At 63.7% G+C, this 111,766-nt stretch carries 108 protein-coding genes, 1 tRNA gene, 3 pseudogenes and 1 riboswitch (2 of these 113 running past the window's edge); of the genes and pseudogenes, 55 read left to right on the forward strand and 57 right to left on the reverse strand.

The genetic code is table 11. The annotated features are described in order from the left end of the window. Positions 1-55, forward strand: the 3' portion of a protein-coding gene (locus NL532_RS06955; protein WP_023670669.1) for an HlyC/CorC family transporter. 842 nt of this gene lie to the left of the window's left edge; 55 of the gene's 897 nt are visible here — the last part of the coding sequence; its start codon lies off the left edge, out of view; its stop codon occupies positions 53-55. A 41-nt stretch (positions 56-96) separates the two neighbouring features. Here the strand turns inward: NL532_RS06955 and NL532_RS06960 are convergent, their stop codons facing one another. From NL532_RS06960 to NL532_RS06970, 3 genes are read right to left on the reverse strand one after another with little or no spacing between them, the layout of a single operon-like run. Then, positions 97-1,647, reverse strand: a complete 1,551-nt coding sequence (locus NL532_RS06960) for a SpoVR family protein (RefSeq protein WP_023828395.1) — start codon at positions 1,645-1,647, stop codon at positions 97-99. A gap of 9 nt (positions 1,648-1,656) precedes the next feature. After that, positions 1,657-2,964, reverse strand: coding sequence for a YeaH/YhbH family protein (locus NL532_RS06965; RefSeq protein ID WP_023686733.1), 1,308 nt, complete (start codon positions 2,962-2,964; stop codon positions 1,657-1,659). Between the two features lie 17 nt (positions 2,965-2,981). Continuing rightward, a complete protein-coding gene (locus tag NL532_RS06970) occupies positions 2,982-4,931 on the reverse strand; it encodes a PrkA family serine protein kinase (protein ID WP_023686732.1) in 1,950 nt (649 codons plus the stop codon). 536 nt (positions 4,932-5,467) lie between these two features. Here NL532_RS06970 and NL532_RS06975 point away from each other — a divergent pair. After that, on the forward strand, positions 5,468-7,021 hold the full coding sequence (locus NL532_RS06975) for an acetolactate synthase large subunit (RefSeq protein WP_023701378.1): 1,554 nt from the start codon (positions 5,468-5,470) through the stop codon (positions 7,019-7,021). An 11-nt stretch (positions 7,022-7,032) separates the two neighbouring features. Here the strand turns inward: NL532_RS06975 and NL532_RS06980 are convergent, their stop codons facing one another. Beyond that, on the reverse strand, positions 7,033-7,335 hold the full coding sequence (locus NL532_RS06980) for a BolA family protein (RefSeq protein ID WP_023670675.1): 303 nt from the start codon (positions 7,333-7,335) through the stop codon (positions 7,033-7,035). 167 nt (positions 7,336-7,502) lie between these two features. Here NL532_RS06980 and NL532_RS06985 point away from each other — a divergent pair, with 167 nt between their 5' ends. From NL532_RS06985 to NL532_RS07000, 4 genes are all read left to right on the forward strand, one after another. Next, a complete protein-coding gene (locus tag NL532_RS06985; protein ID WP_032887126.1) occupies positions 7,503-8,132 on the forward strand; it encodes a J domain-containing protein in 630 nt (209 codons plus the stop codon). Positions 8,133-8,255: 123 nt separating this feature from the next. Next, positions 8,256-9,242: a cobaltochelatase subunit CobS gene (cobS, locus tag NL532_RS06990; protein WP_023670677.1), complete on the forward strand. Its 987-nt coding sequence runs from the start codon at positions 8,256-8,258 to the stop codon at positions 9,240-9,242. A gap of 11 nt (positions 9,243-9,253) precedes the next feature. After that, a complete protein-coding gene (gene cobT / locus NL532_RS06995) occupies positions 9,254-11,152 on the forward strand; it encodes a cobaltochelatase subunit CobT (protein WP_023694051.1) in 1,899 nt (632 codons plus the stop codon). Further along, on the forward strand, positions 11,149-12,174 hold the full coding sequence (locus NL532_RS07000; RefSeq protein ID WP_023731083.1) for an esterase-like activity of phytase family protein: 1,026 nt from the start codon (positions 11,149-11,151) through the stop codon (positions 12,172-12,174). Before cobT ends, NL532_RS07000 begins: the two co-directional genes overlap by 4 nt. A 5-nt stretch (positions 12,175-12,179) precedes the next feature. Here the strand turns inward: NL532_RS07000 and NL532_RS07005 are convergent, their stop codons facing one another. The 3 genes from NL532_RS07005 to rpmB form a co-directional block, all read right to left on the reverse strand. Further along, the gene (locus NL532_RS07005) at positions 12,180-12,851 is read right to left on the reverse strand and encodes a polyamine aminopropyltransferase (protein ID WP_023686729.1); all 672 of its coding nucleotides are present in this window, start codon (positions 12,849-12,851) and stop codon (positions 12,180-12,182) included. 3 nt (positions 12,852-12,854) lie between these two features. Beyond that, complete coding sequence (locus tag NL532_RS07010; RefSeq protein ID WP_023731082.1) at positions 12,855-13,535, reverse strand: queuosine precursor transporter; 681 nt, start codon at positions 13,533-13,535, stop codon at positions 12,855-12,857. Between the two features lie 122 nt (positions 13,536-13,657). Next, a complete protein-coding gene (rpmB, locus tag NL532_RS07015) occupies positions 13,658-13,954 on the reverse strand; it encodes a 50S ribosomal protein L28 (RefSeq protein WP_023670682.1) in 297 nt (98 codons plus the stop codon). Between the two features lie 260 nt (positions 13,955-14,214). Here rpmB and NL532_RS07020 point away from each other — a divergent pair, with 260 nt between their 5' ends. From NL532_RS07020 to NL532_RS07030, 3 genes are read left to right on the forward strand one after another with little or no spacing between them, the layout of a single operon-like run. Next, entirely contained in the window at positions 14,215-15,015 is an 801-nt protein-coding gene (locus tag NL532_RS07020) for a DUF3108 domain-containing protein (RefSeq protein ID WP_023670683.1), read from the forward strand. A 45-nt stretch (positions 15,016-15,060) separates the two neighbouring features. Continuing rightward, complete coding sequence (gene yddG, locus NL532_RS07025; RefSeq protein ID WP_023670684.1) at positions 15,061-15,948, forward strand: aromatic amino acid exporter YddG; 888 nt, start codon at positions 15,061-15,063, stop codon at positions 15,946-15,948. Further along, positions 15,945-16,619 carry a lysoplasmalogenase family protein gene (locus NL532_RS07030; RefSeq protein ID WP_023699113.1) on the forward strand — a complete coding sequence of 225 codons (675 nt, stop codon included), beginning with the start codon at positions 15,945-15,947 and terminating at the stop codon, positions 16,617-16,619. Before yddG ends, NL532_RS07030 begins: the two co-directional genes overlap by 4 nt. On the opposite strand, the gene NL532_RS07035 is transcribed toward NL532_RS07030, so the two are convergent. Both NL532_RS07035 and gloB read right to left on the reverse strand, forming a co-directional pair. Beyond that, the gene (locus NL532_RS07035; RefSeq protein WP_023828397.1) at positions 16,616-17,047 is read right to left on the reverse strand and encodes a cupin domain-containing protein; all 432 of its coding nucleotides are present in this window, start codon (positions 17,045-17,047) and stop codon (positions 16,616-16,618) included. The genes NL532_RS07030 and NL532_RS07035 overlap by 4 nt on opposite strands. Before the next feature lie 20 nt (positions 17,048-17,067). Beyond that, positions 17,068-17,835 (reverse strand): hydroxyacylglutathione hydrolase, encoded by a 768-nt coding sequence (gene gloB / locus NL532_RS07040; protein ID WP_023701385.1) that lies wholly within the window; start codon positions 17,833-17,835, stop codon positions 17,068-17,070. 118 nt (positions 17,836-17,953) lie between these two features. Here gloB and NL532_RS07045 point away from each other — a divergent pair, with 118 nt between their 5' ends. The 3 genes from NL532_RS07045 (at position 17,954) to NL532_RS07055 (ending at position 21,547) form a co-directional block, all read left to right on the forward strand. After that, positions 17,954-18,736, forward strand: coding sequence for a class I SAM-dependent methyltransferase (locus NL532_RS07045; protein ID WP_023670688.1), 783 nt, complete (start codon positions 17,954-17,956; stop codon positions 18,734-18,736). Positions 18,737-18,873: 137 nt separating this feature from the next. After that, positions 18,874-20,694 (forward strand): ABC transporter ATP-binding protein/permease, encoded by a 1,821-nt coding sequence (locus tag NL532_RS07050; protein ID WP_023828398.1) that lies wholly within the window; start codon positions 18,874-18,876, stop codon positions 20,692-20,694. A 64-nt stretch (positions 20,695-20,758) separates the two neighbouring features. Next, complete coding sequence (locus tag NL532_RS07055) at positions 20,759-21,547, forward strand: DUF1194 domain-containing protein (protein WP_023714977.1); 789 nt, start codon at positions 20,759-20,761, stop codon at positions 21,545-21,547. A gap of 51 nt (positions 21,548-21,598) precedes the next feature. Here NL532_RS07055 and NL532_RS07060 read toward each other — a convergent pair whose 3' ends face one another. Next, a complete protein-coding gene (locus NL532_RS07060; protein WP_023828399.1) occupies positions 21,599-22,534 on the reverse strand; it encodes a glycosyltransferase family 2 protein in 936 nt (311 codons plus the stop codon). A 248-nt stretch (positions 22,535-22,782) separates the two neighbouring features. On the opposite strand from NL532_RS07060, the gene NL532_RS07065 reads away from it, so the two are divergent. Then, positions 22,783-23,103 carry a DUF1330 domain-containing protein gene (locus NL532_RS07065; RefSeq protein ID WP_023694041.1) on the forward strand — a complete coding sequence of 107 codons (321 nt, stop codon included), beginning with the start codon at positions 22,783-22,785 and terminating at the stop codon, positions 23,101-23,103. A gap of 7 nt (positions 23,104-23,110) precedes the next feature. Here the strand turns inward: NL532_RS07065 and metW are convergent, their stop codons facing one another. Together metW and metX are read right to left on the reverse strand one after the other, a co-directional pair. Continuing rightward, on the reverse strand, positions 23,111-23,725 hold the full coding sequence (metW, locus tag NL532_RS07070) for a methionine biosynthesis protein MetW (RefSeq protein ID WP_023685353.1): 615 nt from the start codon (positions 23,723-23,725) through the stop codon (positions 23,111-23,113). Next, positions 23,722-24,891 (reverse strand): homoserine O-acetyltransferase MetX, encoded by a 1,170-nt coding sequence (gene metX / locus NL532_RS07075; protein ID WP_023685352.1) that lies wholly within the window; start codon positions 24,889-24,891, stop codon positions 23,722-23,724. Before metX ends, metW begins: the two co-directional genes overlap by 4 nt. A 60-nt stretch (positions 24,892-24,951) precedes the next feature. Then, positions 24,952-25,029, reverse strand: a riboswitch (SAM riboswitch). Positions 25,030-25,155: 126 nt separating this feature from the next. On the opposite strand from metX, the gene hisC reads away from it, so the two are divergent. Together hisC and NL532_RS07085 are read left to right on the forward strand one after the other, a co-directional pair. Continuing rightward, a complete protein-coding gene (gene hisC / locus NL532_RS07080; RefSeq protein ID WP_023726966.1) occupies positions 25,156-26,265 on the forward strand; it encodes a histidinol-phosphate transaminase in 1,110 nt (369 codons plus the stop codon). 4 nt (positions 26,266-26,269) lie between these two features. Then, positions 26,270-27,205 carry a prephenate/arogenate dehydrogenase family protein gene (locus tag NL532_RS07085; RefSeq protein ID WP_023685350.1) on the forward strand — a complete coding sequence of 312 codons (936 nt, stop codon included), beginning with the start codon at positions 26,270-26,272 and terminating at the stop codon, positions 27,203-27,205. Between the two features lie 7 nt (positions 27,206-27,212). Here the strand turns inward: NL532_RS07085 and NL532_RS07090 are convergent, their stop codons facing one another. After that, positions 27,213-28,136 carry a sugar kinase gene (locus NL532_RS07090; protein WP_023828400.1) on the reverse strand — a complete coding sequence of 308 codons (924 nt, stop codon included), beginning with the start codon at positions 28,134-28,136 and terminating at the stop codon, positions 27,213-27,215. 124 nt (positions 28,137-28,260) lie between these two features. Continuing rightward, the gene (locus tag NL532_RS07095) at positions 28,261-29,259 is read right to left on the reverse strand and encodes a DUF2125 domain-containing protein (RefSeq protein ID WP_023685348.1); all 999 of its coding nucleotides are present in this window, start codon (positions 29,257-29,259) and stop codon (positions 28,261-28,263) included. Between the two features lie 123 nt (positions 29,260-29,382). Between NL532_RS07095 and NL532_RS07100 the strand changes: the two genes are divergently transcribed. The 3 genes and pseudogenes from NL532_RS07100 to NL532_RS07110 all read left to right on the forward strand — a co-directional run bounded on the left by NL532_RS07100 (position 29,383) and on the right by NL532_RS07110 (position 31,737). Further along, the gene (locus tag NL532_RS07100) at positions 29,383-29,916 is read left to right on the forward strand and encodes a gamma-glutamylcyclotransferase (protein ID WP_023673305.1); all 534 of its coding nucleotides are present in this window, start codon (positions 29,383-29,385) and stop codon (positions 29,914-29,916) included. 164 nt (positions 29,917-30,080) lie between these two features. Continuing rightward, positions 30,081-31,028: an aldo/keto reductase gene (locus tag NL532_RS07105; RefSeq protein WP_023828401.1), complete on the forward strand. Its 948-nt coding sequence runs from the start codon at positions 30,081-30,083 to the stop codon at positions 31,026-31,028. Between the two features lie 83 nt (positions 31,029-31,111). Continuing rightward, positions 31,112-31,737 (forward strand): annotated as a pseudogene (locus tag NL532_RS07110) (LysE family translocator). Between the two features lie 69 nt (positions 31,738-31,806). Here the strand turns inward: NL532_RS07110 and NL532_RS07115 are convergent. Both NL532_RS07115 and NL532_RS07120 read right to left on the reverse strand, forming a co-directional pair. Next, positions 31,807-32,616: a lysophospholipid acyltransferase family protein gene (locus NL532_RS07115; protein WP_023828402.1), complete on the reverse strand. Its 810-nt coding sequence runs from the start codon at positions 32,614-32,616 to the stop codon at positions 31,807-31,809. Positions 32,617-32,731: 115 nt separating this feature from the next. Beyond that, the gene (locus NL532_RS07120) at positions 32,732-33,637 is read right to left on the reverse strand and encodes a LysR family transcriptional regulator (protein WP_023828403.1); all 906 of its coding nucleotides are present in this window, start codon (positions 33,635-33,637) and stop codon (positions 32,732-32,734) included. A 114-nt stretch (positions 33,638-33,751) separates the two neighbouring features. Between NL532_RS07120 and NL532_RS07125 the strand changes: the two genes are divergently transcribed. Then, positions 33,752-34,384 (forward strand): pyridoxamine 5'-phosphate oxidase family protein, encoded by a 633-nt coding sequence (locus NL532_RS07125; RefSeq protein ID WP_023828404.1) that lies wholly within the window; start codon positions 33,752-33,754, stop codon positions 34,382-34,384. A gap of 98 nt (positions 34,385-34,482) precedes the next feature. Here NL532_RS07125 and NL532_RS07130 read toward each other — a convergent pair whose 3' ends face one another. The 3 genes from NL532_RS07130 to ftsE form a co-directional block, all read right to left on the reverse strand. Beyond that, complete coding sequence (locus NL532_RS07130; protein WP_023673311.1) at positions 34,483-35,202, reverse strand: YdcF family protein; 720 nt, start codon at positions 35,200-35,202, stop codon at positions 34,483-34,485. A gap of 133 nt (positions 35,203-35,335) precedes the next feature. Beyond that, on the reverse strand, positions 35,336-36,325 hold the full coding sequence (locus tag NL532_RS07135) for a cell division protein FtsX (protein WP_023673312.1): 990 nt from the start codon (positions 36,323-36,325) through the stop codon (positions 35,336-35,338). Further along, complete coding sequence (gene ftsE / locus NL532_RS07140; protein WP_023685344.1) at positions 36,318-36,977, reverse strand: cell division ATP-binding protein FtsE; 660 nt, start codon at positions 36,975-36,977, stop codon at positions 36,318-36,320. Before ftsE ends, NL532_RS07135 begins: the two co-directional genes overlap by 8 nt. 173 nt (positions 36,978-37,150) lie before the next feature. Here ftsE and NL532_RS07145 point away from each other — a divergent pair, with 173 nt between their 5' ends. The 3 genes from NL532_RS07145 to NL532_RS07155 all read left to right on the forward strand — a co-directional run bounded on the left by NL532_RS07145 (position 37,151) and on the right by NL532_RS07155 (position 38,788). Continuing rightward, a complete protein-coding gene (locus NL532_RS07145) occupies positions 37,151-37,786 on the forward strand; it encodes a hypothetical protein (protein WP_023828405.1) in 636 nt (211 codons plus the stop codon). Positions 37,787-37,809: 23 nt separating this feature from the next. Then, positions 37,810-38,352 carry a hypoxanthine phosphoribosyltransferase gene (gene hpt / locus NL532_RS07150; protein ID WP_023673315.1) on the forward strand — a complete coding sequence of 181 codons (543 nt, stop codon included), beginning with the start codon at positions 37,810-37,812 and terminating at the stop codon, positions 38,350-38,352. Between the two features lie 64 nt (positions 38,353-38,416). Then, positions 38,417-38,788 carry a response regulator gene (locus tag NL532_RS07155; protein WP_023698715.1) on the forward strand — a complete coding sequence of 124 codons (372 nt, stop codon included), beginning with the start codon at positions 38,417-38,419 and terminating at the stop codon, positions 38,786-38,788. A gap of 6 nt (positions 38,789-38,794) precedes the next feature. On the opposite strand, the gene NL532_RS07160 is transcribed toward NL532_RS07155, so the two are convergent. Next, positions 38,795-39,745, reverse strand: a complete 951-nt coding sequence (locus NL532_RS07160) for a DMT family transporter (protein ID WP_023828406.1) — start codon at positions 39,743-39,745, stop codon at positions 38,795-38,797. A 226-nt stretch (positions 39,746-39,971) separates the two neighbouring features. On the opposite strand from NL532_RS07160, the gene NL532_RS07165 reads away from it, so the two are divergent. After that, positions 39,972-40,835, forward strand: a complete 864-nt coding sequence (locus NL532_RS07165; RefSeq protein ID WP_023726969.1) for a LysR family transcriptional regulator — start codon at positions 39,972-39,974, stop codon at positions 40,833-40,835. Here NL532_RS07165 and NL532_RS07170 read toward each other — a convergent pair. The 3 genes and pseudogenes from NL532_RS07170 to NL532_RS07180 all read right to left on the reverse strand — a co-directional run bounded on the left by NL532_RS07170 (position 40,832) and on the right by NL532_RS07180 (position 44,909). After that, positions 40,832-41,203, reverse strand: a complete 372-nt coding sequence (locus tag NL532_RS07170; RefSeq protein WP_023828407.1) for a glyoxalase superfamily protein — start codon at positions 41,201-41,203, stop codon at positions 40,832-40,834. The genes NL532_RS07165 and NL532_RS07170 overlap by 4 nt on opposite strands. Before the next feature lie 41 nt (positions 41,204-41,244). Next, a pseudogene (locus NL532_RS07175) lies at positions 41,245-43,832 on the reverse strand (TIGR02302 family protein). 135 nt (positions 43,833-43,967) lie between these two features. After that, positions 43,968-44,909: a threonine/serine dehydratase gene (locus NL532_RS07180; RefSeq protein WP_023828409.1), complete on the reverse strand. Its 942-nt coding sequence runs from the start codon at positions 44,907-44,909 to the stop codon at positions 43,968-43,970. Positions 44,910-44,959: 50 nt separating this feature from the next. On the opposite strand from NL532_RS07180, the gene NL532_RS07185 reads away from it, so the two are divergent. Then, positions 44,960-45,262 carry an ArsR/SmtB family transcription factor gene (locus tag NL532_RS07185; protein ID WP_023694025.1) on the forward strand — a complete coding sequence of 101 codons (303 nt, stop codon included), beginning with the start codon at positions 44,960-44,962 and terminating at the stop codon, positions 45,260-45,262. Positions 45,263-45,282: 20 nt separating this feature from the next. On the opposite strand, the gene lysA is transcribed toward NL532_RS07185, so the two are convergent. The 3 genes from lysA to argH all read right to left on the reverse strand — a co-directional run bounded on the left by lysA (position 45,283) and on the right by argH (position 48,307). Beyond that, positions 45,283-46,551, reverse strand: a complete 1,269-nt coding sequence (gene lysA, locus NL532_RS07190) for a diaminopimelate decarboxylase (protein ID WP_023748497.1) — start codon at positions 46,549-46,551, stop codon at positions 45,283-45,285. A gap of 80 nt (positions 46,552-46,631) precedes the next feature. After that, positions 46,632-46,838: a hypothetical protein gene (locus tag NL532_RS07195; protein ID WP_023673325.1), complete on the reverse strand. Its 207-nt coding sequence runs from the start codon at positions 46,836-46,838 to the stop codon at positions 46,632-46,634. Positions 46,839-46,906: 68 nt separating this feature from the next. Further along, positions 46,907-48,307: an argininosuccinate lyase gene (gene argH / locus NL532_RS07200; RefSeq protein ID WP_023828410.1), complete on the reverse strand. Its 1,401-nt coding sequence runs from the start codon at positions 48,305-48,307 to the stop codon at positions 46,907-46,909. 35 nt (positions 48,308-48,342) lie between these two features. Between argH and tlpA the strand changes: the two genes are divergently transcribed. After that, positions 48,343-49,035, forward strand: a complete 693-nt coding sequence (gene tlpA, locus NL532_RS07205) for a thiol:disulfide interchange protein TlpA (protein ID WP_023734604.1) — start codon at positions 48,343-48,345, stop codon at positions 49,033-49,035. A gap of 96 nt (positions 49,036-49,131) precedes the next feature. Here tlpA and NL532_RS07210 read toward each other — a convergent pair whose 3' ends face one another. Both NL532_RS07210 and NL532_RS07215 read right to left on the reverse strand, forming a co-directional pair. Then, entirely contained in the window at positions 49,132-51,579 is a 2,448-nt protein-coding gene (locus tag NL532_RS07210; RefSeq protein WP_023698706.1) for a bifunctional diguanylate cyclase/phosphodiesterase, read from the reverse strand. 148 nt (positions 51,580-51,727) lie between these two features. Then, complete coding sequence (locus NL532_RS07215; RefSeq protein WP_023685332.1) at positions 51,728-51,874, reverse strand: hypothetical protein; 147 nt, start codon at positions 51,872-51,874, stop codon at positions 51,728-51,730. A 185-nt stretch (positions 51,875-52,059) separates the two neighbouring features. On the opposite strand from NL532_RS07215, the gene ugpB reads away from it, so the two are divergent. The 4 genes from ugpB (at position 52,060) to NL532_RS07235 (ending at position 56,253) form a co-directional block, all read left to right on the forward strand. Next, positions 52,060-53,370, forward strand: a complete 1,311-nt coding sequence (gene ugpB / locus NL532_RS07220) for a sn-glycerol-3-phosphate ABC transporter substrate-binding protein UgpB (RefSeq protein WP_023726977.1) — start codon at positions 52,060-52,062, stop codon at positions 53,368-53,370. A 71-nt stretch (positions 53,371-53,441) separates the two neighbouring features. Further along, positions 53,442-54,326 carry a sn-glycerol-3-phosphate ABC transporter permease UgpA gene (gene ugpA / locus NL532_RS07225; RefSeq protein WP_023686696.1) on the forward strand — a complete coding sequence of 295 codons (885 nt, stop codon included), beginning with the start codon at positions 53,442-53,444 and terminating at the stop codon, positions 54,324-54,326. A gap of 9 nt (positions 54,327-54,335) precedes the next feature. Beyond that, entirely contained in the window at positions 54,336-55,184 is an 849-nt protein-coding gene (gene ugpE, locus NL532_RS07230) for a sn-glycerol-3-phosphate ABC transporter permease UgpE (RefSeq protein ID WP_023698704.1), read from the forward strand. A 7-nt stretch (positions 55,185-55,191) separates the two neighbouring features. Beyond that, the gene (locus NL532_RS07235; RefSeq protein WP_023742882.1) at positions 55,192-56,253 is read left to right on the forward strand and encodes a sn-glycerol-3-phosphate import ATP-binding protein UgpC; all 1,062 of its coding nucleotides are present in this window, start codon (positions 55,192-55,194) and stop codon (positions 56,251-56,253) included. A gap of 35 nt (positions 56,254-56,288) precedes the next feature. On the opposite strand, the gene NL532_RS07240 is transcribed toward NL532_RS07235, so the two are convergent. The 3 genes from NL532_RS07240 to NL532_RS07250 form a co-directional block, all read right to left on the reverse strand. Next, the gene (locus NL532_RS07240; protein ID WP_023826261.1) at positions 56,289-57,371 is read right to left on the reverse strand and encodes an ABC transporter ATP-binding protein; all 1,083 of its coding nucleotides are present in this window, start codon (positions 57,369-57,371) and stop codon (positions 56,289-56,291) included. Next, a complete protein-coding gene (locus NL532_RS07245) occupies positions 57,368-58,939 on the reverse strand; it encodes an ABC transporter permease (RefSeq protein ID WP_023828411.1) in 1,572 nt (523 codons plus the stop codon). The genes NL532_RS07240 and NL532_RS07245 overlap by 4 nt, the downstream gene beginning before the upstream one ends. 154 nt (positions 58,940-59,093) lie before the next feature. After that, positions 59,094-60,101, reverse strand: a complete 1,008-nt coding sequence (locus NL532_RS07250; protein WP_023748489.1) for an iron ABC transporter substrate-binding protein — start codon at positions 60,099-60,101, stop codon at positions 59,094-59,096. A gap of 204 nt (positions 60,102-60,305) precedes the next feature. On the opposite strand from NL532_RS07250, the gene NL532_RS07255 reads away from it, so the two are divergent. The 3 genes from NL532_RS07255 (at position 60,306) to NL532_RS07265 (ending at position 63,634) form a co-directional block, all read left to right on the forward strand. After that, entirely contained in the window at positions 60,306-60,857 is a 552-nt protein-coding gene (locus NL532_RS07255) for a sigma-70 family RNA polymerase sigma factor (protein WP_023671665.1), read from the forward strand. A gap of 1 nt (position 60,858) precedes the next feature. Continuing rightward, complete coding sequence (locus NL532_RS07260; protein ID WP_023671666.1) at positions 60,859-61,497, forward strand: NrsF family protein; 639 nt, start codon at positions 60,859-60,861, stop codon at positions 61,495-61,497. A 202-nt stretch (positions 61,498-61,699) separates the two neighbouring features. Further along, complete coding sequence (locus tag NL532_RS07265) at positions 61,700-63,634, forward strand: PAS domain S-box protein (protein WP_023731059.1); 1,935 nt, start codon at positions 61,700-61,702, stop codon at positions 63,632-63,634. 27 nt (positions 63,635-63,661) lie between these two features. Here NL532_RS07265 and NL532_RS07270 read toward each other — a convergent pair whose 3' ends face one another. From NL532_RS07270 to NL532_RS07300, 7 genes are all read right to left on the reverse strand, one after another. Then, positions 63,662-64,540, reverse strand: a complete 879-nt coding sequence (locus tag NL532_RS07270) for a 3-hydroxybutyryl-CoA dehydrogenase (RefSeq protein ID WP_023671668.1) — start codon at positions 64,538-64,540, stop codon at positions 63,662-63,664. A gap of 120 nt (positions 64,541-64,660) precedes the next feature. Further along, positions 64,661-65,590, reverse strand: a complete 930-nt coding sequence (locus NL532_RS07275) for an electron transfer flavoprotein subunit alpha/FixB family protein (RefSeq protein WP_023685323.1) — start codon at positions 65,588-65,590, stop codon at positions 64,661-64,663. Between the two features lie 20 nt (positions 65,591-65,610). Continuing rightward, a complete protein-coding gene (locus tag NL532_RS07280; RefSeq protein WP_023694013.1) occupies positions 65,611-66,360 on the reverse strand; it encodes an electron transfer flavoprotein subunit beta/FixA family protein in 750 nt (249 codons plus the stop codon). Between the two features lie 215 nt (positions 66,361-66,575). Next, positions 66,576-67,376 carry a rhomboid family intramembrane serine protease gene (locus NL532_RS07285; RefSeq protein WP_023828412.1) on the reverse strand — a complete coding sequence of 267 codons (801 nt, stop codon included), beginning with the start codon at positions 67,374-67,376 and terminating at the stop codon, positions 66,576-66,578. Between the two features lie 29 nt (positions 67,377-67,405). Further along, positions 67,406-67,987: a cob(I)yrinic acid a,c-diamide adenosyltransferase gene (locus NL532_RS07290; protein ID WP_023828413.1), complete on the reverse strand. Its 582-nt coding sequence runs from the start codon at positions 67,985-67,987 to the stop codon at positions 67,406-67,408. A gap of 19 nt (positions 67,988-68,006) precedes the next feature. After that, on the reverse strand, positions 68,007-68,198 hold the full coding sequence (locus NL532_RS07295) for a twin transmembrane helix small protein (RefSeq protein ID WP_023671673.1): 192 nt from the start codon (positions 68,196-68,198) through the stop codon (positions 68,007-68,009). A 24-nt stretch (positions 68,199-68,222) separates the two neighbouring features. Then, a complete protein-coding gene (locus tag NL532_RS07300) occupies positions 68,223-69,089 on the reverse strand; it encodes an SDR family oxidoreductase (RefSeq protein WP_081730919.1) in 867 nt (288 codons plus the stop codon). Between the two features lie 60 nt (positions 69,090-69,149). Between NL532_RS07300 and NL532_RS07305 the strand changes: the two genes are divergently transcribed. After that, positions 69,150-70,001: a YihY/virulence factor BrkB family protein gene (locus NL532_RS07305; protein WP_023671675.1), complete on the forward strand. Its 852-nt coding sequence runs from the start codon at positions 69,150-69,152 to the stop codon at positions 69,999-70,001. On the opposite strand, the gene NL532_RS07310 is transcribed toward NL532_RS07305, so the two are convergent. Beyond that, complete coding sequence (locus NL532_RS07310; protein ID WP_031202754.1) at positions 69,998-70,873, reverse strand: DMT family transporter; 876 nt, start codon at positions 70,871-70,873, stop codon at positions 69,998-70,000. The genes NL532_RS07305 and NL532_RS07310 overlap by 4 nt on opposite strands. Positions 70,874-71,092: 219 nt before the next feature. On the opposite strand from NL532_RS07310, the gene NL532_RS07315 reads away from it, so the two are divergent. Then, complete coding sequence (locus NL532_RS07315; RefSeq protein ID WP_023701414.1) at positions 71,093-71,380, forward strand: hypothetical protein; 288 nt, start codon at positions 71,093-71,095, stop codon at positions 71,378-71,380. Here NL532_RS07315 and gluQRS read toward each other — a convergent pair whose 3' ends face one another. Further along, positions 71,381-72,256, reverse strand: a complete 876-nt coding sequence (gene gluQRS, locus NL532_RS07320) for a tRNA glutamyl-Q(34) synthetase GluQRS (protein ID WP_023828415.1) — start codon at positions 72,254-72,256, stop codon at positions 71,381-71,383. It abuts the gene before it with no gap. Positions 72,257-72,330: 74 nt separating this feature from the next. On the opposite strand from gluQRS, the gene NL532_RS07325 reads away from it, so the two are divergent. Then, positions 72,331-72,972, forward strand: a complete 642-nt coding sequence (locus tag NL532_RS07325) for a DNA-3-methyladenine glycosylase family protein (RefSeq protein WP_023685318.1) — start codon at positions 72,331-72,333, stop codon at positions 72,970-72,972. 128 nt (positions 72,973-73,100) lie between these two features. After that, positions 73,101-73,658 carry an HNH endonuclease gene (locus NL532_RS07330; protein WP_023828416.1) on the forward strand — a complete coding sequence of 186 codons (558 nt, stop codon included), beginning with the start codon at positions 73,101-73,103 and terminating at the stop codon, positions 73,656-73,658. A 283-nt stretch (positions 73,659-73,941) separates the two neighbouring features. Here NL532_RS07330 and NL532_RS07335 read toward each other — a convergent pair whose 3' ends face one another. Together NL532_RS07335 and NL532_RS07340 are read right to left on the reverse strand one after the other, a co-directional pair. Further along, positions 73,942-74,460, reverse strand: a complete 519-nt coding sequence (locus NL532_RS07335) for a disulfide bond formation protein B (RefSeq protein ID WP_023686688.1) — start codon at positions 74,458-74,460, stop codon at positions 73,942-73,944. A gap of 62 nt (positions 74,461-74,522) precedes the next feature. Beyond that, positions 74,523-75,107 carry a YqaA family protein gene (locus NL532_RS07340; RefSeq protein WP_023673756.1) on the reverse strand — a complete coding sequence of 195 codons (585 nt, stop codon included), beginning with the start codon at positions 75,105-75,107 and terminating at the stop codon, positions 74,523-74,525. A 206-nt stretch (positions 75,108-75,313) separates the two neighbouring features. Between NL532_RS07340 and NL532_RS07345 the strand changes: the two genes are divergently transcribed. Continuing rightward, a tRNA-Leu gene (locus tag NL532_RS07345) sits at positions 75,314-75,398 on the forward strand. A 188-nt stretch (positions 75,399-75,586) separates the two neighbouring features. Here NL532_RS07345 and NL532_RS07350 read toward each other — a convergent pair. The 6 genes and pseudogenes from NL532_RS07350 to NL532_RS07375 all read right to left on the reverse strand — a co-directional run bounded on the left by NL532_RS07350 (position 75,587) and on the right by NL532_RS07375 (position 81,684). Next, positions 75,587-76,162 (reverse strand): cation efflux transmembrane domain-containing protein, encoded by a 576-nt coding sequence (locus NL532_RS07350; protein ID WP_023673757.1) that lies wholly within the window; start codon positions 76,160-76,162, stop codon positions 75,587-75,589. A gap of 139 nt (positions 76,163-76,301) precedes the next feature. After that, on the reverse strand, positions 76,302-77,453 hold the full coding sequence (locus NL532_RS07355) for a YncE family protein (protein ID WP_023828417.1): 1,152 nt from the start codon (positions 77,451-77,453) through the stop codon (positions 76,302-76,304). 75 nt (positions 77,454-77,528) lie between these two features. Then, positions 77,529-78,808 (reverse strand): annotated as a pseudogene (locus NL532_RS07360) (GNAT family N-acetyltransferase). Next, on the reverse strand, positions 78,808-80,211 hold the full coding sequence (locus NL532_RS07365; protein ID WP_023828418.1) for a lipopolysaccharide biosynthesis protein: 1,404 nt from the start codon (positions 80,209-80,211) through the stop codon (positions 78,808-78,810). Before NL532_RS07365 ends, NL532_RS07360 begins: the two are co-directional and overlap by 1 nt. A 264-nt stretch (positions 80,212-80,475) precedes the next feature. Continuing rightward, the gene (locus tag NL532_RS07370) at positions 80,476-80,976 is read right to left on the reverse strand and encodes a hypothetical protein (RefSeq protein WP_023828419.1); all 501 of its coding nucleotides are present in this window, start codon (positions 80,974-80,976) and stop codon (positions 80,476-80,478) included. Positions 80,977-81,411: 435 nt separating this feature from the next. Next, positions 81,412-81,684 carry a DUF4242 domain-containing protein gene (locus NL532_RS07375; protein ID WP_023828420.1) on the reverse strand — a complete coding sequence of 91 codons (273 nt, stop codon included), beginning with the start codon at positions 81,682-81,684 and terminating at the stop codon, positions 81,412-81,414. Between the two features lie 244 nt (positions 81,685-81,928). On the opposite strand from NL532_RS07375, the gene NL532_RS07380 reads away from it, so the two are divergent. Further along, complete coding sequence (locus NL532_RS07380; protein WP_031202756.1) at positions 81,929-84,517, forward strand: helix-turn-helix transcriptional regulator; 2,589 nt, start codon at positions 81,929-81,931, stop codon at positions 84,515-84,517. A gap of 225 nt (positions 84,518-84,742) precedes the next feature. Here the strand turns inward: NL532_RS07380 and secA are convergent, their stop codons facing one another. Then, a complete protein-coding gene (gene secA, locus NL532_RS07385; RefSeq protein WP_023672992.1) occupies positions 84,743-87,475 on the reverse strand; it encodes a preprotein translocase subunit SecA in 2,733 nt (910 codons plus the stop codon). A gap of 243 nt (positions 87,476-87,718) precedes the next feature. Between secA and NL532_RS07390 the strand changes: the two genes are divergently transcribed. After that, positions 87,719-88,639 carry a peptidylprolyl isomerase gene (locus NL532_RS07390; protein ID WP_023804562.1) on the forward strand — a complete coding sequence of 307 codons (921 nt, stop codon included), beginning with the start codon at positions 87,719-87,721 and terminating at the stop codon, positions 88,637-88,639. Between the two features lie 46 nt (positions 88,640-88,685). On the opposite strand, the gene NL532_RS07395 is transcribed toward NL532_RS07390, so the two are convergent. Both NL532_RS07395 and NL532_RS07400 read right to left on the reverse strand, forming a co-directional pair. After that, positions 88,686-89,273 carry a TetR/AcrR family transcriptional regulator gene (locus NL532_RS07395; RefSeq protein ID WP_023694003.1) on the reverse strand — a complete coding sequence of 196 codons (588 nt, stop codon included), beginning with the start codon at positions 89,271-89,273 and terminating at the stop codon, positions 88,686-88,688. 130 nt (positions 89,274-89,403) lie between these two features. After that, the gene (locus NL532_RS07400; protein WP_245270177.1) at positions 89,404-90,687 is read right to left on the reverse strand and encodes a caspase family protein; all 1,284 of its coding nucleotides are present in this window, start codon (positions 90,685-90,687) and stop codon (positions 89,404-89,406) included. Positions 90,688-90,802: 115 nt separating this feature from the next. Here NL532_RS07400 and argJ point away from each other — a divergent pair, with 115 nt between their 5' ends. The 5 genes from argJ (at position 90,803) to NL532_RS07425 (ending at position 93,952) form a co-directional block, all read left to right on the forward strand. After that, positions 90,803-92,044, forward strand: coding sequence for a bifunctional glutamate N-acetyltransferase/amino-acid acetyltransferase ArgJ (gene argJ, locus NL532_RS07405; protein ID WP_023672988.1), 1,242 nt, complete (start codon positions 90,803-90,805; stop codon positions 92,042-92,044). 29 nt (positions 92,045-92,073) lie between these two features. Next, positions 92,074-92,823 carry a GNAT family N-acetyltransferase gene (locus NL532_RS07410; RefSeq protein WP_031202759.1) on the forward strand — a complete coding sequence of 250 codons (750 nt, stop codon included), beginning with the start codon at positions 92,074-92,076 and terminating at the stop codon, positions 92,821-92,823. Beyond that, the gene (mutT, locus tag NL532_RS07415) at positions 92,820-93,236 is read left to right on the forward strand and encodes an 8-oxo-dGTP diphosphatase MutT (RefSeq protein ID WP_023828424.1); all 417 of its coding nucleotides are present in this window, start codon (positions 92,820-92,822) and stop codon (positions 93,234-93,236) included. Before NL532_RS07410 ends, mutT begins: the two co-directional genes overlap by 4 nt. Positions 93,237-93,333: 97 nt before the next feature. Next, positions 93,334-93,642, forward strand: coding sequence for a hypothetical protein (locus NL532_RS07420; RefSeq protein ID WP_023828425.1), 309 nt, complete (start codon positions 93,334-93,336; stop codon positions 93,640-93,642). 127 nt (positions 93,643-93,769) lie between these two features. Beyond that, positions 93,770-93,952 (forward strand): Flp family type IVb pilin, encoded by a 183-nt coding sequence (locus NL532_RS07425; protein ID WP_023672984.1) that lies wholly within the window; start codon positions 93,770-93,772, stop codon positions 93,950-93,952. Between the two features lie 12 nt (positions 93,953-93,964). Here the strand turns inward: NL532_RS07425 and NL532_RS07430 are convergent, their stop codons facing one another. Further along, complete coding sequence (locus NL532_RS07430) at positions 93,965-94,837, reverse strand: methyltransferase domain-containing protein (protein ID WP_286488016.1); 873 nt, start codon at positions 94,835-94,837, stop codon at positions 93,965-93,967. A 72-nt stretch (positions 94,838-94,909) separates the two neighbouring features. Between NL532_RS07430 and NL532_RS07435 the strand changes: the two genes are divergently transcribed. The 4 genes from NL532_RS07435 to NL532_RS07450 all read left to right on the forward strand — a co-directional run bounded on the left by NL532_RS07435 (position 94,910) and on the right by NL532_RS07450 (position 97,374). Continuing rightward, complete coding sequence (locus NL532_RS07435) at positions 94,910-95,695, forward strand: ComF family protein (protein WP_196813826.1); 786 nt, start codon at positions 94,910-94,912, stop codon at positions 95,693-95,695. Positions 95,696-95,717: 22 nt separating this feature from the next. Continuing rightward, positions 95,718-95,999, forward strand: a complete 282-nt coding sequence (gene grxC / locus NL532_RS07440; protein WP_023672982.1) for a glutaredoxin 3 — start codon at positions 95,718-95,720, stop codon at positions 95,997-95,999. Positions 96,000-96,085: 86 nt separating this feature from the next. Continuing rightward, on the forward strand, positions 96,086-96,952 hold the full coding sequence (locus NL532_RS07445; protein ID WP_023698969.1) for a carbon-nitrogen hydrolase family protein: 867 nt from the start codon (positions 96,086-96,088) through the stop codon (positions 96,950-96,952). Further along, positions 96,949-97,374 carry a DUF1178 family protein gene (locus NL532_RS07450; RefSeq protein ID WP_023672980.1) on the forward strand — a complete coding sequence of 142 codons (426 nt, stop codon included), beginning with the start codon at positions 96,949-96,951 and terminating at the stop codon, positions 97,372-97,374. The genes NL532_RS07445 and NL532_RS07450 overlap by 4 nt, the downstream gene beginning before the upstream one ends. 4 nt (positions 97,375-97,378) lie before the next feature. Here the strand turns inward: NL532_RS07450 and NL532_RS07455 are convergent, their stop codons facing one another. Beyond that, the gene (locus NL532_RS07455) at positions 97,379-97,864 is read right to left on the reverse strand and encodes a MarR family winged helix-turn-helix transcriptional regulator (protein WP_023672979.1); all 486 of its coding nucleotides are present in this window, start codon (positions 97,862-97,864) and stop codon (positions 97,379-97,381) included. A 101-nt stretch (positions 97,865-97,965) separates the two neighbouring features. On the opposite strand from NL532_RS07455, the gene NL532_RS07460 reads away from it, so the two are divergent. Next, a complete protein-coding gene (locus NL532_RS07460) occupies positions 97,966-98,856 on the forward strand; it encodes a DMT family transporter (protein ID WP_023693996.1) in 891 nt (296 codons plus the stop codon). An 87-nt stretch (positions 98,857-98,943) separates the two neighbouring features. On the opposite strand, the gene NL532_RS07465 is transcribed toward NL532_RS07460, so the two are convergent. The 4 genes from NL532_RS07465 to NL532_RS07480 form a co-directional block, all read right to left on the reverse strand. Beyond that, positions 98,944-99,276 carry an MmcQ/YjbR family DNA-binding protein gene (locus NL532_RS07465; protein WP_023693995.1) on the reverse strand — a complete coding sequence of 111 codons (333 nt, stop codon included), beginning with the start codon at positions 99,274-99,276 and terminating at the stop codon, positions 98,944-98,946. A gap of 25 nt (positions 99,277-99,301) precedes the next feature. Beyond that, the gene (ubiG, locus tag NL532_RS07470) at positions 99,302-100,051 is read right to left on the reverse strand and encodes a bifunctional 2-polyprenyl-6-hydroxyphenol methylase/3-demethylubiquinol 3-O-methyltransferase UbiG (protein WP_023672976.1); all 750 of its coding nucleotides are present in this window, start codon (positions 100,049-100,051) and stop codon (positions 99,302-99,304) included. An 85-nt stretch (positions 100,052-100,136) separates the two neighbouring features. Further along, on the reverse strand, positions 100,137-100,436 hold the full coding sequence (locus NL532_RS07475) for an antibiotic biosynthesis monooxygenase family protein (RefSeq protein ID WP_050588469.1): 300 nt from the start codon (positions 100,434-100,436) through the stop codon (positions 100,137-100,139). Then, on the reverse strand, positions 100,433-102,274 hold the full coding sequence (locus tag NL532_RS07480; RefSeq protein WP_023731038.1) for a CHASE3 domain-containing protein: 1,842 nt from the start codon (positions 102,272-102,274) through the stop codon (positions 100,433-100,435). The genes NL532_RS07475 and NL532_RS07480 overlap by 4 nt, the downstream gene beginning before the upstream one ends. Positions 102,275-102,519: 245 nt before the next feature. On the opposite strand from NL532_RS07480, the gene NL532_RS07485 reads away from it, so the two are divergent. The 6 genes from NL532_RS07485 to clpB all read left to right on the forward strand — a co-directional run. Continuing rightward, the gene (locus tag NL532_RS07485; protein ID WP_023707556.1) at positions 102,520-103,773 is read left to right on the forward strand and encodes an aspartate kinase; all 1,254 of its coding nucleotides are present in this window, start codon (positions 102,520-102,522) and stop codon (positions 103,771-103,773) included. Between the two features lie 83 nt (positions 103,774-103,856). Beyond that, a complete protein-coding gene (ptsP, locus tag NL532_RS07490) occupies positions 103,857-106,127 on the forward strand; it encodes a phosphoenolpyruvate--protein phosphotransferase (RefSeq protein WP_023672972.1) in 2,271 nt (756 codons plus the stop codon). A gap of 8 nt (positions 106,128-106,135) precedes the next feature. After that, positions 106,136-107,215, forward strand: a complete 1,080-nt coding sequence (prfA, locus tag NL532_RS07495) for a peptide chain release factor 1 (protein ID WP_023686670.1) — start codon at positions 106,136-106,138, stop codon at positions 107,213-107,215. Beyond that, entirely contained in the window at positions 107,208-108,086 is an 879-nt protein-coding gene (gene prmC / locus NL532_RS07500) for a peptide chain release factor N(5)-glutamine methyltransferase (RefSeq protein ID WP_023686669.1), read from the forward strand. Before prfA ends, prmC begins: the two co-directional genes overlap by 8 nt. Positions 108,087-108,390: 304 nt before the next feature. Then, complete coding sequence (locus NL532_RS07505; protein WP_023686668.1) at positions 108,391-109,386, forward strand: DUF4167 domain-containing protein; 996 nt, start codon at positions 108,391-108,393, stop codon at positions 109,384-109,386. A gap of 208 nt (positions 109,387-109,594) precedes the next feature. After that, positions 109,595-111,766 carry the 5' portion of an ATP-dependent chaperone ClpB gene (gene clpB, locus NL532_RS07510; protein ID WP_023685772.1) on the forward strand. The gene runs 435 nt beyond the window's last position, so only the first 2,172 of its 2,607 coding nucleotides appear in the window; it begins with the start codon at positions 109,595-109,597; the stop codon falls past the right edge of the window.

Raw genomic sequence — 111,766 nt, forward strand, 5'->3', positions numbered from 1 at the left:
GCGCGACAAGAACCGGATCGCCAGAATCAGGATCAGGCCGGCGGGCGAATCTTAAAGGTACCGAGCAGGCCCGCCACATGACGCTCTTTGCCGAGCTTATGCCGCGATCTGGCTCGTAGACCGTTCGTGGATGGTCGCACCGGTTTGAGCGTCAACTGCGACCAGGCTGACCTCGTAGCCCCAGAGGCTGCGGACATGGCGCAGCGTCGCGTCACGGCTGGCCCCTTCGAGCACAACACCATCCTTTACCCTGTGTTGCAGTCGCAACTGCCGGTCGCCGAGCAGGTCGACATCAATCACCTGGATGTCCGGCCGATTCGCTCCAAGGTCGTAACCGTGGGCTAGCTCGGCCCGTATCTTGTGATAGCCACGTTCGTTGTGGATCGAGGCGACTTCGAAATGCGGTTGGTCGGCTCCATCGCCAAGCACGAAGAACCGCCATTTTCGGATCAAGCTCGGGCTGAGGTACTGGCGGATAAAGGATTCGTCGCGGTGGTTGGCCCAGGCCTCAAGCAGGACCTCGCGCCAGTTGCCATGTCCTGCAATGTCCGGGAACCAGTCGCGGTCCTCCGCCGTCGGCTCGGTCGAAATGCGCTGTATGTCCTGCATCATGTCGAGGCCGAGGGCATAGGGATTGATGCCTGAAAACCGGGGATCGTCAAAGGCCGGCTGGAAGATCACGTTCGAATGGTTGCGCAGGATTTCGAGCATGGCACCTTCGCCGATCCGGCCACGATCGAATAGCATGTTCATGAGCGTATAATGCACGAAGGTGGCGCAGCCTTCATTCATCACTTGAGTCTGTCGCTGCGGGTAGAAATATTGCGCGATGACGCGGACGATCCTGATGATCTCGCGCTGCCAGGGTTCCAGGATCAGGCTGTTCTTCTCGAGGAAATACAGGAGGTTTTCCTCGGGCAGGTTGAGCGATCTCTTGCGCTCCGCCATCCCTTGATCCTCATTGCCGGACTTGTTTTTGTTCTGCGACGGCGGCAGCGTGCGCCACAGATCGTTGTAGGAGCGCTCTTCGTATTCGAGGCGCTCGCGAAGTCCTTCGCGCTGTCGCTCCGACGAGAGCTTTGGCGGCCGGTGGTAGCGGAACACCCCTTGTTCCATCAGCGCATGGGCGGAATCAAGAATGGCCTCCACTGCTGCAAGGCCGTGCCGCTCCTCGCACCGGGCGATGTAGGCCTTGGCGAAGTCCAGATAACCCAGGATTGCCCCGGCGTCGGTCCATTGCTGAAACAGATGATTGTTCTTGAAGAAATGATTGTGGCCAAGCGCCGCGTGGGCCGTCACAAGTGCCTGCAACGCCATGGTGTTTTCCTCCATGAGGTAGACGATGCAGGGATTGGAGTTGATGACCAGTTCATAGGCCAGCCCCCGACCACCCTTACGGTAAAGAAGCTCCTGGTGAAGGAAATGTTTGCCGAACGACCAATGCCGATACATCAGTGGCATGCCGATAGATGAGTAGGCGTCGAGCATCTGCTGGGAGGAGATTATCTCCATCTGGACCGGGTAAGTATCGAGATGCAACTCGTCGACCGCGATCGCCTCGATCTCTTGAAAAGCCCGCGATAATTTCTCGAAATTCCAGTCGGAACCGGAAAACAACAAATTCGTTTCATTGGCTCGCCTGACCATCTCTCTCTCTCAAGCGCTCTTGATGGCCGCCGGCTGCCTGGCGAAGAGCCGGTGGAAGACCGGGTAAATATCCGCGGGAGCAGCGATGCGGCTCATCTGGAAGTTGGGCCATTTCAGCTCGATCGTACTGTAGGCGCGCCAAAGCGACGTCCCGTTTTCGGTAGCACCGAATATGTGGCTCTCGCGTTCGTCGATGATCTCGACATAGGCGAAATACTGGCACAGGCGCATGAGCTTGCCGTTCATGAGCTCTATGCATCGCTCGGAATCGGTGGTGAAATTGTCCCCGTCAGAGGCCTGCGCGGCGTAAATGTTCCACTCGCTGGCAGGATAGCGCTGGCCGATAATGCGGTGCATTTCGTCGAGCGCGGTGGAGACGATCGTACCGCCGCTCTGCGTGTTGTAGAAGAACGTGTCCTCATCCACTTCGTGCGCCTCATGGGTATGGCGGATGAAGACGATCTCCGTGCGTTCGTAGCGCCGTTTCAAGAACAGGTGCAGCAGCACGAAGAAGCGTTTGGCCAAGTCCTTTTCGCGTTGGCCCATCGATCCGGACACGTCCATAAGGCAGAACATGACGGCATTGGCATTCGGCACCGGCCGGGCGTCGAAGCGGTTGAATCGGATATCGACCGGATCGACAAAGGCAATTCGCCTGCGCCGTCGCTCCAGCCGGTCAAGCTCGTCGCGTAATTCCGCGATGCGCTGGCGCACCGCCGCGCCGGCCGGGGCCGACTCAAGCGTGACGATTTCCCGGAGGATCGCCTCCAGTTCCTGCTGCGTGGGGCGCCTCAGCGCAATGCGCCGGCCTAGGCTGTTGCGCATCGTGCGGCCGGCATTGATGTTGGTCGGGGAACCGGTTGCCGCAAAGCCGGCCCGGCGCGGCTTGAAGGCAAGGATTTCCTTGAGATTGAGCTTAACCAGGTCGGGCAGTTCGAGATCCTCAAAAAAGAGTTCGAGCACCTCCTCGCGTGACAGCACGAAACGAAAATCGTCTTCCGACGCCGTGTTTCCTGGCGACGACGCCGCGCCGCCCCCATGCGGCTTCGGGAGCAGGTCTCCAGGGGAAAAATGCCTGTTGCCCGGAAGGATGTGTCGGCGCCGTCCGCTGGCCCTGTCATCGTTGAAGCTCGGCTCGGCCGTTTTCCTTTCAGGCATGGGCACGGCGTGCTCGGTATCGACGTCGGCGATCCTGCCAGTGCGGATTTGATCGCGAATGCTCCGCTTCAACTCCTCGCGAGCACGCCTGAGGAAGCGCTGTCGATTGCCAAGGCTCTTGTCCTTGGGGTTCAGGCGACGGTCGATGAAGATCGGCATGGAACCATCCGGCTCTGTCAACCCGCCTTGTTCACCCGCATGTACCAGTCCACCAGCCGGCGTACCTGCCGTTCTGTGTAGCCACGCTCGATCATGCGCTGCACGAATTCGTTGTGGCGCTTTTCCGTAACGCTGTCTTGCTTGGAGCCGAAGCTGATCACCGGCAAGAGGTCCTCGACCTGTCCGAACATCCGCTTCTCGATGACCTCGCGCAGTTTTTCATAGCTGGTCCATGACGGGTTGCGGCCGTGGTTTCTTGCGCGAGCGCGCAGAGTGAACTTCACCACCTCGTTACGGAAGTCCTTGGGATTGGCGATGCCTGCCGGTTTCTCGACCTGCGAAAGTTCGTTGTCCAGGATCTCCCGGTTGAGGATCTGGCCGGTGTCGGGGTCCTTGTAGTCCTGGTCCTCAATCCAGGCATCCGCATAGGCGATGTAGCGGTCGAAGAGGTTCTGGCCGTATTCGCTATAGGACTCCAGATAGGCCTTTTGGATTTCGTGGCCGATGAACTCGGCGTAGCGCGCCGCAAGCTCCGACTTGATGAATTCAAGATAGGCCGCTTCCGTTTCCTTCGGGAACTGCTCCCGCTTGATCGCCTCCTCCAGAATGTACATCAGATGCACAGGATCCGCGGCCACCTCCTCATTATCGAAGTTGAATGTCTGCGAAAGGATCTTAAAGGCAAAGCGCGTGCTGACGCCCGTCATGCCTTCATCGACGCCGGCGGCGTCGCGATATTCTTGGACCGACTTTGCCCTGGGATCGACTTCCTTCAGATTTTCGCCGTCATAGGCGCGCATCTTGGTGTAGAGCGGCGAGTTGTCGTGCTCGGCTAAGCGCGTCGAAACTGCAAAGCGGCTGAGGATGTCCAAAACTTCAGGGGCACAGGGGCTGGCGGCCAACTCGCTCTCACGCAGCAATTTCTCATAGATCTGCCTCTCTTCGGTGATCCGCAGGCAATAGGGTACCTTGACCACCAGGATGCGATCGAGAAACGCCTCGTTGTTCTTGTTGCTCTTGAACTGTTGCCATTCCGACTCGTTGGAATGGGCGACGATGATCCCCTGGTAGGGAAAGGCGCCGAAATTTTCAGTGCCGTTGTAGCTGCCTTCCTGTGTCGCGGTCAGCAGCGGATGCAGAACCTTGATGGGTGCCTTGAACATCTCGACGAATTCAAGCAGACCTTGCGTGGTCCGGTTCAGGCCACCGCTATAGGAATAGGCATCGGGGTCGGACTGGCTAAAATTTTCCAATTGCCTGATGTCGACCTTGCCGACCAGGGCCGAGACATCCTGATTGTTCTCATCGCCAGGTTCGGTCTTGGCAATGCCGATCTGGCGCAGCCGCGAAGGCATCAGCTTGACGACGCTGAATTTGGAAATGTCGCCAGACAATTCGTCGAGGCGCTTGGCCGCCCATGGCGAAATCAATCCGTTCAGCCGGCGCCGGGCTATGCCGTATTTATCCTCTAGCAGATCACCCATGTGATCGGGATGGAACAGCCCAAGCGGCGACTCGAAAACCGGGCTGATCTGGTTGCCGACCTTCAGCGTGTAGATCGGGCGCTGCTCCATCAGTTTCTTCAGGCGCTCGGCCAGAGAGGATTTGCCGCCGCCGACCGGGCCGAGGAGATAGAGGATCTGCTTGCGTTCTTCGAGCCCCTGCGAGGCATAGCGGAAATATCCAGCTATGCGCTCGATCGTATCCTCCATTCCATAGAAGTCAGAAAAATGAGGGTAGATCTTGAGGGTCCGATTCGCGAAAATGCGGCCGAGGCGCTCGTCTTTGCTGGTGTCAACCAGTTTTGGTTCGCCGATTGCGTCGACCATCCTTTCGGGCGCCGAAGCGTACATCGATTTGTCTTCCCGACAGGCAAGAAGATACTGTTGGATGCTGACCTCTTCGTCCGCCGCATTGGCATAAATTTCCGAAAAAAGATCGAAGACGTCGGATTGGGTTGCACGCATGATGTTCTGCCCTCGGAGCCGATCTGGATTCCAATCGCCTCATCACCTTCAACTGTCGGAAAGCATTGTTGGTTCCCTTCACATGAAGGAGAGTGGCTGCAATCCGGGTAGAAGGCTTGGGAGGAAACATTCGGAGTGGCTGGAATGGCGGGTTGCCCGGTGCTGCGGCGCTGATGGGCGGCGTTGTCGCCGGCCAGCTATCTCGATGGACACAAGCATCCGGCGACCTTCATCGCCTATTCGCGCGCCGAAGGCCGCGACGACCAATCGAAGGCTTTGCCAAACGCCTGCGCGCCATCGGCACTGAAGTGACGCTGTTCGACGGCAACGCCTACACGCATATGTCGATCAATCACGACTTCGGCGAGGACGGCGACGCGTTGACCGCCGCGATGCTGGCCTTCCTGAATGGACCGTCGGTTGATCCCCGATCCCCGCGAGGCGTCCTGGATCAGACCAAAAGCCCCGGCGGGACATTGCCGACCCGGCGGCTACAGGTGCAATTGTTCCTGAGTTGTCGATTGGGAAAGAAAATCATGAATGGCGCCGATCTGCTGTGCGACGTGCTCCTGGCCAATGACGTCACGGTCTGCTTCGCCAATCCTGGCACATCCGAAATGCATTTCGTTGCCGCACTGGACCGCAAACCTCAGATGCGCTGCGTGCTCGGCCTGTTCGAGGGCGTGGTGACCGGCGCCGCCGACGGCTATGCGCGCATGACCGACCGCCCGGCAGCAACGTTGCTGCATACCGGACCGGGTCTCGCCAACGGTTTGGCCAACATGCACAACGCAAGGCGTGCGCGCAGCCCGATGATCAACATTGTCGGCGACCATGCTTCCTACCATCTGCCGCTCGATGCCCCGCTGACCAGCGACATAGAAGGCCTGGCGTCGCCGATGTCGAACTGGGTTGGCCGCGTCAAGGGGCCGGCCGATATTGTGCCGGCCGCAGAGGCGGCTTTCCGCGCCTCACTCACGCCGCCTGGCGTCACGACCTTGATCCTGCCTGCGGATGCCGCCTGGGGCGAAGTTGCTGCGATTTCGCCTGGCAAGGTGAAGCTGGAGCCGCCGCCCGCCGTCGACATGGCTGTTGTGCGCACGATCGCCGAAGCAATCCGCGCCGCGCCGGGCCGTGTCGGCATGGTGGTGCGTGGGCAGGCGGCGCGCGCCGATGGACTTGAAATCGCAGGGAGAATGTCATCGGGAAGCGATGTCAGGCTGTTCAGTGAGGTTCTGATCGCCCGCATGCAGCGCGGCCGCGGGCGGTTCGCCCCGACCCGCATTCCCTATCCGGTCGATGCGGCGACGGCCATGCTCCGGGATATCGACTTGCTGGTGCTGGTCGGCGCCAAGGAGCCGGTTGCCTTCTTCGCCTATCCCGGCAAGCCCGGGCGGCTGGTTCGGGACGATTGCAAGGTGCTTTCGCTGGCGGCGCATGGCCAGGATCTGAAAGCGGCGCTGGAGGCGCTGGCTGCCGAGGTCGGCATCAAGCCGACGCAGCAATTCGCCGCCGCAACCGCCTTTCCAGACGAACCGACGCTGAGCGGCAGACTGACGGACGATGCCATCGCGCTGTCGGTGGCGCGCAAACTTCCGGCCAATGCCATCGTCTGCGACGAAGCGGTCACCTCGGCGAGACGGTTCTTCGCGCTATCCGCCTTTGCGGCGCCGCACGACTACATGATGGGTACGGGCGGATCGATCGGCGGCGGCATTCCGATGGCGACAGGAGCAGCGATCGCCTGCCCGGACCGCAAGGTGATCAATCTCGAGGCCGACGGCAGCGGCATGTACACGGTGCAGGGACTGTGGACCCAGGCCAGGGAAAAGCTTGACGTCGTGACCATCATCTTTTCCAACCGGACCTACGCCATCCTGCATGGCGAAATGAAGAATGTCGGGGTCAATGAGATCGGCGAGAACGCTAGGCGCATGCTCGATCTCGACCATCCGGCGCTGGACTGGGTTGCGCTGGCCAAAGGCATGGGCGTCGAGGCGGCCCGCGCCGACACGTGCGAGCGGTTCGACGCGCTGCTCGACAGTGCCCTGTCGCGTCCGGGACCGTTTCTCATCGAAGCGGTGATCTGAGGCGGAGAGACTTACCAACGGGTCTTTTCGCCGGGTGCAGCCGGTTCGATTGCCAGCGCATGGACGCCGGCTTGCAGCTCCGCTGCGAGCAATTCGTTGACGGCGCGGTGGCGATCGATGCGGCTCATGCCGGCAAAGACGGATGAGACGATGCGGACGCGAAAATGCGTCTCGCCGGTGCCGTCATAGGCACCGTGATCGTCGGAGCCGTGGTGGTGATGACCGGCATGAAGGTGGCTTTCATTGACGATCGCCAGCCGCTCCGGCGAAAACGCCTTGTTCAGCTTGTCTTCCATCGTCGCCTGTATGGACATCGCCATCTCCCTTCACCATATCTGCAAGGCGTGATCGGGAAATCGGATCGATCCCGCCGGGCCGCCACAAAAATCGCCATTCGCCCTGCTTTATGCCGCGATTCAGCGGTTAGGGCGATGATCGCGAAAATGTCAATTCTTGTTTCGCACGTGCGAACAGCCCATAAATGGGTGAGATGAAACCGTACCCCAAATATTTCGAGAAAATTCGGGTCCGTCCCGACAAGGATGCGGAGCTGAAGTCGCACTCGCCGATCTGCCAGTGGGACGGCTGCAAGGAGGCCGGTACCCACCGGGCGCCGGTCGGACGCATGAAGGAAGGCGAGTATTTTCAGTTCTGCTTCGATCATGTGCGCGAATACAACAAGGGTTTCAACTACTTCTCCGGCGTGCCGGACACCGAGATAGCCCGCTTCCAGAAGGAAGCGATGACCGGCCACCGGCCGACATGGAAGATGGGCGTCGCCGGCGCCTCGACGCGCTCCTCGCCCGATTTTGCCCAGCAGCGTTCCGGTCGCGCCGGCTATTACAACCGCATGCGCGATCCCTTCGATCTGTTCAAAGGGCCGAAGGACCCGCGCGAGGCGCGCGAACGCAAGGCCAAGCCGCTTGAGGCCAAGGCGCTGGAAACGCTTGGCCTTGATACAAAGGCGACTGGCAAGGACATCAAGGCGCGCTATAAGGAACTTGTGAAGCGCCACCATCCGGATGCGAATGGCGGCGATAGAGGTTCGGAAGACCGGTTCCGCGATGTGCTGCAGGCCTATCGCGTGCTCAAGCAGGCGGGTTTGTGCTGAGCAACCTAACGGTTCGTGTCGTTTTCCAACTTTCATAAGGGTGGAAAAGGCTCTAAGACCGCCCCCGGACAAAATCGATTGCCGGCGAAATCAGGCATTTCGCCCGTGGAGACTTGGATAGAGATGAACAAGGTCGATCGCGACATCGCCAATTTGCCCGACACGACGGTGTCGGTGAAAGACAAATTCGGCTTCGAGTCCAAGATGGTGGTGCCGGCCTATTCGGTGACCTCGGAACATGTGCCGGACATCGATCCGGATTATCTGTTCGACAAGGCGACGACGCTGGCGATCCTTGCCGGCTTTGCCTACAACCGCCGCGTCATGGTGTCTGGCTATCACGGCACCGGCAAATCGACCCATATCGAACAGGTCGCCGCCCGCCTTAACTGGCCCTGCGTGCGCGTCAACCTCGACAGCCATGTCAGCCGTATCGACCTCGTCGGCAAGGACGCCATCGTCGTCAAGGATGGCCTGCAGATCACCGAATTCCGCGACGGCATCCTGCCCTGGGCCTACCAGCACAATGTCGCGCTCTGCTTTGACGAGTACGATGCCGGCCGTCCGGACGTGATGTTCGTCATCCAGCGCGTGCTGGAATCGTCGGGCCGCCTGACGCTACTCGACCAGAGCCGGGTCATCCGCCCGCATCCGGCGTTCCGCTTGTTTTCGACCGCCAACACCGTTGGCCTCGGCGACACCACCGGCCTCTATCACGGCACGCAGCAGATCAACCAGGCGCAGATGGATCGCTGGTCAATCGTCACCACGCTGAACTACCTGCCGCACGACAATGAGGTGAACATCGTGCTGGCCAAGGCCAAGCACTATCGCGACGGCAAGGGCAAGGACATCGTCAACAAGATGGTGCGCGTCGCCGACATGACGCGCTCGGCCTTCATCAATGGCGATCTGTCGACCGTGATGAGCCCGCGTACCGTCATCACCTGGGCCGAAAATGCCGAGATCTTCGGCAATATCGGCATGGCGTTCCGGCTGACCTTCCTCAACAAATGCGACGAGCTGGAGCGTTCGGTGGTGGCCGAGTTCTACCAGCGCGCCTTCGGCGAGGATTTGCCCGAGAGCGCCGCCAACGTGGTGCTGGGCTGAGCAGAGCCTCGATGGCGGGTCCGGGCGACAACACGCGCAACAAGTCGAAGACGGGGTCTGAAGCCGACAGCTTCAAGCGTGCCGTCACCGTCTGCATGCGCGCCATCGCCGGCGACAAGGAGCTCGAAGTCGGTTTCGCCAAGGACCGCCCGGCGCTCGCCGGCAGCCGCGCCCGACTGCCCGAACTGCCGAAGAAAGCGTCCAAGACAGACATCGCGATTACTCGTGGCCTGGGCGATTCCATGGCGCTGAAGCGCGCCTGCCACGATCAGCGCATCCACACCAAACTGGCGCCGGAAGGCAAGCTGGCGCGCTCGATCTATGACGCCGTGGAACAGGCCCGCGTCGAGGCGATCGGCAGCCGCGCCATGCAAGGCGTCGCCGACAATATCGGCTCGATGCTGGAGGACAAATACGCCAAGGCCAACCTTGTCGACGTCAAGGACAAGGCCGACGCGCCGATCGAGGAAGCGCTGGCGCTGATGGTGCGCGAGAAGCTGACCGGGCGGCCGATCCCGAAGAGCGGCGAGCGTCTGGTCGACCTCTGGCGACCCTGGGTCGAGGAGAAGGCCAAGGCCGATCTCGACGGACTGTCGGCCAAGCTCGGCGACCAGCAGGCCTTCGCCCGCGTCGTGCGTGAGATGCTGGCGTCCATGGAGATGGCCGAGGAACTCGGCGACGATCAGGAGACCGAAGACTCCGAGGACAATGACGACAACCAGCCGCAAGGCGAGGAGCAGAGCGAGGAGGGCGGCGAAGAGGATTCCGGCTCCGAGCAGTCGCAGTCCGAGGATGCCGAGGCCTCGGCCGACGACGAACAGTCGTCCGAGACGGAGGCGTCCGACGCCACCGCCGACGATCTTTCCGACGATGACGATGCGGACGCCGAAACGCCGGGCGAAGCCCGCCGCAACGACAACCCCTTCACCAATCTGCCGAAAGAGATCGACTACAAGGTTTTCACCACCGCCTTCGACGAGACGGTCGGTGCGGAAGAGCTGTGCGAGGAGGAAGAACTCGACCGGCTGCGCGCCTTCCTCGACAAGCAGTTGGCCAATCTCTCCGGCGTCGTCGGCCGGCTCGCCAACCGGCTGCAGCGCCGCCTGATGGCGCAGCAGAACCGTTCCTGGGATTTCGACCTCGAAGAGGGTTATCTCGATCCGGCACGCCTGGTTCGTGTCGTCATCGATCCGATGCAGCCCTTGTCGTTCAAGCAGGAGCGCGACACCAAATTCCGCGACACGGTGGTGACGCTGGTGCTCGACAATTCGGGCTCGATGCGCGGTCGGCCGATCACGGTTGCCGCCACCTGTGCCGACATTCTGGCGCGCACGCTGGAGCGCTGCGGCGTCTCGGTCGAGATCCTCGGCTTCACCACGCGGGCGTGGAAGGGCGGACAGGCTCGCGAGAAGTGGCTGAAGGACGGCAAGCCGCCGAACCCCGGCCGGCTCAACGATCTGCGCCACATCATCTACAAATCCGCCGATCATCCGTGGCGTCGCGCCCGGCGCAATCTCGGCCTGATGATGCGCGAGGGCCTGCTCAAGGAAAACATCGACGGCGAGGCGTTGTTATGGGCGCACAACCGGCTGATCGCCCGGCCCGAACAGCGCAAGATCCTGATGATGATCTCGGACGGCGCGCCGGTGGACGATTCGACGCTGTCGGTCAATCCTGGCAACTATCTCGAGCGGCATCTGCGCGCCGTCATCGAGCTGATCGAGACGCGCTCGCCGGTCGAGCTGCTGGCCATCGGCATCGGCCACGACGTTACCCGCTATTACAGGCGCGCCGTCACCATCGTCGATGCCGAGGAACTGGCCGGCGCCATGACCGAGCAGCTGGCCTCGCTGTTTGCCGAGGAAAACGTGCGCGATACACGCCGCGGCGGCTACCGGCGCGCTGGATGATTTTTTTGCGCGGCGGGTTTCGGCAGATGCTCTTCGCGGTCACTGCCTTGTTCGGCATGGCGTTTGCGCCGGCCATCGCCGCCGGCCCAAGCGCGGTCGAGCCGGTCGAAGTCTCGGCGCGGCCGATCACCACCTTCAATATCGGCAGCGCCGACAAGCAGTTTGGGCTGCTGGAATTCGTCGGCGGTCTTGAGATGAACTCGACGACGCGCGATTTCGGCGCGCTGTCGGCATTTCGGTTCGTCAAACCTGGCAGCGATTTCATCGGCGTCGCCGATACGGGCTTCTGGTTCTTCGGCTCGATCACCCATGATGCCGACAAGCGGCCGTCCGGCATCCAGAATTTCCGCATGCAGCAGATGGTCGATGAAAAGGGCCGGCCGATCGACAGGAAATGGGAAGTCGATGCCGAGGGCCTTGCAGTCAAGGACGGCATCGCCACCGTCGGCTTCGAGCGCGATCACCGCGTCGCCCAGTTCAAGATTGACCCCAGCAACATGACGGCGCCGTTCAAGCAACTGAACTTTCTGGTTCCAGCCCGCGAACTGCGACAGAACCGCGGTTTCGAGACCGTCACCCACGCCAATCCCAACGGCCAGCACGAGGGCGGCCTCGTCGTGGTCTCGGAAAAGAGCTTGGACAAGGCTGGCAACATCTATGCCGCCATCATCGAAGGGCCGCACAAGGGCGTCTTCACGGTCAAGCGCAACGGCGATTTCGACATCACCGACGGCGCTTTCCTGCCGGATGGCGATCTCTTGCTGCTGGAGCGCAGTTTCTCGATGGCCGGCGGTGTCAGGATGCGGCTGCGACGCATCTATGGCGAAAGCGTCGAGAAGGGCGCGGTTGCCGACGGGCCGGTGCTGATGGAAGCCGACATGGGCTACCAGATCGACAATATGGAAGGGCTCGACGTCTGGACCCGCGATGACGGAGCGCTGATGGTGTCGCTGATCTCGGACGACAACCATTCGATCCTGCAGCGCAACCTCTATCTGGAATTCATCCTGCACCAGGATTGAGAGCCCTAAGGCTTGGTGGCGATCCAGATGACGTGGCGCGCGCCGCGCTTGCCATTGGCGCGCGTCTTCACCTCGTCCACGACAAAGCCCGCCTGCTTGAGCCTAAGTGTGAAGCCGGCATCGGGGCCTTGCGACCAAACAGCCAGCACGCCGCCGGGCCTGAGCGCTGCACGCGCCGCGCCGAGGCCGGCAGCGCCATAGAGGGCGTCGTTGCCCTTGTAGACGATGCCTTCGGGGCCATTGTCGACATCGAGCAGGATGGCGTCCCAGGCTGCCTTGTCGGATCTTATGATGTGCCCGGCGTCGGCTTCGCGAACCGTCACACGGGGATCGTCGAGACAGCCGGCGAAGACCGCCTCCATGGGGCCGCGCGCCCAGGCGATGACGGCGGGGACAAGCTCGGCAACGGTGATGCCTGCGTCGGCGCCCATTTGGGCAAGCGCAGCGCGCAGCGTAAAACCCATGCCGAGGCCGCCGATCAGGATTTTCGGTTGGGCGCGGCCGCCGATCTTTTCACAGGAGAGCTTGGCCAGCGCTTCCTCGGAGCCGCTGAGGCGGCTGTTCATCAGCTCATTGGTGCCGAGCATGATCGAGAATTCGCTGCCGCGCTGCTTGAGGCGCAGTTCCTGTCCGCCGTCAGGCGTTTTGGCCGAGCCGAGCTGGACCCAGGGAATCACGGCCTAGACAGCCACGGCCGGCTGGCTCCAGTGGGCGGCGAGCAGCCGGTAGGGGATCAGGGCCACAACAGCGATGATCAGCTTCACCGAGAGGTCGCCCAGCGCCCAGGAGACCCAGCGCATGGACTCGACCGGCAGCACGCCCATCAGCGGCGCCGTCTCCAGCGCAAAGCTGTCGTTCGGGCCGGCAAAAGCGAAGGCGGCCGAAAAGGCGATGCTGAAGAACACCAGGGTGTCGAACACCGAGCCGACCAGCGTGCCGACGATCGGCGCGCGCCACCAGCTCTGCCGGCGCAACCGGTTGAACACGGTGACGTCGAGCAATTGCGCGCAAAGGAAGGCCGCGCCGGAAGCTGTGGCGATGCGCACCAGCCGGTCGGCTGATGTCTCGAACTCGATCAGGCCGTGGCGAAACAGGAAGGGCGGGACGAGGATCGAGCAGACTACCGCGGTCATGAAGCCGACAAGGACGATGCGGCGCGCCACGGTCGGCCCGTAGCGGCGGTTGGCAAGGTCGGTGACCAGGAAGGAGAAGGGATAGGTGAAGGCGCCCCAGGTCAGGATGTCGCCCAGCGACAGACCGCCGGCCTGGCCCTGCATCGGGAACTGCACGAGGATGTTCGATGCCACGACGACAAGCGCCATGGCGGCCACAAAGGGCAGATATCGCGAGAAGGAAGTCATTTTTTTATCCTGGGTAATGGAACCAGCCAGGCGCTAGCCGAAGTTCGGGTCGCGCTGCCTTAGAAGTTTTGAGCATCGGATTGCTCCGATGCTCAGGGCGGTCGTCCCCCGCCTTGATATCGTTAAGCGGCGGGCTGGTCGGCCAGCTTCTTGGCGATCTGCTTCTTCAACAGGCGCGCGCGCTGCGACAATTCCTTGGCGTCGGCCTTGGCCAGGAAGGCGTCGAGGCCGCCGCGATGCTCGACCGAACGCAGCGCGTTGGCCGAAATGCGCAGGCGCACATTCTGGTTCAGCGCTTCCGAAATCAGCGTCACATTGACGAGGTTCGGCAGGAAGCGGCGCTTGGTCTTGTTGTTGGCGTGGCTCACATTGTTGCCGGTCTGGACTGCCTTGGCAGTGAGTTCGCAGGTGCGGGACATGGTTCTAACCTTCAGTTCTGTCTAGCCTGCCAAACCTTGTTCGCCCGCGCCGGGTGGCGCGCGGTTTCAGTCAGGCGGCCTTATGGAAAAGTTGGCGTTCCATAGTTGCATTTCGCCAATGCGTCAAGCTCCGGCTTGCCCACGACTGTGACGAGCGTTTCACATAAAGGCCGGAATTCAGCCTATAAGCGGTCGGACAGGGACATCTTAAGCCGGAGTCGCCCGCCTCCGGTTAAAAAAAATCAAGGACCGAGCCCGCCATGCTTCGCCCGTCACATGCCGTTGTCGCCATACTTGTCGCCGCCTTGCCGACATCAACCCTTGCCGCCGCGCCCGCAGCCACCGCACAGTCCTTCAAGGGCGAATACACGGTGTCGTTCCTCGGCCTTTCCGTGGCCAAGGCGACATTTTCCAGCCACTACGAAGGCGGTAGCTATTCCATAGACGGCACCGTCTCCAGCGCCGGTCTCGCCACCTTGTTCGACGACACGAGCGGCACGATCTCGTCAAAGGGCAAGATCCTGGGCAAGCAGATGCAGCCACAGGTATTTCGCGCCGATTATAAGTCCGGCAAGAAGGCTTCCATGGTCGATATCCGCTTTGCCAATGGCGCGGTTACCGCCACCCAGGTCATTCCCGAGCCGAAAAAGCGCAATCCCAAAAACTGGATACCGCTGGGCAGCAACGATCTGGCATCGGTGCTCGATCCGATGGCGGCTACCGTCATCCATGCTGACAGCCTCGACCAGGTCTGTGGGCGCAAGGTGAAATTCTATGACGGCGAGATGCGCGCCGACCTGACGCTGACCTACGCCTCGAAAGGATCGATCTCGGTCAAGGGCTACAAGGGTGACACCGTTACCTGCAAGATGAGCTTCGAGCCGGTGGCAGGCTACCGCAAGGGCCGCAAGGCGCTGAATTACCTGAAGAAGAAGAGCCAGATGATGGTGACGTTTGCACCGCTCGGCCAAACCGGCATATATGCGCCGATCCACGCCACGGTCGGGACGCAGATCGGCACCTTGACTGTCAGCGCGGGGCGGTTCGAAGCAACTGAATAGACGCGCCCACCCGAATAGAATTGGGGCGCGTCGCCGGAGACGGGCATGGGGCGCGCAACACTGATCGGTTTCTCGGCGGTCGCCATGTGGGCGCTGCTGGCGTTGCTCACCGATGCGTCGGGCGCCGTGCCGCCATTCTTGCTCTCGGCCATCACCTTCACCATCGGCACCGCAGTCGGGCTGGTTGCCCGGCTGTTCATGCCGGCGACCGATAAAAGCCTGAAGATCCCACGCCAGGTCTGGGTGATCGGCATTGCCGGACTGTTCGGCTACCATTTCTTCTATTTCACCGCGCTGCGCAACGCGCCGGCGGTGGAGGCAAGCCTGATCGCCTATCTGTGGCCGCTGCTGATCGTGCTCGGATCAGCGCTGATGCCGGGCGAGAAGCTGGCCTGGAACCACGTCGTCGGCGCGCTGCTCGGGCTCGCCGGGACCGTGCTGATCGTCACCAAGGGTGGCGGCCTCGCCTTCGATGCTCGCTACACCTTCGGCTATGCGATGGCGGCCGTCTGTGCGCTGCTGTGGTCGTCCTATTCGCTGCTGTCGCGGCGCTTTCCGGCGGTGCCAACCTCGATCGTCACCTGGTTCTGCGCCGCCACGGCAGCCCTGTCCCTCATCTGCCATCTTCTGCTGGAAAAGACGGTGCTGCCCGATGGCCCCGGCCAGTGGCTGGCGGTGGTTGGTTTGGGGTTGATGCCGGTGGGTGCCGCCTTCTACGCCTGGGATATCGGCGTCAAACGAGGCAACATCCAGGTGCTCGGCGCGGCAAGCTATGCGGCGCCACTGCTGTCGACATTGGTGCTGATCGCGGCGGGCGTTGCCGAGCCGTCGCTGCGTATCCTGGCTGCCTGCGTACTGATCACCGGCGGCGCGGCGCTGGCGGCGAAATCGTTGTTCCTGCGCAAGGCGGCAACTGGCGGGGCAAGCGCATGACGATGCCGTTTGCCGGCGGCATCGACGCCAACGCAAATGCAACATTGATTTTTTCGCTGGTGGCGGCAGTGATCTACGCCTTCACCCTGGATATGCGGCCGACGCTGGCCCGCTCGGCGGCAAAGACGCTGGCCGTGGCCATGCTTGCGGCACTCGCCTTCATGCAAGGTGGGCCGCTGTTGCTCGTCGTCGCACTGCTGCTCAGCGGCGTCGGCGATGCCTTCCTGTCGCGTGACGGCGAAAAGGCCTTCCTCGGCGGGCTGGCCAGCTTCCTTGCGGCGCATGTCCTCTATGTGCCGCTCTTCCTGCTCGGCGGCGGCGGGCTGGATGTGCTCAGCACCGAGACATGGCGCGGCGCCATCGCGCTTGCCATGGCGGCCTTCGCAGTCGTCATGCTGGCGGCGCTCTGGCGCCGTGTCAGTCCCGGCCTGCGGGTGCCGATCGCCATCTATATCGCGGCCATTCTGGCGATGGGCATCTCGGCGTTGACGCTCGCCAATCCGTGGGTCATCGGCGGCGCTGTTATGTTCATGGCATCGGACGGGCTGCTTGCCGCGGAGAAATTCCTGGTTCCGGCAATAGCACCCTATCGCGCCGGCATCCGTTATGCGGTCTGGGTGCTCTACTATGCCGCCCAGCTCTGCATAACTCTTGGTTTTCTTCTGGCCTAAGGCTGCCAGCCCGGCTCGGCCATTTCAAACGCGGCGAAGTCGAAGCCCGGCGCCACGGTGCAGCCGACCAACGTCCATTCGCCGAGGCTGCGCGCCGATTGCCACCAGCCGGCCGGCACGACGATCTGCGGCCGCTCGCCCGCCGCAAGCTCAATGCCGAGCACCTGCTCGATCACCTGGTTAAGCATTGGACTACCTTCCTCGCACATCGACAGCGCCAGCGGCGCTCCGGCATGGAAGTGCCAGACCTCGGCCGCGTCCTTGACCCGGTGCCAGGCCGAAATCTGGTCCTGTTCAAGGAGGAAATAGATCGCCGTCGAATGGCCACGCGCGCCACCGGCGCCGTCGCGAAAGGTCTCGGCATACCAGCCGCCTTCCGGATGCGGCTTGAGGCCGAGCGTGGCGATGATTTCAGCGGCGCTGGTCATGGCTGATCCCGGTACGATGCTCAGAAATTGTCCTTGCGCTTGCGGATTTCCGCGAACACTTCGGCGTCCGGGGCCGCCTCCATACCGAGATGCTTGCGGATCGCCGGGTCGTGCCAGCGCAGGAACGGATTGGTCGACAATTCCTCGCCGATCGTGGTCGGCAGCGTCGCCTTGTTGTCGGCGCGCAGGGTCTCGATTTTGGCGGCGCGTTCCCTGAGCGCCGAATTGGTCGGGTCGACGGTCAACGCAAAGCGGGCGTTCGAAAGCGTATACTCATGGCCGCAATAGATGACCGTGTCCGCCGGGAGTGCGGCGAGCTTCTTCAGCGACTCATACATCACCGGCGGCTTGCATTCGAACAGCCGGCCGCAGCCGAGCGCGAACAAAGTGTCGGCGGTGAACGCCACTTTCGAGGCCGGAAAATGATAGGAGACATGGCCCGCAGTGTGGCCGGGCGTGGCGATGACATCGATCCGCTCGCCGCCGAGATGGACGACCGAGCCTTGCCCGACGGTCTCGTCGATGCCGGGGATCTTTTCCTTTTCAGCCTCCGGTCCGACGATGCGCAGCTTGAAGCGCTCCTTCAGCGCCAGATTGGCCTCGACATGGTCGACATGGTGGTGGGTGGTCAGGATCATCGTCGGCTTCCAGCCGGTACGCTCGATCGCGGCAATGATCGGCGCTTCTTCGGGCGCGTCGATAATGGCGGTCTCGCCGCTTTTCGGGTCATGCACCAGCACGCCGAAATTGTCGCTGCGGCACATGAACTGTTCGATTTCGACGGGCATTGGCATCTCTCCATCTGTTGGCGCAGACATAGGGCGCTTGGCCGCCGATGTCACTCTAGCTTTGCAGAACGTGCCGGCTTTGTTGAACTTGGGCGGCATCGCAGCTACCGTCCCGCGCATGCATTCCGATATCGTCGATCTCCGCTCCTTCTATTCGACCACGCTCGGCCGCCTGGCTGAACGCTCGATCACCATGGCGCTGTCCTCAATATGGGCAACAGTGCCCAATGAGCGGCTGGTCGGGCTCGGCTATACCTTGCCGTGGCTGGAGCGGTTCGGCACCGATGCCGAGCGGGTGTTTGCCTTCATGCCTGCTACGCAAGGCGCCGTCGTCTGGCCGGCGAACGGGCCGACGGCTACGGCGCTGGTCTTCGACGAGGAACTGCCGCTGGTCGATTCCTGCATCGACCGCATGCTGCTCGTGCATTCGCTCGAACATGTCGAAAACCCGCGCGAGACGCTGAACGAGATCTGGCGGGTGCTGTCGCCGGCAGGGCGCGTCGTCATCGTCGTGCCCAACCGGCGCGGTGTCTGGGCGCGGTTCGAGCACACGCCGTTCGGCAATGGCCGGCCGTTCTCGCGCGGCCAGCTGACAGAATTGCTGCGCGAGGCGAATTTCACACCGGCTTCCTGGTCCGACGCGCTGTTCTTCCCGCCATCGCCGCGGCGCTTCATGATGCGGTTCCACAATGTGCTGGAGCGCGCCGGCCGGCGGTTCTGGCCGATCTTTTCCGGCGTCATCGTGGTCGAGGCGCAGAAGCGGCTCTATCAGGGCGTGCCGGTCGCGCAGCGCGCCTCGCGCCGTGTCTTCGTGCCGGTACTGTCACCGCACGGTGCGACGCGGCTTGGCCGCCGGGCGGAAGGGGTGACATCGACGACGCGTCAGGTGACACCTTCGTGATCATCATGAAAACTGGTGTTGCGTGGGTTTTTCCCACCTATCTGTCGCAGATGCATTCGCGGTCCGTTTGAGCGGCGGATGCCTTCAAGTCTCTCCATCTGGTTTCAGCAACGCTTCTGAACGCAAGGACCTCGTGCATGGCTGATCAACCGGACAAGTCCGCCACCGTTCAGCCGGTAACCGTCGAAGCCAGCAGCCTGCGCGATCAGGTAGCGACGATCAAACGGGCGCTGATAGGCTCACCGGTGCGCAAGTGGCTGGTCTGGACGTCGGTCGGCATTATGGCGGTCATCGTCGCGACGTCGATTGGCCAGGTTCTGCTCAACCGCTGGAACCAGCCTTTCTACGATGCGCTGGCGCGTCGCGACATGGCGGCCTTCCTGCATCAGCTGATGATCTTTGCCGTGATTGCCGGCACGCTGCTGCTGCTCAACATCGCTCAGACCTGGCTCAACCAGATGATCCGGCTGAAGCTGCGCGAGGCGCTGACGCTCGACCTGATCGACCAATGGATGCGGCCGGCGCGGGCCTTCCGGCTCGCCAATGCCGGCGCCATCGGCGTCAATCCCGACCAGCGCATGCAGCAGGATGCCGCGCATCTGTCCGATCTGTCGACGGACCTCGGCGTCGGCCTGCTGCAATCCTTCATCCTGCTGGTGTCGTTCGTCGGCGTGCTTTGGCAACTCTCGTCGGGCTTCGTCTTCCACATCAACGGCTGGTCGCTGGCGATACCGGGCTACATGGTCTGGGCCGCGTTCCTCTATGCCGGCATCGCCTCCTGGCTGAGCTGGCTGGTCGGGCGGCCGCTGATCCGCCTCAACAGCGACCGCTACACCCGCGAGGCCGAGCTGCGCTCCTCGATGGTGCGCGTCAACGAGAATGTCGACGCCATCGCGCTCTATCACGGCGAAGCCGATGCCAAGAGACGGCTCGAAATCGACCTTGGCACGGTGCTGGGCGCGATGCGAAACATCTACAAAGCGCAGATCAACCTGTCCTGGGTGACCGATACCTATGGCTGGATCACCGTGGTGGCGCCGATCCTTGTGGCATCGCCGGTCTATTTTTCAGGCGATATCAGCTTTGGCGGGTTGATGATGGCGGTCGGCGCCTTCAACCAGGTGCACTCGTCGCTGCGCTGGTTCATCAACAATATCGGCGGCATCGCCGACTGGCGCGCCACGCTGATGCGCGTTGCCGACTTCCGCATTGCGCTCGATGAAACCGATGCGTTGCACGACAAGGAAAAGCGCATCGAATTCGGCGATAACGCCAATGGCAGCCTGACCTTCGAGAAGCTCCAAGTGGCCTCGCCGGAGGGCTGCACCAAACTTTCAGACAGCCATGTCGAGATCCATCCCGGTGAGCGCGTCATGATCACCGGCGACCCAGGCGCCGGCAAGACATTGTTCTTCCGCGCCATTGCCGGCCTTTGGCCCTGGGGCAGCGGGCGGATCGGCTTGCCGGCCGGAGAAACGCCGATTTTCGTGCCGCGTGTTCCGTATTTTCCTGCCGGCACGTTACGCGAAGTGCTGCATCCGAATGGCTCGGCGCCGGCTGGCGATGCTGATTTTGGGGCGGTGCTGGCCGAGGTCGGCCTCGAGCGGCTGTCATCCTCGCTCGACCGTTCCGCACGCTGGGAGCGTGAACTCAACGATGACGAACAGCGGTCGCTGGCCTTCGCCAGGCTGGCCTTGCGGCAGCCGAAATGGGTGATCATCGACGAAGCGATGGACGCGTTCGATGGTCCTTCGCTGCGAAGGGTACTGTCCATGCTGGAGAAACGCCTGCCGGAAACCGCGATCCTCAACATCGGGCGCGGACTGCACAATGGTCATTTCTTTCCACGCGCATTGAACATCGTGAAGGATACGGGTGCTGCGCCACTGAAACCCGCCCGAGTCAGGACCGGCGCCATCGACCCGCCGCCGAAAGCGGCCGTGCGGCGAAAGAAGTAGAAGGGGCTTTATTTCGCCGCGATCGCGGCGAAGAATCACGGGTCGAAACGTCCGTGGTGCGGCCATGCTCGATGCGCTCAGCCTGCTTGCCTGCCTTGCCTGCACCACGCCCGTGGCTGCCCCGGCCGTTGCCGTGGATGTCGAACTGGTGCTGGCCGTCGACATCTCACAGTCGATGGACGAGAGGGAGTTCGCGCTGCAGCGCGCGGGCTATGTCGAGGCGCTCAGGCATCCCGATTTCATCAAGGCCGTGCGCTCGGGAACCACCGGGCGCATCGCGCTTGCCTATTTCGAATGGGCGGGCGTCGTGCGCGAGGATGGCGTCATCGCCTGGCAGGTGATCGACAGTGCAGAGAGCGCCAACGCCTTCGCCGACAGAATAGAAGCGCGGCCGTTCCGCAGCTTTCGCGGCACCTCGATTTCGGGCGCGCTTGCCTTCGGCGCCGGGCTGTTCGAGGGCACGGGGTTCGATGCGCCACGCAGCGTCATCGACATTTCCGGCGACGGTCCCAACAACACCGGGCTGCCCGTCGCCACGACACGCGATGCGGCGGTGGCCAAGGGCATCGTCATCAACGGCCTGCCGATCCTGATCAGCCCGTCGCCGACCTTCAGCCATCTCGACCAGTATTATGACGACTGCGTCACCGGTGGGCCCGGCTCCTTCGTGTTGCCGATCTATGCGGCCTCGGAATTCGCCACCGCCATACGCCGCAAGTTGATCCTGGAGGTGAGCGGCATCGCCGATGCGACCGTGGTCCCGATCGATGCCGCCGCACCCATGGACTGCCTGCAGGGCGAACGCGACCGGCGGCTATATTCCGACCCATATCTGCCGGAACTCGACAAATGAGGTTTGAGGCAGTTCGGAGGGGAAAGCCGCTGCGCGGCTTGTCGGCAAACTTCAGGCCGGCCGTGCACCGTATTTGTCGCGAAATTCGGCATAGAGATCGCGGCGCCAGCGCCGGCCGCCGACATAGCCACGCAACAGCTGCGGCAGCGAATAGCCAAGCGCCTTCGACGACCGGTTGGCCAAATAGCCGGAGAACGCCTGCGAAACCCTGCCCTTGAGTGCATCGGCGATGAGCTGCCGGGCGATCATGTAAGGCGGAATGTAGGGGTAGCGGTCGGCGATATAGGGGTGCTTGTCGATCAAGCTCGCATAGGCTTCGACATAGCCGTCCCGGCGACCGGAGATCGAATTCTCCGAGTTGTACTTTTTCCAGTCGATCACTTCGGACAGCTGCGCGCCGCTGCGACGGGCAAAGCGCAGCAACAATTCGCGATCCTGCATGCGCGTGACGTCACTATCGTAGCCGCCGATGGCCAGCAGCGACTCGCGCCGGGCGGTGATTGCCGACCCGGCAATGAAGATGGTCTGCGCGACAAGGGCCCGCTCCAGCGAGTCGCGGCTCAGCAGCGCCTCGCGGTTGACGCAGTTGGTGCGGCGATTGCCCTTCAGCGACACGAAGGAACTGATCAGCACTTCGAGCGAGGGATTGTTGTCGAACTGCTCCAGCGTCCGCGCCAGGCGATCCGGCAAATAGACGTCGTCGGAATCGAGGAATGTCACCACCGGCGCCTGCGCCCGCTCTATGCCGGCATTGCGGGCGGCATTGGCGCCGCGCCATTTCGAGCCAACATAGATCAGCCGTGGATCGCGGATTTCGGCAAGTGCGGCTGCCGTACCGTCGGTCGAGCCGTCATCGACGACAATGTGTTCGAACCGGGGAAAATTCTGCGCCAGCACGCTCTCCACGGCGCGCACCACCTTGCTGCGGCGATTGTGCGTCGGTGTGATCACCGAGATCAGCGGAGCGAGGTCGGTTGCCTTGGACATGTTGCTTCGATTGTGCCCCGAAATGCCTGGAGGCCGGAGGTTTTGATGGTCGCCGTCCAAGCCTTACCCCGGGATGGCATTCGATTCGACGCTACAAAAAACCAGCGGCAATGTCATCACAAACTGTTGAGCCAGGACGCCGGTAAGCCGGCCGATTACCCCAGACGTAATCGACCGATGGCCATCATGTCTGCAGATTGCGCCAACGAAGCCGGTCGTCGGGCTTCGATCTCACAGGGAGTTCAGCCGTGGCCGCCTACGCCGTCGCCCATATGCGTCAAGTCACAATGGGCCCGCAGATTGTCGAGTATCTGCAGAGGATCGACGCCACATTGGAGCCGTTCGGCGGCCGCTTCCTTGTCCACGGCGGCGACATGGACGTGGTCGAAAACGAATGGCCCGGGCACCTGATCGTCATCGAGTTTCCGGACAGGGCGCATGCGTGGGGCTGGTACGATTCATCAGCCTATCGCGAGATTCTGGCCTTGCGCACCGACAACTCCCACGCCGATGTGATCATCGCCGATGGCGTTCAGCACCCGCACAAGGCGACGGACGTGCTGGAATAGGGGCAAACTACCGCTTCAGCAAGAACACCGCTTGCTGGCCGAAGAAATTCCAGAACCACCATGGCATCGACAGGCCGATCTTCTGGCCGTTGCCGTCGAGCGCGGTGGCTTTCTCGACCGAGGCGCCGAGTTCCTCGACCAGATTGACGAAGTCGCGGATGGTGCAGAAATGGATGTTGGGCGTGTCGTACCAGGAATAGGGCAGGTCCGCGGTCACCGGCATCCGGCCCTTGACGAACAGCGACAGCCGCACCCGCCAGTGGCCGAAATTGGGGAAGGAGACGATGGCGCGGTTGCCGATTCGCAGCAGCTCGTCGAGCACCAGCTTCGGGTTGCGGGTCGCCTGCAGCGTCTGTGACAGGACGACGAAGTCAAAACCCTTGTCCGGATAGAATTCGAGGTCGGTGTCGGCATCGCCCTGGATGACCGAGAGGCCGCGCGCCACGCATTCATTGACGCCTCGCTGTGACAGCTCCAGCCCGCGGCCGTCGACCTGCTTGGTCTCCTGCAGGAGTTCGAGCAGCAGGCCGTCGCCGGAGCCGACATCGAGCACCCGCGACTGCGGCGGTATCAGGTTGGCCACGACTTCGAGGTCGACGCGCTGGCTGCCATTGACGCTCATGAGGCGAGCCCCCTTGCGCGGGCCGCCGAGCCGATGAAGCCCTTGATGGCGGCAAACAGTTCGGGTTCATCGAGCAGGAAGGCATCATGGCCGCGGTCGGTGTCGATCTCGACGAAGGAGACGGAGGCGCCGGCGGCGTTGAGCGCATGCACGATCGAGCGGCTCTCCTCGGTCGGGAACAACCAGTCCGAGGTGAAGGACACCAGGCAGAAGCGGGTCTTGGTCCCGGCAAAGGCATCGGCCAACCGGCCGCCATGGTCGGCGGCGAGGTCGAAATAATCCATCGAACGGGTCATGTAGAGGTAGGAGTTGGCGTCGAAGCGGTCGACGAATGTCATGCCCTGGTGGCGCAGATAGCTTTCGATCTGGAAGTCGGCGTCGAAACCGAAGGTCAGCGCTTCGCGGTCCTGCAGATTGCGGCCGAATTTCCGATGCAGGGCGGCTTCCGACAGATAGGTGATGTGGGCGGCCATGCGCGCCACGGCGAGCCCCTTTTCCGGGCGCTTGCCGTGCTCGAAATATTTGCCGCCATGCCAGTCCGGATCGGCCATGACGGCCTGCCGGCCGACCTCGTGGAAGGCGATGTTCTGCGAGGAATGGCGTGCGCCTGTGGCGATCGGCAGGGCCGAGAAGACGCGCTCGGAATAGCATGACGCCCATTCCAGCACCTGCATGCCGCCCATCGAGCCGCCGAGCACGCAAAACAGCTTTTCGATGCCGAAATGGTCGACCAGCATCAGTTGCGCCCGCACCATGTCGCGGATGGTGATGATTGGCAGGTCGAGGCCGTAGGGCTTGCCGGTGGCGGGATTGGTCGAGGCCGGACCGGTGGAGCCGAGGCAGCCGCCGATGACGTTGGAGCAAATGACGAAGAAGCGGTTGGTGTCGATGATCTTGCCGGGACCGATCAGCACTTCCCACCAGCCGGGCTTGCCGGTCACCGGATTGGTGCTGGCGACATGCTGGTCGCCGGTCAGCGCGTGGCAGACCAGGATGGCGTTGGTGCGGGCATCGTTGAGGGCGCCATATGTCTGGTAGGCGATCTGGAACGGCGACAAAAGCGTGCCGGCGTCGAGCTTCAGCGGCTTGTCAGGGCCAAAACGCAACACAGGGCTCGACGGGTTGTCGGCCTCGTTGTTGGTTTTTGTAGCGCGGAGCGCGGCCATGTGACTCTCCTTGCCCGCCGTCAGGCAATAAAAAACCGGCAATGCGATCGCAAAGCCGGTTACGTCACGCAAACGGCCCTTTAGCGAGTTGTTTAACGTGGCTGCAAGCCGACCGGCCAAATCACCACGGAACTGTTGCGTTCTTCTAGAACTCGTGCGGCCCGGCGTCAACGGCCAGCTATTGCCCGCCTCTCGACATTCGCGGCTACGGCTTGTATTTCCGCTGCGGCCTCCGGACGGAGGCATTCTCGATGGATTTGCGACATGGACAAGACAGCGGACAAGGCACGGCCGACGCCCCGCGCGGGCATCATGGACATCGACGCCTATGTGCCGGGCAAGAGCACGGCACCTGCCGGCGTCGCCAAGGTCCATAAATTGTCGTCGAACGAGAACCCGCTCGGCCCGTCGCCGAAGGCGATCGAGGCCGCGCGCGAAGTGGCTGGCAAGCTCGATGTCTATCCCGACGGCACCGCCCGCCGGCTGCGCGAGGCGATCGCCGAGGTGCATGGCCTCAACCCGGCAAACATCATCTGCTCCAACGGTTCCGACGAGATTTTGGGCCTGCTGGCGCAGACCTATCTGGCGCCAGGCGATGAGGCGATTTTTACCGAACATGCCTTCATGGTCTACAAGATCTACATTCAGTCGGCGGGGGCCAAGCCGGTTGCTGTGAAGGAAACCGAGGAGCGCGCCGACGTCGACGCGATCCTGGCCGCGGTGACGCCGCGGACCAAAATCATCTTCCTCGCCAATCCCAACAATCCGACCGGCACCTATCTGCCGTTCCAGGAGGTCCGCCGCCTGCATTCCACGCTCCCGGGCAACGTGCTTCTGGTGCTCGACGCGGCCTATGCCGAATATGTCAGGCGCAATGACTACGAGGCCGGCATCGAGCTGGCGGGCAGCGCACAGAATGTGGTCATGACCCGCACCTTCTCCAAGCTCGGCCTTGGCGGCGCGCGCATCGGCTGGATGTATGGCCCACTGCACATCGTCGATGCCATCAACCGTATCCGCGGCCCTTTCAACGTTAACGCAACAGCGATCGAGGCCGGCATTGCCGCCATCCGCGACCGCGCCCATGTCGAGCGCAGTTCGTTGCACAACGAGACCTGGCTTACCTGGCTGAATGAAGAGCTGACGAAGCTTGGGCTCAGGGTGACGCCCAGCGTCGGCAATTTCGTCCTCATCCACTTTCCCGACGACAAGAAGCATTCGGCTGAGGCGGCGGACGACTACCTCACCCAGCGCGGCTATATATTGCGGCGCGTTACCGGCTATGGCTTTCCCAATGCGCTGCGCATGAGCGTCGGCACCGAAGAAGCCAATCGCGGCGTTATCGACGCCCTCACGACGTTCCTGAAAAGCTGAAACAATGACATCACCGATGTTTGAAAAGATCGCGCTGGTCGGCATCGGCCTGATCGGCTCGTCGCTGGCCCGCGTTATCCGCCGCGAGGGCCTGGCCCGCCATGTCGCCATCGCGACGCGCAGCCCGGCCACGCTGGCGCGGGCGAAGGAGCTCGGTCTTGGCGAGAGCTACACCACCGGCGCCAGGGAAGCGGTCCGCGACGCCGACCTGATCATCGTCTCGGTGCCTGTGGGATCGTCGGGCGAGGTGGCGCAAGAGATCGCGCCGGGGCTGAAAAAGGGCGCCATCCTCACCGATGTCGGTTCGACCAAGGCCTCCGTCATTGCGCAAATGCAGCCCTATGTACCGGACGGCGTGCACTTTATTCCGGGGCACCCGCTGGCAGGTACGGAGAAATCGGGCCCGGATGCGGGTTTCGCCGACCTGTTCGAAAACCGCTGGTGCATCTTCACGCCGCTGCCGGGAACCGATCCGGCCGCGCTGGAAAAGCTGTCGGAATTCTGGCGGCGCTGCGGCTCCAACATCGACTCGATGGACCCGCAGCATCATGACATGACGCTGGCCATCGTTTCGCATCTTCCGCACATCATTGCCTACAACATCGTCGGCACGGCCGACGATCTGGAATCGGTGACCAAGTCGGAAGTGATCAAATATTCGGCTTCCGGTTTCCGCGACTTCACCCGTCTGGCCGCCTCCGACCCGACCATGTGGCGCGACGTGTGCCTGCACAACAAGGATGCCATCCTGGAAATGCTGGCGCGCTTTTCGGAGGACCTCGCCTCGCTGCAGCGGGCGATCCGCTGGGGCGACGGCGACAAGCTGTTCGACCTGTTCACCCGCACCCGGGCCGTTCGCCGTTCGATCATCGAGGCCGGCCAGGATATCGACGTGCCGGATTTCGGCCGGCAGGCGGTCGAGCACCCGGTGAAAAGTTAAATCTGTTTCAGACGGGCCAGGTCGCCGCGACCATGGCCATTGTCTCGGCCCGGTCCGGCGCGCCCAGCCGGCCGCCGAAGCGCTGGCATTTGAGCGCGGCCGCCGCGCTGGCAAAGCGCAACGCGTGCTCGACCGACATGGCCTCAGCAAGTCCAACGGCAAAGGCGCCGTGGAAAACGTCGCCGGCGGCCAGCGTGCCGACCGCCTTGACCTTCGGCGCCGCGATGTGGCGCACGCATCCGGCGGACCGGTCATGCCACCAGCTTCCCGAGGCGCCGCCGGTCACCGCGACAAAGGCGTCTGTGCGGCTGGCGAGGTCGGCGCAGGCGGTTTCGGGATCCAGCGCGTGGCCGCAGACGATGCGTGCAGCCGTCTCCGAAGCGACGATGTGCGACGCCAGCGGCAACAGATGCTCCAGCACCTCCAGCGGCGCCGTGTCGGCGTCGAGGATTGCCGGGCAACCGGCGTCGCGCGCGGCGGTCAAGGCAAGAGCGGCGGCGCCCGGCCAGCGCACATCGACCAGCACGGCATCGAAGCCGGAAAGATCGGCGACAGGCACCGCCTCGGGGTCGGCCTGCGCCTTTGGGTCGTAGAAGGGCACGATGATGCGCTCGCCATGAGCGTCGACCAGGATCGCGGCCAGCGCCGAGCGGGCGCCTTCGACGCGGCGGACAAAGCCGCAATCGACGCCCTCGGCCTCGATGCCGGCCAGCAATTGGTCGCCGACGGCATCGTCACCTGCACTTGCCCACAGGAACACCTCGGCGCCGAGACGGCGGGCGGCGCAGGCAGCACTTGTCGCCATGCCCGAGGCGATCTGGATGCCGTCCGAGGCGATGAACTTGCCCTGATGCGTGGGCAGGGTTTCGACGCGCAGGATGGTATCCAGCGTCAGCGCGCCAACGCTCAGCAGTTTCACCGGTCGGTTCATGCGTCGGCTTGCTCGAGCATGATCTCTCCCCAAAAGCCGTTCCCGCTCTTTGCGATCATGCTCTATCTCTTTGTTTTAACGGAATTCCGGACGGAAAACCGCTCACACTTTTCTTGGAATTGCTCTAATCGAGCGGCTTGATCTTGCCCAGCGGAATGAAGCCGAGCGAGACCTTGCCCTTCACCACCTTGAGCGGCATCGACGGTTCGTTGCCGAGCAGCGCCAGACCGGCAAAGCCTTGCTCGATCTGGCTCTTCTGCTCGGGGATTGCGGTGGCGAGGATTGCCGCCACGGCTTTGGGATCCTGCAGCTTGATCGTCAGGTCGGCATTGACCAGGCCGTTGGCGTCGACCGACACCGGGCCGGAGACGGTGATGCGCGCGGTTCCCGACGACAGATCGAGCTTGTGGATGTCGGCCGCCTGGCCGCGCAGGCTCCTGGCCTGCGTCTTCATCAGCGCGACGCCGTTCTTCAGCGTCGCGTCGCCGCTGCCGTCGAGCGGCGGCAGCACGCGCCCGCCGATCGCGTCGGCGTCGATCTCAAGATCGGTGAAGCTGCCGACGTAGCCGATGTCCTGGCCGTCGGGCCGCAACTCGCCCGCCGCGGTTCCGGCGCTGAACAGTGAAACCGGATCAGTGTCGTCGGCCGGATCCGTCTGGCCGGACAAGCTCTCCGCCTGCAGCGAAATGCTCCGGGGCAGGGGCCAGAAGAGCTTGGCATTGGCCTGCAGATTGTCCCAGTCGATCCATAGCGGCGCCATCCCCGGCACCGAGGTGCGCAGCGGCCCACGCAACTCGGCGGCAGGCGACAAAGGCCGGATGAGCTCTGCAACGAAGTTGAAGCTGCCTGCCGAGGCGGCAACGTTCCTGGCGTCGTCCTCGTAAGCCAGATTGTCACAGGAGATGGCAAAACTCAGGGGGTAGCCGCTGACGGTGAGGTTGGCGCAGCCGGCCTCGATGCCTTTGTCCTTGAGCGAGGCCACCGCCTTGTCGGCTTCGCTGCTGACGCGACCGGCGACATAGAACCAGACTGCGCTGTAGACGCCGAACAGCATAACGAGCAAGGCAGCGAGCCACATCAGCCGGCGGCGAAACTTCGACGGACGCTCGTCACTTGACGTCATGCTGCGGCTTTCATTAACGCGGGCGTGTTGCGGGTGGACTGTGGCTTACGCAAAAGCAAAAAGAACAGAAGAGCACCGATTCCGATGCGGCGGCGTCACTCTCGTACAATCAGGCTTGGCGATATGGGCGATTTTTGGGTTTTTGGCTACGGCTCGCTGATCTGGCGACCGGGATTCGCCCATGTCGAGACACGGCGCGCGCGGCTTTACGGCTACCGCCGGTCGCTGTGCGTCTATTCCTTCGTGCATCGCGGCACGCGCCAGCGGCCGGGCCTGGTGCTAGGCCTCGACCGTGGCGGCTCCTGCATCGGGCTGGCCTTTCGCGTGCCCGGCGAGCTGCGCGATGAGGTGCTGACCTATCTGCGCGAGCGCGAATTGGTGACCAGCGTCTACCTCGAGCGTGTGCTCGATATCAGCCTCGACGGGAATGGGGCGGCCGCGGGAGAGAGAGTGAAAGCGGTCGCCTATATCGTCGACCGCCAGCATGAGCAGTATGCCGGCGGGCTCGACCCCGCGCATGCGGCAGGTGTTATCCGTGGCGCCGTCGGCCAGTCCGGAAACAACGAGGACTATGTGCTCAACACGCTGCAGCATCTCGCGGCGCTGGGTATCAGCGACCACTGGCTGGAAGAGGTGGCGAAGCGGATCGCCTCGTGAGCCAGTGGACCACGGCGAGCCTGCAGGCGAAGCGCTCGCGCCTTTGTGAAGCGCTGGCCCGCTGGAAAAATTGGCTGAGGCCTTTGACCTCGGCGCGGCGAGACCTAGCTTAGCTGCGGCCCGAAGCATTCGGGTCGCCCGCCGCCAGCCCACGGAGCCCCGTCTTGCAAAAACGCCGTCTCGGTCAAACCGACCTTTCCATCGCGCCGCTGGTCCTGGGCGGCAATGTCTTCGGCTGGACCGCGGACGAGAAGACCTCCTTCGACCTGCTCGACCGGTTTGGCGACGCCGGCCTCAACGCTATCGATACGGCCGATGCCTATTCGCGCTGGGTGCCCGGCCACGCGGGCGGCGAGTCCGAGACCATCATCGGCAAATGGATGAAAAGCCGCGGCAACCGTGACAAGATCATCGTCATCACCAAAGTCGGCTCGGATATGGGACAAGGCAAGAAGGATTTGTCCGCTGCCCATATCGAAGGGGCGGTCGAGGCGTCGCTCAAGCGGCTGCAGACCGATGTCATCGACCTCTATTTGTCGCACTGGCCGGACCCGACCACGCCTTATGAAGAGACGCTCGGCGCCTACCAGAAGCTGCTCGCTGCCGGCAAGGTCCGCCATATCGGCGCCTCGAATCTCGACGCCGGCCAGCTGCGCGCCGCGCTCGATGTTGCCAGCCTGCGCGGGCTGCCGCGCTACAGCGTGCTGCAGCCGGAATACAATCTCTACGACCGCTCATCCTTCGACGGGCCGCTGCATGATCTGTGCGTGGCCGAGGATATCGGCGTCATCACCTATTTCAGCCTCGCCAAGGGGTTTTTGAGCGGCAAATACCGTAGCGAGGCCGATCTCGGCAAAAGTGAACGCGGCGGCGGCGTGAAGGCTTATCTCAATGCGCGCGGCATGCGCATTCTGGCCGCACTCGACACCGTCGCGGCGCGCCATTCGGCCAAGCAGGCGGAAGTGGCACTCGCCTGGGTGATGGCGCAGCCCGGCATCACCGCGCCGATCGCCAGCGCCACGACGCTGGACCAGGTCGACAGCCTGGCGCGCGCCGCATCGCTGAAGCTCAGCGCGGAGGATCTCGTGGCGCTGGACAAGGCCAGCGCCTAGCCGCGCAGCTTCGGCACGATCGTTCAAGACGACGGCTGTCCGCCTCGCCACACTGCTCTCCATTATTGTGGAGAAGAGGCAGCATGGCCGCAGACATTCTTTCGCAGGCGCAGCCCTGGCCGCAGTTGCTGGCGCTGGTGCTGGCGGCAACCGTCGTCATGGGCAGTCCTGGCCCGGCGACGATCAGCGTCACGGCGATAGGGGCCGCCTTCGGCCTGCGCAATTCGCTTCACTACACATCGGGGATCATTTTAGGCACCGTCGCGGTGCTGCTGGTGGTGGCCACCGGCATCAAGGCTATCCTTACCTCGATGCCGGGCGTAGCGCCGGTGCTGGCGGTCGCTTCCGCCGCCTATATTCTCTACCTCGCCTACAGAATAGCGACAGCGCCGCCGCTGGCCGCGCGTGACAGCAGCGCGGTTCTGCCGACCTTCCTCGGCGGCTTCCTGCTCGCCGTTGCCAACCGAAAGCCTATGTGGCGATTGCTGCAGTCCTTGCTGGCTCCGCGACCGCAGCCGGCGCCGATGCTCTCGGCATCCCGGCCAGGCTGGCGGTTCTCACCCTGATGATCGTAGCCATCCATGTGCTGTGGCTGCTGGCCGGCGCGGCCTTCGCCCGCACCCTGCGCCAGCCGCTGGCGTCGCGGATCATCAATCTGGCCTTCGCGGCGACGCTGGTGCTGACCACGGCGCTGGCGGCGTGGCCTTGAGCCGGCCCGCAGAAGAGATCAAGCTTTGGTCTTTTTTGTTTTGGCGCGATTCAGGACGGAAAAAACCGCTCACACTTTTCCTGGAACTGCTTTGGCGGCCGCGGCGAGTTCGGCCAGCCGCTTGACCGCCGTCGGCGGCATTTGCGGCGGGTTAGGAGCCTGCGATGCCTCGATCAGCAGCTGGTCGCAGGCGGCTTCCGTATCGCCGATCAGCCGGTCCATGAATTCGTCCTTGCCGAGCCCGGGCGGAATCGGCGGCAGGAAGCGGGCCTTGATGGTGCCGGGAAAGCGCAAGAATTTGCGGCGAGGCCAATAGAGGCCGGCGACATGGGCGACCGGTACCACCGGGACGCCAAGCTGCGTATAGAGCTCGACAATGCCGTATTTGTAAGCCGGCTCGTCGCCTGGCGCTCGGCGCGTGCCTTCGGGGTAGATAATCAGCTGGCGCGGATTGCGCCCCATCTCCTGCTTTGTCGATGCAACGACCTGCTTCAACGCCTTGGAGCGGCTGCCGCGGTGAACCGGGATCATCCGCATCTTCAGGATGTACCAGCCGAAGAAGGGGATCCAGGTCAGCTCGCGCTTCAGGATATAAAGCGGATCGTGGAGGAAGGGAAAGAAAGCGATCGCGTCCCAAAACGACTGGTGTTTCGGCGCCAGGATGAAAGAGCCCTCAGGCAGGTTCTCGACGCCGGTGATGTCGCTCCTGGTGCCGGCGATCTTGTCGTAGAGCCACAGGCTGGTGCGCGACCAGAATTTCGGCACGAACCAGGCGCGATGGCGTGGCGAGAGGAAGTAGTAAGGGGTCCAGAGGACCATCTGGACGATCAGATTGACATAGAAGACGAAGTTGAACGCCAGCGAGCGGATATAGAGCATGCGGGGAAGGGCCCGTTGAGGAGGTGTGCGTTGGTTACACCAAGCGCGGGCAAAAAGGAAACGCCGCAATGGCCTGACATAGGCCGGCTCGCCACTGACTCAAGCCAGTCTCAACTCACCACGTCGCCTGCAATAGCCGCTGCTTCAGCCGCGGAGCGGCGAAATCGAGGAACGCCCTTAGTTTCACCGCCAGCAGGCCTTGGCCGGCATGGACGAGGCTCACCGGCCACGGCTGCGGCTCGAAGGGTCGCAAGACCGGGACGAGCACGCCGGAACGTACTGCGTCCGCGATCTGGTAGGAGAGCACCCGCGTCATCCCGGCGCCTGCAATCGCGGCATCGATTGCAGCTTCCGCCGTGTTGACGCGCAGCCGTGAGTGGATCGGCACGATCAGTTCGCCCTTGTCGCCGGCAAAGCTCCAGCTGGCGAGCGCTGCAGGCCCTTCGAAACTGATGCATTCATGCGCGGCCAGATCGTCCGGCGTCCGCGGCATGCCATGCGCGGCGATATAGGCGGGGCTGGCGCACACGACGCGACGGATCGCGCCGACGCGGATGGCAATGAGGCTCGAAGGCGCAAGCTCGCCGATGCGGATGGCAAGGTCGAGATGTTCCTCCGCCAGTTGGGTTATCCGGTCAGCCAGCGTCAGGCGAATGTTGACTTGAGGATAAGCCGCCAGGAATTCGGTGACGACAGGCAGCACGTGCAGGCGACCAAAGACGACCGGCGCGGTGATGAACAGGTCGCCGGTCGGCGTGCTGTATTCGCCGGCAGCGGTGCGTTCGGCTTCGCCGACCTCGCCGAGGATGCGGCGGCAGGCGGCGAGATAGGCCTGGCCGGCATCGGTCAGCGTGAGCTGCCGGGTCGAACGGTTCAGCAGGCGCGCCTGAAGGTGCTTTTCGAGGTCGGAAACCTTGCGGCTGACCGTTGCCAGTGGAATGCCGAAATGGCGGCCGGCAGCGGAAAGGCTGCCCGCTTCCACCGCGGCGACGAACAGCGACATGGCTTGGAGACGATCCATACTTTCTTCCGGAAATTGGAAGGATAGCTTGCAACTATGCCATCTACATCCAAAACATGGAAGGATCTACCTCTTCGCGTACAATGGCCGTGTTTCGGCCTCGCGGAGGCTTCCATGAATGCTCATACTTTCACCAGCGATGTCGCCTTCACGCCGACGGTCAAGGCGATCCAGACCCGCAAAGGTTCGCGCAAGGGCTATGCCAGCGCCGAGGAGCGCGGCGGATGGCGCGCCCATATGACGCCCGACCTCGCCGACTTCATCGCGGCGCAGACCAGCGTCTTCCTGTCGACGGCAAATGGCGAGGGTCAGCCCTACATCCAGCATCGCGGCGGGCCAGCCGGCTTCCTCAAGGTGCTGGACGAGAAGACCATCGGCTTTGCCGATTTCTCCGGGAACAGGCAGTTCATCACGCAGGGGAATCTCGCCGACAACAACCAGGCATTCCTGTTCCTGATGGACTATGCGCATCGCCAGCGCGTCAAGATCTGGGGCACGGCGCGCGTCGTCGAGGACGATGCCGAGCTTCTGGCAAGGCTGATGCCGCAGGACTACAAGGCGCGCCCCGAGCAGGTCATCTTGTTCACCGTCTCGGCCTGGGATGCCAATTGCCCGCAACACATTCCGCAGCGATTCGAGGCCGCCGATGTCGCGGCCGCACTCGCCGAACGCGACAAGCGGATTGAAAGCCTCGAACAGGAGATTGCGCGGCTGCGTGGCGCGGAAGACGGCACGGCCAAGGGGTAATCGAGCGCCGTCAGAGTCGTCTGTCTGGACGCAATTCCCAAGGGAAAGCGTACGTGCTTTTCCCGGGGAAACCGCTACACACTTTTCCTGGAATTGCTTTAGTCCTTGGCGGTCGAAACCTCGGCCAGTGCGACGCTGTCGGCAGTCTGGCGGACCGGGACGACGCCGCGCGCAAGCGCCAGCAGGTATTTGCTGTATTCGGTCAGAAGCACGCGTAGCGCTTCCGGCTTGGTCAGCCAGTCGCCATTGTCCAGATTGGTGTTGACCACCGGATAGGGTTCAAGCCTGGCGCCATGCAGCAGGCGGCCCATCTCGAGCAGGCTGCGCGGCATGTGGTAATTGTTGGTGACGAGGATGACGCTGCCATAGGCGTGGCTCTCCACCCATTTAGCGCTTTCCTCGGCATTGCCGATCGTGTCGAGCGCGGCGCGGTCGATGTCGACACAGCAGGAAAACAGCGCCTTGTCGCCGCCGGTAGCAGCCTGCAATTGGCGGCGGCTGGCAGAGGGATGCACGCCTGAGATCAGCAGCCGCTCGCCCTTGCCGGAGGCAAGCAGATCGAGTGCTGCGTCGAGGCGGGCCTGACCGCCGGTCAAGACGATGATCGCATCGGCCTTGGCCGGGTTGGTCGGGGTCGTCATGTGGCTGACCTTGCTGGCGAACCAGCCGAAGCCACCGGCAAACAGGGCCACCAGCAGCAGTAGACAGAGGGAGGCGAGACGCAGGGCGGTGCGCAAACGGCCCAGCCCGGTACGCACACGCAAACGCACCACTGGCATCTGTCCAGCCGTTCCGGTCGACTCCCGCGCGTTCATCATCCTATGGTTAATCCTGAAATGCCTTTTTGGTAAGGAAAAAAGCGCACATTGCGTTACGTCGGTTTTCGATCCGTGATCGTCCCTTCCATTCCTGTCCTTGCCCCCGAACTGTTTTCGCTTCTGCCCTCACGGGTCACCCCGCATCCGGCTGGCGGACATCGATGTCGCTGAGATAGGCGACGACGGTGGCGTGCGAGGTCGCCGCCGTCAGTCCGCCGATCACCAGCACCATCAGGCCGACGCCGAGATAGCCTGCCGATCCGATGGCGAAATTGCCGAACAAAGCGGTGGCCTGGTCGGCCTGCGGCGTTGCCATGTTGCGCGACGACCACCAGGAAAAGACGATGAAAACCAGGATCGCGGCTGCGCCGCCGGCGGCTGCGCCCTTCATCCCGGTGACCAGGAAATGCCAGCGGAATTCGCGCGCGATGAAGCGCGCCTCGGCGCCGACGAAATGCAGCACTTCGATGATATGGCCGTTACCCGCCATGGCGCCGCGCGTCGCAAACACTACGGTCAGCACCGTCGCCGACAGCATCAGGACCAGCACGGCGATGCCGATGGTGACCGTGGTGCGGGCCATGGCGACCAGCCGGTCGACCCATGTACGGTGATCGTCGAGCGAAGCACTCGGCAGCTTGGGCGTGAGCGCCGCACGGATGGCGCTGAAGTCGGGCGGGCTGGTCTCGTCGATGGTGACGATGATCAGGCGCGGCACCGGCAATTCGTCGATATTCAGGCCCGAGCCCAGCCATGGCTCCAAAAGGCGCGCGGTGGCGTCGCGATCGATGATCCGGGTTTCCTTTACGCCGGGGAATTCGCCGACGATCTGCGAGGCCTGGGCAAGGGCTGCCTCCATGTCGAGGCCGTCGACCGGCTTGATCTGAATCGTCGCCTCGCGCGAGATCTGGTTTTCCCAGACCGAGGCAGTGTCGCGCACCAGCGTGACGGCGCCGAAAGTCAGGCAGGACAGGAAGGTCATGATGGCGATGACCAGCACCAAGGCGCGGCCGGCAATATTCTGCGCCGGCACGATCGGCGCCATGCGGCGCTGGACGCGCTGCGTCGTCGTTGCGGGCTCGGCGGCGTCTTCATGCAGCTGTTCGGCCGATAGCTCAGTCATAAATATCCAGCCTTCCGCCGGCCAGGATCATGCGGCGCGCGTCGACCTGCTCCATCAGGCCGAGATCGTGAGTGGCGATCACCACCGCGGTGCCGAGCCGGTTGAGCTCAATGAACAGCCTGAGCAACCGGCGCGCCAGCGGCGGGTCGACATTGCCGGTCGGCTCGTCGGCAAGCAGGATTTCGGGCTGTTCGATCAAGGCCCGGGCGATTGCCGCGCGCTGCTTTTCGCCACCCGAAAGGACCGGCGGCAGCACATGCATGCGCTCGCCCAGGCCAACCCATTTCAAAAGTTCGGTGACGTCGGTGCGGTAGCTCGCTTCCTCGCGGCCGCGCACGCGCAGCGGCAGAGCGACATTCTCATAGGTGGTCATGTGGTCGAGCAGGCGGAAATCCTGGAACACCACGCCGATGCGGCGCCTGAGATGCGGCAGTTCAGCGCGCGAGATGCGCGAGCGGTCCTTGCCGAAGATGGTGATCAGCCCGCGTGTCGGCTTCAGCGACATGAACAGAAGGCGCAGCAGCGTCGTCTTGCCGGCGCCGGAGGGCCCGCTCAGGAACTGGAAGGAGCTCTCCGGAATGTGCAGGGAGATGTCGCGGAGGATTTCCGGACCCATGCCATAGCGGAGGCCGACATTTTCGAAACGGATCACGTGCGACGACCTGAGGGCGGCGGCGTGCCAGCCCTTTCTGTCCGACGACCATCGGCCGCCATGGTTAACCCTCGGTTAATTTTCGCTGTTCTTGAGTGCGTCACAAGGGTTCCGGTGCGAAGCGTTAACCATTTCCATTTACGCAAAAGAAACGAAGAGGCAACAGCGGGGCCATGATGGCTGAGCAACGAACCGCGCGCCCGGTTTCCGGCGAAATCATGACCGGGACAAGTGTCGCACCGGAATCGCGTCCTGTGGCGACCGACATTGTCGATGCCGATTATGAGGTGCTGCCGCAGCCGATCCCACGGATAGAAGCCATACTGACGCCGGCGCGCGACATCGCGACGCCGTCGATCGAAGGCATGGAGATGCTGCGCAAATCAGATGCGTCAGCCGGGCGGCCGGCATCGCGTGGCGGGCCGATCTTCTGGATTGCCGGCATCGGTGCGGCCCTTGCCGCCTTCTGGGTCTCGGGTGGCCACGAGCTGGTGCGCCAGACGCCGTTCTGGTCAGTCGAACAGCCGGAGGGCGCCGTACTCAGCATTGCCGGCGTCACGTCGCGTGTCGACGCCTCGGGATCCACCCCGGTGCTGTTCGTCGATGGCGAGGCCGTCAATGACGGTTTGAAGGCGGGACAATTGCCGCCGCTGGAGATACGTGTCACCGGCAATGACAGCCGCATCACCCGTTATACTCTGGGGACATCCAACCGTTCTCTGGCGCCCGGCGAAAGATTCGGCTTTTCCAGCCGCCTCGATGTGCCTAGAAACGGCGTCAAGGCCGTGGCGGTCACCTTCGCCGGCTAGTCGGTTCTCTGGAAAGGTTGTTGATGCCAGTTGTGCGCGGCAAGGACATCGAGGTCCTGTTTTCGGCGTCCGCGATCGCGCGGCGCAATCTCGAACTCGCCAAGGAGATCGCCGAGCACGACTATCACGACCTGCTGGTGATTTCGGTGCTGAAGGGCTCGTTCATCTTCGCCGCCGATTTGATCCGCGCCATGCACGATGTCGGGCTGTCGCCCGAGGTCGAGTTCATCTTCATTTCCAGCTATGGCGCCGGCACCACCAGCGGCGAGGTGAGGGTGCTGCGCGACATCGACAATGAGGTCGCCGGCCGCGACGTGCTGCTGATCGACGATATCCTGGAGTCGGGCAAGACGCTCTCCTTCACCCGCAACCTGATGCTGTCGCGCGGCGCCAAAAGCTGCGCCATCGCGGTGCTGTTGGACAAGCGCATGCGCCGCCAGACCGAGCTGAACGCCGACTATGTCGGCTTCGACTGTCCCGATTACTTCGTGGTCGGCTACGGCATGGACGTCGCTCACGCTTTTCGCGAACTGCCGTTTGTCGGTGTCGTCAAAGGCGATGCCTGAGAAAAGGCCCCCGACGCTTCAAATTTTCAGAAAAAGTCAACTTTTGCCCGCCAAATTCCGGCCCATGGCAAAGCTTCTGATCGTCGAGGACGATGAGTCCGTCCGCACCCTCGCCGCCCGCGCGCTCGAACGCGCCGGGCACTCGATCGATATCGCCGCCGACGGCGCGCAGGGGCTGGCGATGGTCAGTGCTGCAGGCGGCGGTTACGACCTCGTCGTCTCCGATATCCGCATGCCGGAAATGGACGGCATCGAGATGGCGATCGCCGCAGCCAAGCTTTTCCCTGACATGAAGATCCTGCTGATGACCGGCTATGCCGACCAGCGCGAGCGCGCCGAGGAATTGAACGGCGTCATTATCGACGTCGTGCAAAAGCCTTTCACGCTGGCTGAAATCCGCTCGCGGGTCGACCAGGCGCTCGCCTGCTTCGCCTGACACGCTTCAGGCGACATCCTGAGACGCGGCGAGGACAGGCGCAGCGCTCCGGCGCCGTTCGGTGTTGAGCGCCAGCAGACCGGCGCCGATGATCAGCGCCGCACCGATGGCAGTGGTCGAGCGCGGCACCTCGTCGAAGAACAGGAAGCCCCACAGCGGCGACCAGATGATGCCGGTGTATTCGAAGGTGGCGACGCGGTTGGCGGGCGCCAGCCTGTAGGCCTGCGACAGCAGGATCATGCCGGCCGAAGCGACGAAGCCGCAGGCCGCCATCTTGAGGAAATCCGGTGTCGTCGGCCAGACCCACGGCCGCACCAGGAATTCGAGGCTGGGGTGGACAGCATGGGTTATGCCGGCAAGCCAGAATGTGCCGGCAACCGCAGCGGCGCCGACCAGATAGGCGCCGTTCTGGTAGAAGGCCATGACGGTGGAGGATTCGGTGTCGCCGATCTTGCGCGCCATCAGCTGTGAAAAGCCGTAGAGCAAAGCCGAGCCCAACGAAAGCAGCGCCGCCCAGTCGAACAGGCCGGCGCCCGGGCGCAGCATCACGACCACGCCGAGCATGCCGATCAGCACGGTGGCGAGAGCCTGCCAGGAGACGCGCTCGCCGAGATAGGGCCCGGCCATCGCCATGATGAACAGCGGCGCCATGAAATAGAGCGCCACCGCGTCGGCGAGCGGCAAGGCAGCGATGGCCAGATAGTAGACCGTATAGGAGGAGAACTGGATGAAGGCGCGTATCGTCAGCAGGCCGAACCGCTTCGAGGCGATGGCCCGCAGGCCGACGTCGGCGCGAACGAGAAAGATCAGGATCGGCAAAGCGACGATCGAGCGGATCCACATCACCTCGGTCACGGGATAGCTGGCCGACACCGCCTTGACCAGCGGGTCCTGGAGCGAGAACACCAGCACGCCAAGGCACAGGCTGATGATGCCGAGAACGATCCGGTTGCGCATGTTGTTCTGCCGGCCCTTGCCTTGACTGCCCGCAGCCGCCCGGCCATGGGGTAAAAAGAACCCGCCACCGTTTCGGGCAGCGGGTATGAGTGAGGACTCTTTGATTGGTCCGCAGCCGGTTTCGCGGCGGCATATCCAATGGGTGAGCGGACTATGCTGCGGCGTTTGACATGTTGCAAACGAATTGGAATGATACCAGCGATCAAATTTGCTTATGACGGATTCGATGCGGCCAGCCCTCGACAGCGATCTCCTGCGCACCTTCGTCGCCATTGCCGAAGCGGGCAATTTCACCCGGGCGGCGGAGCAGGCCGGGCGCACCCAGTCGGCGGTGTCGATGCAGATGAAGAAGCTCGAGGAGCTGGTCGGCGACAGCCTGTTCGAACGCGGCTCGCGCGGCGTGGCGCTGACGCGCCGTGGCGGCGAGCTGATCGTCAATGCCCGCCGCATCGTCTCGCTGCTCGACGAGACGGCGGCATCGATGGCGGCGGCACCGCTTGGCGGGCCGGTGCGCATCGGCATTCCCGAGGAATATGGTCACGCCATCCTGTCGCGCGCGCTCGGCGCCTTCTCGAAGCGTCACACCAAGGTCGAGGTCACCGTTCGCTATGCACATTCCGGCGCCCAGCTGGCGGCGCTGGCCGCCGGTGAACTCGACCTCGCCGTGGTGTTCGAATGGCAGGATCCTTCCGGCGGCGAGGTGCTGATGCACGATCCGACAGTGTGGGTGACATCGAGCCTGCATCACATGCATGAGGAGCGGCCGGTGCCGATCGCGCTCTACAACAGAGCCGGCTGGTGCAAGGACTTCGCCATCAAATCGCTGGAGCAGCGTGGGCTGGCCTACCGTGTCGCCTATACCAGCGACACCACCGGCGGCCTGAAGCTCGCCGTCACCTCTGGCCTGGCGATCGCGCCGATCTCGCACAGCAATATTCCGGATGGCTGTCGTGAACTCACCGCCGCTGACGGGTTCGGCCATATCGATTCCTCGAATGTGGTGATGCACCGCAGCCCAAATGCCTCAGGCGAAGCTATCGACGGCATGCAGGAGGCGATCCGCGAGGCGTTCGTCAACCGGCCGGCTTAGTCTGTTGCATCCTCGTAGAAATGCAGGCGATTGCCGAAGGGGTCGCCGACCGACACTTCACGGGTCTGCCACGACGTGGTTTCGAGGCCCGGCCGGGCGTAGCGGTGTCTCTTGCCGATCAGTTCGCGGTGCAATGCCGCGATGTCCTCGACCTTGATGCGCATGGCTATACCCGGCGCGCCGTCGCCATGATGTTCGCTCAGATGCAGGACACAGCCGTCGCGGATTACACCCATGTAGAGCGGCGCATTGTCGTCGAAGCGGTGCTCGAACTCGACCTTGAAGCCGAGAAAGTCGACATAGAATTCGCGTGCCTTGGCGATGTCGAAGATGCGCAGGATGGGCGTGACGGCACCGAGTTTCGGCATGGCGCTGATACCATTCAGTTCGACGGATGTTGCCTTGGAGGCTACTTCAGCTCCAGCAGCCGCTCGAGGTAGCTGCGCTCGATGTCGGGGCTGAGCGCGTTGCCGAGCCGCTTGCGAATCGCCTCGAGAATCTGGCGGGCGCGCTGCACGTCGATCTCGTCGGGCACCTTCACCGAATCGCCGAAATCGGGTCCGCGGCTGGCGCGTGGTCGGCCCAGCGGATCGCGGCCGGCGTCCTGTTGGCGGCCGCCTTCCTGGCTGCCGCCCTGGTCGCCCTGCATCGCCTGCAGCTGCTTCATCATCTCCTTGGCGCCCTTGCGCAGCGCTTCCAGCGCGCGACCCTGGTGGCCGACTGCCTGGTCGCCTTCGCCTTCGCCAAGCGACTTTTCGGCATTGCCCATGGATTTGCCAGCGTCGCCAAACCCTCATTGGGTTGCATGCCCATGCCTTCCAGGCCCTTCTTCAGCTTGTCGAGTTCGCTCTGCAACTGGCCCTGGCCTTCCTGCAGCTGCTTCATCGCATCGGCGAATTCCTGCGGTGTCATCGACTTCGGCCGGGCGAGAGGATCGCGATCCTTGCCGACGCCCGGCTGGTCCGGGTCGTCGCCATTGCCGTCGCCGGGCTGCTGATTATCTCCGCGCTGCATCTGGTCCATGCGGTAGGTGTCGTTCATCATCTCCTGCTGGCGGCGCATGATCTCGCCCAGCTTGTCCATCTGCTGGCGCATCTCGCTGTCCTGCTCGCCGCCCTGCTGCTGACGGCCGGCCTGCAGGTTGTTCATCATGTTTTCCAGCTGCGACAGCAGCTCCTGCGCCTTGTCGCGTTCGCCCGACTTCGCCAGGTTCTCGATCTGGTCCATCATGCGGTCGATATCACTCTGACGCAGCTCGCGACCATTCTGCTGCATCTGCGGCGCCTTCGGGTTCTGCTTGGCGCGCTCGGCGAATTCCTGCAGGAATTCGTTCATCGCCTCGCGCAGTTCCTTCATCGCCTTTTCGATCTCTTCGTCGCTGGCGCCGCGCTTGATGGCGTCCTGCAGCGCCTGCTGGGCCTGGCGGAGCCGCTTTTCGGCGGACGAGAGATTGCCTTCCTCAATGCCGAGCGCGATTTCCCAGAGATAGGCAACCTCGTTGCGCAACTGATCGTCGCTGTCCGACATCTTCAGCCGGCTGCGGGCGCTCATGATGGCGAGGTAATGCGACATGTTGTCGAACGTGTCCTCGGGCCGCAGCGTGATGGCGTCCATCAGGTCGAGCACGCGCGGCTTGGCATTGGCGTCGAGCGCCAGCAGGCGGCGCTGCTCGACCACCGCCCGCGCCAGCGGGTTGGCGAAGGGCCGCTCCGGCATCACAATAGTCTTGGTCTCGCTGGTCGCGGTGTGTCCGGCATCGTCGGTGGCGACAAGCGACAGCTTGATGCTGGCGCCGGCCCAGACGTGTTCGGTGAGGTCCTTGGTGGTCTTGGCGGCGTTCGCCTTGCCGCCGCGGCGCGGCAACGCCAGCGGCAATTCAGGCGGACCGTAGAGCGGATGCGCATCGGGCGCCGCCGGATCGGCCAGCGCGAAAACCGCCTTGGCGGTGGCCGCGCCATAGTCGTCGTCGATCTGGTAGTTGATCTCGAAGGCGCCGTTGACGGCGCGCTTGGGCTCGCCGACGAAGCGGATCGTCGGCGGCTTGTCGGGGATCACCGCGAAGGCCCAGCGACCGAGATCGGCTTCGCCCGACTTCAGCGTCAGCGTGCCGTCGGCGGTCAGCTTGCCGGTGAACTGGCGCAGCTTGGGGGTCGCGGGGTTGACCGCCGCTGCCTTGACGGCCGCCACCTGTGGTCCCGACGGGTCCATGGCGCGAGCATTGCCGCCCTTGTCGGCAAAGCTTAGCGTTTCCTCGCCGGAGCCGCCGGTCACGCGCAGCGAGACGTCGCTGCCTTGCGGCACGGTGAAGGTGGCAACCGCCTGCTTGGCGTTGCCATCGATGACTGGCGCGGTCAAGAAGATGGGCGGCTTGCCGGTATAGGCCGGCGGGGTCACCCAGGCATCGATGCGCGGCGGTACGATGTCGCGCGCCGCATGGGCACTGAAACCATCGGACAGCCTGCCGCCGGACGGTCCGAAGGAAAAGGCAAAAGCGGTGACCAACAGCAGCGCCGCCACGGCACGCAATGCCCACGGATCGCGCTCCGGCACGCGGGTACGCGGCAGGTCGGCGCCAAGGCTGCCGAGCTTGTCGGCCATGCGCTTTTGGTGTTCGCGCCACAATGCCTGTGAAAAGATGCTTTCCTTGCCGCTGGGACGGTCGGTCTGCACCAGCACCGGGCTGTGCTGCAGCTGGTTGGCGGCCTCAATACGGCGGTCGATTTCAGCGGCGGATGGAAGCTTGAAGAAACGCAGCGGATAGAGCGCCGCCAGCGTGGCAATACCGAACGCAGTGACCAGGATAATGCGCGCAATGTCAGGCAGCCGGGGGAAAAGGCCGAGCCAGGAGAGGCTGAGAAACAGGCTGGCGATGATGAGCAGCGGCAGAAGCAGCGGCCAGCCGCGCTCGACCGTCATCGAGACCCGTGTCGCCAGCCGGCTCAGGGCAAGCCGCCCGGCCAGGCTGCGATCGCCACTGGAAATGGGGCGTTCCGTCATCGGCCCTTCCTGCCCGGGCGGGATAGCCCGGACTCAACAAGCAGAAGTTTACCAGCAAACACGGCAAAGGCGAGGCGGTTCCGGAAAACTTGAAAAGCTTTGACGGGTTTGCGTCCCACTTCGTCGAAGCAAGGTTTAGAATTTCGCCGGATCGGTATTCGAGCCGCAGACAAGGACGGCGATCCGCTCGCCCGGCGCCGGCGTGTAGCGGCCGGACAGCAGCGCTGCGAAGGCCGCTGCGCCGCCCGGCTCGGCGATGATCCGCACCCGCTCCCACAGCGCCTTTTGCGCGGCGATGATGGCGTCGTCGGTGACCAGGATGGAGCGTTCGACGAAGGCCTCGGCGATCGGGAACATCATCTCGCCGATGCGTTTGGGCGCCAGCGAATCGGCGGCGACGCCTTCGGCCGGCGCATCGACGGGGTGGCCGGCTTCGAAGGCGCGATGCAGCGTCGGCGCGCCTTCGGGCTCGATGGCGATGATCCTGATGCGGCCGGCAAACCAGGCGGCGATGCCGCCGATCAGGCCGCCGCCGCCGACAGCGACCAGTAGCGTGTCGATGTCGGGCAGGTCGTTTTCGATTTCGAGGCCGAGCGTGCCTTGGCCGACCAATGTTTTCTCCTGGTTGAAGGCATGGATCTGCAGCGCGCCGGTCTTTTCGGCAAAAGCCTCGCTGGCGGCCAGCGCCTCGGCATAGCGGGCGCCGCCGACGATCAGTTCGGCGCCGTAGCCGCGGATGCGCTGCAGCTTGGCCGCCGGGCTGACTTCGGGAACGAAGATCGTCGCCTTGTGGCCAAGCCGCATGGCGGCATAGGCGACCGCAGCACCATGATTGCCGCCCGAAGCCGCAACCACGCCGGCCGCAGGCACCGGGCGTTCGAGCAGATTGGTGAAGGCGCCGCGCGCCTTGAACGAGCCGGAATGCTGCAGGCATTCGAGCTTGAGGTCGACCGCCAGCGGCGGCCGGTCGAAATCGGCCATGTCGACGCGCAGCACCGGCGTGTGCCTGATATAGCGGCGGATGCGCGGTTCCGTCGCGGCAATGCGTTCGCGCGTGACGGTGTTGCCGTTCGTCATGACCATCTCCTTGGGATTGACAGCAATTAGTAACTTGGCAAAATGGCTAAATGCAAGAGGTTGATGTCTTCAAGGCGATCGCCAACGAACGCAGGCTGCAGATCCTCGACTGGCTGAAGGATCCGCAGGCGCATTTCCCGGCCCAGGCAGACGGCGATCTGGTCGAGGACGGCGTTTGCGCGCTGCTGATCGCGGAGAAGCTCGGCATTACTCAGGCGACGCTCTCCGAACATATGCGCGTGCTTACCCAGGCGGGCCTGCTGCGCCCCAAGCGCATCAAGCAATGGACGTTCTACCGCCGCGACGAGGACAGGATCGCCGACACAAGGATGCTCATCCAAAACCGGCTGTAGCGCAGCCGCCGTGGCGGCTCCTATGCAAGCCAGTCGGGCACCGAATCCAGGCCGATCAGCTCGTCATAGGTCTGGCGCCGGCGTACGACATGGAAACGGTCGCCGTCGACCAGAACCTCAGGCACAAGTAGGCGGGTGTTGTAGGTGCCGGATTGCACCGCGCCATAGGCGCCGGCGGTGGTGACGGCAATTAGGTCGCCAGACTTGAGCCGGGGCAGGTCACGGTCGAGGCCGAGATAGTCGCCTGTCTCGCAGACCGGGCCGACGACGTCGACCGCCATGCGCGGCGTGTCGGCCGGCGGCTGCACCACCGGCTTGATGTCGTGGAAGGCATCGTAGAGCGTCGGCCGGATCAGATCGTTCATGGCGGCGTCGACGACGAGGAAGTTCTTGGCGTCGCCTTCCTTCACGAATATCACTTCCGAGACCAGGATGCCGGCATTGCCGACGATCAGCCGGCCCGGCTCGAACATCACCTTCACTCCAAGCTTTGTCAGATGCTTCCTGACGATCTCGGCATAGGCATCGGGCAGAGGCGGCGGGCTGTTGTCGGTGCGGTAGGGGATGCCGAGGCCGCCGCCGAGATCGACATGCTCGACGGCGTGGCCATCGGCGCGCAGCGCGCCGACCAGTTCCGCCAGAAGCGCGAAAGCATCGTCAAAGGGCTGCAACTCGGTGACCTGGCTGCCGATATGGGTATCGATGCCGATGGGCTTGGTGCCCGGCAGCCCGGCCGCGCGGGCATAGACCTGGCGCGCCCTTTGCCAGGGAATGCCGAACTTGTTCTCGGCCTTGCCGGTGGAGATCTTCCTGTGCGTCCTGGCGTCGACATCCGGGTTGATGCGCAGCGAGACCGGCGCCACCTTGCCGAGCGCGGTGGCGCGGGCCGACAGCAACTCCAGCTCCGGCTCGGATTCGACATTGAAGCAGAGAATGCCGGCCTCGAGCGCAAAATCCATTTCGCGCGCGGTCTTGCCGACGCCCGAGAATACGATCTTGCTGGCCGGGATGCCGGCGGCGAGCGCGCGGCGCATTTCGCCTTCCGAGACGGTGTCGGCGCCGGCGCCGAGCTTTGCCAGCGTTCGCAGCACCGCCTGGTTGGAATTCGCCTTCAAGGCGTAACAGACCAGCGTGTCGAGCCCGGCAAAGGCCCCGGCGAACACCCGGTAGTGCCTCGTCAAGGTTGCCGTCGAATAACAATAGAACGGCGTGCCGACGCTTGCGGCGATGTCTGGTATCGCCACGTCCTCGGCATGGAGCACGCCGTCGCGGTAATCGAAATGGTTCACGAGAGTGTTTCCGGAAGTTGGAGCACGAGACCTAGTTAGCACGAGACCTGGTCAGAAAGACCAAGCCGGTCTCATCGGCTCTAGATCAGCGGGTCGAGGATGAACTTCTTGTCCACGACCGGTTTTTCCGGCTCCGGCGGCACCGGCTGTTTGGCGCGCTCGGCGTCCTTGCGGGCCTGGACGGCCGCTTCATAGGGCGTATCGAGACCAGCCTTACGGCCGCAAGCGGTCACGGCAGCCATCGCCGTCAGCAGCGTCAGCGTCACCAAAATCCTGCTTGCGGTCATCGATCCATCCGTCCGAAACTTTATGTGCTGCGCTTTTAACCGAGTTTTAGGCGCATTGCACCCCGGCATCATGCCTTGGCGATGCGCTTTTTCCAGCTGCGGATCTGCTTCCTGACCTCCGACGGCGCCGTGCCGCCGAAACTGGTGCGGCTCTTCACCGAATTCTGCACGGCCAGAACCGAGAAGATGTCTGCCGTGATGCCGGGGTTGATCGACTGCAGATCTTCCAGCGACAGCTTTTCAAGGCTCACCTTCTTCTCTTCGGCCACCGCCACCGCGCGGCCGGTGACATGGTGTGCCTCACGGAAGGGCAGGCCCAGCGTGCGCACCAGCCAGTCGGCGAGGTCGGTCGCGGTCGCGTGGCCCGAGCCGGCGGCCTTCTTCATGGCGGCGGCATTGACCGTCATGTCGCGCACCATGCCGGTCATCGCCGCCAGCATCAGATCGAGCGTCTCGGCGGCGTCGAAGACCGATTCCTTGTCTTCCTGCATGTCCTTGCCGTAGGTCAGCGGCATGCCCTTCATCACCGTCAGCAGCCCGACCAGATGGCCGGTGACGCGGCCGGTCTTGCCGCGCACCAGTTCGGCGGCGTCCGGGTTCTTCTTCTGCGGCATGATCGAGGAGCCGGTGGAGAAGGAATCCGACAGCCTGACAAAGCCGAATTGCGGCGTCGACCAGATGATGATTTCTTCGGCGAGCCGTGACAGATGCGTGGCGCAGATCGCGGCCAGGCTCAAGAACTCCAGCGCGAAATCGCGGTCGGAGACGCTGTCGAGCGAATTGCGCATCGGCTCGCGAAAGCCGAGCGCCTTCGCGGTCTTGTGGCGGTCGATCGGAAAACTGGTGCCGGCAAGCGCTGCCGCGCCGAGCGGGCTTTCATCCATCCGCTCGATGGCATCGCGGGTCCGCGACAGGTCGCGCGAAAACATCTCGACATAGGCCATGCAATGATGGCCGAAGGTCACCGGCTGCGCCGCCTGCATGTGGGTGAAGCCGGGCATCACGGTCGCCGCATGCTCCTCGGCGCGGTCGAGCAAGGCTGAGATCAGCCCCTTCAGCGCCTCGGCGACGCGAAAGCACTCGTCCTTGACCCAAAGCCGGAGATCCACCGCCACCTGGTCGTTGCGTGACCGCGCCGTGTGCAGGCGGCCGGCGGCCGGGCCGATCAGGTCGGCAAGGCGGGCCTCGACGTTCATGTGAATGTCTTCCAGCCGGGTCGAGAACTCGAACGTGCCGGCCTCGATCTCTTTCAGGATCGTGTTCAGCCCGTGAGCGATTTTTTCTTGATCGGCCGCCGAAATAATGCCCGTTTCAGCCAACATCTCGCTGTGGGCGACCGAACCTCTTATGTCTTGGGCATAGAGTTTGCGGTCGAACGAAATCGATGCGTTGATCGCTTCCATGATCGCGGCCGGACCCGAGGCAAAACGTCCGCCCCACATCTGGTTGCTGGCCTTCTTGTCGCTCATCGCTATAACCCGTGCTCCGGAGCAGTCTTAGAAAAATGGCAGACGGTAACAGATACTTCCCGGCCCCGCGCCTGATCCTCGCCGCTTTGCTGGCGGGCGTGCTGGCCGGCGCGGTCGCGGTATATGTCAGCGAGAGCGGGTCTGGCAACAACGCAGCCACCGGCAGCGCACCTGCGGCCGGCGCGGGCAACAGCAAGGACGACGTCGCCTGCGCCGCCAAGAGCGACCGCGCCAAAAAAGTTGCCGCCGCGGCCACCGGCCAGGTTGCGGCATTGCTGCCCGCCGATCCGCCGCAATCGCTGGAAAGTCTCGCCTTCAACGGTCCCGACGGCAAGCCGATGACGCTCGCCGATCATGCCGGCAAGACCGTGCTGCTCAATCTGTGGGCAACGTGGTGCGCGCCCTGCCGCGCCGAAATGCCGGCGCTCGACGCCTTGCAGAAGGAAAAGGGCAGCGATGCCTTCGAAGTGGTCGCGGTCAATGTCGATGCCGGCGACGATGTGAAGCCCAAGAAGTTCCTCGCCGATATCGGCATCGGGTCGCTCGGCTACTACCGCGATTCGACGCTGGCGCTGTTCAACGACGTCAAGACGCGTGGCTTGGCGCTAGGCCTCCCCGTCACCATGCTGATCGATGGCGAAGGCTGCCTGATCGCGCATATGAACGGACCGGCCGAATGGTCAGGACCGGATGCCAAGCGCCTGGTCGAGGCCGCACTCGCCCCTTAGAGCGGTTCACCGTTTCGTCGAAACGGCCCGCGCTAACTTTTTTGTTTCGACGCAATTTCGGACGGAAAACCGTTTCACACTTTTCCTGAAATTGCTCTAGGCTGAGCGCAGGGCCGCCGCCGGCGGCAGCATCAAGATGCTGCCGCCGCGTTGTTTGACGCCGGCGTCGTCTTGTGCCGCCGGTGCCGCTACGCCGGTCAATTCGCTGAACGCCTCGATCGGGCTGGGCCGGCCTAGATAGTAGCCCTGGCCGATCTCGCAGGCCTCGGCGTCGAGGAATTTCAGCTCGCCCAGCGTCTCGACGCCCTCGGCCAGAACCGGCAGGCCGAGACCGCGGCCAAGCCCCAGAACGGCGCGCACGATGGCTGCCACCTGGCCGTTGCTGTCGACTGATTTGATGAATGAGCCGTCGATCTTGATCTTGTCGAAGGGGAAGGCGCGGAGATTGGACAGCGAGGAGTAGCCGGTGCCGAAATCGTCCATCGCCACACGCACGCCAAGCGCCTTCACCTGGCGCAAGGTCGCCAGCGCGCGCGGCATGTCCTTGACCAGCGCCGTTTCGGTGATCTCGAGTTCGAGCCTGCCGGGCGTCAGGCCGGAGCCGAGCAGGACTTCATGCACCTTGCGGCTGAAATTCGGATTGTGGAGCTGCACCGCCGAGACATTGACCGCGACGGTGAGAGGGTTCTTCCAGCGCGCAGCCTCGGCGCAGGCCGTCGCCAGCACCCATTCGCCGATCTGGATGATGACGCCGCTGTCTTCGGCCACCGGGATGAAGGTCGCCGGCGACACGTCGCCGCGCTGCGGATGGCGCCAGCGGATCAGCGCTTCGAACCCGACCATCCGCCCGCTGCTGATCTCCTTTTGTGGCTGGTAGACGAGGCGAAACTCATCGCGCGCCATGGCCTGGCGCAGTTCGTGCTCCATCACGCGCCGGTCTCGCGCCTCGGCGCCCATCGAGGCCTCGAAGTAACGGTAAGTGTCCTTGCCCTCGGCCTTGGCGCGGTAGAGCGCGGTGTCGGCGTGGCTGACCAGGAGTGTCGGCTCATCGGCGTCGAGCGGATAAAGTGCAATGCCGATGCTGGCCGACACCAGCCCGCCACCGACCGACAGCCGGTTTTCCTCGCGCATGGCCGCCAGCACCGCCTCGGCGATGCGGCCGGCCGCCTGCGGATCGGGAAGGTTCGGAGCGATGATGGCGAACTCGTCGCCGCCGAGACGCGCCAGCATCTGTCCGTGGCGGAGCACGGCGGAGGCGCATAGCGCCACCTTCTGCAGCATGGCATCGCCGGCGCCATGCCCGAACAGGTCGTTCACTTCCTTGAAGCGGTCGAGGTCGAGCAGCAGCAGCGCAAGATGCCCACCCTTGCCGCCGCGGTCCATTGCGGCAATTTCGGCCTCGAGCCGGCCGGAGAAACTGCGGCGGTTGGGGAGCCCGGTCAGCGGGTCGAAATGGGCGAGGCGCAGGATCTCCTGCTCGGCCTTCCTGCGTTCGCGGATGTCGCGCACGGCGACCACGCTGTGCCGCTTGCCGCAATAGTCGATGCTTCTGGCGATAAGTTCGACGGGGATGGTGGCGCCGTCATGGGCTCTGAGTTCGGCTTCCTGTGCCTGTCCGCTGCAGTCGGACATGCCGGCCGCGGTGCGTTCGCCGAAGAGGTCGCCAAGCAGCATCGCGTTCAGCACTTCCGGCGCAATGCCGGTGAGTGCCGCGATGCTGTCATTGGCGCTGACGATGCGGGCGCCGTCGCAGACGATCAGCCCCTCGACGGCGGCGTTGGCGAGGCCGTGCATGCGCTCGGCCTCGAGCTTGTGACGCCGGAAGCGAAGGTCGATCCACAATGCTGCGGCTGAAAGCACCAGGATAGCCATGCTGACTGCAGCGGCGGCGAAGGCCTGCGACACCGGTTCGACCGTGAACTGCGATATCTCGATGGAGGAGTCCGGGAAGATCGACACCGCGCCCATGGCGATGAAGTGCAGGCTGCAGATCGCCAGCGTCAACAGGATGGCGGCGGCGATTGTGGCCTGCATGGACGGCCGTCGCAACACGACCAGCAGCGCCAGCGCGGCGAGGGTGACGCCTGTCAGCACCGAGACGCCGACCAGCAGCGGGTTCCAGACGATGCGCCCTTCGACCTCGAAGGCGGCCATGCCGATATAGTGCATGGCGGCGATACCAGCGCCGAGGACCGCGCCGCCGACCAGAGGGTAGTCGATGCCCCGGCGCAAGGTGGCGATCCACATGCCCGCAGCGGTCAGGGCGACGGAACCGGCGAGCGAAAGCGCCGACATTTCCGTATTGTAGGCGTTGGGGATTCCGGGAGAAAAGGCAAGCATTGCGATGAAATGCGTCGCCCAGATACCGAAGCCGGTGGAAGTGGCTGCTATCATCAGCCAGGTATAGCGGTTGCGCTCGCTCGAGCGGTCGACATGGCGAAGCAGGTTGACCGCCGAGAAGGAAGAAATACCGCAAATGAGCGCTGCCAGTGCGACCAGTCTCAGATCGTGCTCATGCACGATACAATTATAGACCGTCAGCATCTCGCCCCACCTGCTCTCCCACAGCAATCAAGCCGTCCACTTGATTAGTATGCCACGCTTGACGAAGAATCGGTTATGCGAACTACAACTACAGCGGGTTTTTCGGGTTGTATGTTGCGGCGATCCTGTTCTCATTCCAGACGCACGGTTACAGCAGCGCCTGGCGCGATGCCGCTCGGCCGATCTCGATCTGGCCGAGCGCCGGTTTGGCGGCCGCACGGTGCAGGTGCGTGGCGCTGTCACGCGGGCCCTTCACGCATCGCTGGGCGGTCGGCGATCCTTGCAGGCCCACCATGCCCCATTCTATCGCTGAGCCGGCTTGGCATTTCTCTCTGTCCTCGTTGCAAGGCGAGGGGGCGCGAAGTTAGCCGGGTATGAAATTCACGAAACAGCAACAAATCCGTTGTCCGATTGTCATCAGCGACACATATTGCGTTCGCGGGAGCGCCCCTTTCGCCAATGACAAACGGGAGATGAAACATGAAGTTGTTCGGCTTTGCGGCCGGTGTTGCCGCCACCTTGACCCTGCTTTCCACCACCTCCGCCTTCACCGCCACCCAGATCAGTTGGTGGCATGCAATGACCGGCGCCAATGCCGAGGTGGTCGACAAGATCGCCAAGGATTTCAATGCCAGCCAGAGCGACTATGAAATTCTCCCTGTTTTCAAGGGCACCTATCCCGAAACGCTGAATGCCGGCATCGCTGCCTTTCGTGCGGGGCAAGCGCCCGACATCATCCAGGTGTTCGACGTGGGTACCGGCGTCATGATGGCCGCCGAAGGTGCGATCAAGCCGGTGGCCGATGTGCTGACCAGCGCCGGCGTGACCTTCGACAAGAGCCAGTATTTGCCCGGCATCGTCGGCTACTATTCGAAGCCGGACGGGACCATGCTGTCCTTCCCCTATAATTCCTCGTCGCCCATCCTCTACTACAACAAGGATATCTTCCAGAAGGCCGGGCTTGATGTGAACAATCCGCCAAAGACCTGGAACGAGGTGTGGGAAGCCGCCAAGAAGATCAAGGCGAGCGGCGCCGCTTCCTGCGGCTATACCTCGACGTGGTTGACCTGGATCCACCTTGAGGCCTTCGCGGCCTGGAACGACGTTTCCTATGGCACCAACCAGAACGGACTTGCCGGAACCGACGTCGAGCTCAAGATCAATGCGCCGATCTTCGTCAATCATTTCCAGGCGCTCGCCGACCTGGCCAAGGACGGCACCTTCAAATATGGCGGCCGTACATCCGAAGCCAAGCAGATCTTTCTTGCCGGAGAATGCGGCATCTTCACCGAATCGTCGGGGGGTCTCGGTGACATCGTCAAGTCGGGCATGAACTACGGCATCGGCCAGCTTCCCTATGATAGTGACGCCAAGGGCGCGCCCCAGAACACCACGCCGGGCGGCGCCAGCCTGTGGGTGTTCGGCAACAAATCGGACGAGGAATACAAGGGCGTCGCGGCGTTCTTCTCCTACCTGTCCAAGACCGAAGTGCAGGAGTATCTGCACCAGAAGTCGGGTTATCTGCCGGTGACGCTCGCTGCCTATGAGGCGACCAAGAAGTCCGGCTTCTATGACAAGAACCCGGGCCGTGAGACGCCGATCCTGCAGATGCTGGGCAAGGCGCCGACCGAGAACTCGAAGGGCGTGCGCCTCGTCAACCTGCCGCAGGTGCGCGACATCGAGAATGAGGAGTTCGAGAAGATGCTGGCCGGCCAGCAGACTGCGCAGCAGGCGCTCGACAACGCGGTCGCACGCGGCAACAAGGCGATTCAGGAAGCGATCGGAAACTGAAGCGATTTGTCAGTTGAACCTCGTCCACGCGGACCCGCGTGGACGATTTCCTGAATAGCGAGGGAATCACCCTGTCTCCACGCGTCGTCTTCCCCAACAAGACCCTGCCTTACCTGCTGGTGGCGCCGCAACTCGCCATTACGCTGATCTTTTTCTACTGGCCGACCGGGCAGGCGCTCTACCAGTCGATGCTTAGGGAAGACCCGTTCGGGCTGAAGAGCAAGTTCGTCGGGCTCGCCAACTTTCGCAAGGTGCTGGCCGACCCGGCCTACCTCAACTCGATCAAAGTCACGCTGGTGTTCTCTCTGGCGACCGCGATCGTCGCCATGGGTGTGGCCCTGTTGCTTGCCGTCATGGCCGAGAAGGTGGTGCGCGGCAGAGGCCTTTATCGCACGCTGCTGATCTGGCCGTATGCGGTGGCGCCGGCGATTGCCGGCATGTTGTGGCTGTTTCTGTTCAACCCCTCGATCGGTTCGCTGGCCTACGCCTTGAGAGGTCTCGGCATCGCCTGGGATCCCTTGCTTAACGGAAACCAAGCCATGATCCTGCTGGTATCTGCGGCTGCCTGGAAGCAGATCAGCTACAATTTCCTGTTCTTCGTCGCCGGGCTGCAGGCGGTGCCGAAGACGTTGATAGAGGCGGCGGCCATGGACGGCGCCGGGGAGACGAAGCGCTTCTGGACCATCGTCTTCCCGCTGCTCGCACCGACGACCTTCTTCCTGCTGGTCGTCAACACTGTCTATGCGCTGTTCGACACTTTCGGTATCGTTCATGCCGTCACCGGCGGCGGGCCAGGCAAGGCCACCGAGACGCTGGTCTACAAGGTCTACAATGACGGTTTCGTCAATTTGATCCTCGGCGATTCGGCCGCGCAGTCGGTCATCCTGATGGTCATCGTCATCTCACTCACGGCCATCCAGTTCCGCTATGTGGAACGCAAAGTCCACTACGGTTGAGCGCGAGCGATGATTGGTCAGTCCCCGCTTCGCGCCCTCATCGCCCACGCCGTGCTCATCCTGGGCATCCTGATCGTCGCTTTCCCGATCTACTACACCTTCGTTGCCTCCACGCAGACGCTGCAGACCATCCTCAAGCCGCCATTGCCTCTTTTGCCCGGCGACCAGGTCTGGAACAATTACAGCGAGGCGCTGTTCGGCGGTGTCGGCCGCATCGGCGGCGTCAGTGTCGGCCGATTGCTGCTCAACACCACGATCATGGCGCTCGGCATCGCGGTGGGGAAGATTTTCATCTCGATCCTTTCGGCCTATGCGATCGTGTTCTTCCGTTTTCCGCTTCGGATGGTCTTCTTCTGGCTGATCTTCATCACACTGATGCTTCCCGTCGAGGTGCGCATCCTGCCGACCTACAAGGTGATGGTCGATCTCGGCATGATCGACACCTATGCCGGCCTGATCATTCCGCTGATCGCCTCGGCCACCGCCACGCTTCTGTTTCGCCAGTTCTTCATGACCATCCCAGGTGAGTTGGTGGAAGCGGCGCGTGTCGACGGCGCCGGACCATGGCGCTTCTTTTTCGACATCCTGCTGCCGCTGTCGCGCACCAACATCGCAGCACTGTTCGTCATCCTCTTCATCTATGGCTGGACGCAGTACCTGTGGCCGCTGCTCGTCACCAACAGCAACGACATGAACACCATCGTCATCGCACTTAGAAAGATGGTCTCCTTCGCCGATGCCGATACCCAATGGCATCTGGTCATGGTCACCGCGATGCTGGCCATACTGCCGCCGATCCTGATCGTGGTGCTGATGCAACGCTGGTTCGTGCGCGGACTTGTCGATTCCGAAAAGTGAGAAGCCGATGGCGACCGTCGATCTGAAGGATGTGAAGAAAGTCTATCCCGGCGGCGTCGAGGCGGTGAGGGGTGTCTCCATCGCCATTCCCGACAAGGAGCTTTGCGTGCTGGTTGGGCCGTCCGGCTGCGGCAAGTCCACGCTGCTGCGGATGATCGCCGGGCTTGAGACCATTTCTTCCGGCACCGTCGCCATCGACGGCAAGATCGTCAACACGATCGGTCCGACCGAGCGCGACATCGCCATGGTGTTCCAGAACTATGCGCTCTATCCACATATGAAGGTCTACGACAACATGGCCTACGGGTTGCGCAACCGGGGTACTCCCAAGGACGAGATCGACAGCAGGGTTCGCTCGACCGCCAAGGTGCTGGAGCTCACGGCGCTGCTCGACCGGCGCCCGCGCGAGCTTTCCGGCGGCCAGCGCCAGCGCGTGGCCATGGGTCGCGCAATCGTGCGCAATCCAAAAGTCTTCCTGTTCGACGAACCGCTTTCCAACCTCGACGCCAAACTGCGCGGCCAGATGCGGGTCGAAATCAAGAATTTGCAGCGCTCGCTCGGTGTCACCTCGGTCTACGTCACCCACGACCAGCTTGAGGCGATGACGCTGGCCGATATTCTCGTCGTCATGAATGGCGGGTTGGTCGAGCAGACGGGCGCGCCGCTCGACATCTACGAGAAGCCGGCATCGACCTTCGTCGCCTCCTTCATCGGAGCGCCGCCGATGAACCTTCTGCCTCTTTCGCAAGGACCGGCTGGTCCGGCGCTGACCGACGGCAAGACGGTTGACTTCGCGCCTACGAACGCCGCCACGCTTGGCTTCCGCCCTGAGGATGCCGACGTCACCTTCAGTGCCGAGGCATCATCCGGCGCGCTTATTCTGCCTGCGGCGGTCGAGGCGGTCGAACCTGTGGGAGCCGAAAGCTTTCTTCACTGTGCCGCCGGCGGCAACCGCATCGTCGTGCGTGTGGCCGGCCGCGCCACGGCCAAACCCGGCGATCAACTGCGCGTCGTGGCCAGGGCCGAGAAGCTGCATTGGTTCGACAATGCTGGGAAACGAGTCGATTGACGCAGCCGCTCGCGCCAATCCGACGCATCGGCAGTTCAGGCGAAGACATGCGCCTTGCCGGAAACTGTCAGGCGCACGATCTCGCCGACGGAAGGCGCGTCGATTCCCGGCTTGCGTAAGGTCAGCGGTGTGCTGCCGATCGCCGCGGCGTCCGGCGGATCGGGGTTGTTCAACAGCCGCACGGCAATGGTGCACATCGAGCCTGCGAATTCCGAGTCCGTCACCTCGGCGAATATCGTGCCCGCAGGACCCGACATGCCTTCGCGCGACGTGCGCTTTACCTGCACCTGCTCCGGTCGCAGCATGATGCGGGCGATGTCGCGCCGCTCCTTCGAGTCGACGGCTATGCGACCAAGCGAGGAGGTGGCGAAGCCGCCTGAAATCTTTGCCGGCAAGATGATGGCGTCGCCAAGAAACTCGGCAACCATGCGGTCTTTCGGCTGCAGATAGAGTTCTCGCGGTGTGCCGATCTGAGAGAACTTTCCGTCGCGCATGACCGCCACCTGGCTGGCGAAGGACAGCGCCTCGGCCTGGTCGTGGGTGACCAGGATGGTGGTGATGCCGGCGGCTTCGAGTAGTTCGGCGACCGCCTTGCGCATCGAGGCGCGCAGACCGGTGTCGAGCGCCGAGAACGGTTCGTCGAGAAGCATCAGCCTGGGCTTCATCGCCATGGCGCGGGCCAGCGCCACGCGCTGCTGCTGGCCGCCGGAGAGCTGGTGCGGGCGGCGCTTGAGGATCGCCTTGTCCAGCCCGACGGTATAGGCGAGCTCGGCGATGCGCTCGGCGCGCTGGTCCTCGCCGCGGGCCATGCCAAAGCCGATATTGTCGCCGATGCTGAGATGCGGGAACAGGGCGCCGTCCTGCGCCACCAGGCCGATGCCGCGGCGGTGCGCCGGCACCGCTTGGCCGCCATTGGCCAGCACCTCGCCGTCGAGCACGACGCGGCCCTGGTCGGGCGCCTCGAAGCCGGCGATCAGCCGCAGCAACGTCGTCTTGCCGCAGCCGGACGGGCCGACGATCGCGGTGCGACTGCCGCTTGCGGCGCTGAGCTCGATGCCGGCAAGGGCTGCGACCGGGCCGTAGTGCTTGGTGAGGCCACTGATTTCGAGAAAGCTCATCGCCCGGCCATCCGTTTCGACTGGACATAGAGCAGCCAGGTCAGCGGCAGCGACATCGTCACCATGATGAAGGCGTAAGGGGCGGCCGACGCATAGTCGATCTCGCCGCTATAGGACCAGAACGCCATGGCCAGCGTGCGCGTGCCGTTGGGCGCCAGCATCTGGGTGGCGGTCAGCTCGTTCATGATGCCGAGCGCGACCAGCGCCATGCCGGCCGCAGCCCCCGGCGCCGACAGGCGAATCGTTGTCGACCAAAGCGCCTTCAGCGGCGGCCGGCCAAGGCTGGCGGCGGCGCGTTCGAGCTCGACCGGCGCCTGTGCGATCGAGGCTCTGAGGCTGATCAAGGCGCGCGGCAGGAACATCAGCGCATAGGCGACCAGGATTGTGAACAGCGTCTGGTAGAGCGGCATGGCGATGCGCACGGTAATGGTGACCAAGGCCAGCGCGATGACCACGCCGGGCAGCGAACCGACAATGTAGTTGCAGCCTTCGAGCAGCCGCTGCAGCGGTCCCGGCGCGCGGATCGAGATCCAGGCCATCGGCATGGCGGCGATGGTCGCAAGCAAGGCGCCGGCCAGCGCCAGGAACAGCGTCTGGCCAAGCGCCAGGCCGATCTCGTCCAAACGCCAGACATCGGCGCCGCCGGCGACCAGCCAGCGGCCGATGGTGACGAAGGGCACGCCGATGGCGAGAAGCGTGGCGATGGCAGGCAGAGCCAGGCAGGGCAGGGTGGCGCGACCGAGCCTGGTGCGCTGCTGGCGGCGCGCGGCACCCGAGCCTACGCGGGCATAGCGTTCCTCGCCGCGCACCAGCACCTCCAGCGCGAGCAGCACGAAGCAGCAAGTCACCAGGACGCCGGCCAGCATGTTGGCGGCGGGACCGTTGAAGGTCGACTGGAACTGGTCGACGATCGCCGTGGTGAAAGTGTCGAAGCGGATGAAGACGTAGAGGCCGTATTCGGCCAGCAGATGCAGGCCGACCAGCAGCGCGCCGCCGCAAATGGCCAGTCTCAGCTGCGGCAGCACGACACGCCAAAACACCCGCCATGGTCCAAGGCCGAGTGCTGCGGCTGCGTCCTCCAAAGCAGGATCGAGCCGGCGCAGAGCCGCCGCCAGCGGCAGATAGAGGAACGGGAAATAGGCGAGAACCGAGACCAGCACGCCGGCCCACAGGCCGTGCAAGGTCGGCACCATGGTGATCCAGGCGTAGGAATGCACGAAGGCGGGGATGGCGAGCGGCGCCACCGACAGCCAAGCCCACAGGCCGGCGCCGGGCAGGTCGCTGCGCTCGGTCAGCCATGCCAGCGTCACCGACAGCACGGTGGCGATCGGCACGGTGAGCGCCACCAGAAGCACGGTGTTGACCAGAAGTTCGCCGACGCGCGGCCGAAAGATCAGAGCCGAGACGGTGTCCCAGCCCGTCTGCACACCGATCCAGATGATGAACGCCAGCGGCAGCAGCGACAGCAGCGAGACGATTATGGCGGCAAGCGCGATCCAGGACATGGGCTTCCGGCGGGACCGCCCGACTGTCTGGCCTGAACGTGCGAGATCGACCGCAGTTTGCATCAGCTCGACCGCGCCACTGCCGCCGGGGCGGGGGCGCCGCAGGCGCGGCCGGAAACGCAATGTGTCGTCATGGACAATGCCATCTCGAAAACAGAGCGCTCCTGCGGAAAGTCCGGCAGGAGCGCAATCGTTGCCCTTTTAGGACGAACCCAGCCTAAAGCAAGCCGGCTGCCGTCATCAGGTCCGTCACCTTTTTGGAATTCAGTGTCGCCGGATCGACCTTCGGCGCCTGCAGGTCGGCCAGCGGCACCAGCCTGGGATTGGACTGCGCGCCCTTGCCGATAGCGTATTCGAAGGATGTGCCGGTCTTCAGCACGTCCTGGCCGCCTTTGCCGGTCACCCATTTGAGAAACGCCCGGGCTTCCTTCGGGTGCTTGCTCGAGGCCAGCACGCCGCCGCCGGAGATCGAGACGAAAGCGCCGGGATCCTGGTTCTTGAAATAATGCAGTTCGACGTTCTTGCTGTTTTCGCCGGTCTTTGCCTGATCGCCGAAATAGTAATAGTGGTAGATGATTCCGCCTTCGATCTCGCCGGCATTGACCGCCTTCATCACCGTGCCGTTGCCCTTGTAGGCGGTGAAATTCTCCTTCATGGCCTTCAGCCAGTCGGCGGTTGCGGCTTCGCCCTTGAGCTCGAGCAGCGCGCTGACGATGGCCTGAAAATCGGCGCCGGAAGGCGAGGCTGCCCAGCGGCCTTTCCAGGCGGGATCGGCGAGATCGAGCATCGATTTGGGCAGCTTTTCGGCCGTGAGCTTGGTCTTGTTGTAGGCAAAGACGGTGCTGCGCGCCGCGACACCCACCCATTTGCCGCTGCTCGGCTGGAATTCGGCCGGGACTTGCGCCAGCGTGTCGGCGTCGACCGGCGCGAAAAGGCCCGCCGCTTCGACCAGAGTCATGGCCGGCGAGTTCTCGGTCAGGAACACGTCGGCCGGCGAAGAAGCGCCCTCGGCGACGATCTGGTTGGAGAAATCGCTGTCGCCGCCATTGCGCAGCGTGACCTTGATGCCGGTTTCCTTGGTGAAACCTTCGACCCATTCCTTGGCCAGGCTCTCATGCTGGGCGTTGTAGACGATGATGCCGGCATCCGCGGCCATCGCCGGCCCGGCGATCATGCTAACGGCCAGCGCTGTGGCCCCCGCTAGGGTGGAGAGCGTGTATCTCATGGCGTCATCCTCAATCTTGGTGGTTCTGGTTTCGCAGGCTGCACCTATCGATACCTGACAGCAGTAGTCAACATTGCTCGGCTGCTTCAATCGGTCGCCGCTCCCGCAAACTTTCGTGATTTTGCGGCACTTTGGCTTGGACATCATTTCGCCGGACACGTAACAAATCGGTGCCGAGGCGCGAAGATCGGGGAGTAAACTCTTGTGAGCGGCAAGGATGAGGCCGAGCTTTCCCGGCTGATGCGGGCCGCGATCGCGGGAGATGAAAGGGCCTACGCCGACTTTTTGCACCGGATCGCCGCGCTGGTTCGCGGCTTTGCGAGGCGCAAGATCGTACAGGGCGGGGTCGATCCCGAGGATGTCGTGCAGGAAACCTTGCTGGCCATTCATGTGAAACGGCATACCTGGCGCCAGGACGCGCCGGTGTTGCCATGGATCTATGCGATAGCCCGCTTCAAGCTGATCGATGCTTTCCGGCGGCGCGGACGGCGCATCGAAATCGAGATCGACGAGATCGCCGAGACCTTTGCCGAGCCGGAAACCGAGACCGTCAGCGAACGCGACATCAACCGGGCGCTGGACGGACTGCCGGCTGCGCAGCGTTCCGTCGTTTCTTCGATCTCGGTCGACGGCCGCTCCATCGGCGAGACGGCGGCCAGGCTCGGCGTCAGCGAGACGGCGGTGCGGGTGTCGCTGCATCGCGGGCTTGCCGCGATCGCCAAGCGATTTGGGCAGGGGCGCTTCGGGCGGCAGTGACATGAGGACGGAGGATCTCATCAAGGCACTCGACGCCGACACAAGCAGCAAGGCGATGCCGCTGCGCTCGGCCTGGTTGATGGCGGCGGCAGCCGCGGCGGTGATCGCGGCTCTGGTCTTCTTTCTCACCATCGGCCCGCGTCCCGACATCATGACCGCCATGCACACGATGCGGTTCCTGGCGAAGTTCGTGTTCACCATCGTGCTCGCCGTCACCGCCTTTGGCCTGGTCCGGGCGTTGTCGACGCCGGGCGCTTCGACGGCAAGAGCCGCGGCCTGGATGCTGGCGGCGCCGCTGCTGGTGGCCGTGGCGGTGGCTCTCGAACTGTTCATGGTGCCGGAGCCGATGTGGAGCACGCGCATGGTCGGCTCCAACATGATGATCTGCATGGGCTTCATCCCGCTGATCGGAATCGGCCCGCTTGCCGTCTTCCTGTGGATGCTGCGCTATGGAGCGCCGACGCGGCCGGTGTTGGCCGGGGCGGTCGCGGGACTGCTCGCCGGCGGCCTGGCGGCGACCTTCTACGCCGCGCACTGCTTCGACGATTCGCCGCTTTTCGTCGCCACCTGGTACACGCTCGCCATCGCCGTCCTCGCCGGTCTGGGCGCGCTCGGGGGACGGTTCTTCGTGCGCTGGTGACCGGGCCGTCCAAGATCGCCCAATAATCACCGATCCTTAATCATGCCGGGAATTGTTTGCGGGTTCACCGTGTTGCCGGTGGCTCCGGCGCAACCTTTCCTTAAAATCGATCATCCAGTGTTTTTTGCAGAAATGTGTTGCGCATGGGGTGGCATGCACAGTGATGCGACGAGAGCGAAAAAGCCTGCGGGCTGACAGTCACGTGGCTTTGGTGCTTGCGGCCGGAGGGCTTTGCGCTGCCGTGGTCGCGCTCCTGCTGTCGCGGCTCGATGTCAGCGCCGAAGTGCTGAAACTCTGCCTGCAGATATCGGTGCCGGTCGCCGCCGTTGCGCTGATTCTCGCCGCCCTGTTCATTTACCGGATACTGGACGACCGCCGGCAGATCGCCGAAAGCGAGCAGCGTTTCCGCCGCGCCATGGAGGATTCGGCGATCGGCATCGCCATTGTCGGCCTCGACGGCCGCATCCATGAAACCAACCCGGCCTTCGCCGCCATGCTCGGCTATAGCAAGCAGGAGATCGAGGCGCTGACCTTCTTCCAGATCACCCATCCCGACGATGTGCAGATCGGCCGTGAGACGATGGACGGCATGCGGGCGGGCACCGTCAACGCCTTCCACTTCGAAAAGCGCTACCTCAGGAAGGACGGCACGCCGGTATGGGCCCATCTTGCCGGTTCCGTCATTCGCGACGAGAAGAGCGGGAGCCCGCTCTACCTGGTCTCCCAGATCGAGGATATCGATGCGCGCAAGCAATCCGAGGCGCGCATAGCCGAAGCCGAAACGCGCTGGAATTTTGCCCTGGCCAGCGCCGGACAAGGCGTCTGGGATCTTGATATGCGGAAGGGCGGCACCACCTACTCCGCCACCTGGGTGAAGATGCTGGGCTATGCCGATGGCGAACTGGACGGCGACCCCGACCGCTGGCTGGCGATGATCCACCCCGACGATCGCGAAAACGTCGCCGAAGCCGATCGTGCCCATCTGGAGGGCAGGACACCGTTCTTCGAAGCCGAGTTCCGGATGCGCCACAAGGATGGCCACTGGGTCTGGATCCTCGACCGCGGCAAGACGCTCGAACGCGACAAGGACGGACGGCTGGTCAGGGCCATCGGCAGCCTGACCGACATCACCCAGCGCAAGCAAACCGAGGAAAGCCTCATCGTATCGGCGGCAATGCTGGCCGACGAGAAGGAGCGGCTGAGGGTGACGCTGCAGTCGATCGGCGACGCCGTCATCTGCACCGATGCCGCCAACCGCATCACCTTCATGAACCCGGTCGCCGAAAAGCTCACCGGCGTTGTTGGCGCGGAGGCGCTCGGCAAGACGCTTGGCCATGTCTACTGGGCGGTGGACGAAGAAACCGGGCAAAGGATCGGCATGACGCGGCCGGCGCTCGGCAGCGCCAGCCCTGTCGACCAGAACAGTCGCGCCGTCCTCATCCGTCGCGACGACACACGCTGCAGCATCCGCCAGGTGGTGTCGCCGATCATGAACGACCGCCAGGAGTTCTGCGGTCTTGTCATTGTCTTCCAGGACTTCACCGATGCGCGCGCCTTGCAGCGCCAGCTCGCCTATGCCGCCGCGCATGATGCGCTGACTGGCCTTGCCAACCGTTCGAGCTTTATCCGCACCATGGAGGAACTGGTCGACCGGAGCCGCAAGGCCGGCACAGCCAGGCCGGCGGGCGAACATCATTTCATGTTCATCGATCTAGACCATTTCAAGCTGGTCAACGACACTGGCGGGCACGCCGCCGGCGACGCCTTGCTGAAGCGGGTTGCCGAGGCCATTCGCGGTGCGCTTGGGCCGGAGGATATCGTGGCCCGCCTCGGCGGCGACGAATTCGCGGTCATCCTGAAAGCCGGGCCGAGCGCCGGCGCCAGGATTGCCGCACGCTCGGTCATCGACGCCATCCGCGGCCTGCAGTTCAGCTGGGACGGCCGGCCGCATGCGATCGATGCCAGCATCGGGCTGGCGCCAATCCACAGCAACAGCGGTGAAGTCGACGAGATCATCGCCCGGGCCGATGCTGCCTGCTATGCGGCCAAGGCCGCCGGCCGCGGCTGTGTTTCCGTGGCGCCTGACGATACCGGGTCAAGAGGCCAAGCAGAGCCGCCGCTTGCAGCGGCGTCCTGAGGGAGCACGGAACTTTCGTTCTGGTGGTTAGCGCGTCGGAACCGGATGCTCGCCGCGATAGTCGTAGAAGCCGCGCCCGGTCTTGCGGCCGAGCCAGCCGGCCTCGACATATTTCACCAGCAGCGGGCAGGGGCGATATTTCGAATCCGACAGGCCGTCATGCAGCACCTGCATAATCGACAGGCAGGTGTCGAGGCCGATGAAATCGGCGAGCTGCAGCGGTCCCATCGGATGGTTGGCGCCGAGCCGCATGGCGGTGTCGATGGCATCGACCGAGCCGACCCCCTCATAGAGCGTGTAGATCGCCTCGTTGATCATCGGCAACAGAATGCGGTTGACGATGAAGGCCGGAAAATCTTCAGAGACGGTGATGGTCTTGTCGAGCTGTTTCACATAGGCCTTGGCCGCCTCGAAGGTCTGATCCTCGGTAGCGATGCCGCGCACCAGTTCGACCAGCTTCATCAGCGGCACGGGGTTCATGAAATGTATGCCGATGAAACGCTCAGGACGGTCGGTCTGCGCGGCAAGCCGGGTGATCGAAATCGACGAGGTGTTGGTCGCCAGAATGGCTTCCGGGTTGAGCTGGGGACAGAGCTGCGCGTAAATCTTGCGCTTGACCGTCTCGTCCTCGGTCGCCGCCTCGATAACCAGATCGGCACCGGCGAGATCAGCCATGGTGGGGGCTGCGGAAATGCGCGCCATCGCTTCGTTACGCAGCTTTTCCTCAAGCTTGCCGGAGCCGACCTGGCGGGCCATGTTGCCGCTGACCGTGGCAATGCCCTTCTCGATACGGTCGGGCGAGACGTCGTAGATCAGCACCTTGAAACCCGAAAGTGCTGATACATGCGCGATGCCGCCGCCCATCTGGCCGGCGCCGATGATGCCGATCGTCTCGATCTTGGCCATTTGCAGCGATCCCGTCGAAAAGGCCTTTGCGGCCTGCTTTTTGTGCAGTGCAAACTAAAAGGGTGGGGCAGCTTCGTCTACCCCACCCTTTCACAATTTAATACGCTTTGGCAGAAAGCGTCAAAGCGCCTTTTGCAGTTCCGGCAGGATGACGAACAGGTCGCCGACCAGGCCATAATCGGCAACCTGGAAGATCGGCGCCTCTTCGTCCTTGTTGATGGCGACGATGACCTTCGAATCCTTCATGCCGGCAAGGTGCTGGATGGCGCCGGAAATGCCGACGGCAATATAGAGGTCAGGCGCCACGACCTTGCCGGTCTGGCCGACCTGCCAGTCATTCGGGGCGTAGCCGGCGTCGACGGCAGCGCGCGAGGCGCCGACGGCTGCACCGAGCTTGTCGGCGACCGGCAGGATGACTTCCTGGAACTTTTCCGAGGAACCGAGCGCGCGGCCGCCCGAAATGATGATCTTGGCCGAGGTCAGCTCCGGACGGTCGGTTTCCGAGAGTTTGTTCTCGACGAAAGTGGAGAGGCCGGGATTGGCCGCGGCCTTGACCGTCTCGACAGCTGCCGAGCCGCCCTCCGGGGCAGCCTGGAAGGAGGCGGTGCGCACAGTGATGACCTTCTTGGCGTCGCTCGACTGCACCGTCTGGATGGCGTTGCCGGCATAGATCGGCCGTTTGAACGTGTCTGGTGAAACCACTTCGATGATCTCGGAGACTTGCGCGACATCGAGCAGGGCCGCCACGCGCGGCGCGACATTCTTGCCCGACGAGGTCGCCGGCGCGATTATGGTGTCGTAGGCGCCGGCCAGCGAGACAACGAGTGCGGCGAGCGGTTCGGCGAGGCGCTCGGCCAGTTCGTCGGCCTCGGCCAGCAGCACCTTGCTCACGCCCTCGAGCTTGGCAGCGGCGTCGGCCGCGCCCTTGGCGCCTTTGCCGGCGACCAGCACATGCACGTCCGAACCGATCTGCAGCGCCGCCGAGAGCGCCTTCGCGGTCTGGTCGGAAAGGCTGGCGTTGTCGTGTTCTGCGATGAGGAGAATGGTCATTTTATCTGTTCCTTCCAGTCTCAGAGCACGCCGGCTTCGTTCTTGAGCTTGTCGACCAGTTCGGCGACACTGTTGACCTTCACGCCTGCCTTGCGGCCGCTGGGCTCCTCGGTCTTGAGCACCTTCAGGCGCGGCCTGACGTCGGCGCCGTAATCGGCCGGGCTCTTTTCGTCGAGCGGCTTCTTCTTGGCCTTCATGATGTTGGGCAGCGAGGCATAGCGCGGCTGGTTGAGGCGAAGATCGGCGGTGATGATCGCCGGCATCTTCAGTTCCACCGTCTGCAGGCCGCCGTCGACTTCGCGCGTCACCTTGGCCTTGTCGCCGTCGAGCACGACCTTGGAGGCGAAAGTGCCCTGTGCCCAGCCGAGCAGGGCGGCCAGCATCTGGCCGGTCTGGTTCGAGTCATCATCGATCGCCTGCTTGCCGAGGATCACGAGACCGGGCTGTTCGGCGTCAACGACGCCCTTCAGCACCTTGGCGACGCCGAGCGGCTCGGTCTGCTCGTCGGTCTTGACCAGGATGGCGCGGTCGGCGCCCATGGCGAGCGCGGTGCGGAGCGTTTCCTGCGCCTGCTGCGGGCCGACCGAAACGACGATGATCTCTTCGGCCTTGCCGGCTTCCTTCAGCCGGAGCGCCTCTTCCACCGCGATCTCGTCGAACGGGTTCATCGCCATCTTGACGTTGGCGAGTTCCACCGCCGAACCATCGGCCTTGACGCGAACCTTGACGTTCGCATCCACAACCCGCTTCACGGGCACAAGGATCTTCATTGTCTGTCACCTCTCCTGAGATATCCGGGCGCGCTATAGCAGCGTGCGCCTCCGCAGAGTTGTCGAAAGCCGACATTCCTGACTGAATTCCGGCCAAACGGAATTCTGGCCGGACGGAATTCTTGTCTTCTGCCGCCTAGCGGTGGCGCTCTCCGTAGTTGTGGCGACGCAACACGTCAATATGCCACGGCAGCGGCCAAACCACCCAAATCGGTTCACTTGTGACCGGAAGCGCCACCCCGGCCCCAACGCGTCTCAGGTTGCACGGGAGCGGGACCGGCTGGCGCCGGCCCAGTAGAAGCGGCTGGCTGATCGTCGGGTTCCGGCTCGCCGTCGCCACCGGCGAGCAGCGGCACGCCGCGGCTGCGCATAATGAGCACCAGCACGCCACCGGCAATGATGCCGCCAATATGGCAGGCCCAGGATATCTGGTTTTCGCCTCCGGCGGCAAACATCACCACCTGGAAGCCTATCCACAGGATCAGCGGGATGAAGGCCGGGATACGCAGCGGAATCCGGGCAAAGACCAGCACCCACACTTTCACCCGGGGGTAGAGGACCAGATAGGCGGCGACGACGCCGGCAATGGCGCCGGAGGCGCCGATCAGCGGAACCTCCGAACTCCAGGCGACGAGCCCCTGGAAGAAGGCGCCGGCGATGGCGCAAAGCAGGTAGAAGATGAGGTAGCGGATGTGGCCGAGTGCGTCCTCGACATTATCGCCGAACACCCACAGGAACAGCATGTTGCCGCCGAGATGAAAGATATCGGCATGCAGGAAGGCATAGGTAAGGTAACTCAGGCTCTCGGGAATGACGACGAATTGGGGCGAGAGTTCTGCCGTGTCGTGGACAACCGAAGGAATGAAGCCGAAGCCGAGCACGGCTGCGTTGTTGAAATTTTCGCCGCCGATCGTCGTGATGAGAAAGACCAACACGTTGGCCGCGATCAGGCCGATCGTCACATATTGCAGCCGGATGTGGCGCAACCTGTTGGAGTCGTAAAGCGGGATGAACATGCCCCAAGCCCTTTCCCGCCTTCGAAAATTCAGCGGTTCTTGCCGGGCACCCATAACACGTCGGCATTTCCGTTGTCATTGACCGCACGAGCGGCGACGAACAGAAAGTCCGAGACGCGGTTTATGTATTTCAGCCCCTCGCGATTGACATGTTCGGCCGGGTCCTGCGCCAGTGCCACCATGATCCGCTCGGCCCGTCGCGCCACGGTGCGGGCAAGATGAAGTGCTGCCGCCGCCGGCGTGCCGCCATTGAGCACGAAGGATTTGAGCGGCTGCAGATTCTTGTTGAGAAGGTCGATATCCTTTTCGACGCGGTCGGTCTGCGAGGCGATGATGCGCAGCGGCTCGTAGCCGAGCGGCTTGCCGTCGTCGGGCACGGCGAGATCGGCGCCGAGGTCGAACAAATCGTTCTGGATGCGGGACAGCATGGCGTCGATGGCGGGATAACTTGCCGCTGTGTGCAGGCGGGCGATGCCGATGCAGGCATTGGCTTCATCGACGGTGCCGTAGGCATCGACGCGCAGGTCGGATTTCAGCCTGCGTTCACCGGTGCCGAGGCCAGTGGTGCCGTCATCGCCCGTGCGGGTGTAGATCTTGTTGAGCTTGACCACGTCGCCTCCCGAACGGCCGTCACTTGCGGGTGAAATACACCACCAGCAGGATCAGTGCCAACGCCAGCGCCTGCAGCAGCACGCGTGCCTGCATCAGCTTGTTCGAGCTCACACCGGAGCCGCCGCGCATCATGTTGATGAGGCCGCGGACAAGCACGATCACCACGGCGACCATGACGAGGACGAGGAGGACTTTGATGACGGTTGCCATGATCTGTTCCCAGTTCTGTTGCGATCAGGCGCGTCCGGCCAGAACGCGGTAGAGCATCGATGCCGGCAGGATGCGCTTGAGCATCACGCCAATCCTGGCCGGCACTGTTACCACATAGTGCGGGCGCGGGCGCCGCGACAGAAGTGCATGGCGCAAGGCCGCATAGACCACCTCCGGCCCCTTTTTCAGCCGTGATGAGCTGCCGCCGGCCCGAAGCCGCGCCAGCTGCGTGGCATAGGCGACGTGGTGGACGGAATTCTCGTGGTCGATGTTTTTCAGGAACCAGAACAGCCCGTTGCTGGCGATTTTCGAGGTCACCGGCCCCGGTTCGATCAGCGAGACATGGATGCCGCTGCCCCTGAGTTCCTGCTGCATGCACAGCATCAGGCCTTCGAGCGCGTGCTTGGAGGCTGAGTAGGCGCCGCGAAAAGGGACCGGCGCTAGCCCAAGGATCGAGGAACAATGAACGAGGCGGCCATGTCCCTGGCGACGCATTACCGGTACGATGCGTCGGGTGAGGTCGTGCCAGCCGAAGAAATTGGCCTCGAACTGCTCGCGCAATGCCGCAACCGGCAGGTCTTCCACGGCGCCGGGCTGTGCATGGGCGCCGTTGTTGAACAGGGCGTCGAGGCGTCCGCCTGTCCGCTCCAGCACCGATGCCGCAAGTGCTGCGATGGAATCCGGCTCACGGTAGTCGAGATAAAAGGCCTCGATGCCGTCGGCTTCAAGTGCGGCTATGTCATCCGGCTTGCGCGCCGTTGCAAACACGCGCCAGCCATCCGCCTTCAGTGCACGGGCGCAGTTGGCGCCTATCCCGGACGAGGCGCCGGTGACGATGATGGTGCGCAACTCTTTGGCAGGCGGCATCGTGGTTTGAGCAAGGGTTGCCATTTGCCACAATCCCTTCCCATATTCGCGGCGTCGAGACAATCGAAGGGAACGCGGCTCTTGATGCGGAATATCGTCGTGCTGCGCCGCGTGCTCTATGACGCGCTTGGCCATTTCAACACCGATGACGGCTGGGCCATGGCCAGCCATCTGGCGATCACTTCGCTCATGGCGCTGTTCCCGTTCCTGATCTTCGCCACCACGCTGGCGAGCTTCCTCGGCGCGCAGGCGTTCGCCGATACTGCCGTGCACCTGGTCTTCGACACCTGGCCCGAACAGATCGCCAAGCCTATCGCGCGCGAGGTGCTCAACGTGCTGACCGTGCGGCGCACCGATCTTTTGACCTACGGCGTGCTTCTGGCGGCCTATTTCGCCTCCAACGGCATCGAGGCGCTGCGCACCTCGCTCAACCGCGCCTACCGCGTCGCCGAAACGCGCGGCATCATCTACCGCCGGGTGCAGAGCATTTTCTTCGTGCTGATCGCGACGGCCGGTTTCCTGGCGATCAGCGTGCTCCTGGTCTTTGCGCCTTTGCTGGCGCGGCTGGCGGAAGCTCATTTCGAGTGGATCAAACCCTATACGGGCACGATCACGCTATGGCGTTACGTCATCGCCTCAACCGTCATCATTGGTGGCTTGTTTGCCGTCCACTATTGGCTGCCGGCGGGCAAGCGCCGCTTTGTCTCGCTGGTGCCTGGCATCATCTTCACTCTGGCTGCGTGGCTTGTCGGCTCGACGATGTTCGCGACCTACCTCGACCATTTCTCGTCCTATGTGACGACCTATGCCGGCCTCGCCTCGATCATGATCGCCGTCGTTTTCCTCTATATGCTGTCGGCGATCTTCATCCTCGGCGGCGAACTCAATGCGGCGATCAGCCGCTTTCTCGAAGCGCGCGCGCGTGTCGGCAGCTAGGTTTTGGCTGGCCGAGCCGTGGCCAGCCCGACGCCGAGCGTCGCGATTGCCATGCCGACGATCTGCACGAGGCTGAGCCGTTCGCCGAACAGCGCCCAGGCGATGACAGCGGTGACGGCCGGCACCAGGTAGAACAGCGACGCGACCTTCGACATCTCGCCGTCGCGGATCATCACCATCAGCAAGAAGATGGCGCCGATCGACAGCACCAGGACCAGCCAGGCCATGGCGAAGATCAGTTCGCCGTTGATGATCACCGTGTGGGTCTCAAGGGCCAGCGAAGCCAGGATCATCAGCGAGCCGCCGCCGATATATTGCCACATCGTCGCCGCCACCAGGTCGCCACCCGAGGCATAGCGCTTCTGCCAGATGGTCCCGGCGCTCATGCCCAGCACCGAGACCAGCGACGCCGTCAGGGTTTCGGGCGTAACGCCGCCGCCGAGAGCGCCGAGCTTCGGCCACAGCACGATGATCACTCCCACAAGGCCGACGGCAAGGCCGGCCCAATGGCGCGGCAGGATGTCCTCGCCGAGGAACCGGCCGGCAAGCACGGCGGTGATCAGCGGTTGCAGGCCGACGATCAGCGCCGAAAGCCCGGCGGGCATGCCCCTGTGGATCGCCCAGAACACGGCGCCGAGATAGATGCCATGCATGAGGATGCCGGCGACCGTGGCGTGAAGCGCTTCTGCCCTTGTGGCTCGCTTCGAGCCAAGCACGAGCATCAGCCCGGCAAGCAGCAAGGCGGCGATGACAAAGCGGGCTGCCAGAAAGGTGAAGGGCTCCGCCCAGGGCATGGCGTAGCGCGCGCCGATGAAACCTGTCGCCCATAGGACGACAAACGAGGCGGGGATGAACCGCTTGAGACTGTGCATTTTCGGGGAAGCCGTTTCCGGTGGAGAGGTCCGATTCGGTGAAGAGACAAATACGGCAATTGCTCTAATGCGGTTCAATCCGGCAAGCAAAGCGAAACAATTGGTACATAAGCTCATCCTGATGTAGGAGGTGGCCGAATTCAAAGGGCGGCGTCAGGGCAATCGACTTCTGTCGATGGATCCGGCGACATGGCGTTTTGGCTTCGACAGGGAGCGCGCATGCTGTTGCATCTCGACACAAGCTGGCTTTTGATGACGGTGGCCAGTGTGGCCGTGTTTGGCTTCTTCTTCGGTTCAGCGCTCGACGCCATCATGCAGGAGGACGGTTTTGGGTCGACCGGCAACACATTGCTGTTCACGCTCGGCTTTTTCGTCGCGGTCATGGCCGCGAACGAACATGGCATCGTCCTGAGAGATCTGAAGCTCGCGGTTGCCTGGGGACTGGGCGGCGCCTTCGCGTTTATCGGCGCGTTGGCGCTGCTCAAGGCGGGGCTGGCCCGGCTTTAGTCATAGCCCGACCAGCCGCCTGACATCGTCCGGCGACATGCCTGCCTGCCTCAGCGCGGCAAGGCCGGTATCAGCAAAACTCTTCGACAGTTTGCGCCCATCCGGTCCGAGTATGAGACGGTGGTGGAAATACTGCGGCTGGCCGAGGCCGAGCAATTCCTGCAGCAGGCGCTGGATGCCAGTCGCGGAATAGAGGTCGCGGCCACGCACGACATGGCTCACACCTTGCAGGGCGTCGTCGACGACGACGGCCAGGTGATAGCTGGTCGGTATGTCGCGGCGCGCCAGAATGACGTCGCCCCAGTCCTGCGGACGCGCCTCGACGCGCTGCGTCGCCGAAAGCGTCTCGTTGGTGAATTCGCGCCAGGACAAATCCGTGCCGACGCGCGCCAGCGCCGCCTTAACGTCGAGGCGCCAGGCGAAGGGCGCATTTTCGGCGATGCGGCGGTTGCGTTCGCTGATCGGCAGCGCCTTGTCGGCGCCGGGATAAAGCGGCACGCCGTCCGGGTCGCGCGGCCAGTCGCGGCCGCGCTTTTCGCTGTTGGCGATGAAGGCCCTGATCTCGCCACGGCTCATGAAGGCAGGGTAGACGAGTTCTTCGCGGACCAGCCGGTCGAGCACGGCCTGATAGTCGGTGAAATGCTCGGCCTGGCGCCGCACCGGCTGTTCCCATTCGAGACCTAACCATTCGAGGTCGCGAAAGATGCCGGCCTCGAATTCAGGCGTGCAGCGGATCGTGTCGATGTCCTCGATGCGCAGCAGCAGGCGGCCGCCGGCCGCACGCGCCAGTTGCTGGTTGAGCAGTGCCGAATAGGCATGGCCGAGATGCAGTTCGCCATTCGGGCTCGGCGCGAAGCGGAATGTCAGGAGCGTCATCTCACAAGCGGCAATCGGGTTGTGCAGCGGTTTTGCCAATTGCTACCGTGAGGTCGGTTCAGGAACAAGAAAACATGCAACGCATCGCGACACTGGACGATATTGCGCGCGGGCTGGATGCGCTTTGCGCAATCGATCCGCGCCTGGAAAAGGTGCGCGGCATGGCCGGCGAGGTGCCGCTGCGGCTGTCGGAGCCCGGCTTTCGAAGCCTGGCCTCCATTATCGTTTCGCAACAAGTATCCCGTGCGAGCGCCGATGCCATTTTCGGCCGGCTGGTGAAACTGGTCGATCCGCTAACGCCGCAGGCGATCCTTGCCGCCGGCGAGGACATGTTTCGTGAGGCTGGGCTGTCGCGGCCGAAGCAGCGCGGTCTGATCGCGGTTGCGCAGGCCGTGGTTGAGGGGCTCGACCTGCATCACCTCTGTTCGCTCGACGCCGAAGAGGCGATCGCGGCTATGATCGCGGTGCCGGGCATCGGCCCGTGGACGGCGGAAGTCTATCTCCTGTTTGCCGCCGGCCACCCCGATATTTTCCCCGCGCGCGACGTCGCGCTGCAGAGCGCGGTTGGCCACGCGCTCGGCATAGAGCCGCGTCCGCCGGAGAAAACGCTGATCGCCCTGGCCGAATCATGGAGCCCGTGGCGAGGCGTCGCATCGCGGCTTTTCTGGTCCTATTATCGCGAAACCAGGGGCCGGGACGCAGCACCTCCGGCCTGAAACCGTAAAAAAGCATGAAAATCCTGCATTTTTGCCGCTTTTGGCTGATGACAATCCGCTTCACATCCCTGTCATGTCGGGCTTACAGTATCCGCGCCGATCGGTTCTAGAACGAGGAGGTCAACAAGGTGACGGTTGCCGTATCTCCGGATGGGCTTCCTGCGCTGGTGCTGAATGCGGATTACCGTCCGCTCAGCTATTACCCCTTGTCGCTCTGGTCCTGGCAGGACGCCATCAAGGCGGTGTTCCTCGACCGGGTCAACATCGTCGCCGAATACGAGCATGCGGTGTCTTCGCCGACCTTTTCGATGAAGCTGCCCAGCGTCGTCAGCCTGAAGGCCTATGTGAAGCCGTCGAGGCAGCCGGCATTCACCCGCTTCAACGTGTTCCTGCGCGACCGCTTCCAGTGCCAGTATTGCGGCACGCCCGAGGATCTGACCTTCGACCACGTCATCCCGCGCCATCGCGGCGGGGCCACGACGTGGGAGAATGTCGTGGCCGCCTGTTCACCCTGCAATCTGAGGAAGGGCGGCATGATGCCGGCGCACGCCAAGATGTGGCCGCTGCAGAAGCCATACCAGCCGACCGTGCACGACCTGCACAACAATGGCCGGCTGTTCCCGCCCAACCATCTGCATGAAAGCTGGATGGATTATCTCTACTGGGATGTGGAGTTGGAGCCGTAGGGATTGGCGCGATCGGCCTTGCCAGGGCAATCGCCGATGTCAGGTGCTGCCCCTCATCCGGCTGCCGCCACCTTCTCCCCCTATAGTGACGGGGAAAAGGGAATTGGCTGCAACCTCGGCGCTCGTTCTGCAACGTTGAAAATTGGCGAAAGCATGGATGAAAGTGTCTTTCTCCCAGTCGCTATACGGGGAGAAATGCCCGGCAGGGCAATGAGGGGCGGCGCAACCGTTCAAGCCCAGCCGCAGAATGGGCGGTGCGAGTTCTGTTTCTCGCGTCGCTAGATCAGTCGCGCGCCAGCGCGCCGCGGAAGGCGACGGCGGCGAGGATGAAGCTGGCTATGGCGTTCCAGCCGGCCAGCGACAGGCCGAGGATACGAAGGGCTGCCTTGTCGCAGGATGGCGGCACGAATTTGTCGAGCGCGTCGAGCACGCCCTTGCCGCCGGTGTCGACCGGGCCGGCGCCGGCCGTGCAATCGGCCGGGCCCTGCCACCAGGCCCATTCGACGCCCGAATGATAGACGCCGAGATAGAGCCCGTAGAGCATCAGCAGGCCGCCGACGGCAAGCAGGCCGCGCGTCAGCCATGCGGGTGCGCTGAACATCGAGGCGATCACCGCCAGCAGCATCAGCGGGGCGCCGATATAATAGGGCGTGCGCTGCTCCAGGCACAGATGGCAGGGGATGTAGCCGCCTATGTGCTGGAAGGCGAGCGCGGAGCCGACCGTGGCGGCCATGGCCACGGCGAGAAACAAAGCGGTGCGCGTCCGCTGGCGTCCGGTATCGGCTGTCATCGTGGCTGTCATGTTTCGTCCGTTGAATTCGCCGTCCGCCGGCATAGTCCTGACCCACCGCCCGCCTTGGGCGGTCAGAAGGCGTATTTGACGACGATATAGAGCAAAATCAGGGCAGCGGCGCCGGCGCCGACGATCAATCCCAAACGCTTCTCGATGAATTCCTTGATCTCTTCGCCATAGCGGCGCAGCAGCCAGGCAAGAAGCAGGAAACGAGCGCCACGCGCCAGGATGGCGGAGACGATGAAGACGAAAAGATTGACGTGGAGGGCGCCTGCCAGAATGGTGACCACCTTGATCGGCGGCAAGTGGGCGGCACCCGATGTGACAAGCAGCACCAGCATCAGCCCGGTGCCGGCCGACTGCCACCTCTCGAACGCGTCAAGGCCGCCAAAGTGCTCCAGCATCGGCCGTGCTATCGTGTCGTAGGCATAGTAACCGATCAGCCAGCCGGCAATGCCGCCCAGCACCGACGCGACAGTAGCGGTCAGCGCATAGCGATAGGCGCGTTCGGGCCGCGCCAACGCCATGGGCAGGTACAAGACGTCGGCAGGTATGAAAAACACCGAGCTTTCGACGAAGGCGATGAAGGCCAGCCACCATTCGGCGGATTTGCGGGCGGCCAGCGACAAGGTCCAGTCGTAAAGTCCGCGAAGCATCGGCTCTCCTGGATGCAGGTTGCCCAGACGCAACGCGCTTTGATGCGCGTCTGTCTAGAAAGATTTTCCGCGCCGCACAATGGCAGGAGCTTCACGAAACAGAAAGGCGGGCTTTTGCCGCAAGCAGGGCACGGCGGCGCATTTGGCCAGTTGACGAACAGGCCTCCAACCGTATAGTCCGCGCCCATCCAGGCCTTTGGGCCTGAGCCCCTATGGCGGAATTGGTAGACGCGCTCGACTCAAAATCGAGTTCCGCAAGGAGTGCTGGTTCGATTCCGGCTAGGGGCACCATTTTTGATCTCACGCCAGTTCGCTTCGCTCATGGGCTCCGATGGGGCGGCCTGACCGGCCGACGGGCGGCCGCCCTTGCGAACCCTCCGGGTTCGAACAGTGCCTCGAACACAGAGCCAACCGCGGCTGCTGAGGATGACAGTGATAGCGCCAGTCAGCGGCGGCCGGTAGCCCCGCTCTACGTGCTCTCAGGCCGCCGCACGGTGTTCTTCACGGGCAGCTTCCCACACTTCGCGGGCCGCGTCGGCGTTCATGACCGCGATCCCCAATCCCACCGCCAAATCGGGCCACGCGGAATGCCAGAGCAAGGCCGTGACCAACCCTGCGGCAATAATGGCGATGTTGGCCAAGGCGTCGTTGCGGGCCGACAGGAAGGCCGCCTTTGTGAGGCTGCCGCCACGATGCCGGTGCGCGGCCAGCATGTAGGCACAGGACAGGTTGACGGCGAGAGCGCCAAGTCCCGCCAAGGTCAAGGCGATGGGCTGCGGCGGCACCGGCACGTTGAACTTCTCCCAAGCCGTCCAGAGCGTTGCCAGACCCGGCATGAGAAGGATGAGCGCCAATGCCATCCCCACCCGCGCACGGGAGCGCACAGACCACCCAAGTGCGAGCAGGATAAGGAGGTTCACGGAAGCATCTTCAAGAAAGTCGATGCTGTCGGCGAACAGGGACACTGATCCAATGGCGAGCGCCACAGCGAACTCGATCCCGAAATAGGCAAGATTGAGAAGCGCGACGATGAGGACGATGCGGCGAAGGTTCATCTTCTGGCAGTATCCGAAACCAGTGTGTGGAGCTACAGCTTCGCGGTTTCCAAGGAAAGCCCCTGCTCGTTCCGGGTCCCGGCCGATGGGCGGTTGCCCTTGCGACCTTTTGCGTTCGAGCCGCGCCTCGAACACGGACTTAGCGCATATTCCCCGTATGCCCTTGCGAATACCGCCCCGGCTGTGGCCACACCGTCAGGCCGTGCGGCTCTGAGCCAACCCGAAACTTGGTCACCGCGCCTGATGTCGTGTCGATCATGTAGGCGGCACTGTCGAAGCGGCCGGACAGCCATAGTTGTTTGCCGTCGGCGCTGACGTTGCCCATGTCGGGGCTGCCGCCGCCGGGGATCGGCCATTGCGTGACGACCGCGCGGGTAGCGAAGTCGATCACCGTCACGCTGCCCGGTCCCTTTGCCTGACCCTGCTCCATCTTGTGCGAGCCCCGGTTCGAGACATAGAGCCGCTTGCCGTCGCGGCTGACGACGAAGCCATGGGCGCCGATGCCGGTCGGGATGAAGCCGATTTCCTTGAAACTGTCGCCATCGACGAGGAACACGCCGTCATTCATCATGTCGGCGACGTAAAAAACCTTGCCGTCGGGTGAGAGGCGGATGTCCTGCGGCATGCCCATTTTCGAAAAGTCGAGATGGCCAAGCACCTTCTGGTTCTTCAGGTCGATCTTGGCCAGTCCGCCATTGCCGTATTCGCAGGTGAAAATCGCGTAGGCCCCGTCGACCGAGAATTCGGCGTGGTTGATGCCGGGGCAAGTGGGCGTCGGCAGGCTCGACATTAGCGCCATGGTGTGAGGATCGCGGAAATCGAGCCGCTCCAGGGCTTCGTCGACGACGATGGCCGCGCCCGGCATGAAATACAAATTGTAGGGATCGTCCACGGCGATCTGCGGGCCGGGCTTGCCGGTCATCGGGTCGATCGGCGTCAGGCTGCCGTTCTTGCCGGTGCCATTGTTGGCGACCCAGAGCGTCTTCAGGTCCCAGGACGGCACGACGTGCTGCGGTTTGCTGCCGACCGGGAACCTGTCGACTTCCTTGAGTGTCATGGTGTCGATCACCGTGACGCTGTTGGAGGAGCGGTTCGGCACATAGACGCGCGGCAGTGCACCCAGCGTGGCCGGGCTGAGATGGCTGGCGGCGGTGTGGCTGTAGATGTTGATGGACGGCGCGGGCTCGCTGCAATCCTCGGGGCAGCTATCGGCCCGGGCGCGGACAGGCAGCAGTGCAAGCAGCGAAAAGGCCGCACGGGGACCGGCGTGACGCAAAAAGGTTCTGATCATCAGGATGGCTTGTCGTGAAGGCCGGCCGAAATTGCCGCGCGACCCATAGCTGGTGTCTTGCCGTTGATCCAGTGGCTATCGCCGTCCCAGCAAACTCTTCACGCGGTTGCGCAGCAGGCGGCCATGTTGCGGGTCTCGCGGTAGAGATGCAACTGCGAGGCGGCCTGGCGGGTCAGCCGATCGGCATCCGGCGTCAGCCCGATCACCAGCGAGCCCATCGGCTTGCGCTCGCTCCACAGCCGGCTCATCACCGGGTGGTCGGGCACGGCGCAGGAATCGGTCATCATGATGTTGGGGTCGTCGAGATGCTGCCTGGTCACCTCGATCATCAGCAGCGTGCCCGGCGAATAGGTCGCCATGGTCTCGTCATAGGCGGTCTTCCAGGTGTAGGCGACGCCGGCCTCGACGAAGACGACCAGGCAGGCGATCGTGCGGCCGTCCAGCGTCAGCGAATGGATGCGGCACATGTCGTGCTCGGCCAGCCGGTGCACGGCTTCGCGGGCAAAGGCGGCGCGGTAGCGGTCGATGGCCATGGCGGTGCGCTCGCGGCCCTTCCAGCCGGCCGCCTCCAGCGTCAGGAAACTTTCGATGGCGTGGCGGATTTCGTCCGGTCCTCGCGCCACGACATGCTCCAACCTGCCGAGATCCTCCAGGCGCCGTTTCAGGCGGCGGAATTCGCGGTAGTGGTGCGCGCGCAGCGATGCTTTCAAATAGGCCTCGCCGTCGAGGGTGCTTTCGAGCACCGGCCGGTCCGCCTTGCCGGTGGTGACCATTGTCAGGCCGCGCGTCTCGGCAACGGTGGCCAGCACGCTGGCCAACGGGCCGTCGAGGCGCATGTCGGGCAGCACGAAGACCTTCGGCAACTTGAGATGCGGCCGCGACAGCATGCCGAAGAAATCCTCGACGACGCCGATCGGGTCGTCATGGTCGACCAGCGGCGTGCCGATCGGGCCGAACGGGCTCGACCAGGTGCGCATCACCGGAACGCCGAGCGGCACCGCCGGCCGTTCGACCGAGAACGGCACCAGCAGGCGCAGCCGGTTGCGGTATTCGTCGCCGTCGCGGATCACGGCCAGCTTGACCTCGCGATCTTCCAGCCGGGGCATGGCCGGCGCCAGAAAGCGCGGGTTGAAGAAGACGTTGGGCTCGATCGTGCGGGTGCACAGATAGTCGAGTTCCTCGACCAGTTCGAAGCCGGCCGAAGCCGGATAGATCGCCAGCTTGCGCAGCGGCCGGTTGTTGGCGAGGATCTCGAGATGCGCCGGATCGGCGTCGCGCGCCAGGCCGGCAAGGCCCGACACCATGGCGCCGGCCGGACCGCCGCTGGTTTCCTCGATCAGCGGGATGGCGGCCATCAGGCGGCTCCCCCGGCAGCGGGCACGAAGATCAGCATGACGATGCCGAGCTTGCGCCAGACGGTGAAGGACAGGGCGCTGGCCTCGAAGACCATGGCGAGGCTGGTGGCGATCGCCGCCCCCCACAGGCCAAAGAGCGGGATCAGCACCACGTTGAGGCCGATGTTGAAGGCCAGCGTCATGGCATAGACGGCGGCGCAGATGTTCTGGTTGCCGCTCATCGTCAGAAGGCTTTCGCAAGGGCCGACGGCGGCGCGCGCCACGACGCCGAACACCAGCAGGAACAGCAGCGGATAGCCGGCGGTGAATTCGGGGCCGAACAGCACCAGCATCGGTTCGCCGAGCGCCAGCACCAGCAGCGCCATCAGCAGCGACGGCCAGAAGGTCCACGACACGGTCTCGCGGGCGAAGGCGGCGAGCTTTTCCGGCTCGCCGTGGGTGAACTGCGCAAAGCGCTGGGCAACGCCGGCCTTGACGGAGAAATAGACGAAATGCACCAGCGCCAGCGTCTTGACGGTGGCGAAATAGACGGCGACGTCATTGGGCTGGAGATAGGCGCCGACCATCAGCACGTCGGCGTTGGTGAGCAGGAAGAAGAAGCTCTCGACCAGGAAGATCGGCAGCGAGACGATGAACCACTCGGCGAAATGCACCTTCATCGGCCCGGCCGGGATATTCCTGCCCATGCGTGTGGTCACGCCGATGAGCTGGCCGAGCGTGGTGGCGTAGGTGGCGGCGATCGAAGCGAAGATCGCTGTCCTGGCGTCGGGCGCATAGCCCACTGCCAGCATCAGCGCCATCAGCGCCAGGATCAGCACCGGCCGCACCAGATAGGTCGGCGACAACGCAAACAACGCCCAGGAATTGGCGCGTGACTGGCCTTGCAGCAGATCGCCCATGGCGATCATCGGCAGGCAGAACAGGCCGAGGATGAAGGGCATGACATAGTAGCTCTCGATCCAGTTCGCGCACAGCCAGACGCCCAGTGCGCCAAGCCCGGCGATCGCGGTTGAGGCAATCAGCACGAACAGGCGGCTGGCGACCACGATGCCGCGCAGCTCGGCCATCATGTTGCGTTCGCGGTATTCGGGGATGAAGCGGATGACCGAGGTGTGGAAGCCGAGGCAGGCGAGGTTGCCGACGATGACCATCGTCACCCAGACGAGGACGAAGATGCCGTATTCGAACGAGCCCATCCAGCGCGCCATCAGCACCTGGCTGATGAAGGCGATGACGGCGCTGACGATGCGGATGGCAAAGGCGATCAGCGACATGCGACCGGCTTCGCCGCGTTCGTCGGCGGTGAACAGCACCGCATCGATGCGGCCAAGCAGAGGCCCCATGCGCAGCGCCAAGCGCTGCGGCAAGAACCGCCCGGCCGTCGTCGCCGCGGAAAAGCGCACCCCGATGTCTCTCCGTTTTCCGCCTCTTTTCAAGCTTTCGATGTATCCGAAACACCTTAAGAAAGGGTGGGCAGGTGCGGGTGCGCCGAGGGGCCAAGGACGGCCGCGTGTGCAAGGTGCGTCATCGTATGCCGGGGCATAATAGAAGGCGAGCGAACGCCGGGGAAGACTGGGGAGCCGGTCGGCGTTTCGCTCGCCCCTCCCCCGCCAAGGGGGATGGCCAGGCACCGGATGTCCGGCGCCCGAGGTGTCACATGTGAGGCGTTACATCCCCTTCATGGCGTCGCACGACACGTTCGGGTTCATGTCGGCGAAGGCGCCCGTCGGGTTCTGTTTCCATGCCCAGACGTGCAGTTCGTAGAACGGGCCGAGGCCGTAGCGATTGGGGGCGCTGTTGAAGTTGAACAGCTGGCCTTCGAGCGAGGCCGGGCCCTTCGAGGTGATGTATTCGACCGCTATCAGCTTCAGGCTGCCGTCGGCCGTCGGCTCGTACATCACCGCTTCGGGCTTGGCGACATCGACGGCATCGTCCTTGAGATAGGCGCCGTTGACATAGTGGATGCCCATGGCGCCGCCGGTGATGCCGCTGGCGCAAGGGATGGCGGCATAGCCTTCGGCAGTGGCGGTTGCCACATTTTCGAAGCGGCTGTTGGCGGCGCGCACCTTTTCGGCCAGCGGGTTGGCGTCGTGTGCCTGCGCCGCACCCGCCGCGATCGAGATGGCGGCGAAGGCCGCGAAGCGTGTCGTCCAAAGAATTATGGTCATGGTCTTCCGTTCGTTTGTTGACGCTCGAGGCGGCGGCGGCCGATGCCGAAACGCCTGCGGCGTTGGTTTAGGATTTGGTTTGTCCGTCCCGGTTCATGCGATGCGGCTTCCGTTGCCGGGCTTTGGCCGCAGCCATTAAAAACCGTGCAAAATCAACGATCCCAAAAGTGATATTGCCAATATTCCTGCGGGACGTCCCGCTCCGATAGCCCGATGTCGCGCCTCAGATAGCCGCCTTCCGGGGGCAAGCGCCGCCTTTCAGACAGATACGCAGGCAGCTTGGACGCGAACCGCCATAGACGGCCGAGCACGGAGGTTGGCCGGCCGGTCTTTCCCAGGACAGGCCCGATTCCGCCGAGCGGCAGGCCATCAGGCAGTTCGCCATGGCCGCGAAGGACCGTTTGATGCTCATCGTCGTGGCGACCGGACGCAGGATCAGAGGTAAAAGTAAGGGTCAAGAACCCGCACCTCCGTGATCTTGTCGACCGGCAGCGAGTTTTTCTGAGCGGTGCTGCGGATAGCTTCGGGCGTCGGCGCTTCGTAGATGCAGAAGCTGTGCTTCTTGTCGGGCGTGACGAAGGACTGGATCCAGGTGACGCCCTTTTCGGCATTGCGCATGACGACGCCGCCGACCGCAGTGGCGCCGATGTCGGTCATCGGTATGTTGAGGCCGTCCGGAAATGTGCGTTCAATCAGATAGCGAGGCATGGAAGGTTTCCTTTTCCATTGGTTCACGCTCGATCGGAGCGCTGCTGGACGTTGACCACGCCGGCCCGGCCCGCGCATCGGAACGATTCCCCATATTTGGCGGGACGATTCCCTATATTGGCGTCGTTCTTTGTGGAAAGAGGCACGGCAATGTGTGCAAAGTCACATTGCGTCGCTTTCTTCACGGGCTAATCGTGAGCGGCCCGCCATGGTGGGAAAACTCCGATCGTATGAGACGATGATAATGATGCTTCTGGAACGGCAGACGCAGCTGCAGCAGTTGGAGAGCCTGCTTGGCGATGCAATAGGCGGCCATGGCCGCGTCGCCGTGTTGGCCGGGGAGGCCGGTGCCGGCAAGACGGCGCTTGTCGAGGCATTCGCGGCCCGTGTCGGAGAGAGCGCGGCGACGTTGCGCAGCGCTTGCGAGGATCTGTCGATCCCCGATCCGCTGGGGCCGCTTTACGATCTGGCCCGTGAGGCGCAATGGGCGCTGCCGCGCGCAATCGACGCCCGGCATGGGCAGAGACTGCCGCTGTTTTCCGATGCGCTCGACGCCTTTGCGGCCAAGGGGCCGTGCCTGCTGATCATCGAAGACCTGCACTGGGCCGATGATGCGACGCTCGATTTCGTGCGCTTCCTCGGCCGGCGTATCGCCAACACCCACATCCTGCTGTTGCTCACGGCGCGCACCGACCGCAGCGAGGGACAGATGCGGGTGCGCCGCGCCCTGGGCGAAATCCCAGCCGGCAGCGTGGCGCGCATCGACGTGCCGCTGCTCAGCCAGGCGGCCGTGCTGTCGCTCGCCGATGCGGCCGGACGCGATGGCGACGCCATCTACCGGGCGACCGCAGGCAATGCCTTCTTCGTCACCGAATTGCTGTCGGCCGAAAACGAAATGGCGCTGCCGGCGAGCGTGCGCGACGCCGTGCTGGCAAGGGCCGAGCGGCTGTCGGTTGGCGCCCGGGCCATGCTCGACGCGGTGTCGGTGTTCCCGCGCCGGGCCGACGCCTGGGCCCTGCAGGGCCTGTGCGGCGTCGCCAGCGCCGGCCAGCTGGCCGAGTGTGTCGCCAACGGCCTGCTCGACGATCTGGGCGACGGCTACGCCTTCCGGCACGACATCGCGCGGCGCGCCATCGAAATGATGCTGACGACGTCGCACAGGCGGCAATTCAACCAGCGTGCGCTGGCGGCACTGCTCGAAAATGGCGACGTCTCCACAGGCCGCCTGGTGCATCATGCGGTCGAGGCGCATAATCTGGCGGCGGTGCGCGAACTTGCGCCAATCGCCGCGCGCGAGGCGTCGCGCGTCGGCGCCCATCGCGATGCCGCCGGCTATTACGAGATCGCCCTGCAGCAGGCCGACAGCCTGCCGGTGATCGAGCGCGCCGCGCTCTACGAAAGTCATGCCTTCGAGTGCCATCTCATCGGCAAGATCGATGACGCGCTTGCAGCGCAGGGACAGGCGCGCCGGTTGCATCAGGCAGACGGCAACAGGCTGAAGGAGGGCGACAGCCTGAGATGGCTGTCCCGGCTGAGCGAAATGGGCGATGACCGCGAGGCGGCGGCCGCCTTCGGCGCCGAGGCTGTGGCTATGCTGGAAGCGGCTCCCGCCGGTCCCGAACTCGCCATGGCCTATTCGAACCTTTCGCATCTGGCGATGCTGTCGGAGAGGGTGGAAGACACGCTGTTCTATGGCGAGAAGGCAGCGGCGCTGGCTGCGCGCATGAACCGTCCCGACATCGCGTCGCATGCCCTCAACAATGTCGGCTGCGTCGAGCAGTGGCTCAATCCGGATGCCGGACGCCTGCGCCTCGACCAAAGCCTTGAAATTGCGCTCCAAGGCAATTTCCAGGAACATGCCGCGCGCGCCTTCACCAACCGCGCCTGTTTCGAGATCACCCAGATGAGCTACGACGCGGCGCGTCCGGTGCTGGAGAGCGGGATCCACTATTGCACCGAAAACGACCTCGGCACCTGGCGCGACTATCTCAGGGGCATGCTGGCCGATGTGCAGCTGCGCCAGGGCCAATGGGATGAGGCCGCCGCGACGGCAAGCGATGTCATCGACAATGAGCGGACAACCACCGTGGGCCGGTTTCCGGCGCTGCTGGCATTGGCGAAACTGCGCCTGAGGCGCGGCGATCCCTCGGCCGAGCCGCTGTTCGCCGAAATGGCGCGCCTGGTCGGAAGCGGCGGCGACCTGCAGATGCTGAGCTCCTATGCGGCCTTGATAGCGGAGCAGGCATGGCTGGGCCTGGCCGACAGGCAAGAGGCGCTGGCGCTGATCACCCGCGCCGAAACGCCGGTGCGCTCGCGTGCCCATGTCGGGGAGCTGGCGCTGTGGCGAACATTGCTCTCTCCCGATATGCCGGCCGGCGACACCGCCGACATGGCGACACCATACCGGCTGCTTCTAACCGGCGACTGGCGTTCGGCTTCGGCACTCTGGGCCGAATTGAATGCGCCATACGAGCGCGGACTGGCGCTCATCCTCGGCGACGACGAGGGGCAGCGGCTGGCACTGGATATTTTCGACGGCCTGGGGGCAAGGCCGGCAGCCCAGCGCCTGCGCGATATCATGCGCAAGAACGGCGTTGGCGGCATCGCCCGCGGCCCGCGCCGCTCGACGCGCGCCAACCTCGCCGGCCTCACCTTGCGCCAGATGCAGGTGCTGCAGCTGATCGAACGCGGCCTCTCCAACAAGCGGATCGCCGAGCAATTGACGATTTCGCCAAAGACGGTCGATCACCATGTCTCGGCGGTGCTGGGCAAGCTGGATGCGGTGTCGCGCGGCGAGGCGACAGCGACCGCGCGCGATTCGGGGTTGTTGTGAGGTTTTGACGAGGGTTGGACCGAGAGGTCGCGATCCTTCGCACCCCCCTCTGTCCTGCCGGACATCTGCCCCTCAAGGGGGGAGATTGGCTGTCACTGTGGCTTTCGCCAATTGTCGAAATTGAAAGAAGTTACGGCGCCGAAGCTGCTGATCTCCCCCCTTGAGGCCCCTTGAGGGGAGATGGCCGGCAAGCCAGAGGGGGGTGCTGTCCCGCCGACCTAATGATCAAGCAAACGCGCCGTGGCAGTGCTTGTATTTCTTGCCGGAGCCGCAGGGGCAGGCTTCGTTGCGGCCGATCTTGCCCCAGGTCGCCTGGTTGTTCGGATCGCGGTCTTCGGGAGCGACGATGGCGTTGCTCTCCTGGCGGACCAGAAGTGCGGTCTCGCCGCCCTCGAAATCGTCCTCGCCCGTGGTGCCGTCAATGTGGCTGCCGAACATTTCAGGCGCTTCGGGCGGCGGTGCTTCGGCGGCCTGGCGGACCAGTTCGACGCGCATCAATTGCGCGGTGACGGCCTGGCGCAGATTGCCGAGCAGCGCCTGGAACAGCTCGAACGCCTCGCTCTTGTATTCCTGCAGCGGATCGCGCTGGGCGTAGCCGCGGAAGCCAACGACCGAACGCAGATGGTCGAGGTTGACGATGTGCTCGCGCCACAGATGATCGAGCGTCTGCAACACCACCGAGCGTTCGACATAGCTCATCACGTCTGGGCCGAAGCGCTCGGCGCGCTCCTTGGCGGCGGCGTCGGCGGCCTTGGTCAGGCGCTCGCGGATGTCGTCCTCGGCAATGCCTTCTTCCTTGACCCAGTCCTCGACCGGCAGGTCGAGATTGAGGAATTCGGCGACCTCGGCCTTGAGGCCGGCGACGTTCCACTGCTCGGCATAGGCGTTTTCGGGGATGTTCTTGGTGACGATCTCCTCGATGACGCCTTCGCGCATCTCGGCGATCGTCTCGGACAGGCCTTCGCCGTCCATCAATTCGATGCGCTGCTCGAACACCACCTTGCGCTGGTCGTTCGAGACGTCGTCGTATTTCAACAGGTTCTTGCGGATATCGAAGTTGCGCGCTTCGACCTTCTTCTGCGCCTTTTCCAGCGCCTTGTTGATCCACGGATGGATGATGGCCTCGTCTTCCTTGAGGCCAAGCTTCTGCAGCATGCCGTCCATGCGCTCGGAGCCGAAGATGCGCATCAGATCGTCCTGCAGCGAAAGGAAGAATTTCGAACGGCCGGGGTCGCCCTGGCGGCCGGAGCGGCCGCGGAGCTGGTTGTCGATGCGGCGCGATTCATGACGCTCGGTGGCGAGCACGTAGAGGCCGCCGGCGGCTAGCGCCTTTTCCTTCAGGCGCTCGACATCGGCAATGATTTCCTTTTCGCGCGCCTCTCGCTCGGGACCAGCAGGCATGTCGCCCAGTTCGTCCTCGATGCGCATCTCGGCGTTGCCGCCGAGCTTGATGTCGGTGCCGCGTCCCGCCATGTTGGTGGCGATGGTGATGGCGCCGGGTTTGCCGGCCTGGGCGACGATGGCGGCCTCGCGCTCGTGGTGGCGGGCGTTCAACACCTCGAAATCCTTGAACCCTTCCTTGCGCAGGCGCTCGGCCAGTTGCTCGGATTTTTCAATGGAGGTGGTGCCGACCAGCGTCGGCTGGCCCTTGGCGCGCGCTTCCTTGATCTCCTTGACGATCGCCTTGTACTTCTCCTCGACCGTCCGGTAGACCTCGTCGTCCTCGTCCTTGCGGATGACCGGCAGATTGGTCGGGATCTCGGTGACTTCGAGGCCGTAAATGTTGCCGAACTCCTCGGCCTCGGTCAGCGCCGTGCCGGTCATGCCGGAAAGCTTCTTGTAGAGGCGGAAGTAGTTCTGGAAGGTGACGGAGGCCAGCGTCTGGTTTTCCGGCTGGATCGCCACATGCTCCTTGGCTTCGAGCGCCTGGTGCAGGCCTTCCGAATAGCGGCGGCCCGGCATCATGCGGCCGGTGAATTCGTCGATGATGACGATCTCGTCGTTGCGGACGATGTAGTCCTTGTCCTTCTGGAACAGCCGGTGCGCCTTCAGCGCGTTGTTGACGTGGTGGACGATGGCGACGTTCTCGACGTCATAGAGCGACTCGCCCTTGAGCAGGCCGGCCGCGCGCAGCAGGTTTTCCAGCTTCTCGGTGCCTTCCTCGGTGAAGATCGAGGTCTTCTGCTTCTCGTCGATCTCGTAGTCGGCTGGGCCGAGCTGCAGCATGAAGGCATCGATGGTGTTGTACATTTCCGAACGGTCCTCAAGCGGACCGGAAATGATCAGCGGCGTGCGCGCCTCGTCGACCAGGATGGAATCGACTTCGTCGACGATCGCGTAATTGTGGCCGCGCTGCACCATCTGCGCGCGCTCATACTTCATGTTGTCGCGCAAATAGTCGAAGCCGAGCTCGTTGTTGGTGGCATAGGTAACATCGGACGCGTAGGCGACGCGGCGTTCCTCGTCGGACAGGCCATGGACGATGACGCCGACCGAGAGGCCGAGGAATTTGTAGACGCGGCCCATCCATTCGGAGTCGCGGGTGGCAAGGTAGTCGTTGACGGTGACGACATGGACGCCCTTGCCGGCAAGCGCGTTGAGATAAACGGGCAGGGTGGCGACCAGGGTCTTGCCCTCGCCGGTACGCATTTCGGCGATGCCGCCATTGTGCAGCACCATGCCGCCGATCAGCTGCACGTCGAACGGGCGCATGCCGAGCACGCGGCGGGATGCCTCGCGGACGGTGGCGAAGGCCGGGACCAGCAGGTCATCGAGCGTGGCGCCGTTGGCGATATCCTGGCGGAATTTTTCCGTGCGGGCCTGAAGCTCGGCGTCGGACAGCGCCCGCATCTCGTTTTCCATGGCGTTGATCGCCTCGACACGCGGCCGGGTCGATTTTACGCGACGATCGTTGGAGGAACCGAAAACCTTACGGGCGAGACCGCCGAGACTGACCATCCGATGGTCCTTTCGATAGAATTCTCAATTTTGAGATGAGCGCCGGCCGGCCCCATCAATTCCGCGTGAAACGCGGACAAACACAAAAAGCGCCCGGAAAACGGTTCTGGACGCAAAGTCGTTGGACAGATAAGAGGGGGCTCAACTGATGTCAACGCCGCGTTAGCCCTATGGGCAGCGCCAAATTCCGCCACAATCCGGCTGATCTGCAAGCCCTACCAATCCCCCTTGGAGTTAATCTTGATGTCCCTACTGTTTCGCCGTGCGTCGCTCGCCAGCCTTGGCCTGGCTTTCGGCCTGTCGGCCCTGTCGCTGTCTCCGCTGATGGCCCAGGAAGCCGCTCCCGCCCCGGCCGATGCCGCAGCAGCGCCGGCGGCAGCCCCCGTCGATCCGAACACCGTTATCGCTACAGTCAATGGCCAGAAGCTGACCGAGGCGGACCTTGGGCTTGCCGAGGGCGAGCTGTCGCAGCAGTTCTCGCAGTTGCCACCCGAGCAGCGCCGCGCCGCGGCCCTTTCGGCGGCCATCGAAATCCGCGTCATGGCCGCCCAGGCGGTCGCTACCGGGCTCGACAAGGATCCCGAATTCCAGCGCCGCATGGCGTTCCTGCAGCAGCGCGCGCTGCATGGCGAGATGGTCGAGAAGGGCGTCGTCGACAAGGTTACCGATGCCGAGGTGCGCGCCCGCTACGACCAGGAAATCGCCAGCACGCCGCCGGTCAATGAGATTCATGCCCGTCACATCCTCGTGAAGACGAAGGAAGAGGCCGAGGCGATCATCAAGCAGCTCGATGGCGGCGCCGACTTCCAGAAGCTCGCCAACGAGCATACCAGCGATCCCTCGGGCAAGACCAATGGCGGCGATCTCGGCTGGTTCGGCCCGGGGCAGATGGTGCCGGAATTCGACAAGGCGGCAGTTGCGCTCGAAATCGGCAAATACACCAAGGAGCCGGTGCAAACGCAATTCGGCTGGCATGTCATCAAGCTCGAGGACAAGCGCACCAAACAGCCGCCGGCCTTCGACGACGTCAAGGACCAGGCCAAGCAGGCGGTGATCCGCGACAAGTATTTCGCACTGGTCAAGCAGCTGCGCGGCGCCGCAAAGGTTGAAATCCCCGACGCCAATCTGAAGAAGGCCGTCGACACGATGGAAGCCGGCAAGTAAGGCCGGCACCGAAAAAACATGCAAAGGGCGCCGTTCGGCGCCCTTTTCAATTGCGGGAGATGCCGGACATCACATAGCGGACAGTGGCACGGATTGTCGCCTCATCTTCGTCCAGCCGGTTGGTCAAAAGGTGTTTCCAGGCATAGGAAGCGATGAGGTCGGCGACCAGCGCTGCGTCGATATCGGCCGCAACCTCGCCGCGCGCCTTGGCGCGCTCGATGATCCGAGCGGTGTGGGACACGCGCCCATCGGCATAGCCAGTCAGGGCCGCGGCCGCCGCTTCGTCGGACTGGGCCTCGGCGATCAGCGAGCGGAATACGCTGCCCGAGGATGTGTCGCGCCAATGCGCGAAGAGGTTCCTCAGAAAACCGACGAGGTCGTCTTCGAGACTGCCGGTATCGGGGACGTCGACACGCTTTTGCCGCTTGTAAACCTCCAGCAGCAGGGCCGCCTTGCTCGGCCACCAGCGATAGATCGTGGGTTTGCCGGCGCGCGCCCGCCGCGCCACGGCCTCTATGGAGAAGCCGGCATAGCCGGCCTCGACCAGCACCGCCTCCGCGGCCTCGAGAATGGCCTCGGCGCTGTCTGGGTTGCGCCGCGCCCCGATCGATCTGCGGGCCGGATCCTCGCCCATGTCTGTCCTCGCCAACAATGTCTGCCCTCGCCAACAATCTCGCCGGCAATATAGGTGAGCTGGCAGGCAAACGAAACGGCCCGTTTCCAGCGCTTGTAGAAGCAGGTCTCACATTCGCTTCGCGGGGATTTCAGTTCATCGCTTGCGAGGTTTCCGAGGCGATACGCCACTGGCCGTCGCTCTTCACCAGCCCAAGCGTGACTCGTGCCTTGCCGGTCATGCGCGCCGCCGATTTGTCTTTCGACATATAGTCGTAGCTCATCGCGAACACGGCTTCGGCGCGGTTCTCGCCCTGCGGCGTCACCTCGAGGCTGCCGGGCTCGAGACTGAACGACCAGGATGCAAATTGCGCGAACCAGTCCGTCTTGAGCTTGACGACGGCGTCGCTGTCATAGCGCGTGCCGAAGATGGTGGCGGAAGGCGCATAGAGCCGCTTGACGGTCTCGCCGATCGCCGCGGCATCGGGCGCAAGATAGTCGTCGCGCAGGAATTTCTCGATTGCGGTCTTGTCGTCGCCTACAGACCGTTCGAGTGCCGCAACCTTTGTTTCGGGCGCCGGGGGGACGGCGGGCTTCGGCTGTGCGACCGTTTCGCCGCTGGGCACAAACTCAAACCGTTCGAGCAGCGAACCCTGTTCCCATGGGCGCTGTCCCTCGCGGGTTTCGGAGACCACGTCGCGGCGCACCGCGATCATCATGTCGTTGATGCTCTGGCCGGGCTCGGCCATGTGCCGCAGCAGGGCGGCGGCGAACGGCGAATTGCGTCCGGTGCCGTCCATGGCGACAGCGCCTGGCGCCGTCGAGAAGGCGATGAAGGAGCCGCGCGTCGAATCGAACTGCGCCAGACCGGCAAGCGCCGTTGCCGAGCGCGTGGTGGCGGTGCGGCTCAGGCTGCGGGCAAAGGGATTGTTGCGGCAGGCATCGAGAAAGACCAGGCTGACCTTGGTCTGCTGCTCCATGATGTCGAGGACTTCGTCGATCGGCACGGCTTCGAGCTGCAGCTTGACCGGCATGTCGAGCCGGGCGTCGACCGGCACGATGTAGTTGCGCCCTTCCACCTGCAGGCCGTGGCCGGCGTAATAGAAAAGCCCGACGCCCGCACCTTCCAGCGCATCGGAAAATTCGCCGATCTTGCGCTCGAGTTCGCGCTTGCCGAGATCGTTGCCCTCGATGACTTCGAAGCCGATCGAGCGCAGCTTGCCGGCAATATCGAGCGCATCGTTGACCGGATTGGTGAGCGTGCCGGCTTCGGCATAGGTGCCATTGCCGATGACCAGCGCCACGCGCCGTTCCGGCTGCGCATCGGCGCTCAGGAGCAAAAGCCCCATAAACGCCACCGCCAAGATCACCAGCCTGCCCATGGCCGATATCATAACGCCAGAGGCCCCGGTGACGCCAACGGATTTGAAATGCAAGCTTAATCCCTGGTGGCTTGCCGACAGCGGCGGCCAAGAAAACGCCCTTGCGCCGGGCCGTGCTATCGGGCAAACCGGCCTTCGCCCAGCGTTTTTCCCTCGCCCGAGGTCTCCAATGTCCGCAACGATTTCGCCGCTCGCGCCGAAGAAATATCCCAAAATGCCTGCCATTGAGGGCGTGCGCATCGCCACCGCAGAGGCCGGGATCAAGTACAAGAACCGTACCGACCTCTTGGCCATGGTCTTCGATGCCGGCACAGCGGTTGCCGGCGTGTTCACGAAGTCGAAATGCCCCTCGGCGCCGGTCGACTTCTGCCGCGAGAACCTTGGCGCCGGCAAGGCGCGGGTGCTGGTCGTCAATTCCGGCAACGCCAACGCCTTCACCGGCAAGAAGGGCCGCGCCTCCACCCAACTGACCGGCGAGGCCGCGGCCAAGGCCGCAGGCTGCACGCCAGGCGAAGTGTTCCTCGCTTCTACCGGGGTAATCGGCGAGCCGCTCGACACCACCAAATTCAGCCATTTGCTCGCCGGACTGGTCAAGGACGGCAAGCCGGATCTGTGGACCGAGGCCGCAAAGGCCATCATGACCACCGACACCTATCCGAAAGTGGCGACAGCGACGGTCAAGCTCGGCGACACCGACGTCATCATCAATGGCATCTCCAAGGGCGCCGGCATGATCGCGCCCGATATGGCGACTATGCTGTCCTTCATCGCCACCGATGCGCCGATCGCCGCCCCCGTGCTGCAGGACTTGTTGTCGCGCGGCACGGCCAAGACCTTCAACGCCGTCACCGTCGACAGCGACACCTCGACCAGCGACACGCTGCTGTTGTTCGCCACCGGAGCCGCTGCCAAGCGCGGCGCGCCCGCCATCAGCGATCCCAAGGATGCGCGTCTCGGCGCGTTCCGCCGGGCGCTGGGCAAGGTGCTCAAATCGCTGGCGCTGCAAGTGGTGCGCGACGGCGAGGGCGCCCGCAAGCAGGTCGAAGTCACCGTTACCGGCGCCAAATCGGCGCGCTCGGCCAAGCGCATCGCGCTGTCCATCGCCAATTCGCCGCTGGTCAAGACGGCGGTTGCCGGCGAGGACGCCAATTGGGGCCGCGTCGTCATGGCCGTCGGCAAGGCCGGCGAGCCGGCCGATCGCGACCGGCTGTCGATCTGGTTCGGCGACAACCGTCTGGCGCATGAGGGCGAACGCGACCCGGGCTACTCCGAGGAAGCGACCTCGGCCTATATGAAGCGCGACGACATTCGCATCCGCGCCGATATCGGTATCGGCCGCGGCAAGGCGACGGTGTGGACCTGCGACCTCACCAAGGAATATGTCGCCATCAATGGCGATTACCGGAGCTGATGGAGTTGGCTTCCAGGCATCCGGCAAGCATGCTCGCCATCGTGCGCCGCTACGAGGCTGCGGGGTTTCGCGCCTGGCCGGCGGCGGCCGTGCATTATGACGGCACCTGGGTGGTGCGGCTGACAGCCGGCCATCCGGCCAAGCGGCTGAACTCGGTCAACCCGCTCGATCCCGGCGACACCCAGCACATTGCCGAGCGCATCGGCCGCGCCAGCCGGCGCTTCGACGCCTATGGCAGGCCGCTGACCTTCCGCATCTCGCCGCTGTCGGGGCCGGACCTAGCCAAGCATCTCGACAATGAGGGCTGGAGCACATTCGACGAATCCCTGGTGATGCGGCTGCCGCTGGCGGACGCGCAACTGGCGCCGGCCATGGACCAGATTCCGCTGAAGGATATCAGCCGCTTTCTCGGCGCGTCGCTCAAGGTCAGCGGCTCGGATGCATCGCTGCGGCCCGGTCTTTCGGAAATCATCGGCGCTATCCAACCCGAAGTCGGGCTGTTTGCGCTGGAGGAAGGGGCCGACCCTCTGGCGGTGCTGATCTGCGTCCATGACGGCGATCTTGCCGGTCTGTTCGAGATCGCCACCGCCAAGTCGGCGCGCAATCAGGGCCATGGCCGCAACCTGATCCTGTCGGCGCTGAAGTGGGCGAGGCTGCGTGGCGCTCGCGAAGCCTGGCTGCAGGTCGAGGCCGGCAATGCGCCGGCGCTGGCGCTCTATCGCTCGCTGGGCTTCGACGAAGTCTATTGCTACCACTATCGCCGGCCGCCGGGCGCATGAGCGAGATCACCGGCAAACGCCTGCTGCTGGTCGCCGCGTGCGCGCTGGTCGATACCGATGGGCGGGTGCTTCTGGCGCAGCGGCCCGAGGGCAAACAGCTTGCCGGCCTGTGGGAATTTCCCGGCGGCAAGGTAGAGCCAGGCGAGACGCCGGAACAATGCCTGATCCGCGAACTGCAGGAAGAAATCGGCATCGAGACCGACATTCCTTGCCTGGCGCCGCTCACCTTCGCCAGCCATTCCTATGATGATTTCCATCTCCTGATGCCCCTGTTCGTCTGCCGCCGCTTCCGCGGCATCGCGCAGCCCAGGGAAGGGCAGGCGTTGAAATGGGTGCGGCCAATGCAGATGCGCGACTATCCCATGCCGCCGGCCGACGCGCCGCTAATCCAGTTCCTCATCGACCTGTTGTGATACAAAGCCATTTCGCGGTCTGATCTAGCCAGCGTTAATGGAAGATTTATCTCGTCGTGAAAAATTGCGGCAAAGCGGGTTCGCGGGGAGCGATTGCATGAGCCTCGACAGGGAATGGGACTCGATCCGGCCAGATCGCAGCTTTCGCGCCGCCGGCGTCGGCTTATTGCGCGTCACGCTGTTGTTCGGCTCGGCCGCAGTGGCGCTGGCGCTGATCGCGGTCCCCGTGCTGGACAACCAGACGCGATCATCCAGCCGCGATGCTCTTGCAGGCGGTCTCGACCCGATGAGCACGGGTTCGATCGGCCCGCGGGCCACCTATACGCTGCGCAGAAGCGTGCTGCAGCCCTCACCGAGCTCAGTCTGCATCATCCGCGCCGACGGCCAACGCAGCGGCGACTGCTGACCAACAAGGTCGACACCAGCTTGAGAACTTCCTCAACGCAGGCCCATTTCACAGCCTGTTAAGCTTGTGCCGTTAACCTTTCTTAACAGGTCGGCGATATGGTCGGGGATGAGAGGGATCGACGATCATGAAGCCATTGCTGCGCCGATTTTTGCAGGACGAAACAGGCGCCACGGCCATTGAATATGGCCTGATCGTTGCGGTGCTGTCGCTTGCCATCGTCGGGGGTGTCGGCAAGGCCAGCAATGCGATCCAGTTTCTGTTCAGCGACAACAACAGCAGGCTCGCAAACGCCTTCGCCGAGCACTGATCCGGATCGCCGTCACCGCCCGTCGGGGTTTTCCAGTATCGTCTTCAGCGAGACCTTCGCCGAACCCGGTTTCAAGGGCTTTTGCTGCGAGGCATCGGGCGCCCAGCCCGACATCCAGACGATGGAAAAGCTTGCCCTGATGCGGCCATCAGCGTCCGAAAAGCGTTCGGCATAGATTTCGGCGGCACGGGTAAAAAGCTTTCGCGCTCCCGGTCGCCGGCTGCGATCGGTCAGCGCGCTGGTTTCGCCCATCGCCCTGAGATCGGCAATGAGGTTGAAGAGGGTATCGTAGCGGACGGTCACCGTTTCGACGTCGGCCACCGGTAGCGCCAGTCCGGCGCGCTGCAGCAGTGCGCCGGCGTCGCGAACATCGGTGAAGGGGATGACACGCGGGCTGGCGCCGCCATAGAGTTCGGTCTCGGCGGCGAGCAGGCTTTCGCGCAATTCGGAAAGCGTGCCGGCGCCGGCAAAGGCGCCGAGGAAAAGCCCGTCGGGCCGCAGAGCGCGGCGGATCTGCACCAGCATGCCGGGAATGTCGTTCATCGCCTGCAACGACAGAAGTGAAACGACGAGGTCGAGGCTTTCCGGCTGGAACGGCACTGTTTCCAGCGGTGCTATCAGCCCTGGCCGGCCGTCCAGAAACGCTGGATCTGCCTCGACGCGCACGATCTCCGCTGCCTTGCCGCTTGCAGCGACCACGTCCGTTGCGTCCGGCGTCTGGCAAAACAGCACCGCGGCCTTGCCGAATTTCCGCTCGACCGCGCCGAGCCGGTCGGCAAGGTCTTCCGCCGCCCGCCGCATCAGAAAATCCGCGCCGGCTACGGGGTGGGCCAGCGCCCTGCGCTTGCGCACCAGCCAAAGTTCAGTATCGATGATCGGCTGCAACGGTAGACATCCCTGTTTGTCTGTCTAGTGATATCCTGGCGCGGACGACAAAACCACGTGGCCGATCCGGTGATGGAGATCAAGAGCCTCGCTCAAACCATGTTGAAACTGGCCATGTTGGACTGGCCGGCGCGGATGCTGTTCCCGCCGGTTTGTGCCGGCTGTCGCAGGCACGTCTCGCAACCCGGCGTTTTGTGTGGTGCCTGCTGGCCGAAACTCAGGCTGCTGGAGCGGCCATGGTGCGCGGTGATGGGCACGCCATTCACGCACGATATGGGCGAGGGATTCCTGTCGGCCGAGGCGATCGCCGATCCGCCGCCGTTCGAGCGGGCGCGGGCGGCCGTGGCCTATTCAGGTGTCGCCCGCCAGATGGTGCAAGGTCTGAAATACCAGGATCGCACCGATCTGGCGCCGTGGATGGCGCGCTGGATGCTGCGCGCCGGCGCTGAGGTAATTGCAGACGCCGATGTCGTCGTACCGGTGCCGCTGCACTGGCGGCGCTTCTTTCGGCGGCAGTTCAACCAGTCGGCGGAGTTGGCAAGGGCGGTTGCGCAGCTTAGCGGGCTGCCTTTCTCGCCCTCGGCGGTCCGGCGCGTCAAGCTCACGCGCCAGCAGGTCGGGCTGGAGCGGCAGGAGCGAGAGGACAATGTGCGCGCCGCCTTCCGTGTGCCTGCGGAAGCCGAAATCGAGATCACTGGGCGCCGCGTGCTTCTGGTCGACGATGTCTACACCACCGGCGCTACCGTGCGCTCGGTCGCCAGGGCGCTGAAGAAGGGCGGCGCCGGAGCGGTCGATGTGCTGACCTTTGCGCGTGTCCTGCCGGGGGACTTTCGGGCCGACGAGTCCGCGACTATATAAGGTCAAGGAAAGGCACGGACCGATGCTCGATGTGACGATTTACACCCGTATGATGTGCGGCTATTGCGCGGCGGCCAAGCGGTTGCTCGACCGCAAGGGCGTCGCCTACACCGAGCATGACGCTTCGTTTTCGCCGGAATTGCGCCAGGAAATGATTTCGCGGGCGCATGGCCGCTCGACCTTTCCGCAGATTTTCATCGGCGACACGCATGTCGGCGGCTCCGACGACCTCCACGAATTGGAGGCACGGGGGCAGCTGGACAGGCTGCTTGCCAACGGCTCGACGACAAAGAGCGGTTCGTAGCGCCGCTCTATGTCTTTGTTTTTACGCAATTCCGGACGGAAAACCGTTACACACTTTTCCTGGAATTGCTCAAAGAGGACGTGACGATGGGTGTTTTCAAGGCGGCGGCGATCCAGATGCGTTCGGGCGAGAGCCCTGAGCGCAACGCGATCGATCTCGAACGGCTGGTGCGCGAGGCGGCAGGCCTCGGTGCAACCTACATCCAGACCCCGGAAATGACCGGTGCGCTGATCCGCGACAAGGAAGCCAGGGCTGCTTCCTTCACCTCGGAAGACAAGGACATCGTCGTGGCGACCGCGCGCAAGCTCGCCAGCGAACTCGGCGTCTTCTTGCATATTGGCTCTACCGCCATCCTGCGCGCCGACGGCAAGCTCGCCAACCGGGCGCTGCTGTTTGGGCCGGACGGCGCGACGCTCGCCACCTACGACAAGATCCACATGTTCGACGTCGATCTCGACAATGGCGAAAGCTGGCGCGAATCCGCCGCCTATGAGCCGGGCACCGAAGCGGTCGTCACCGAGATCGACGGCGCCAGGCTGGGCTTTGCCGTCTGCTACGATCTACGCTTTCCACAGCTGTTCCGCGCCGAGGCGATGGCCGGCGCCGACCTCTTGTCGGTGCCTGCCGCCTTCACTCGCCAGACCGGCGAAGCGCACTGGCATGTGCTGCTGCGAGCCCGTGCCATCGAGAACGGCGCCTATGTGGTTGCTGCAGCACAAGGTGGCCTGCATGAGGATGGCCGCGAAACCTATGGCCATTCGCTGATCGTCGACCCATGGGGTCGAATTCTCGCCGAGGCCGACCATGACGATCCGGAGGTGATCATCGCCGAGATCGACACGGCGCAGTCGTCGGCCGCGCGTAAGAAAATCCCCAATCTCAAGAACGCGCGTGATTTTGCCGTCAATGCCGGCGCAGTGGAAGCGCCGCGGCTCAGGGGCGCGGCTTCGTGATCCGCTTTGCCCTGATCTGCGAGCACGAGCACGAATTCGAGGGCTGGTTTCGCAGCAATGACGATTTCGACACGCAGAAGAAGCGCGGCTTCGTCGATTGCCCGAGCTGCGGCTCGCACAAGGTGCAAAAGGCGCTGATGGCGCCAGCCGTCTCCACCGCGCGGAAGCAGGAAACAATTGCGCTGGCCATGGGCGAAACCCAGAAGCAGGCTTTGGCGCAACTGAAGGCGATGGCCGAGAAGGTGCGCGAGAATGCCGACTATGTCGGCGACAAGTTTGCCGAGGAAGCGCGCAAGATCCATTTCGGCGAGAGCGATGCGCGCGGCATCTATGGCGAGGCGACGTTGGACGAAGCCAAGAGCTTGGCCGAGGATGGCATCGATTTCATGCCGATCCCGAGTTTTCCCGAGGAGCGCAATTGAGCGATCAGCTGGCGCTATCGATCAATTTGCCAAGCAACTGAGCCAGTGCCCCCCGCTCCGTGCCGGTGAGCCCGGCGAGGATTTCATGCTCGTTGGCGACGTGGGCGGTCAGGGCTTCGTCGATCAAGGCCAGACCTTTTTCGGTCAGTTGCACGACAATGCCACGCCGGTCGTTGGGGTGCGGGCCGCGCAGGATCAGTCCGGCCTTCTCAAGCCGGTCGAGCCGGTTGGTCATGGCCCCAGAGGTCACCATCGTCGCCTCGTATAGAGCGGTCGGTGTCAGCGCGTAGGGCTGGCCGGAGCGGCGCAGCGTCGCCAGCACATCGAATTCGCCGGCCTGCAGTCCGAAACGGGCAAACAGCGGGGCGAGGCGCTCGCGGGCGATTAGCGACGAGGCTTCGTTCAGCCGCCCAAGCACCAGCATTGGCGACACCTCCAGGTCCGGCCGTTCCCGCTTCCATTGCTCCACCGCCTTTGCCGCGCGATCCATTTGTCTCACCGCTAAGTATCTTGACGTTAAGAATCTTTGTGGTATGCTACCTCAAGATACAGTTTCGACCCAGTGCCGCAAGTGAGTGACGGGACCATCCGATGAAATTTCTCTGGGAATCGGCGCTTGGCCTGCTGGTCGTCACCGGCGGCCTGCTCGGCCTGACCCTGCCGTTCGGCAAGCTGGCGACGGCTGCCGGCGTTCCGGCCATGGTCTGGGCCTTCGTCATCTCGTTCGGCGCCGGGGGCGTGCTGCTGTGCGCGTTGCTCGCGAACGGCGAGCGCATGCGGCTCACCTCGCACAGACTGCGCTATTTCTTCATCACCGCCGCCGTGTCCTACGCCGTGCCCAATCTGCTGATGTTTTCGGCTATCCCGCATCTCGGCGCCGGCTATACCGGCATCATGTTCACGCTGTCGCCGGTCATCACACTGGTGTTTTCGATCCTGCTCGGCGTTCGACGGCCAAATACGCTCGGCAGTATTGGTATCGCCGTCGGCTTCATCGGCGCCGTCATGGTGGCGGTGACGCGCGGCGAGGCCGGCCAGCCGGCCGATGTCTACTGGGTGCTGGTCGGACTTTTGATCCCGGTCAGCCTTGCCGCCGGCAATATCTATCGCACCGTCGACTGGCCCGAAGGCACCGGTCCGATCGAACTGGCCGTCGGCAGCCACCTGGCCTCGGCGACGCTGCTGCTGATCGGCATTCTCGCGCTGTTCGGCGTCGGCGCTTTCGCCCCGCTCAGGGCCGTGCCGCTGGTTGTCGTGGCGCAAGTCGCTTCGGCCTCGGCGATGTTTGCCTTCTTCTTCCGGCTGCAGGCCGTGGGCGGTCCGGTCTATCTCAGCCAGATCGGCTATGTGGCGGCGGCCGTCGGCCTGTTTGCCGGAACCATCTTCCTCGGCGAGCACTACCAGTTGCTGACCTGGGCCGGCGCGGTGATCATCACCATCGGCGTGATCATCACCACCAAGGCGCAGAGCCAGAAGGCATAGGGTCTTTGGTTTACGCAATTCCCTAGGCAAAGCGCTATGCGCTTTTCCCGGGAAAACCGCTTCACACTTTGCTCGAACTGCTCAAGCTTAAATTTGGCTCGCGTCGAGGCGCTTCCGTAGCGCCGGCGGGACGACGTTTCGCCAGGCCGTCCGAACGGCGCTGCGGAATGTCTGTTCGTCGCAGGCTTCGAGCATGATCGACGTCCATCCCTTTTGGCCCCAGCCGCCTGTCACGGGCCTGAAAACCGATGGCTCAGCCGCGGCCATCATCTCTTGCTGGTCGCGGTCGAGCTTGACGACAGCACGGTCGGCTTCGGGCAGCGAGACGAAGATACGGTTGCGGACGCGGAAGTCAGCCTTGCCGAAATGCGATTGCTCGACCGTTTCGGGAAGATCGAGCGCCAGCTCTCGGGCCCTCATAGTGTCCACGGCCGCCCCCTTTCGTTCAGACCGATCGTTTTTCCGCCAGCACCATATAGTTGACGTCCATGTCCTTGGAGCGTGCCCAGCGGTCGGCGAGAGGATTGTAGGTCACGCCGGTGCGGTCGATGATGGTCATGGCGGCGCTGCCGAGCGCCTTTTCAAGCTCTTCGGGCCGCACCAGCTTGCCGAACTGGTGGGTGCCGCGCGGCAGCCAGCGCAGCACATATTCGGCGCCGATGATGGCCAGGCCCAGTGCCTTCAGCGTGCGGTTGATGGTGGCGACGAACATGATGCCGCCGGGCTTGACCATCTCGCCGCACTTGCCGATGAACAGGTCGACATCGGCAACATGCTCGACGACTTCCATGTTGAGGACGACGTCGAATTTCTCGCCGGAATCGGCCAAATCCTCAGCGGTCGTAGCGCGATAATCCACCGTCACGCCGCCTTCGGCCGCGTGCAGCTTCGCCACCTCGATGTTGGTTGCCGAGGCGTCGGCGCCGACCACTTCGGCTCCAAGCCTTGCCATCGGCTCGCACAATAACCCACCACCGCAGCCGATATCGAGGAAACGCAGGCCTTCGAACGGCCGCGCCGCCCGCGGATCGCGGCCGAAGCGCGCCGCCACCTGGTCCCGGATATAGGCCAGCCGGACCGGGTTGAATTTGTGCAGCGGACGGAATTTGCCGTTCGGGTTCCACCATTCGGCGGCAAGCGCGGAAAAGCGTTCCACTTCTCCGGCATCGATTGTCGATCGTCGGGCCTCTGGCATGGGGCGGGTCTCCTCGGACGCTAGGAAGTCGGGTGCCGGGGCAAGAAAGTCAAGGCCGGTTTTATGCGACTGCTGGCAAGTCGACCTAGGGCCTCGAGATCACAATCGCCGCATGTCCCATCTCAACACTCGCGGGATCGATGGCCCGCATCGCTTCGCAATCGCCGATCTCGGCGATGATGCGGCCGGCGGCGGCGAGAGCCTGCTCGCGACTTCGCCAGCGCACGACATCGACCCAGCTGCCATCGTCCCGCCGCGCCAGGCAGCGGTTTACGAAACCAGGTTGCCGCGCCAGCCAGTCGGCGACCAGGTTGTTGGCGGCGGCAAAGCCCGCTTCCGCTCCAGGCTTGAGGCGAAAGGTGACGATTTCCAGGGCCTCGGTCATTTTGCGTCCAGCACGTCGCGCAATTTCGCCGCCAGCTGCTCGATGGTGAAGGGCTTGGCCAGGAAATGCACGTCATGGTCGAGCACGCCATTGTGGACGACGGCGTTCCTGGTGAAGCCGGTGGTGAAGATCACCTTCAGCTTCGGCATGCGCGCCAGCGCCTCCTCGGCGAGCTTGCGGCCATTCATCACCGGCATGACGATATCGGTGAACATGAGCGCCACACCAGGGTTGTCGCCCAGCTTTTCCAGCGCTTCCTGGCCGCTTGTGGCATGAATGACGGTGTAGCCGAGTTCGCGCATGGCATCCGTGGTGGAAGCCCGCACGCGTGGATCGTCCTCCACGACAAGGATGGTTTCGGTGACCGGCACGGCAGGATTTCCGGCTCGTTCCGAAGATATGGCGGCCTCTTCCGGGCCGAAGAAGCGCGGCAGGTAGATCCTGATCGTGGTGCCTTGGCCGGGTTCCGAGTAAATCTTGACGTGTCCGCCGGACTGTTTGACGAAGCCGAACACTTGGCTCAGCCCGAGGCCGGTGCCCTTGTCGACTGGCTTGGTGGTGAAAAATGGCTCGAAAGCCCGCTCCATGACGTCCGCCGGCATGCCGGCGCCGGTGTCGCTGACCGCAATCATTACATACTGGCCGGCTTTGACCTCGGCATGGGTGGCGGCGTAGCCCTCGTCGAGGTGGCTGTTGGCGGTCTCGATGGTCATCTTGCCGTCCTCGCCCATGGCGTCGCGCGCATTGACCGCCAGGTTGAGAATGGCATTTTCGAGCTGGCTCGGATCGGCATGGGTCTTCCACAGGCCGCCAGCCAGCACGGTTTCGATGCGGATGGTTTCGCCGAGCGCCCGCCGAAGCAGGTCCGACATGCCGGCGACCAGACGATTGGCGTCTACAACCTGAGGCGCGAGCGGCTGCTGGCGCGAGAAGGCAAGCAGCCGTGACGTCAAGTTTGCGGCCCGGGTCGCCGCATCGGTCGCCGCTTCGATGAATTTCATGATGTCGTGCTCGCCCCGCGTCAGCTTGCGCTGGGCGAGGTTCATGGCGCTGATGATCACCGCCAGCATGTTGTTGAAATCGTGGGCGATACCGCCGGTCAGCTGGCCCACAGCCTCCATCTTCTGCATCTGGCGGATCTGTGATTCGGCCTTTTCACGCGTCTGGATTTCGTTGCCGAGCTCGATGTTCTTGCGCATCAGCTCTTCCTGGGCGATGGCCACTGCGCGGAACCGGCGGCGCGAAAGGCGAACCGTGTAGGCGCCAAGCAGGAAGATCGCCAGCAGCGCCGCTATCGAGCCGATTCGCAGCCAGTTTTCGACCCGGTCGGTATGAGCGTCGCGCGCGGCGATGGCTGCGCCGCCAATGCGCCGGATCGTGTCCATGCTGGCCCGGATCTGGTCCATGGCGGCCTTGCCCTGGCCGCTGCGGACCAGTTCCAGAGCTTTTGCCGCATCGCCGCGATCGTAGAGTGCAATCGTCTCAGCCAATTCGGCCTGGTTTTGTGAAAGCGCGTCCTTGACGTGGTTGATCTGCTGCACGAGTTCGTCGTCCGGCGCGGTCATGCCGTCGATGCGCGCAAGCTGGCCCGGAATGGCGTCGACCGCCTGCCGATAAGGCTGGAGGTAGGATTTCTCGCCGGTCAGGAGATAGCCGCGCTGGCTGGTCTCGGCCTCCTGAGCCATGGCAAGCAAACCGGAAAGCAATTCCTGATACTCGACCGCCTCGCGCGCGGCCTCACGATTGGCTCTCTGGGTCTCGACCAGCACGGCGCGTGTGCCGACGATCAACGCCAGCACGGCGAAGCCGATGAACAGCGGCAGCGATTGCCACCGCATGGCGCGTCGAAGGCGAACAATCATTCGATATGCCGGACCAAAAGGAGTTTCCCGCGGGCAGCATTTGGTAAGCGGCGGCGGGGCCGAACGCAATATGCCGCGATCCTGAAGCCGGCATCCGCCGCCAGCCTTGCGAAACCGTCATCATTTGGCTAAGGAGGCGCGCATTCAGCGGCCGGCTTCTGTCGAGCGCTTACTTCCCCTTTCGGTCCTGGGCCGGCTTCAGTCAAAGGCATTTCGCTTCCATGGCGCGCATCGTGATGAAATTCGGCGGAACCTCCGTCGCCGACATCGCCCGCATCCGCAATGTGGCGCGTCACGTCAAACGCGAGGTCGATGCCGGCCATGAGGTCGCTGTCGTGGTTTCGGCGATGGCGGGCAAGACCAATGAACTGGTTGGCTGGACGCGCGAAGCCTCGCCCATGCACGACGCGCGCGAGTATGACGCCGTGGTCGCCTCGGGCGAGCAGGTGACTGCCGGCCTGCTGGCGATCACACTGCAGAATATGGGCGTCCATGCCCGCTCCTGGCAGGGCTGGCAGATCCCGATCAAGACCGACAACGCGCATGGCGCGGCGCGCATCCTCGAAATTGACGGCGCGTTCCTGATCAAGCGCTTCGGCGAGGGCCAGGTGGCTGTCGTCGCCGGCTTCCAGGGCATCGGCCCGGACAACCGCATCGCCACGCTCGGCCGCGGCGGCTCCGACACAAGCGCGGTGGCCATTGCCGCGGCGGTCAAGGCCGACCGCTGCGACATCTACACCGATGTCGACGGCGTCTACACCACCGATCCGCGGATCGAGCCGAAGGCGCGGCGGCTCAGCAAGATTTCGTTCGAGGAAATGCTCGAAATGGCCTCGCTCGGCGCCAAGGTCTTGCAGGTGCGCTCGGTCGAGCTTGCCATGGTGCACAGGGTGCGTACGTTCGTGCGGTCGTCCTTCGACGATCCCGATGCGCCCGGAATGGGGGATTTGCTCAATCCTCCGGGAACGCTTATTTGCGACGAGGAAGAGATCGTGGAACAGCAGGTCGTCACCGGAATTGCCTACGCCAAGGACGAAGCGCAGATTTCTCTGCGCCGCGTTGGCGACCGCCCGGGCGTTGCCGCCGGCATTTTCGGCCCGCTGGCCGAGGCCAACATCAATGTCGACATGATCGTCCAGAACATCTCAGAGGACGGCAAGTTCACCGACATGACCTTCACCGTGCCGTCCGGCGACGTGGACAAGGCGCTGGCCGTGCTGGAGCGTCTGAAGGCTTCGATCGGCTATGACGTGGTGCAGTCGGAAGCCGGCATGTCGAAGGTTTCGGTCATCGGCATCGGCATGCGCAGCCATGCCGGTGTGGCCGCCACCGCTTTCAAGGCGCTGGCCGACAAGGCGATCAACATCCGCGCCATCACCACCTCCGAGATCAAGATTTCGATACTGATCGACGGTCCCTACACGGAACTCGCGGTTCGCACTTTGCATTCCGTGTACGGTCTGGATAAGCAGTAGCGAGAGCGATTTGAGTTGTTGCGTGTGCGCCGGTGGCAGTGGAAACTGCGGCGGGCAAAATGCCCATTGGAGAAGAAGCCGCGATGCGTGATACGGCCAGTGGCCCGCGCGTTCTGCTGAAACGGCTCCGCGAGCTCATGCAGGAGCCGCTGGAGCCGCAGGAGCGGCTCGACCGGATCGTGCGCGACATCGCCTCCAACATGGTCGCCGAGGTCTGCTCGCTCTATGTGCTGCGCGCCGATTCGGTGCTCGAACTCTATGCCACCGAAGGTCTGAACCCGAACGCCGTCCATTTGGCGCAGCTGCGGCTGGGGCAGGGCCTCGTCGGCACCATTGCCGCCAGCGCGCGGCCGCTCAACCTCTCCAATGCGCAGGAACATCCGGCCTTCGCCTACCTGCCGGAGACCGGCGAAGAGATCTACAATTCCTTCCTCGGCGTGCCGGTACTAAGGGCAGGGCGCACGCTCGGCGTGCTGGTGGTGCAGAACAAGACCATGCGCCACTACCGCGACGACGAGGTCGAGGCGCTGGAAACGACCGCCATGGTGATCGCCGAGATGATCGCCACCGGCGATCTCGCGCGCCTGACCCGGCCCGGCCTCGAACTCGACCTGCGCCGTCCCGTCAGCTTTACCGGCCTGTCCTTCAACGAGGGTGTCGGCCTCGGCCATGTCGTGCTGCATGAGCCACGCATCGTCGTCACCAATCTGTTCAACGAGGACAGTGAGGAAGAGGTGCGCCGGCTGGAGACGTCGCTCGGTTCGCTCAGGCTTTCCATCGACGACATGCTGGAGCGGCGCGATGTCGCCTTCGAGGGAGAACATCGCGAGGTGCTCGAGGCGTATCGCATGTTTGCCAACGACCGCGGCTGGGTGCGCCGGCTGGAAGAGGCGATCCGCAACGGCCTGACGGCGGAAGCGGCGGTGGAAAAGGTGCAGAGCGACATGCGCGCCCGCATGCTGCACATGACCGATCCTTATTTGCGCGAGAGGATGAGCGACTTCGACGATCTCGCCAACCGGCTGCTGCGCCAGCTGATGGGGCGCGGGCCTGACGACGTCGCGGCGTCACTGCCGAAGGATGCCATCCTGGTCGCGCGCTCGATGGGCGCGGCCGAACTGCTTGATTATCCCAGGGACAAGCTGCGCGGCGTGGTGCTGGAAGACGGCGCTGCCACCAGCCATGTCGTCATCGTAGCGCGCGCCATGGGCATTCCGGTCGCCGGCCAGATGAAGGGCGCCGTTTCCATGGCGGAAAACGGCGATGCCATCATCGTCGACGGCGAGGAAGGCACCATCCATCTGCGGCCGCAGCCCGACCTCGAAGCTGCCTATGCCGAAAAAGTGCGCTTCCGGGCGCGCCGGCAGGAAGTCTACCGGGAACTGCGCAAGAAGCCGTCGGTGACCAAGGACGGCGTCCAGGTCGACCTGCTGATGAATGCGGGCCTGGCCGTCGACCTGCCGCAGCTGGCCGAGGCGGGTGCGGCCGGCATCGGCCTGTTCCGCACCGAATTGCAGTTCATGGTCGCCTCGACCTTCCCGCGCGCCGAGGCGCAGGAGCGGCTCTACCGCGACGTGCTGGACGCGGCGCGTGGCAAGCCGGTCACCTTCCGCACCATCGACATCGGCGGCGACAAGGTGCTGCCCTACTTCAAGGGCGCTGTCCAGGAAGAAAACCCTGCGCTCGGCTGGCGCGCGATCCGGCTGACGCTCGACCGGCCGGGTCTGCTCAGGACCCAGATCCGCGCTCTGCTGAAGGCCTGCGGCGGGCGCGAACTGAAGCTGATGCTGCCGATGGTGACCGAGCTCGGCGAAATCGCCCAGGCGCGCGAGATCATCGACCGCGAAGTGCGGCATCTCTCCCGCTTTGCCCACCATCTGCCGACCAGCCTCAAGGTGGGCGCCATGCTGGAAGTGCCGTCGCTGCTGTTCCAGCTCGACGAGTTGATGAAGGCGGTCGATTTCGTCTCGGTCGGCTCCAACGACCTGTTCCAGTTCGTCATGGCGGTCGATCGGGGGAACACGCAGCTCTCCGACCGCTTCGACACGCTGTCGACGCCGTTCCTGCGGGTTCTGAAGCAGATCGCCGACGCCGGGGTTCGCAACCACACGCCGGTGACGCTGTGCGGCGAGCTTGCCGGAAAACCCATTTCCGCCATGGCGCTGATCGGCCTCGGCTACCGCTCGATCTCGATGTCTCCAGCCTCGATCGGCCCGGTCAAGGCGATGTTGACCGAACTGCCACTGGAGGAATTGGAGGCTTTCTTTGCCGACAATCTGATGGCGCCAGCTCAAGGGCTGCCGATGCGAGCGCTGCTGCAGGCCTTCGCCGACGACCGCTCCATCCCGCTATAGCATTAGCCATGGTCAATCTTCCCCGCGAGCGTATGGATCAGGTCGTCAAGCGTTTCGAGATGCTCGAAGCGCAGATGTCGGCCGGCCCGGCAGCCGATGCCTATGTGAAGATGGCTTCCGAATATGCCGAGCTGCAGGACATGGTGGCCAAGGTCAGGGAACTGCGCTCAGTCGAGCGCGAGCAAGCCGACCTCGAGGCGATGCTTGCCGACAAGGGCACCGACGCCGAGATGCGGGCCCTGGCGGAGGCAGATTTGCCGGGCGTCGAAGCGCGAATCGAAGAGCTGCAGAAGGACATCCAGATCCTGCTGTTGCCCAAGGACGCGGCCGACGACAAGAACGCCATCCTTGAAATCCGCGCCGGCACCGGCGGCGATGAGGCGGCATTGTTCGCCGGCGACCTGTTTCGCATGTATGAGCGCTATGCCGCCGAACGCGGCTGGCGCTTCGAGACGGTGTCGGCCAGCGACGGCGACGCCGGCGGCTTCAAGGAAATCATCGCCACCATTTCCGGTAGGGGAGTCTTTGCCAATCTGAAGTTTGAATCCGGCGTGCACCGCGTGCAGCGCGTGCCGGCGACCGAGGCCAGCGGGCGCATCCACACTTCGGCGGCGACGGTTGCCGTACTGCCGGAGGCCGAAGAGGTCGACATCGACATTCGCGCCGAAGACATCCGTATCGACACGATGCGCGCCTCGGGTTCGGGCGGCCAGCACGTCAACACCACCGATTCTGCGGTGCGCATCACCCATTTGCCGACCGGCATCATGGTGGTGCAGGCGGAGAAGTCGCAGCATCAGAACCGGGCGAAAGCCATGCAGATTCTGCGTGCGCGGCTTTACGACCTCGAGCGCAGCAAGGCGGACGAGGAGCGCTCGGAGTCACGCAAATCGCAGGTTGGTTCGGGCGACCGTTCGGAGCGCATCCGCACCTACAACTTCCCGCAGGGCCGCCTTACCGACCATCGTATCAACCTGACGCTCTACAAGCTCGACCGGGTGATGATGGGCGAGCTCGATGAGGTCATCAATGCGCTGATCGCCGACCATCAGTCGAAGCTGCTCGCCGATATCGGCTTCGATGGCTGACATGTTGCCCGGCGCGCTCGGGCCGTTGTTGCGGGTGGCGCGGGAGCGGCTTGCCGCGGCCGGCCTTTCCGACCCGGCGCTGGATGCCAGGCTTATCGTCGAGCATTTTTCCGGCACGGACCGTACGCAGGCGATCGCCGACCCGCAACGGACGGTCGATGCGGGTGCGGTTGCCGCAATCGGCGCTGCTCTGCAGCGCCGCATGGCCGGCGAACCGGTTCACCGCATCCTCGGGTTTCGCGAGTTTTACGGCCTGCGGCTGTCGCTGTCGCCGGAAACGCTGGAGCCGCGGCCGGACACCGAAACGCTGGTCGAGGCGATCCTGCCTTTTGCCGGCGCGACGGCCGAAAGGCTGGGGGAATGCCGTATCCTCGATCTCGGCACCGGTACCGGCGCGATTGCGCTGGCGCTGCTCAGCGCGGTTCCGGCCGCGACCGCCACCGGGGTCGATATTTCACAAGACGCGCTGGCAACCGCGATACGTAATGCCGAGCAACTCGGACTCGCCGGCCGGTTCGTGGGGCTGCATTCCGACTGGTTCGAAAAAGTTTCGGGCCGATACCATGTAATTGCCGCAAACCCTCCCTATATATCGTCTGGAGACATTGGAAATCTGCAGGACGAAGTCCGCGATTTCGATCCGCACAGAGCCCTTGATGGCGGTGTGGACGGTCTTGGCCCCTACAGGATCATCGCCGCCGAGGCGGCAAAGTTTCTGGAAGCAGAAGGCAAGATAGCGGTCGAGATCGGCCACTCGCAGCGCAATGAGGTCAGAGACATATTCGCGGCAGCCGGCTACAGGCTGGCCGGGGCATTCGTCGATCTTGGCGGAAACGACAGGGTTCTTATGTTTGAACAGGGAAAGCCTTGATGCAGTGCAAAAAAGCGCTTGGCAATGCCGGGGAATGCGGCTAGGGTCCGCCCTAACCGGATGAGACGAAGCAGGCAGTGCTCTTAGCGATTCGGTTTTCCTTGGAAATAGCTGCCTTCTTGCGCAAACGACGCCCAAGCTTCGTGCGGGAATCGTCCGGCAAGTGATGTAACCGGAACGGGATGACACGTGGCGCCAACGCAATTGATGCGGGCGAACGCCGGTGAAGAAACGAAACGGCTGGCTGCATGAGCGCCTCCGTTCGTGAAACGTTTTTCGAAAATTTCAAAATGAAGAGAGTCTTATGAGGCCACAACAGCAGAACAGGCGCATGCGCGGTCGCAACAACAATGGCGGCGGCGGTGGCAACAACAATAACAACAACAACAACCGCAAGGGCCCAAATCCCCTGACGCGCAACTACGAGAGCAACGGCCCGGACGTGAAAATCCGTGGATCGGCTCAGCAGATCGCCGAAAAATACGCCACTCTGGCCCGTGATGCGCAAAGCTCCGGCGACCGGGTTATGGCGGAAAATTACCTCCAGCACGCCGAGCACTACAACCGCATCATTGCCGCCGCACAGGCGCAGATGCCGATCCAGAATGCCCCGCAGAACCGCGACGAATTCGACGACGATGAAGATCGCGACGATTTTGACAATGCCGGCAGCGGCAATGGCGGCGAGACGCAAGCGCCGATGGCGAACCACGGCAACGGTCCGCAGCCGACGATTGAGGGCACGCCGGCCGAACTCGCTTACGGCCAGGAAAACGGCCGCGAGAACAACAGTGGCCGTGACAATAATGGCCGTGACAATAATGGCCGCAACAACAACGGCCGCGACAACAATGGCCGCAACCGTGACCGCCGCCCCAATGGCGGCTATGGCCAGAACGACCAGCGTGGCGACTTTGCCCAGCGTGGCGAGCAGAACGGCCAGCGCGGCGACCAGCAGCGCTTCACCGAAACCCCGGCACAGGCGGAAACCGTTTCCGCGGTTGAGCCCGAAGCCGAGAGCGGTTTCTCCGAGTCGGCGCCGCTGTACGAAAACCTGTCGCCGGCGGCTCTTGCCGCCCGGGCCGAACTCAATGAGGCAGCCGCCGAGAGCGGCGCTGCCCGTCGCCCGCGGCGTCCGCGCCGCCCGCGCAACAATGCCGATCAGGTCGGTGACGAACAGTCTGGTGGTGGCCAGGTGGTGGATGGCGCCGGCGAGACCGCTGCCGCTGTTGACGTGGTTGATGCGGCGCCGGCCGAAAGCCCTGCCGGCGACCCGTTCGCCGTCGACGCCAACAACTGACCCACAAGACATAAGTCGATGAAACGGCGGAGAGAAATCTCCGCCGTTTTCGTTTGCTCGGCCATGCAATATCATCAGCCGGACGTCTTGAGCGGCAATGGCTTGCGCCCCATATCTGGCGTGAACTGGACCCGGCTCGGATGAGCGGGTCCGTCACCGCAATCTGATCCGGTGCCGCAAAGCGGGCCGGTGATGGAAGGAGACAGATATGAACCTCGAGAAATACTCCGAGCGCGTCCGCGGATTCATTCAGTCCGCCCAGACCATGGCGCTCTCGCGCAATCACCAGCAATTCACTCCCGAACATATGCTGAAGGTCCTCGTCGATGACGATGAGGGGCTGGCCGCCTCGCTGATCGAGCGCGCCGGCGGCAACGTGCGCGACGTCAAGCTTGGCGTCGAGACCGCCCTTGAGGCCATGCCGAAGGTGGAAGGCGGCAACGGCCAGCTTTATCTGGCGCAGCCGCTGGCCAAGGTGTTTTCGACCGCCGAGGAATTGGCCAAGAAAGCCGGCGACAGTTTTGTCACGGTCGAGCGGCTGCTGCAGGCGCTGGCGATGGAGAAGTCGGCCAAGACGGCCGATATCCTGTCCAAGGCCGGCGTCACAGCGCAGGCGCTGAACCAGGTGATCAACGACGTCCGCAAGGGCCGTACCGCCGATTCGGCGAGCGCCGAGCAGGGCTATGACGCGCTGAAGAAATACGCGCGCGACCTCACCGCCGATGCCCGCGCCGGCAAGCTCGACCCTGTGATTGGCCGTGACGACGAGATCCGCCGCACCATCCAGGTGCTGTCGCGGCGTACCAAGAACAACCCGGTGCTGATCGGCGAGCCGGGCGTCGGCAAAACGGCGATCGCCGAAGGTCTGGCGCTGCGCATCGTCAATGGCGACGTGCCCGAATCGCTGAAGGACAAGCAGTTGATGGCGCTCGACATGGGCGCGCTGATTGCCGGCGCCAAATATCGCGGCGAGTTCGAGGAGCGGCTGAAGGCCGTGCTCAACGAAGTCACCTCGGCGGCCGGCGGCATCATCCTGTTCATCGACGAGATGCACACGCTGGTCGGCGCCGGCAAGGCCGATGGCGCCATGGACGCTTCGAACCTGTTGAAGCCGGCGCTGGCGCGCGGCGAACTGCACTGCGTCGGCGCGACCACGCTCGATGAATACAGGAAGCATGTCGAGAAGGACGCGGCCCTTGCCCGCCGGTTCCAGCCGGTCTTCGTCAACGAGCCGTCGGTGGAAGACACCGTGTCGATCCTGCGTGGCCTGAAGGAGAAGTACGAGCAGCACCACAAGGTGCGCATCTCGGATTCGGCGCTGGTCGCGGCGGCGACCTTGTCCAACCGCTACATCGCCGACCGTTTCCTGCCGGACAAGGCGATCGACCTTGTCGACGAAGCCGCGTCGCGGCTGAGGATGCAGGTCGATTCCAAGCCCGAGGCGCTGGACGAAATCGATCGCCGCATCATGCAGCTCAAGATCGAGCGCGAGGCACTGAAGGTCGAGAAGGACGAGGCGTCAAAGGACCGGCTCGCGCGTCTCGAAAAGGAACTCGTCGGCCTCGAGGAGGAATCGACCGAGATCACCGCCAAATGGCAGTCGGAGAAGCAGAAGCTTGGCCTCGCCGCTGACCTCAAGAAGCAGCTCGACGCGGCCCGCAACGACCTCGCCATTGCCCAGCGCAAGGGTGAATTCCAGCGCGCCGGCGAGCTTGCCTATGGCAAGATCCCGGAACTGGAAAAGAAGCTGAAGGAAGCCGAAGCCCAGGACGGCAAGGCCGGCATGGTCGAAGAGGTGGTCACGCCCGACCACGTCGCCCATATCGTGTCGCGCTGGACCGGCATTCCGGTCGACAAGATGCTGCAGGGCGAGCGCGACAAGCTGCTGCGCATGGAAGACGAGATCGGCAAGCGAGTCGTCGGCCAGGGCGAAGCGGTGCAGGCGGTGTCCAAGGCCGTGCGTCGTGCCCGGGCCGGGCTGCAGGATCCGAACCGGCCGATCGGCTCGTTCATGTTCCTCGGACCGACCGGCGTCGGCAAGACCGAACTGACCAAGGCGCTGGCCAATTTCCTGTTCGACGACGAGAGCGCCATGGTGCGCATCGACATGTCGGAATACATGGAGAAGCACTCGGTCGCCCGGCTGATCGGAGCGCCTCCCGGTTATGTCGGCTATGAGGAAGGCGGTGCGCTGACCGAAGCGGTGCGGCGCCGGCCCTATCAGGTCGTGCTGTTCGACGAGATCGAGAAGGCGCATCCGGATGTCTTCAACGTCCTGTTGCAGGTGCTCGACGACGGGCGGCTGACCGACGGGCAGGGCCGCACGGTCGACTTTCGCAACACGCTGATCGTCATGACGTCGAACCTCGGCGCCGAATAT

Source organism: Mesorhizobium sp. C120A (assembly GCF_030323105.1).
GTDB lineage: Bacteria > Pseudomonadota > Alphaproteobacteria > Rhizobiales > Rhizobiaceae > Mesorhizobium.

Bases quoted from the DNA above. Each gene is read 5' to 3' on its own strand.
- NL532_RS06960 (WP_023828395.1), bottom strand. From the start codon at position 1,647: ATGGTCAGGCGAGCCAATGAAACGAATTTGTTGTTTTCCGGTTCCGAC.
- NL532_RS06965 (WP_023686733.1), bottom strand. From the start codon at position 2,964: ATGCCGATCTTCATCGACCGTCGCCTGAACCCCAAGGACAAGAGCCTT.
- NL532_RS06970 (WP_023686732.1), bottom strand. From the start codon at position 4,931: ATGCGTGCAACCCAATCCGACGTCTTCGATCTTTTTTCGGAAATTTAT.
- NL532_RS06975 (WP_023701378.1), top strand. From the start codon at position 5,468: ATGAATGGCGCCGATCTGCTGTGCGACGTGCTCCTGGCCAATGACGTC.
- NL532_RS06980 (WP_023670675.1), bottom strand. From the start codon at position 7,335: ATGTCCATACAGGCGACGATGGAAGACAAGCTGAACAAGGCGTTTTCG.
- NL532_RS06985 (WP_032887126.1), top strand. From the start codon at position 7,503: ATGGGTGAGATGAAACCGTACCCCAAATATTTCGAGAAAATTCGGGTC.
- cobS (WP_023670677.1), top strand. From the start codon at position 8,256: ATGAACAAGGTCGATCGCGACATCGCCAATTTGCCCGACACGACGGTG.
- cobT (WP_023694051.1), top strand. From the start codon at position 9,254: ATGGCGGGTCCGGGCGACAACACGCGCAACAAGTCGAAGACGGGGTCT.
- NL532_RS07000 (WP_023731083.1), top strand. From the start codon at position 11,149: ATGATTTTTTTGCGCGGCGGGTTTCGGCAGATGCTCTTCGCGGTCACT.
- NL532_RS07010 (WP_023731082.1), bottom strand. From the start codon at position 13,535: ATGACTTCCTTCTCGCGATATCTGCCCTTTGTGGCCGCCATGGCGCTT.
- rpmB (WP_023670682.1), bottom strand. From the start codon at position 13,954: ATGTCCCGCACCTGCGAACTCACTGCCAAGGCAGTCCAGACCGGCAAC.
- NL532_RS07020 (WP_023670683.1), top strand. From the start codon at position 14,215: ATGCTTCGCCCGTCACATGCCGTTGTCGCCATACTTGTCGCCGCCTTG.
- yddG (WP_023670684.1), top strand. From the start codon at position 15,061: ATGGGGCGCGCAACACTGATCGGTTTCTCGGCGGTCGCCATGTGGGCG.
- NL532_RS07030 (WP_023699113.1), top strand. From the start codon at position 15,945: ATGACGATGCCGTTTGCCGGCGGCATCGACGCCAACGCAAATGCAACA.
- NL532_RS07035 (WP_023828397.1), bottom strand. From the start codon at position 17,047: ATGACCAGCGCCGCTGAAATCATCGCCACGCTCGGCCTCAAGCCGCAT.
- gloB (WP_023701385.1), bottom strand. From the start codon at position 17,835: ATGCCCGTCGAAATCGAACAGTTCATGTGCCGCAGCGACAATTTCGGC.
- NL532_RS07045 (WP_023670688.1), top strand. From the start codon at position 17,954: ATGCATTCCGATATCGTCGATCTCCGCTCCTTCTATTCGACCACGCTC.
- NL532_RS07050 (WP_023828398.1), top strand. From the start codon at position 18,874: ATGGCTGATCAACCGGACAAGTCCGCCACCGTTCAGCCGGTAACCGTC.
- NL532_RS07055 (WP_023714977.1), top strand. From the start codon at position 20,759: ATGCTCGATGCGCTCAGCCTGCTTGCCTGCCTTGCCTGCACCACGCCC.
- NL532_RS07060 (WP_023828399.1), bottom strand. From the start codon at position 22,534: ATGTCCAAGGCAACCGACCTCGCTCCGCTGATCTCGGTGATCACACCG.
- metW (WP_023685353.1), bottom strand. From the start codon at position 23,725: ATGAGCGTCAATGGCAGCCAGCGCGTCGACCTCGAAGTCGTGGCCAAC.
- metX (WP_023685352.1), bottom strand. From the start codon at position 24,891: ATGGCCGCGCTCCGCGCTACAAAAACCAACAACGAGGCCGACAACCCG.
- hisC (WP_023726966.1), top strand. From the start codon at position 25,156: ATGGACAAGACAGCGGACAAGGCACGGCCGACGCCCCGCGCGGGCATC.
- NL532_RS07085 (WP_023685350.1), top strand. From the start codon at position 26,270: ATGACATCACCGATGTTTGAAAAGATCGCGCTGGTCGGCATCGGCCTG.
- NL532_RS07090 (WP_023828400.1), bottom strand. From the start codon at position 28,136: ATGAACCGACCGGTGAAACTGCTGAGCGTTGGCGCGCTGACGCTGGAT.
- NL532_RS07095 (WP_023685348.1), bottom strand. From the start codon at position 29,259: ATGACGTCAAGTGACGAGCGTCCGTCGAAGTTTCGCCGCCGGCTGATG.
- NL532_RS07100 (WP_023673305.1), top strand. From the start codon at position 29,383: ATGGGCGATTTTTGGGTTTTTGGCTACGGCTCGCTGATCTGGCGACCG.
- NL532_RS07115 (WP_023828402.1), bottom strand. From the start codon at position 32,616: ATGCTCTATATCCGCTCGCTGGCGTTCAACTTCGTCTTCTATGTCAAT.
- NL532_RS07120 (WP_023828403.1), bottom strand. From the start codon at position 33,637: ATGGATCGTCTCCAAGCCATGTCGCTGTTCGTCGCCGCGGTGGAAGCG.
- NL532_RS07125 (WP_023828404.1), top strand. From the start codon at position 33,752: ATGAATGCTCATACTTTCACCAGCGATGTCGCCTTCACGCCGACGGTC.
- NL532_RS07130 (WP_023673311.1), bottom strand. From the start codon at position 35,202: ATGATGAACGCGCGGGAGTCGACCGGAACGGCTGGACAGATGCCAGTG.
- NL532_RS07135 (WP_023673312.1), bottom strand. From the start codon at position 36,325: ATGACTGAGCTATCGGCCGAACAGCTGCATGAAGACGCCGCCGAGCCC.
- NL532_RS07145 (WP_023828405.1), top strand. From the start codon at position 37,151: ATGATGGCTGAGCAACGAACCGCGCGCCCGGTTTCCGGCGAAATCATG.
- hpt (WP_023673315.1), top strand. From the start codon at position 37,810: ATGCCAGTTGTGCGCGGCAAGGACATCGAGGTCCTGTTTTCGGCGTCC.
- NL532_RS07155 (WP_023698715.1), top strand. From the start codon at position 38,417: ATGGCAAAGCTTCTGATCGTCGAGGACGATGAGTCCGTCCGCACCCTC.
- NL532_RS07160 (WP_023828406.1), bottom strand. From the start codon at position 39,745: ATGCGCAACCGGATCGTTCTCGGCATCATCAGCCTGTGCCTTGGCGTG.
- NL532_RS07165 (WP_023726969.1), top strand. From the start codon at position 39,972: ATGCGGCCAGCCCTCGACAGCGATCTCCTGCGCACCTTCGTCGCCATT.
- NL532_RS07170 (WP_023828407.1), bottom strand. From the start codon at position 41,203: ATGCCGAAACTCGGTGCCGTCACGCCCATCCTGCGCATCTTCGACATC.
- NL532_RS07180 (WP_023828409.1), bottom strand. From the start codon at position 44,909: ATGACGAACGGCAACACCGTCACGCGCGAACGCATTGCCGCGACGGAA.
- NL532_RS07185 (WP_023694025.1), top strand. From the start codon at position 44,960: ATGCAAGAGGTTGATGTCTTCAAGGCGATCGCCAACGAACGCAGGCTG.
- NL532_RS07195 (WP_023673325.1), bottom strand. From the start codon at position 46,838: ATGACCGCAAGCAGGATTTTGGTGACGCTGACGCTGCTGACGGCGATG.
- argH (WP_023828410.1), bottom strand. From the start codon at position 48,307: ATGAGCGACAAGAAGGCCAGCAACCAGATGTGGGGCGGACGTTTTGCC.
- tlpA (WP_023734604.1), top strand. From the start codon at position 48,343: ATGGCAGACGGTAACAGATACTTCCCGGCCCCGCGCCTGATCCTCGCC.
- NL532_RS07210 (WP_023698706.1), bottom strand. From the start codon at position 51,579: ATGCTGACGGTCTATAATTGTATCGTGCATGAGCACGATCTGAGACTG.
- NL532_RS07215 (WP_023685332.1), bottom strand. From the start codon at position 51,874: ATGGTGGGCCTGCAAGGATCGCCGACCGCCCAGCGATGCGTGAAGGGC.
- ugpB (WP_023726977.1), top strand. From the start codon at position 52,060: ATGAAGTTGTTCGGCTTTGCGGCCGGTGTTGCCGCCACCTTGACCCTG.
- ugpE (WP_023698704.1), top strand. From the start codon at position 54,336: ATGATTGGTCAGTCCCCGCTTCGCGCCCTCATCGCCCACGCCGTGCTC.
- NL532_RS07235 (WP_023742882.1), top strand. From the start codon at position 55,192: ATGGCGACCGTCGATCTGAAGGATGTGAAGAAAGTCTATCCCGGCGGC.
- NL532_RS07240 (WP_023826261.1), bottom strand. From the start codon at position 57,371: ATGAGCTTTCTCGAAATCAGTGGCCTCACCAAGCACTACGGCCCGGTC.
- NL532_RS07245 (WP_023828411.1), bottom strand. From the start codon at position 58,939: ATGCAAACTGCGGTCGATCTCGCACGTTCAGGCCAGACAGTCGGGCGG.
- NL532_RS07250 (WP_023748489.1), bottom strand. From the start codon at position 60,101: ATGAGATACACGCTCTCCACCCTAGCGGGGGCCACAGCGCTGGCCGTT.
- NL532_RS07260 (WP_023671666.1), top strand. From the start codon at position 60,859: ATGAGGACGGAGGATCTCATCAAGGCACTCGACGCCGACACAAGCAGC.
- NL532_RS07270 (WP_023671668.1), bottom strand. From the start codon at position 64,540: ATGGCCAAGATCGAGACGATCGGCATCATCGGCGCCGGCCAGATGGGC.
- NL532_RS07275 (WP_023685323.1), bottom strand. From the start codon at position 65,590: ATGACCATTCTCCTCATCGCAGAACACGACAACGCCAGCCTTTCCGAC.
- NL532_RS07280 (WP_023694013.1), bottom strand. From the start codon at position 66,360: ATGAAGATCCTTGTGCCCGTGAAGCGGGTTGTGGATGCGAACGTCAAG.
- NL532_RS07285 (WP_023828412.1), bottom strand. From the start codon at position 67,376: ATGTTCATCCCGCTTTACGACTCCAACAGGTTGCGCCACATCCGGCTG.
- NL532_RS07295 (WP_023671673.1), bottom strand. From the start codon at position 68,198: ATGGCAACCGTCATCAAAGTCCTCCTCGTCCTCGTCATGGTCGCCGTG.
- NL532_RS07300 (WP_081730919.1), bottom strand. From the start codon at position 69,089: ATGGCAACCCTTGCTCAAACCACGATGCCGCCTGCCAAAGAGTTGCGC.
- NL532_RS07305 (WP_023671675.1), top strand. From the start codon at position 69,150: ATGCGGAATATCGTCGTGCTGCGCCGCGTGCTCTATGACGCGCTTGGC.
- NL532_RS07310 (WP_031202754.1), bottom strand. From the start codon at position 70,873: ATGCACAGTCTCAAGCGGTTCATCCCCGCCTCGTTTGTCGTCCTATGG.
- NL532_RS07315 (WP_023701414.1), top strand. From the start codon at position 71,093: ATGCTGTTGCATCTCGACACAAGCTGGCTTTTGATGACGGTGGCCAGT.
- gluQRS (WP_023828415.1), bottom strand. From the start codon at position 72,256: ATGACGCTCCTGACATTCCGCTTCGCGCCGAGCCCGAATGGCGAACTG.
- NL532_RS07325 (WP_023685318.1), top strand. From the start codon at position 72,331: ATGCAACGCATCGCGACACTGGACGATATTGCGCGCGGGCTGGATGCG.
- NL532_RS07335 (WP_023686688.1), bottom strand. From the start codon at position 74,460: ATGACAGCCACGATGACAGCCGATACCGGACGCCAGCGGACGCGCACC.
- NL532_RS07340 (WP_023673756.1), bottom strand. From the start codon at position 75,107: ATGCTTCGCGGACTTTACGACTGGACCTTGTCGCTGGCCGCCCGCAAA.
- NL532_RS07350 (WP_023673757.1), bottom strand. From the start codon at position 76,162: ATGAACCTTCGCCGCATCGTCCTCATCGTCGCGCTTCTCAATCTTGCC.
- NL532_RS07355 (WP_023828417.1), bottom strand. From the start codon at position 77,453: ATGATCAGAACCTTTTTGCGTCACGCCGGTCCCCGTGCGGCCTTTTCG.
- NL532_RS07370 (WP_023828419.1), bottom strand. From the start codon at position 80,976: ATGACCATAATTCTTTGGACGACACGCTTCGCGGCCTTCGCCGCCATC.
- NL532_RS07375 (WP_023828420.1), bottom strand. From the start codon at position 81,684: ATGCCTCGCTATCTGATTGAACGCACATTTCCGGACGGCCTCAACATA.
- NL532_RS07380 (WP_031202756.1), top strand. From the start codon at position 81,929: ATGATGCTTCTGGAACGGCAGACGCAGCTGCAGCAGTTGGAGAGCCTG.
- secA (WP_023672992.1), bottom strand. From the start codon at position 87,475: ATGGTCAGTCTCGGCGGTCTCGCCCGTAAGGTTTTCGGTTCCTCCAAC.
- NL532_RS07390 (WP_023804562.1), top strand. From the start codon at position 87,719: ATGTCCCTACTGTTTCGCCGTGCGTCGCTCGCCAGCCTTGGCCTGGCT.
- NL532_RS07395 (WP_023694003.1), bottom strand. From the start codon at position 89,273: ATGGGCGAGGATCCGGCCCGCAGATCGATCGGGGCGCGGCGCAACCCA.
- argJ (WP_023672988.1), top strand. From the start codon at position 90,803: ATGTCCGCAACGATTTCGCCGCTCGCGCCGAAGAAATATCCCAAAATG.
- NL532_RS07410 (WP_031202759.1), top strand. From the start codon at position 92,074: ATGCTCGCCATCGTGCGCCGCTACGAGGCTGCGGGGTTTCGCGCCTGG.
- mutT (WP_023828424.1), top strand. From the start codon at position 92,820: ATGAGCGAGATCACCGGCAAACGCCTGCTGCTGGTCGCCGCGTGCGCG.
- NL532_RS07420 (WP_023828425.1), top strand. From the start codon at position 93,334: ATGAGCCTCGACAGGGAATGGGACTCGATCCGGCCAGATCGCAGCTTT.
- NL532_RS07425 (WP_023672984.1), top strand. From the start codon at position 93,770: ATGAAGCCATTGCTGCGCCGATTTTTGCAGGACGAAACAGGCGCCACG.
- NL532_RS07435 (WP_196813826.1), top strand. From the start codon at position 94,910: ATGGAGATCAAGAGCCTCGCTCAAACCATGTTGAAACTGGCCATGTTG.
- grxC (WP_023672982.1), top strand. From the start codon at position 95,718: ATGCTCGATGTGACGATTTACACCCGTATGATGTGCGGCTATTGCGCG.
- NL532_RS07445 (WP_023698969.1), top strand. From the start codon at position 96,086: ATGGGTGTTTTCAAGGCGGCGGCGATCCAGATGCGTTCGGGCGAGAGC.
- NL532_RS07455 (WP_023672979.1), bottom strand. From the start codon at position 97,864: ATGGATCGCGCGGCAAAGGCGGTGGAGCAATGGAAGCGGGAACGGCCG.
- NL532_RS07460 (WP_023693996.1), top strand. From the start codon at position 97,966: ATGAAATTTCTCTGGGAATCGGCGCTTGGCCTGCTGGTCGTCACCGGC.
- NL532_RS07465 (WP_023693995.1), bottom strand. From the start codon at position 99,276: ATGAGGGCCCGAGAGCTGGCGCTCGATCTTCCCGAAACGGTCGAGCAA.
- ubiG (WP_023672976.1), bottom strand. From the start codon at position 100,051: ATGCCAGAGGCCCGACGATCGACAATCGATGCCGGAGAAGTGGAACGC.
- NL532_RS07475 (WP_050588469.1), bottom strand. From the start codon at position 100,436: ATGACCGAGGCCCTGGAAATCGTCACCTTTCGCCTCAAGCCTGGAGCG.
- NL532_RS07480 (WP_023731038.1), bottom strand. From the start codon at position 102,274: ATGCGGTGGCAATCGCTGCCGCTGTTCATCGGCTTCGCCGTGCTGGCG.
- NL532_RS07485 (WP_023707556.1), top strand. From the start codon at position 102,520: ATGGCGCGCATCGTGATGAAATTCGGCGGAACCTCCGTCGCCGACATC.
- ptsP (WP_023672972.1), top strand. From the start codon at position 103,857: ATGCGTGATACGGCCAGTGGCCCGCGCGTTCTGCTGAAACGGCTCCGC.
- prfA (WP_023686670.1), top strand. From the start codon at position 106,136: ATGGTCAATCTTCCCCGCGAGCGTATGGATCAGGTCGTCAAGCGTTTC.
- prmC (WP_023686669.1), top strand. From the start codon at position 107,208: ATGGCTGACATGTTGCCCGGCGCGCTCGGGCCGTTGTTGCGGGTGGCG.
- NL532_RS07505 (WP_023686668.1), top strand. From the start codon at position 108,391: ATGAGGCCACAACAGCAGAACAGGCGCATGCGCGGTCGCAACAACAAT.